The organism is Geobacillus sp. Y412MC52 (genome assembly GCF_000174795.2).
GTDB classification, from domain to species: domain Bacteria; phylum Bacillota; class Bacilli; order Bacillales; family Anoxybacillaceae; genus Geobacillus; species Geobacillus thermoleovorans.
In genome coordinates, this window is record NC_014915.1 from 2,616,379 (window position 1) to 2,731,721 (window position 115,343).

The following is a 115,343-nucleotide window of genomic DNA, read 5'->3' on the forward strand; positions in this document are numbered from 1 at the left end:
GGAGCTGAGCGTCATGCGCGCCGTCAATTTCATGAAAGTGCTGCTTGAAAACAAGCAACTCGACCCGCGCTATTTCAGCGCTAAAGGGTATGGCGAATACAAGCCGATCGCCTCCAACGCCACCGCTGCCGGGCGGATGAAAAACCGGCGCGTCGAAATTTTAATTTTGCCGCGCACCGACGTCAATGATTCGTCCACATCCACTCAGTGACCGCCGCGCCTTCAGCGGGCGGTTTTCTTTAGCCGTCGCTTTGCCAAAACTCTCTTCCCCATGTCCAGACAGAAAAACCGGCGGTTCGCCGGTTTTTCCTCCTTCGTCCGCAAAGACCTTTATTCGAAAAATCAAAGCTTGATCGTCCATTTAATGACTCCAGCTTTGGCAAGAGCCTCAACCAAAATGACAACGACCGGCCCGACGAACAACCCGATAAAGCCAAGCAGCTGAAACCCCAGATAGACACTGACGAGCGCGGCGAGCGGGGAAATGCCCAAATTGGTGGAAAACACTTTCGGCTCGATGATCCGGCGCACGACGGTGATGACGACAAACAGCACAATGAGCCCGATGCCAAGCGTATTGTTGCCGTTCGCCATGCTGATGAGCCCCCACGGAACAAGCACGGAACCCGTTCCTAAAATCGGCAAAATATCAACGACGACGATGACCAGCGCCATCAACGCCGCATAATCGACCCCCAACACGAAAAGGCCAGACAGCGCGAGGAAAAACGTAATTAAACTAAGCAAAAACTGCGCTTTTAAAAAGCCGATCCCCGCTTTGCTCAGCTGGGCGACGACCATCCCAAGCCGCTGTTCGGTCCGTTCGGACAAATAGCGGCGCATGCCTTGCTTCAGCTGCGGCAAATCGAGGCAAATGAGAAACAGTGCGATCAAATACACTAAAAAATGAATCAAAAACGCCGGAATGGCGGCAATATAATGGACGAGCGACTGCGTCAAGTTGGTCGCAAACGACAAAAGCATTTGCTCGACGGTATTTACGCCGCGTTCAAGCGAATCGATGATTTCCTGCGGAATGGAGCTGGAATACGACTGCCACGTTTGAATGAGACGGTCGAGCACTTTCGTCGCTTCGTTTAACACGTAAGGCAGTTTTTGCGAGAGCGCCATCACTTGTTGCACAAAAATCACGACCAGAAAGTAAAGGGAAAGCCCCAGAATGATGATGAACAATGAAAAAATCGCCGTGACGGCGTGCGCGCGCTTCAGCTTATAGTTTTCTTGCAATCGGCGGATGGACGGCTCGAGCAAAAGCGCGGTCGCAAGTGCGAAGAGAAGCGGCACACTGTATGGCACAAGCCATAGCCCCACAGCGAATAGCAACGCAATGATCATCCAACGTTTCACGTTCGTCCCTCATTTTTCCTCAAAATTTAGCCAAAAGATGGTTCATGTATATAAATATAGCCGACCGCATGCGGACAGGGCAACTATTTCATGCGCTCGTTTTCATCTGCAGCGCGGCGTCGTCTTTGCCAAACGATGTAAATCGCCGCCACCGCCACCGCCGCTGCGATAGCCGGTCGGACATATGGCGCCGCCATCTCGTCAATTTGCCGCCATCGTTGGCCAAGCTGTTCTCCCAACCAAATAAACAAAATGGACCATGGGATGATGGCCAACACCGTGTAAATCGTAAACGGCAGCCACTTCATCCGAGCAATGCCGGCGGGGATCGAAATGGCATGGCGGACGACGGGAATAAATCGGGCGCTGAAAATGACGCCGGGGCCAAATTTCGCAAACCAGCGTTCCGCCACATCCAAATGTTTTTTCTGGATCAATACATATTTCCCATACTGATCTAGAAACGGCCGTCCGCCATAGTAGCCCATCCAATACAAAAACAGTTGCGCCACCGTGCCGCCTACTGTCCCCGCTGCCACGGCCCCAGCAAATGAGACATCCCCCCGCGCTACCAAATAGCCAGCATAAGCCAACACGATCTCGCTGGGGATTACTTCCACCATCAAGGCGAGAGCGATGCCGACATAGCCTAAACTGGTCAAAAAGGAAAACATCGATTGAATGACTTCGTGCACCGTTTTTCCTCCTTGTCTTTTGCTTCCTTGTCCATTGTTTCATTATACTACACGCCTTTGGCAAACAAAACGAAAAAGCGGCTGATCATTCAGCCGCTTTCACGAGTGTCGATGATCATCTATATAGATGCAATTTAAAGCTTGAACATTTTTCGTCTTTACCGGTCATTGCATACGACTGTCGAGTGACCGAACAACGCCGCTTCCAGACCCATGAATGGGTCTGTGCAGCGAGTCGTTGTTCGGTCTTCCGTCACGCTAAGGCGTGACGAAGGCAAGCCACACGCTTGCCGACTACGGCAGAAAAGCTAGGAATAGGACGATGTCAACTGGTTTTTAATGGTTAATCAACACATCTGAGCCACTTTTTTCTTAGGCGCTTTGCTGCTGCAACTCAGCGATGTATTGTTTTCCTTGTTCTTCGTTATATTGCCCTTCCCATTTCGACATCACAACCGCCGCCAGCGAGTTGCCGATGACGTTGACCACTGTGCGCGCCATGTCCAAAAGACGGTCGATGCCGGCGATAAACGCCAATCCTTCAACTGGAATGCCAACCGTGCCAAGCGTTGCCAATAAGACGACAAACGATACGCCTGGGACACCGGCAATCCCTTTGGACGTCACCATTAAAACGAGCACAAGCGAGATTTGCTGCGAAATCGGCATGTCGATGCCGTACAGTTGAGCGATAAAGACAGCCGCCAGCGCCTGATACAGCGTCGACCCATCCAAGTTGAACGAATAGCCGGTCGGAACGACAAAGGATGTTACAGCCTTCGAACAACCGAATTTCTCCATTTTTTCCATAACCTTAGGCAACACGGTTTCCGAGCTCGACGTGCTATAGGCAAGCACTAATTCATCCTTTAAGATTTTTATAATATGGAAAATATTTGTATTTACCAATTTAGCCACAGCGCCAAGCACCACCAACACGAAGAACGCCATGACCGCATAAACGAGCACAACAAGTTTGCTGAGCGGAAGGAGCGAAGCGACGCCGAATTTCGACACCGTCACGCCGATCAAGGCGAAAACGCCAAACGGCGCAAATTTCATCACTTGGTTCGTCACATAAAACATCGCTTCCGCCGTGCCTTGGAAAAAGCGAAGCACCGGTTTCCCTTTTTCACCGATCGCGGCTACGCCCAACCCGAACATCACCGAGAAGAAGATGATCGGCAGCATATTCCCGGTCGACAGCGCTTCAAACACGTTTTTCGGCACGATGTTGACAAATGTTTCAACCATCGAATGGTGCTGCACTTCGTTCGTCGTATCGACATACGACTGGATATCCGTTTTCTCAAGCGACTTCATATTGACGCCGACGCCTGGTTGGAAAAGGTTCGCTGCCAAGAGGCCGACGATAATGGCAACCGTCGTAATGATCTCAAAATAAAGGATCGTTTTGCCGCCCAACTTTCCGAGCTTTTTCACATCACCGACGTTGGCGACGCCGACAATCAAGCTTGAGACGACGATCGGGATGACGATCATCTTAATTAAACGGAGAAAAACATCTCCGATCGGCTGCAAATACGTCGCTACTTTAGGGTTTCCGTAAAAAATGGCCCCAACCATAATCCCGAGAATAAGGCCGATGAAAATTTGCCATGCCAAGCCGATCTTGCGCATGATGCTTTTTTCGCCTCCTTTAGACAAATTTAGACAAAAGACGACAAAATTATTTTACTTTTAAAAATAAAATCTGTCAATATTTTTGATTGAAATCGCTTCATCAAAGGACATAAATGAAAGAATTCAGTTTTTTAAAATAATTTCTATTCTTCCACTACTGAAAAAGCGGGTCGCTGCACCAGCAACCCGCTTTTGTTATGACCGCCGTTTTTCTTTTTCCTGCCGATAAAACTCGTGAAACATTTTCATTAATGCCCGTTTTTCAATGCGCGAGACATAGCTTCTCGAGATGCCGAGCTCTTTGGCGATTTCACGCTGCGTTTTTTCCCGCTGCCGACCGAGGCCAAAGCGATTGATGATCACCTCTTTTTCCCGCTCATCAAGCACGCTGATATATTGTTTGACTTGTTCGAGCTCCATGTTCAAGTGGATTTCATCGACGATGTCTTCGCCTTCGGCTTTTAAAATATCAAGCAGGCTGATTTCGTTTCCTTCTTTGTCCTGGCCGATTGGCTCATGCAACGAGACGTCTTTGCGCGTTTTTTTTAATGAACGCAGGTGCATCAGGATTTCGTTCTCGATACATCGAGCCGCATACGTTGCCAACTTCGTTCCTTTGCCCGGCGAATAGCTTTCAATCGCCTTGATCAAGCCGATCGTGCCAATGGAGATTAAATCCTCGACCTCTTCTCCCGTATTTTCAAACTTTTTCACAATGTGGGCAACAAGGCGCAAGTTGTGTTCGATGAGCCGGTTGCGGGCTTGCTCGTCGCCTTTTGCCATCAGCGCCAAATACTTTTCCTCTTCTTGAGCGCTTAACGGCTGGGGAAACGCATTGTTTTTAATATACGAGACAAGAAACGTCAGCTCTTTCAACAGAAACGTAAACGCCGTGAAAATGCCGGACATGCTCTCACCCCCGCCTGCTGTCATCGGCGGAAACCGCCTATCGTTATGTATATGCAGGGGCGATGTTGTCCGTGTCTTTACGACAAAAATAGACCGGCCCGAAATGAGCCGGCAATGACCTGACCAATCAAAAACGATTGATGCCAACGTTCTGCTGATGCGGTCCGCCTGCTTATCCCCCTCCCGATGCAGAAGAACCGCCGTTACGCTTTGGCCTCAACGCTGACTTCCGCGGCGACAACAAGCGCAATCGACGCGGTAATGATGATCGACATGACAATGGCGAACATCCCCGTTCCCTCCTTGACCTTCTCTTCTAGATTTTATTTTACCAAAGAAGACAAGGAACGCTTCCGCCACATTTTGAACAATTCGTGAAATTCGACCGTCAACAACAGCACACGGAGCACCCATCGCATCCCTTTAGACTGAGTCAAGTTGAGTCTCCCCTTTGCTTCATCCACATCACAAGCCATACGAGTACAATGGACATAAATCTTCTCCCCTTTCATCCTTCATTGCTGGAAATGTTTAAAACAATCGTTGATGGAAAAAGCATTTGCGGTCAACAAGCTCCTCCTCGGCTGCACGGGCGAACCGCTCCTCTTCGATGTTCCGCTGCCGCGGCTTTCTCCGCTCAATCGTGATCGTGATAAAAAACAAATGGATCGTCATGCCTCCCCACCTCCTTTCCATGCAAAAAAACCGCAGAAGGAAAGCGCTTCTGCGGCTCAGTGTGCAAAAAGGCCGCAGAAAGCGAGACTACTCCCCTTCTGCGGCCTGATCACTGTTTTTCGTCATCGGTGCACGTTCATTCCCGGTCGGCGGAAGGTCGAATAGCCATTTTCTGGAATAAATACGTGAATGTTGACCACATCACCATTGTCATGATCTTCGACCTCCCCTCAGAAATGACGTTACGAAGGTAATTGTATCCAAAAACATTTCCATTGTCAACCATTTTTTATAAAAAACAAGCTCCCCTTTGACGGCAGCATGACGAAACCAAAATGAGGGGGCTGACCTAAAAGGCCGCCTGCCTTCAAGATCGTCACAACGATAGTGCAGCAGAAACAGCAAGCACATATATAGCAGCGAAAGAGAGTGTTCCAATCTTTTTGGGACACCCTCCTTTCTTAATCTATCGCCAATAATAAGCGCAATGACGCTTTTCGTCGAGCCCCACTGATCATTCAAACCGGTCTTCCTCTTCCTCCAAGCGGCGGGCGCAAACGGCGGAGCGACGTGAACAGTACAAAGCCGCCATGAAACAGCCTCCAACCGCCAGCAAGGCGAACGGTTTTTTCGCCGCCTCGAGCGCCCCAGGAATCATCGTGCCAAAATAGAAAAACGCCCCGAGCGAGAACAAGACAAGGCTGTACATCTTGAAATCGCCCGCCTTGGCCCGCAGCTCGTTTCGTTGCTGTTCGTTCAATCCCGATCCCTCCTCTCCCCTTTCACTGTATCATACATGGACGGAAGGGGGGAGCGGCAATTTCAGCCAAGCGCCTGCGCCAAATCGTCAAGCAGATCGTTGACATCTTCAAGCCCGACCGACAAACGGATCAGGCCGTCGGTAATGCCGAGCTGTTCGCGCCGTTCCTTCGGGATCGAGGCGTGCGTCATTTTCCCTGGCAACGAAATTAAACTTTCGACCGCCCCTAAGCTTTCGGCAAGCGTAAAGTAGCGCACGCGCGACAGCACTTTCTCGGCGCGCTCCAAGCTGCCGACATCAAACGAAATCATGCCGCCAAATCCGCGCATTTGTTTTTTCGCCAGCTCGTGGTTCGGATGATCCGGAAGCCCGGGGTAATGGACGCGCTTGACCACCTTGTGTTCAGCCAAAAAAACAGCGATTTGGCGCGCATTTTCTTCATGTTCCTCCATCCGCACGGCGAGCGTTTTCATCCCGCGCATCAATAACCATGAATCCTGCGGCCCGAGCACGCCGCCGGTTGAATTTTGCACGTAATGGAGCCGTTCGGCAAGCTCCGGCGTGCGGACAACCGCCAACCCAGCGACGACGTCGCTATGGCCGCCTAAATATTTCGTCGCGCTATGAATGACGATATCGGCGCCAAGCTCAAGCGGCGTCTGAAAGTACGGAGTGGAAAACGTGTTATCGACGATCAATAGCAGCCCATGCGCACGGGCAATGGCGGCGGCGGCTTGCAAGTCAGTGATTTTCAACAGCGGGTTCGTCGGCGTTTCGATATAGATGGCTTTCGTATTCGGCCGGATGTGCGCCTCGATGTTGGCGACATCGCTCGTATCGACGAACGTCGCCTCAAGCCCGAACCGATTCAGCACGTTCGTCATGACGCGATACGTGCCGCCGTAGACATCGTCAGTGAGCACCAGATGGTCGCCGCTTTGAAACAACATCATGACGGCCGTAATTGCCGCCATACCGGAAGCGAACGCAAAGCCGGCTTCGCCGCCCTCGAGATCGGCGATCAGCTTCTCAAGCGCCGCGCGCGTCGGGTTGCCGGTGCGCGAGTATTCAAACCCTTTATGCTTTCCAACTTCTTCTTGCTTATACGTACTCACTTGATAAATCGGAACCGACACCGCTCCAGTATGCGGATCCCCCGGAATGCCGCCATGAATGAGCATTGTTTTCCGCCTCATCGTTACCTCCCACCTTCATAAATGTGTTTGCTTAAATAGCGTTCGCTCCCGTCCGGAAAAATGACGACGATATTCGTCCCTGGCTTTGCCTTCTCTGCTTCCATCAAGGCGGCATGAAACGCGGCGCCGGACGAACTGCCGACCAAAAGCCCCTCCTGTCTCGCCAGTTCGCTGACGCGCCGGAACGCGTCATCGTCCGCGATCGTGTAGATGGCATCAAAATAATCCGGATCCATAAACGGCGGCAAAAACTCCATGCCGATCCCTTCCGTCCGATGCGGACCCGGCTTGCCGCCGCCTAAAATCGAGCCTTCCGGTTCCACGATGACCGTTTTAATGGCCGGGTTTTTTTCTTTTAAAAACGTCGCCGTCCCCATAAACGTGCCGCCGGAGCCGGCGCCGGCGACAAAAATGTCGATCTGTCCGTCCAAATCGTCCCACAGCTCCGGGCCGAGCGTCTTGTAATACGTCCTTGGGTTGGCCGGGTTTTGGAACTGCTGGGGGCAATAGGCGCCTGGAATCGTGCGGGCGAGCTCCTCCGCTTTGCGGATTGCTCCTTCCATTCCCTCTTCAGTCGGTGTATGAACGATTTGCGCCCCGAGCGCCTTCATCAGCTGTTGCTTTTCGATGCTGAATTTTTCCGGCACACAAAAAATGATGTTCACGTTTTTGCCGATCGCCGCCAGCGCCAGACCGATGCCGGTGTTGCCGGCCGTCGGCTCGATGATCGTGCCCCCCTCTTTCAGTTTTCCTGATGCAAACGCCTCGCGCAACAGCTCTTGTCCGAGCCGGTCTTTAATGCTTCCGCCAGGATTGAAGTATTCAAGCTTGGCGAACAGCCGAACGCCTTCCGGGAGGGGGAAGCGCGTAATTTCGACAACCGGCGTATGGCCGATCAACTCATGGATGCTTTTTGCTACGCGCATACAAGTCACTCCGTTTCTTCACGCTCAGTTTAGCAGCAAAACGGCGGTGTTTTGTTGTCTATATAGATGCAATTTGAAGCATCACCATTTGCAACTTTTACCGAGTATTCGATCGACTGTCGGGCGACCGAACAACGCCGCTTAAAGACCCATATATGGGTCTGTGAAGCAGGCGGTTGTTCGGTCTTCCGTCACGCCAAGGCGTGACGAAGAAGCCTGCGGCTTGCCTCCGACAGTCGAGAACATAGACAAGCTGCTTTTTCGCTGCATCTTAATAGCGCTTCTGTTTCATAACGGAAAGCATCGACAAGACAAGTTCAGCCGAATGTTTCGCCGCCGTCTCCAAAAACTGTTCAAACGACACGTCCGACTCCTCACCAGCAATATCAGACAACGCCCGGATGATGACAAACGGCGTTCCAAATTGCACGCACACTTGGGCGATCGCCGCCGCTTCCATTTCGACGGCGCACAATTCCGGAAACTGACCGCGCACAAATTCGACTCGCTTTGGATCGTTCATAAACGAATCACCGGTGGCGATCAAGCCGGTCACTGCCTGCAGGCCATCAAGCCGCGCCGCCGCCTGCTTGGCCGCCTCAACAAGCGCCTCATCCGCCCGGTAGCGCGCCGGCAGGCCAGGCACTTGCCCGTAAGCGTAGCCGAACGCGGTCACATCGACGTCATGATGGACGACTTCCTTGGAAATGACAAGATCTCCGACACGAAGCGAAGGCAAAAATCCGCCAGCTGACCCCGTGTTAATCACGAAGTCAGGGCGAAAGCGGTCAAGCAAAAGCGTCGTTCCCATGGCGGCGTTCACTTTGCCGATCCCGGATTTCAACAACACCGCCTCCACGCCGTCAAGGCGCCCTTTGGAAAATTCGCACCCGGCAATGACCGTTTCCTCGCGCCCTTCCATGCGCGAACGCAAAATCGCCACTTCCTCTTCCATGGCTCCAATAATGGCTGCTTTCATCGTTTTCCCTCTTTCTATGTCGTTTGTTTCACCGCCTCCATCACCCAGACGAACGCGTTTTGCTGCGCAAAGGAGGCGGAAAAGCCATGCTTGGAAAACAGTGATGCCAATACGTCAAGCGTCGTATAATATTCGCGTTCCAAATCGTCGGCCAAATCGTGGAAGCCGCGCGCCCGGGCTTCCTCAATCGCCTGGCGGAACGCCTCTTTGTCGCGAAACGCCGTATCGGCAAACACTATTTTACCACCCGGATGGAGCAATTGACTATATTTGGCCAGCGCTTCGTCTTTTTCCGCATCCGTCAAATGATGAAACGCATACGTGCTGGCGATCGTGTCGATCGGCTTCGGCGGTGTCGGAAATTGCAAAAAATCGCCCTCCAGAATGACCGCTCGCCCGTTGAGCTTTTCCGCTGCTTTTTTCCTCATCGGCGCCGATGGCTCGATCCCGTACACCCGCTTGCCGCGCTCAAGCAGCTTTTTCGTCAAGTTTCCTGTGCCGACGCCAAACTCGAGCACAACTTGGCCGGCTTTGTCGGCGACCGTGCTTAAAATGCGGTCATAACCGGCAAACACGTCTCGATATTGCTCATCGTATCCTTCGACCGATCGGTCATACGATTCCGCCCATTGCTCAAACAAGTCAAGAAACTCTCTGCCCATATGGTCACACCCCAAAAAAGTTTATAATTCCTATATATATAGTATGTTTTTTCGTATTGCCTGCTCTTACTGTAGCATATGTTTTTCCCTTGTTCAACGATCATGTTTCGTTCGTATTGTTCCCCCTTGTACATCGGTGGATGAGGGCGGGAAAATTTGCTACACTGACAATGGAAAGGAGGAAGAACGATGCCGAACATTTCTCTTGATTTGATCGAGGACAAAATCGAATTTTTTGAAGCGGACGACTTGCGGACGCTCGAGAAAAAAATCAACGAACAAATTGAACATAACAAGGCGCTCTTGCTTTCCGTCCATCATGTATCCCATCAAATGCACGTCATGGAAAACGGAAAGCGGTGGTACAGCGCAGTTGTTCATTTCAAAGCGAAAAAATAACAGGCGCCCTTCGTTTTTGGGCGCCTGTGTATGTTTCCGCCGCTGGTGAACCGCCATTGTTTCACTGATGCCGCCAAAGTTTCGAATATCTCCGCTTCCCCTCATCATGCCGCTTATGGCTTTTGTTTCAACTTTTGCACCTTCGTCGGCTTCCAGCCTTCGTTCGTCACCCATTCAATGTACACTTTGTAATGGGCGGCTTGATCTTTCGTCGAAATCGTCGCGACGGCTTTGTTCGGTCCGTTGTTGCCGATGAACCAAACGATCATCTCCTCCGGAGCGATGCCGGTCGCATAGCTGACGGCATCGAGCATTTCCTTCCAGTCGACGGAATCTTTCTTAAACACCGTTTCATGCGGCTCCGATTGCGTCGTACCGATCGGCTGCCATGCCGGATTGACGATTTCTTTTTCAACGTTGGACCCCGGCGGGCCCGGCGTTTCTGTCGCACCGGCTTTACTCGTTTCATCGGTGGAAGCAGCGTCTTCTTCCTCGGCCGGCGTTTCAGCTTCCGTCGGCGCCGCCGCTTCGCCTGTTTCCACTTCCACCCGCTTCGCATTGGCCGCTTCTGTTTTGGCTTCGCGATCAATCTCCTTCTTGCTCGGTTCGCCGCCAAACAGCAAGTTCCCGCCGACAATCAAAATGAGCAGCACGACAACGGCAATGGCTCCATTGAGCCAACGGTTGATCCTCCGCCGCTTGGCGCGGGCGGCAAAGCGCGTCTCTATTTGCGCCACCGTCTCCTCTCCCTTCTTTGGATGATGTTCGTGCTGGAAACATGGATTCCCCTTACATTTGGTTCGTCACTTCACTTCATTTTTGGCGCGGTCATAAGCATAAAGCGCCTCGACTGCGGCGGCGAACACATCATTCGTCGAGGCCCGCCCGCTCGGGCAGTCGAGCTCAACGACAGCGAGGGCGTATTTCGGGCGGTCGGCTGGAAAATAGCCAGCAAACCATTTATTAATGAATTCAGCGCCGCCGTCCATTTTTCCTGTCTCCGCCGTCCCGGATTTGCCGGCGACCGGATACGGCAGCGAACGGAAGCGGCGGCCGGTGCCATCCTCTTTGGTGACAACGCTGCGCAAAAGCCGCTGCAGCTCTTCGGCCGTCTGCGGCGCGATCGGCGCCATGTCTGAAGCCGGTTGAGGCGGAAACGAAAAGAGGGTCGCACCGTTTTTATACAGCACTTTGTCAACGGCCCGCACCTGAAGCGCTTCGCCGCCGCGGGCGATGGTCGCCATCATGTTGGCGACGCCAAGCGGCGAGACGCGTACATTTTTTTGCCCGATCGCCGTTTGCGCCACCGCAAGCGGCACCCGCTTGTCGCGCGGATCATGCCAAATCGTTCCCTTCTGCTCCTCCGGGAACTGACGGAAATGCTCTTCATGGTACACCGCCCCTTCCCAGCCGGCCGTCGGATACAGCCCAAGCTTTCTCGCATACGTTTCAAACGCATCCAGATCGTGCTCGATCAACTGCTTGCCGAGCGTGGCGAAAGCATTGTTGCAACTGACGGCAAAGCTGTCCGCTAAATCAAGCATGCCGTAATCATGCTCCTCATCGCGGGTTTTGCCGTCAATTTTTCGGCTGCAGTCAAACGTTGTCTCAAGCGAGGCGAGCCCCTCATCAAGCGCCGCGGCCGCAATGACTGTTTTAAAAATCGAGCCAGGGATTTGCGGCAACACTATTTGGTTTTCCGCCCCGCGGTTTTTGTACGGATCACGCGGGTCCATGTTTGGGCGGCTGACCATGGCGAGCACACTGTTTGTGTCAATATCCAGCAAAACGAGACCGCCTTTTTTCAACCCGTATCGGTCAACGATCTGCTCCATCTCTTGCTGCAAGTCACGGTCAAGCGTCGTTTGCACGGTGACGGGATAAAACGGGTTGCCCGTGTCGCTGTATTTGACATCGAGCCCAAACAGCGGCCGCCCTTCGGCGTCAACGTGATAAAGCAGCTTCGTTTCGCCGTCGGCGAGCAAAAACTCATCAAACGCCTTCTCAAGTCCTTGAATGCCCACTTCGGTCTTTGGCGGCAGCGGCCGTTTTGGATAACGCTTCTTGATGAGCTCCTGATCTGGGCGGGTGAAGCCAAGCAAATGCGGAGCGTACACCACCTCAAGAGAGTATTGTTTATTGACAGCTAAGACGCCCGGAATGCGCAAATCGTTAATTTGCTTCATTTGCTGGGCGCTCAAGGCGAGCGGCTCTCCATCCTTCTCTAAGACGAACGGACCGTCCGCCTGCTCAAGCTGGCGGCGGATCTCTTCTTTAGAGACGCCGGTGATGCGGGCGACTTGTTCCATCGGCCATTTCATCGTCGTTAAAAACGGGAATAAGACAAGCGACGGCACGTATCGCTTCGTGAGCGGCGCGCCATTTCGGTCGACGAACGAGCCGCGCCCGTCGTCAATGATCAGTTCTTGTGTCCGCTGGGCGACGCTTTCGGCAATTAAATTATGATTGGCGAACGACTCGGTGTCAATGAGCTGAATTTGCGCGAGCCGCCCGACAAGCAACAACAAGCCCAATTGAATGAGAGCAAGCATGACAAGCGTTCGCTTTTTCCACATAAAGAAAACACCTCATCATCAGTGTTGACGAGGTGTTTCCGTTTGAAACGTCAAGCGGCGGCAATTTTCTTCGCTTCGCACACCGCCGCTTGTTCAGGTCGGCCGCCTTTATTTCACAGCCACGATTTTCACAAGCATTTCCCCGCCCGGCGTTTGCACCGTCACCTCATCGCCGACGCGGCGGCCGAGAAGCGATTTCGCAATCGGCGAGTCGTTGGAAATTTTCCCTTCAAACGGATCGGCTTCAGCGCTGCCGACGATCGTATACGTCTCTTCCTCGCCGTCCGGCAGTTCAATGAACGTGACCGACTTGCCGAGCGAGACGACGTCCGGGTTTTCTTTGTCTTCTTCAATGATGACGGCGTTGCGGATCATGTTTTCAAGCATTTGAATGCGCGATTCGACAAACGCCTGCTCATCTTTGGCAGCATCGTACTCCGAGTTTTCCGACAAATCCCCGAACCCGCGCGCAATCTTAATGCGCTCCACCACTTCTTTCCGCTTGACCGTTTTTAAGTACTCAAGCTCTTGTTCCAGTTTCTCTTTTCCCTCTTTCGTCATCGGATACTGCTTTTCGTTCGCCATTCATCTCACTCCTCTATATTCTGCATTATTTGACACTCCACACGCCTAAAGGGCGTGGGATTCTTGGGTCGTTCGCGTCCTCATCCATTTCTGGTTCAGACAACGCAAAAGCTTCAGGGGTGTGTCATCACCCCGTCCCATCGGGTTACGATGTACCCCAATGGGCGGCGCACCTGTGACCAGTTCGCTAGGCGGCGAAGCCCGAAATCGCTTTGGCGATGTTGATGGCGCCATTCAAGTCGGCGTGGAGAGTGTATCCACACCTTTGGCATCGGAAGCGGATGCCGTTTCGGTTCGCTTTCTCTCGATGACCACATTTACACGTTTGGCTCGTGTAGGTTGGATCCACCCACTCGACCCGAATGCCTGCCATTTCCGCTTTATAGGCAATCATCGTTTGCAGTTGGTGGAACGCCCAAGCATGAAGGCTTCGCCCCGCTTCTTTGGCCGATGTTGCCCGCTTGCGAATCCCTGTCAACGCTTCCATCCGAATCACGCCAACACCGTTGGCGAGCGCAACATTCACGATTTGACGGCTGATTTTGTGATTTTGATCCTTCATCCAGCGGGACTCTTTGCGGCCGATTTTGCGAATCATCTGGAGCTTCTTCGCTTGGCCCAACGTTCGCCGCAAAGCCGCATAGCGTCGGCGCACAAAGGCGCATTGGCTCCCTTTGAAAAACAACGATTTCGTTCCCACGCTGGCCACAGCGATATAGCGAAGCCCAAGGTCAACCCCCATCACCTTTGTTTCGTGCCGCGGCTTGACTTCAAAGGTGATCGCGATCGCCAAATACCATTTCGTTCTCTTTTTGTAGAGCTTGGCCGCCCCTTGTTTGACGGTTCCATCGAGCAGCCGATTCAGCCACGCTTCTTGATAGGGGCGCGTGACGACCGGCACGCCAATTCGCTTCTCCAGTGTAGGGAAGGAAACCGTGTAGAACGATCCTTTCTTTTCCACCTTCACGTTTTGATTGTTAAAGCAACATCAGAATGTTCGAAACTTCTTTGTTTTCTGGTTTTTCTTTTGGGACTTCACTTCTCGAATCGTCTGATTCACGACGGCAGAAGGAAACCGCTGCGACGAAAACTCTTTAAATAGTTTGCTCGTTGCTTGATTCAGCTCGGGATGATTCAACACCCAATTCGCAAACGCGGTATTCACTTCTGTCATCCGCTCGTACATGTCTTGTTTGGCTTTCGTCGGCTTGTGCAGCTCCAGCCTTAGTGTGATCGTGGGCATGGATTCACCTCCTTGCGACGATTACATGATACCGTTTTTTTTTCATAATCATTCAATATAAGAAAACGGCTCGCTTTCATCTCACCCCTAAAGGAGTGGGCTTTCTCGCTCGCGGGTCTGTAAAACGTACGAACAGCAAAAACGGCTGTTCGTACGCTTACTTGTTATATAATATATTGTTTTGTCTCTGTTATGTTATTACAAAACCGCTTTTTGTTCAAGAACTGTACGAATTTTTGCCACCATTAAATCGATGGCGACGACGTTCTGTCCGCCTTCCGGAATGATCACATCCGCGTAGCGCTTCGTCGGTTCGACAAACTGGTTGTGCATCGGCCGGACGACGGACAAATATTGCTCGATGACCGAATCGAACGTGCGGCCGCGCTCTTTCATATCGCGGATGAGACGGCGGATGATGCGGATGTCCGGGTCGGTGTCGACATATACTTTAATGTCCATTAAATTGCGGAGTCGCTCATCCTCCAAGACAAGAATGCCCTCCACGATGATGACATCCTTTGGCTCCACGCGAATGACGTCGCTTGAGCGAGTGTGCAGCGTATAATCGTACACCGGCTTGTCAATCGGCTCATAGCGAAGCAGCTTATGAATATGCTCAATCAACAAATCGTTGTCAAACGCCAGCGGATGGTCATAGTTCGTCTTCAGCCGCTCTTCAAACGGAAGATGGCTTTGATCCTTGTAATAAAAATCTTGCTCGAGCACAAGAATCGAGTGATCGCCGAAATGGTCGTAAATCGCGCGGGCGACGCTCGTCTTCCCCGAGCCGGAGCCGCCGGCGACGCCGATGACAACGGGCTTCTTCCCCATCTTAATTCTCCTTTCTCATCATGTTGTACGGGAAGAGAGGGCGCTTGACCTTAAACTTCACGATTTGCAGCGGATGGCGCGCCGCATCAAGCTCGTTGCCGTCTTCGTCCCAAATTTTCTCAATCACTTGGGTGAAGTTTTCAATTTCCGGACCGAAAAATTCGACTTCATCGCCCGGGCGGAAATGGTTGCGCTGCTGGACGGTGGCGATGCCCGTCTCCGGGTCATAGCCAAGCACCAAACCGGCGAATTCATGCGTCGTTTTCCGGCTGTGCGTCCCGTACATATGGTTCGTATAATCCGGGAAGCCGTCAAAGAACGACGGCGCCGTCTCGCGGTTGGCGCATTTCTCCAGCTCCCGCACCCACTCTTCGCGGATCGTGAAATGGTCTGGGTCAGCGCAGTAGGCATCAATGACTTTCCGGTAGACACTGACAACCGTCGCCACGTAATGGATCGATTTCATCCGCCCTTCAATTTTCAAGCTATCCACACCCAATTCGATCATCACCGGAATGGCGCGGATTAAGTTCAAATCTTTCGCGCTCATCGCAAACGGGGCGTCCCCTTTTTCAAACAACGGAATTTCCCGGCCGTCCGAGAGCTGATACAAATCGTAATCCCAGCGGCACGACTGGCAGCATCCGCCGCGGTTTGAGTCGCGCGCCGTCATATGGTTGCTCAATACACAGCGGCCGGAGTAGGCGGAACACATCGCCCCATGGATGAACGCCTCGATTTCAATATCGACTTTCTCTTTGATCTGCCGGATTTCTTCTGCGCCCACTTCACGAGCGAGCACAACTCGCTCGAGCCCTTCCTCTTTCCAAAATTGGACCGCTTTCCAGTTGGTAAGCGATTGCTGCGTGCTTAAATGCACTTCAAGCTTCGGCGCCACCCGGCGCGCCGTTTCGATGATGAGCGGGTCGGCGACGATGATGCCGCAAACACCGGCATCTTCAAGCGCCCGCAAATAGTCATCAAGGCCAGGGATGTTTTCGTTATGGGCGTAAATATTGGCCGTTACGTATACTTTGGCTCCGTATCGATTGGCAAATTCGACCCCTTCGCGAATTTCCTCGATCGTAAAGTTGTCGGCGTTGGCGCGCAAGCTGTACTCTTGGCCTCCGATAAAGACGGCGTCTGCGCCGTAATGGACGGCGATTTTCAGTTTTTCCAAGTTGCCGGCCGGGGCGAGCAGCTCTGGCTTTTTCACAATGACGCGCTTGCCGTCAATGATTTCGGAGATGCGATCATTTTTTAAAAGCATGCTGCTTCCCTCCTTTTCTCAATAAATGGTCTCTTTGAAGAAAAATCCGGTGTCGATGCGGCGATGCGGCGGCTGAAGCGCTTCAACGGCCGCAAGCAGCTCCTCTTTTTCCCGTTCGTACCGCTCGCGGTCATCGGCGCATAAATCGATGGCGCGGCGGTACAGCTTCGTCACTTCGGTAATGTAGCGCGGCTCGTGCAAAATCCCGTCAATTTTAAAGCTGTCGATGCCGGCCTCGACCATGTCGCCGAGCTCATCGATCATGCAAACATCGTTCGGGCTCATAATATGCGTGCCGTTTTCGTCTTCAAAAATCGGATATTTGTTGTCGCGCTCTTTGTCGTAAAGAAACATCCCTTTTTCGTACTTCTTCCGTTCAACTTCCATCACTTTCCCTTGATATTCAAAATAGCTGCCGATCAGCGAGCGCTTCGATTGGTACATGCACATCGCGCCGTGCACTTGCACCTCGATTTCCACTTCGGCATGGGCTTTGATTTCCAAAATGGCGTCCATGTTCAACTCGCGGGCCAAGACGGCGCGCTTCGCCCCTTTCCGGCCCCAATAGTTGCACGCATACCAGTTCGTCGCTGTCGTCTCCGTGCTCCAGTGGAGCTTCATGTGCGGCGCCGTTTCTCGGACAGTCAAGAGCACCGCGGGATCGCCGAAGACGATGGCATCGGCGCCGACATCAGCCAAAAACGCGACGTAGTCGCCAAGCTCGTCCACTTTATCGTTATGGAAAATGGCGTTCATCGCCACATACACGTTCATGCCGCGCCGGTGGGCGGCTTTGACGGCGGCAGCGACATCATGGCGGGAAAATTCGCCGGCAAGCCGCAAACCGTAGCGCTGCTCGCCAATGATGACCGCGTCCGCTCCGGCTTCAGCCAGCTCGTCGATATGGGCAACGCTCGTCGGCGTCACGAGCAATTCGGGTTTTTTCACTGTTCTTCACCTCGTTTTTTCGATATGGCGAGCCCATCGCCGACCGGAATGATGACCGTATCATAACCGCTTCGACTCATGAGCCACTCATTGTAGCGGCGAATTTTTCGGGCGATGTTCCAAAGCCGTCGATTGTCCGCCGGCGCTTCGGCGGCGACGAGCCCCTTAAACAAGACGTTGTCGCTGATGATGAGGCCGCCTGCAGCCACAAACGGCTCATAGAGCGTAAAAAAGCGCTCATATTGCCCTTTGGCGGCATCAATAAACAGCACATCAAACGGCGCGGCGGCCGCCACATCGGCCTCGACCGCGAGCGCATCGCCCAACACCGCCTCGATTTGCCGCTTGGTGTTCGTCTTTTCGATGTAAAAACGGGCGCGCTCATACCGCTCCCGGTCTTTTTCGATCGTCACAATGCGCGCATCCGGCAGCGCCTTTGCCATCCGGATCGCCGAATAGCCGATCGCCGTGCCGATTTCCAAAATGCGGCGCGGCCTGATCAGCTTCAAGATGAATAACAGCACTTCGACGCTCACCGGATCCATGATCGGTATGCGGTGCCGATAGGCGTACTGCTCCATCTCCTCAATGTCCTCATCCGGCGCCGGACGCAGCTTTTGCAAGTACGAAACAATGTCATTGGAAAGCAAGAGGAATTCCTCCCTGCCGTCAGCAAACTGAAAAGCGCTCGCCAAAGTTGAACTATATATATAGATGCAACGAAATCGTTTAACATATCCTTGGCGGAAAAGTGGCTCATCCATTTTTGACTGTCGAAGGCAAGCCATAGGCTTGCCTCCGTCACGCTAAGGCGTGACGGAAGACCGAACAACGACTCGCTTCCAGACCCATTCATAGGTCTGGAAGCGGTGTTGTTCGGTCACTCGACAGTCGGATGAAATGACCGGTAAAAACGAAAAATGTTAAAGCTTTAAATTGCATCTATATAGATGCAACGAAGAAGTTTAATATATCCTTGACGGAAAAGCGGTTTGCCCATTTTCGACTGTCGGAGGCAAGCCACAGGCTTCTCCGTCACGCCTTGGCGTGACGGAAGACCGAACAACCGGCCTGCTTCACAGACCCATATGGGTCTGGAAGCGGCGTTGTTCGGTCGCCCGACAGTCGATCAAATACTCGGGAAAAACTACAAATGGTAAAGCTTCAAATTGCATCTATATACAACCCGGCATTTGCGCTTTGTCGTCATGAAAAATAAGAGCCGCAAAGGACTCTTATCGTTGGCCTGTTCAACTATACTACCATAAAACAGCGGAAAAGCGAAGCCGTTTCACCCCACCGGCCATTACCTTCCGTTTTGACCTATTGTTTTCCAATATGCTTCGCCTTTTCCCGGTTATGCTCGGCCAACGTTTTCGTAAAAATGACCTCGCCGCCCGGTGTCGCCAAAAAGTATAAATAGTCGGTCGCCGCCGGTTCAAGCGCCGCTTCGATCGACATTACGCCGGCGTTGGCGATCGGCCCCGGCGGCAGCCCTTTATGCATGTACGTGTTGTACGGCGAATTGACCTGCAAATCTTTATACAACACACGCTCTTTATGTTCGCCAAGGGCGTACAAAACGGTCGGGTCGGTTTGAAGCGGCATGCCGCGGTGCAGCCGATTGTAAAACACGCTGGCGATTTTTTCGCGGTCAGCTTTTTCCGTCGCCTCTTCCTCAATAAGCGACGACATCGTCAACAGCTGATGCGGCGACATGTTCTTTTCTTTCATCGCTGCCTTATATATGTCAAGCACAGCTGCCGTTTTCGCCACCATCGCCTCAATGATCTCTGAGAGCGGCGGCTTTTCGTCAGCAAACACATACGTCGCCGGGAACAAGTAGCCTTCCAGCGGATAGCGGATGCCTTTCCGAAAAATATCATCAGTCAACAAATCCGGGTGCATTTTCATCAGCCGTTCGATATACGCGCGATCGTTAAGCAATTTCATAATTTGTTCTTGTTTGTACCCTGTTTTCGCGGCAATGAGGTCAGCGATTTGCACCAATTGCGACCCTTCCGGAACGGTCAGCTTCAATCCGATTTTTAGCGATTTCCCCGTTTTTAACAGCTCGATGATGCGCGCCATTGGCATCGCCCGCGTCAACTCATACTCCCCAGCCTGGAAGCCGGATTCATTTTTCCAGCGGACATATAAGCGAAACACGGCCGCGCTTTTAATGAGCCGCTTTTGTTCGAGCTGCTCGGCAATCGCCGCCGCCGATGAACCGATCGGAATCGAGACATGGACCGGGGTGCGGTCATTCGGGTCGACGGGCTTAAGCGCTGAACGGATGTATAAGAAACTGCTGGCGCCGGCAATGACAAACGCCGCCAGCAGAACAGCACAGACAATCAAGACGATTTTCCGCACAAGCCGCGCCTCTTTGGCCCTCCAATCGTTCTGTTTCATCTTTGTCCTCCTTTCACCCGGCCATATTATACTACAAAGTTCCGCATTTTTCGCCCTTGACGGTCAAAAAATGCAAAGCCAGGGGAGGAAACGCGCCGGTCAATCGAAGCCCTTCGCAACATTTGTCGGACAAACAAGAAGATGTCTGAACCATTGCATGGAACACAACTTATCGTTTCTCAGGGCATAATACGGCAATAAGAAAAGGGGCCCCGATCCTTTTGGCCCCCTCTGCTGTCCGTTATTCGTCGTCTTCCTCTTCCTGTTCAGCGCAAAAAGTATTCCATACTTCTTCGATCATGTCCCACTCTTCTTCCGTCTCGATTGGGAGCAGTTCGCCTTCTTTGTTCTCATCCCCAGGGATGAAGGCGGAAACGTGCACTTCCGTCTCGCCGTTCTCATCTTCCGCCTCGACGCCGACCGGATAGTAAAACACATACGATTTGCCGAAATCATCCGATTCAAACGTAAACAAAATTTCGCACAGCTGCTCGTTGCCATGTTCGTCGACAACGGTAATATGACGGTCTCCGTGTTCCATGTTTTCTCCTCCAATTTATCGTTTACTGTCCAAATATGACTGCAAAATGACGGCCGCCGCCATTTTGTCGATCACTTTCCGCCGCTTTTTCCGGCTGACGTCGGCAGCGATCAACATCCGTTCGGCGGCCATCGTCGACAGCCGTTCATCCCAAAGCACAACGGGCAAAGAAAACTCCTCGCGCAATTTGGCGGCGAACCGCTCGCTTGCCTCAGCGCGCGGCCCGAGCGTGCCGTTCATGTTTTTCGGCCACCCGACGACAATCGTATCGACGCCGTACTCATCGATGATGGCGCGCAGCCGCTTTAAGCCGTAGTCGCCGCGCTCCGTATCAATGGCGATCGTCTCCAACCCTTGCGCTGTAAGGCCGAGTTCGTCGCTAACGGCAACGCCGAGCGTTTTCGTTCCCAAATCTAATCCTAGCGTCCGCATCAGGTTAATCCTTTCGTTGCCCCTGTAAATAGAATTTCACCAATTCCTCGATTAATTCGTCGCGTTCAATTTTGCGGATGAGCGCACGCGCATCTTTATGGCGCGGAATGTAAGCTGGGTCGCCGGACAACAAGTAGCCGACAATTTGGTTGATCGGATTGTAGCCTTTTTCCTGCAAGGCGCCATACACCGTCAACAACACTTCGCGAACGTTCGTCTCGGCCGGCTCCTCGGAAAAATGAAACTGCATCGTTTGGTCAAACGAGCTCACCGTTTCCACCTCGCTCCTTATTCAGGCACCCCGTCCTTTTACATCCATTGTACACGATCCGCGCCAATTAGGAAACGGATTTCACCCATGTTTCGACATAACCGAGCGCTTCGCCGACCTTGCTTGGGTCCTTGCCGCCAGCTTGCGCCAAATCCGGGCGCCCGCCGCCGCCCCCACCGCAACGCGACGCTACTTCTTTCACCAGCTTGCCGGCATGGAATCCTTTTTTCACCAAATCGTCCGTTACTGCGGCAATCAGTTGCACTTTTCCGCCCTGGGCGGACGCTAACACGATGACCGCCGTGCCGAGCTTTTGTTTCAAATCATCAGCCATGGCCCGCAGTTGGTTCATGTCATTGGCCTGCACTTTTGCCGCCAACACCGGCACGCCGTTTACATCTTTCACTTGACGGGTGAGGTGCTCAGCTTCCATATGGGCGAGGCGGGAAGCAAGCGATTCATTTTCGCGCTCGAGCTCTTTCAGCTCGGCAAACAGTCCGTCAAGACGCGCATTCAATTCTTTCGGGCTTGTTTTCAGTTTTTGCGCCGCCTCTTGCAAAATAGCAAGCTGTTCGCTCATAAAGCGGTATGCCGCTTCCCCGGTCACCGCTTCAATCCGGCGCGTGCCGGCGCCGATGCCGGACTCGGAGACGATTTTAAACAACCCGATGGCTGATGTGTTGGGCACATGGCAGCCGCCGCACAGCTCGAGGCTGTAGTCGCCGACTTTGACGACGCGGACGATGTCGCCGTATTTTTCGCCAAACAGCGCCATCGCGCCCATCGCTTTCGCTTCCTCGAGCGGTTTATAAAAAATGTCAACCGGGAGGCTTTTCCAAATTTGTTCGTTGACGATGGCTTCGATGCGCTCGAGCTCCTCTGGCTTCACTTGCCCAAAATGGGTGAAGTCAAAACGAAGCCGGTCCGGGGCGACAAGCGACCCCGCTTGGTTGACATGGCGGCCGAGCACATCTTTTAGCGCTTGATGGAGCAAATGGGTCGCCGTATGGTTTTTTACGATGCGCATCCGCTTTGCTTCATCGACGCGCGCCGTATAGCGGGATCCTTTTTTCACCGTTCCGTATTCGACGATGATCGCATGAAGATGTTGGCCGTTCGGCGCTTTTTGCACATCTTTGACGACCGCTGTTCCTGTTTCGCTTTCAAACACGCCTTGGTCAGCGATTTGTCCGCCGCTTTCGGCGTAAAATGGCGTCACATCGACGATGATTTGCGCCTCTTCGCCGGCTTTCACTTCCTCGACAAGCCGCCCGTCTTTGACGATGGCGATGACCGTCGATGCGGCAACAAGCTCATCGTAGCCGACAAACCGGCTTTCATCTTTAATGTCACCGAGCACTCCGCCTTGGACTTGCATCGAATCGACATCTTGCCGGGCCGCGCGCGCCCGTTCGCGTTGCCGCTCCATCTCGCGCTCAAATCCGGCATGGTCGACCGTCATGCCCGCTTCAGCGGCGTACTCTTCCGTCAGCTCGATCGGAAAGCCGTACGTATCATACAGGCGGAACGCTTCCTCGCCCGGAATGACGTCGCTTCCTTGCTCTTTCGCCTTTTCGATCACCTCCGCCAATATGGCGAGCCCTTCATGGAGCGTTTCATGGAACCGTTCTTCTTCCGTCCGGATGACGCGGGCGATGAAATCGGCTTTTTCTTTCACCTCCGGATAGTAGTCGTGCATAATCTCGCCGACGACCGGGACGAGTTCGTACATAAACGGACGTTCAATGCCGATATGTTTCGCATAGCGCACCGCGCGGCGGAGCAGGCGGCGCAGCACATAACCGCGGCCCTCATTTGACGGCAGCGCCCCGTCGCCGATCGCGAACGTCACGGCGCGAATATGGTCGGCGATCACCTTAAAGGCGACGTCTTTGTCCGGATCTTCGCCATACCGCTCGCCGGCGATCTGCTCGGTCGCGCGGATGATCGGCAGGAACAAGTCGGTTTCAAAGTTCGTCGGCACGTCTTGCAAAATCGAGCACATCCGCTCCAAGCCCATGCCGGTGTCGATGTTTTTCTTCGGCAGCGGCGTGTACGTGCCGTCCGGGTTATGGTTAAACTGCGAAAAGACAAGGTTCCATACTTCTAAATAGCGGTCATTTTCCCCGCCTGGGTACAGCTCCGGATCGTTCGGGTCGTTGCCGAACGCTTCGCCGCGGTCGTAAAAGATTTCCGTGTTCGGACCGCTCGGGCCTTCGCCGATGTCCCAGAAGTTGCCTTCAAGGCGAATGATCCGCTCTTCCGGCAAGCCGATTTCGTTGCGCCAAATGTTGTACGCTTCCTCGTCTTCCGGATGGACAGTAACGGACAACCGTTCCGGATCAAAACCGATCCATTTGTCGCTCGTCAAAAACTCCCATGCCCAATGGATCGCTTCGCGCTTGAAGTAATCGCCGATCGAAAAGTTGCCGAGCATTTCAAAAAACGTATGGTGGCGCGCCGTTTTCCCGACGTTTTCGATGTCGTTGGTGCGGATCGATTTTTGCGCGTTGCAAATGCGCGGGTTTTCCGGAACGATGCGCCCGTCAAAGTATTTTTTCAACGTCGCGACGCCGCTGTTGATCCAAAGCAGCGACGGGTCGTCGACCGGAATGAGCGATGCGCTCGGCTCAACCGCATGGCCTTTTTCTTGGAAAAACTCTAAAAACATGCGCCGCACTTGGGCGGATGTCAGCTTTTTCATGATGATCCTCCCCTTTCGCCTTTTATATAAAAAAACTCCCATCCCCTGCAGGGACGAGAGTTATGCTCGCGGTACCACCCTGTTTATGGGCAAAAAACGCCCATCACCTCTTTGGCCGTAACGCAGCCTTGCGTCAGGTTTTGCCTGCGCTCCGGATTAGCCTTCTGTTGCCCTTCATCTGGAATTTCTTTCAGCCGCGGAAATTCCTCTCTGTGCGCGAGCTCGCGCGTTAAGATGGACTGCAACATACTCGATCCGTCATCGCGTTATGTATTCGCTTTTTTCATTGAAAGATTATAGACAAGCAGAGAGCATTTGTCAATGCGAAGCATAATGCTCTTTCCAATGGGCGATGGCCACTTTCAGCACCGCCGCCGTCGGAACGGCAAGAATGAGGCCGAGCACGCCGGCGAGCTCACCGCCGGCAAAGAGGGCGAGCATAATGACAAGCGGATGCATATGCACGCTTTTGCCGACGATCAGCGGCGACAAGATGTTCCCTTCTAAAAACTGCAAGGTAAAAATGATGACAAGCACGATCACGACCATTTTCAGCGAGACGGTGGCAGCCAAAATGACCGCTGGAACGGCGCCGATCAGCGGGCCAAAATACGGGATGATGTTCGTCACGCCAATGACAAAGCCGAGCAGCAGCGGATAATCCATGCCGGCAAGCCACAAGCCGAGCGCCGCCGCCAGACCGATCGCCGCACAGACGAACAGCTGGCCGCGAATGTAGCCGCCGAGCGATTCATCGACATCCTTCAAAAACGTCATCCCCGGCCCACGCCACCGCTTCGGTGTCATGTACCAAACCGCTTTTTTCAACACATCGATGTCTTTTAACATATAGAAGACGATAAACGGAATGATCAACAGCGTCGCCGCCGAACCGATGAACGATTTGGCGGCGTTGATCGCCATCGCGACGGCGGCCGCCGCTGCTTGCTCGATCTCGGCAAACATCGCCTCGATGCGTGTGTGCACCTCAAGCGGCCAATTCGACGTCTCGTCGTGGATGTGGCGCACCCATTGGCGGTATGTATTCATCAAAGACGGCAGCTGTTCATCCAGTTCACGCAACTGGGCGATGAATAGCGGCACGCCGCGGTACAAGCCGTAGCCGACCAAACCGAAAAACAACAAATAAATCAACAAAATGGCAAGGGCGCGCGGCATTCCTTTGCGATGGATGGATTCCACAAGCGGGTAGAGCAAATACGTAATAAACGACGCCAGCAAAAACGGCGTCAACACCGTTGCGATAAAATCGATGACCGGCCACCAAACGTCTTTCATCCGAACGATCAAATAGATGATTGCCGTAATCAGCAGCCATTTTCCGATGCGAAAGAACGACAGCCATTGTTGCTCGCCCATCGCCACACCTCCTACCGTTTAGTGTAGGAGATGCGGCGGGAAATATGCCTTCACCGCTTTTAGCACTATTTGACAGCCACAAGGCGCCGCCCCCGCGCAAAGGCGAGGGCGGCAGCGCCGTCAGCGGATCGCTTGCATCAAGCGGCGGCGCATCCTCCGCATCGTGCGACCGTTCATCCAATCGTTTCGTTGGGCGAGCTGATAAGCGGCGACGCCTAATCCGACTGCTAACAGCGACGTCATCATCCGGTTCATGCGTGTCCCCCCTAAAATTGGATCGTGCGTTCGTGGTCGTCAAACAAGTCGTCAAGAGAACTCAACGTTCCGTCTTCTTCCACTTGATGGGCGTGGATCATCCCTTTCGAGACGGACAGCTCAATAAAGCAATCCCAGCAGTAGTACTGGTTGACGCCGATTTTCCCTAAATTTTTTCGTTTGCAATTCGGGCAAATGAGCATGGACAGCCACTCTCCTTACATCGTTGTTTCCACGGTGACCACGCCTTCTCTGGCGGTGAACGGAGCGAGCTCCATTCGTTTCTTTCCTTCGGTCAAATCGGAAAAAAATCCCTCGCTGATCTCGTATCCGTCAATTTTGCCCAATTGCCCGTCAAAATATACGTCATCCAACAGTCCGATCGTTGTTCCGTCCGCGGCGACAACCATGCTGCCGGCGAGGCCGCGTTCGCCGTAAAGAGAGTGGCCGCTGTCAGGAGAAGGAAACGGCTGGAAGCTATCTGCATCACAGATGATGACTCGGTCGTTTTCGAACGACTGCACGGCTGAAAGCGGCAAATAGCGGCGACGGCCGAACAAACCGCCCTGTTCCGCGACAAGCCCTTTGACCGCGCCGTGGCTGGTAAACCAAATGTCAGCGATCGTTCCGACCATTTTTCCCGTCGTTTGTTCATAAATGGGAAGGCCCTTGATGTCGGAAAACGTCCGCATCGTTCTCCCACCTTTCCAGCCACCTTTAGCTTGGCTCATCGCCCATAAAGTCATACGGCGTAACGTTTTCCATCCCCATGTTCGCCTCTTCAAACGGCAGTTCGACCTCGACAAACGGCGCCGCCGCCCCCGCCAGCTTCTCAGCGAGCGCCGTCTGGCGCGCTCCGTCGCTTTGTTTTGCGACGCCGAATCGAAACGCTTCCTCTTCCCCGCATAAAACGAGAAACTGCTTGCTTCTTGTCACCGCAGTATACAACAAATTCCGTTTCAACATCCGGTAATAGTTTTTGACGACGGGCAAAATGACGATTGGAAACTCGCTTCCTTGCGCCTTATGAACCGAACAGCAGTACGCATGGGTGATTTGTCCTAAATCTTGCCGTGTGTACGTCACTTCAATGCCATCAAACGAGACGACGAGCAAGTCTTGCTTTTCGATATTTTCTTTGGCGTAAAAAATGGCAACGATTTCGCCGATGTCGCCGTTAAACACATTGTCTTCCGGTTGATTGACGAGCTGCAGCACCTTATCGCCGACGCGGTAGACGACCTCACCGACCGACAGCTCCCGCTTCCCCTCAGCCGGCGGGTTGAACAGCTCTTGAAGCGCCTTGTTCAATTGGTCAATGCCCGCTGGACCACGGTACATCGGGGCGAGCACTTGAATATCTTTGACGGAAAACCCTTTTTTGCGCGCGTTGTCCGCGATTTGCCGCACGACATCGACGACCTGGCCCGCACGGCAGCGGATGAAGGAACGGTCTGCCTTCGGAGCGGTCAAATCGTCCGGCACGACGCCGCGCTTCATCTTATGAGCAAGCTCGATGATCGATGATCCTTCCGCCTGGCGATACACCTCGGTCAACCGAGCGAACGGAATGACGCCTGAAGAGAGCAAGTCTTTCAGCACTTGCCCTGGCCCCACGGATGGCAATTGATCCTCATCGCCGACGAAAATGACTTGCATGCCGTTTGGCACGGCTTTTAACAGCTGGTTGGCGAGCCACGTGTCGACCATCGACATCTCATCGATGACAAGCAGCTTGCCGGAAATCGGTTCGTTCTCGTCGCGGCTGAACCCTTCCGCCCCATTCCAGCCGAGCAAGCGGTGGATCGTCGCCGCCGGCAGCCCGGTCGCCTCGCTCATCCGCTTCGCCGCTCGGCCGGTCGGTGCGGCCAGCAGCACCGGAAACGGCTCGCCTTGTTTGTAGTCAGCCGGGTCAATAGACAGGCCGTTTAGGGCGGCAAACAGCTCGACGATGCCTTTGATGACCGTCGTTTTCCCCGTTCCCGGACCGCCGGTCAAAATAAACAGCGGCGAAGAAAGCGCTTGTTGGATCGCTTCCCTTTGCTGGGGGGCATATTGCATGCCAAGCCGTTCCTCAAGCGCCCCAAGCGCCAGCAAAAACTCCGACTCGGCAAACGCCGACGGCGGCGTCTGCCCGAGCAGCCGCTTAATGTTGGAGACGATCCCTTTCTCGGCGAAGTAAAGGGAAGGGAGATAATAACGCCCTTGCTCGGCGATCAGCTTCCCTTCCTCGCTTAACATCAGAAGCGTTTGGCTGATCGCTCGTCCATCCACCGCACCGCTCAGCCTTCCGTCAAGCAGCTCCCCGATGCGCTCCATCAGCTCTTCCTCGCGCAAATAAACGTGCCCTTCCTGCAAGCACGCCTGTTCAAGAACAAACAACGAGGCGGCGCGCAGCCGGGCCGGATGGCTGCCGGAAATGCCGAGCTGGCGCCCGATTTCATCAGCGCGGCCAAAGCCGATCCCTTCGATATCCTCAACGAGCTGGTACGGGTTCTCGTGGATGATGTCAATCGCTTCTTCGCCATACGCTTGGTAAATTTTCATGGCCAGCTGCGGGCCAAAACCGAGCTGGGCGAGGGCGATCATCGTTTGCTCAAGCCCTTCGTGGGCGCGAAGCGCATCGTACAGCTGCTTCGCCTTTTTTTTCGTCAGCTTCGGCACACGCTCTAGCGCCTTGGGGTCGCGCAAAATCGCGGCGATCGCGTTTTCGCCGAGCGTCTCGACAATCGCCGCAGCCGTTTTTTTGCCGATTCCTTTAAACAAACCGCTCGATAAATAATGAATGACTCCTTCTTTCGTGTTCGGAAGCTGTTTGCGGAACTGACTAGCCGCATATTGGCGGCCAAAACGCGGATGTTGGCGGAATTGTCCGTAAAAGATGTAGACGTCCCCTTCGTTTAAACGCGGAAAATAGCCGGTGACGACGACTTCCTCCTCAACGGGCGCTTCGTTCGTTTCCTCAACGCGCACGCGGACGACCGTGTACAATGTTTCCTCATTATGAAAAATGACCGCCAAGCACACTCCTTTAATGAACGTGCGTCCGTCAAGGGCGAGGATTTGTTGCTCTTGCAACAGCCATCCCCCTGCCTTTTTACGGCGCAAGCCGCTTTTCCATCAGTTTCTTTCCGTATCCGGCAAGCACGTGATCGGGCTTGGCTTCCAAGGCAGCGGCAAACATATTGCGGGCGGCATCGAGCTCATCTTTGTACGCATAAATGACGCCTAAATTGTAGTACGCATCAGCGTGGCGCGGATCGAGTTCCAACGTTTTTTCGAAATAACGCTTCGCCTCATCGACATAATCGAGCGTGGCGAGGCAAAGGCCAAGCTGAAACAGCGCTTCGGCATCCGTCTCGTTCAGCTCAGCCGCGCGCTGCAAATACGGCAGCGCCAGCCGCGGCATCTCGAGCCGCCATAAGGACATGCCGAGCATAAAATGCGTATCGGCATCGTCAAGACCAAGCCCAAGCGCGCGCTCAAACATATCTTTCGCTTTCGCGAACTGCTCACGCTTATAATGCACTGTACCCATGCCGTAATACGCGGCCGCCGCCTTCTTGTCAATTTTCAGCGCCTGTCGGAAACAGTCAAGCGCCTTCTCTTCTTCACCGGCAGCAACGAGAACCGTGCCGATGTTAATGTACCCGGCCGGATCGTCCGGATGCTGTTCGACCGCAGCGGAAAAACAGCGGATGGCTTCCTCATACTTCCCCTCGCGCATATACGCCAAGCCTTGTTCGTTGAAATTGGCCACCGCCCATCCCCCCTGATTCAACGTGATTTTCAAGCAACGGCCCCCAGCCTAATAGCCTGATTGAAGATCGTGCGCACCGGCACATCCGTCAACCAACATACCAAAGCTTTTCGCCGTTGCGGAACACTTCATCGATCGTGCCGCCGCCGAGGCATTCCTCGCCGTTGTAAAAAACAACCGCCTGCCCCGGCGTCACCGCCCGCGCCGGCGCATCAAACACGACTTCCACCCCGCCGTCCGCAAGCGGGTGGACCGTCACGCCGACATCAGGCTGACGATAGCGAAATTTCGCCGTGCAACGGAACGGCGCTTCCGGCTTGCGGTCAGACACCCAGTTGACATCGACCGCCTTTAGCGAGGTGGAATACAAATATTCGTTTTCAAACCCTTGGGCGACATACAGCACATTTTCGCGCACATCTTTGCCGACGACAAACCACGGTTCGCCGCTGCCGCCGATGCCAAGGCCGTGGCGCTGGCCGATCGTGTAATACATGACGCCGTCATGCCGCCCTTTCACTTCGCCATCGAGCGTTTTCATCACTCCCGGCTGGGCCGGCAAATAATGACTCAAAAATTCTTTGAAATCGCGTTCACCGATAAAACAAATGCCCGTGCTGTCTTTTTTTCCAGCGGTGGCGAGCCCAGCCTCTTTCGCAATCCGGCGCACGTCCGCTTTCTGCAAATGGCCGATCGGAAACATCACTTTCGACAGCTGAGCTTGGCCGAGCTGGTTTAAAAAGTACGTTTGATCTTTGTTCGGGTCGGCTCCGCGCAGCATTTTATATTCGCCATCGCGAAACTCGACGCGGGCGTAATGGCCGGTTGCGATGTAATCGGCGCCGATCGACATGGCGTGCTCTAAAAACGCCTTGAACTTAATTTCCTTATTGCACATCACGTCCGGGTTCGGCGTGCGCCCGGCTTTGTATTCATTCAAAAAGTACGTAAACACTTTGTCCCAATACTGTTTTTCAAAATTGACCGCATAATACGGGATGCCGATTTGGTTGCAGACGCGCACGACATCTTCGTAGTCCTCAGTCGCCGTGCAAACGCCGTTTTCATCGGTGTCATCCCAGTTTTTCATAAAAATGCCGATCACATCATATCCTTGTTCTTTCAATAGCAGCGCAGCGACCGACGAGTCGACCCCGCCGGACATGCCGACGACGACGCGCGTTTCGTGCGGCGCTTTGTTCATGCTGTTTCCCCCCCTTTAGCGGTTTGTGAGCCGCTTTATGATCTTCACTGTTTCCTCGGCCGCCCGCTCGATTTGTTCCATCGTATTGCCGAGCCCGAAGCTGAAGCGCACAGACGAACGGATGCGCTCCGACTCTTTTCCGCACATCGCGACAAGCACGTGCGACGGGTCGATTGACCCGGCGGTGCATGCTGACCCGCTCGAGGCGGCGATGCCGGCTAAATCCAAGTTCACGAGCAGCGATTCGACATTGGTTCCCGGGAAGGCGACATTCAAAATATGCGGCAGGCCATCCGGGCGGCCGTTGACCGCATAGTCGATCCCTGAGGAGCGGAAAATCGCAAGCATCGCCTCGCGCCACGCCGCATATTGCCGACGTTTCTCTTCCCTTGTTCGCTCAGCGATTTCCGCCGCCTGCGCCAAGCCGATGATGCCGGGGACGTTTTCCGTGCCGGCGCGCCGCTTCCGCTCCTGTTCGCCGCCGAAAAGGAGCGGAGTGATGCGGACCGTTTCCCGGACATACAAAGCCCCGCTTCCTTTCGGGCCGTTGATTTTATGAGCGGAAATCGACAGCAAATCGATCCCGTATTCATTCACATCGATCGGAAGAAGCCCGTACGCCTGGACGGCGTCCGTATGGAAATAAGCCGGATGATCGCGAAGCAGCGCCCCGATTTCGCGAATCGGCTGGATCGTGCCGACTTCGTTGTTGGCAAACATGACCGACACCAAAACGGTCTCATCGCGCAGCGCGGCCTTGACATCCTCGACCGATACCGTCCCTTGTTCGTCAACGGGCAAATACGTGACCTCAAACCCTTGCGTCTCTAAATATTCACAAGCGCGCAGCACCGCATGATGCTCGATGGCGGTTGTAATGATATGATTGCCGCGGCCGCGGTTCGCTATGGCCGTTCCGATGACCGCAAAGTTATCCGCTTCCGTGCCGCCGCTTGTAAACACAATCTCCGTCTCTTTCGCCCCAATCGAGCGGGCGATGACAGCCCTCGCTTCATCGACCGCGCGGCGGCTCTGCCGTCCAAAATGATGGATGCTTGACGGGTTGCCGAACTGTTCCGTCATCCACTGGACCATACCGGCGGCCACGTCTGGATGGACCGGGGAAGTTGCCGCATGGTCCAAATAAATCCGTTCCAACGGCCATTCTCCTTTCCTTTCTGTTGCTTAAATATAAAACATATATGCCCCTTCATCCCCGTCGCTATACTTCGCCAAATCTTCGAGCGTTGTGCTGTCGAGCACTTCCTCGACCGCATCGCGGATGCGAATCCATAGCTCGCGCTTCGCCGGCTCTTCCTCCTCGAGCTCCTCGACCGGGGTCAGCGGCCCCTCCAACACGCGCAAAATGTCGCCGGCGGTGATTTTCGCCGGATGTTCAGCGAGCACATAGCCGCCATACGCTCCGCGAATGCTTTTGACGAGCCCGGCGTTGCGCAGCGGCGTGACGAGCTGCTCTAAATAATGTTCAGATAAATTGTTCGCCTTGGCGATCGAACGAAGCGAGATCGGACGATCGCCATATTTTTTGGCCAATTCAATCATAATCGTCAAGCCATATCGGCCTTTCGTCGAAATCTTCATTCATATCCCTCCTAACGGCTTAACCCTTGCGTCCGAGTGCCGGCGGCCGGTCCAAGCAGGCGGCTTGCGACCTTTTGGCATTGCGGCAGCGCCAAGCCGGCAATCGAACCGATCGTCACACAAAAAAGGAACGTGCCAAACGACACCGGGCCGCCGAGCAACCAGCCGGCCAACAGCACGAACGCTTCGATCCCGATGCGAATGTACGCCACGTTCCATCCGGTCAGCTCGGTCAAAGTGAGCATGAAACGCCTGTGTTATTATATCATAAAAATCCCTTTCCCTTCACGGCTGAACCTTGACCTCTTGTTTCAACTGCTCAAGCCGCCGGTACACCTTGGCGTAATGTTTTTCCTCGCCATGCTCTTTCGGTTCATAATAGCGGACGCCTTCCAGAGCGGAGGGCAAATACGCTTGCGCCACCCAGCCGTTCGGATAATCGTGCGGATACAAGTAGCCTTGTCCACGCCCGAGTGCAGCCGCCCCTTTGTAATGAGCGTCTTTTAAATGATCCGGAATATCGCCAAGCTTGCCGGAACGGACATCGGCAATGGCAGCGTCCAGCGCCTTGTAAGCACTGTTGGATTTCGGGCTTAAACAGAGTTCAATCGTCACAACCGCGAGCGGAATGCGCGCTTCCGGCAGCCCGAGGCGTTCCGCCGCTTCGACCGCTGCCTGTACTTTCACTCCCATCATCGGATTGGCAAGTCCGATGTCCTCATAAGCCATCACAAGCAATCTCCGGCAAACGGCCGCCAAGTCTCCGCCTTCAAGCAGACGGGCCAAATAATGAAGCGCGGCATCGACATCGCTGCCGCGCACGCTTTTTTGAAACGCGGACAACAACGAATAATAATGATCGCCATATTTGTCATGGGTAAAACCGCGGTTTGCGGTGCATGAAGCCACGATATCCTCATCAATATACAAGCAGCCGTGGCGCTCATCGGCAGCCGCAACCGCCGCCTCCAGAAGCGAAAGCGCGACGCGCGCATCCCCACCGGCTGCCTCGGCGATGCGCCATAACAACGACTCGTCAATGACAACCGGCGGCTCGCCGACCCCTCGTTCCGGATCAGCGAGCGCCCGTTTCAGAATGATCAAGAGGTCATCCGGCTTGAGCGGTTTCAGTTGTTGGATTTGCCCGCAGCGGCTGCGAATGGCGGGATTGACCTCGTGAAACGGGTTTTCCGTTGTGGCGCCAATCAAGGTCACGAGCCCGGATTCGAGATGCGGCAACAAAACGTCTTGCTGCGCTTTATTCAGCCGATGGATTTCGTCGATAAATAAGAGGACATTGCCCGACCAACGCGCCGCTTCGACTGCCTCTTCGATTTCCTTTTTGCCGGCGGTCGTCGCATTGATGGCGACCCATTCGCGCCCGGCGGTGCGGGCAATGGCGTAAGCGAGTGACGTCTTCCCTGTCCCCGGCTCTCCGTAAAGCAAAAGCGAGGGAACATGACCTTTTTTGACCATTTTATAAAGCGGCGTACTAGGGCCAATGATGTGCTGTTGCCCAACGATCTCATCGATCGTCCGCGGCCGCATCCGCCAAGCAAGCGGCTCCGTCGTTTTGGGCATGCCGACCCCCTCCTTGAGATTGATGACGCTATGTTCACAGACATCCTCCGATGCCGCCTATTCATTTTCGGCGAATGGGGCGTCTCCCCGTGGGAAGAGCGGTGGTTTTAATCAAAATAGCGTTCAATGGCCTCCTTCAACTCATTGTACAGCGGAAGCGAGTATTTCGCCAAATAGAGCAGAAGCGCCTCCACCATAAACCGCCTAGCTGTCTCCCCTTTCTCGAGTTCTTCCTTCAATAAGCGCAGCGAGCGAAGAATATCGTCTTCAACCGGACGCATCGCCGCCATGCGCTCTAAACAGCTGATAGCCCGTTCTTTCCATTGACTCCGCTCTTGGGTCGCCGCAGCAATGTAATCCGCCATCATCGTTTCATCGAGCAACCCCGTCTTGCCGTCAAGCAGGCTGGCAACGATGGCATCAAGCCGATCGAGCAAGAAGGGGGCAAGCTTCTCAGGAAGCAGCGGCTTTCGGTCTACCGCCAAGTAAATCAGATATTCTTTCAGCATTCCGTTGAGCATCGTCGCGCAATCAAACGAAACTGGACGCACTTGTTCGCCGTATATGTCTTCAATCGCCCGGCGATACCAGTGGAGCGTATGGGCGCGGATGCGAAACACCAGATGCTGCACCTCATGGCTCACCTTCACGGCTTGTTCGCCCAACTGCATTTGCACCAGCTCTTTATGTTCGTCAAACAGCTGGATTTGTACAGTCAACTGACGGCAAAACCGCTCGCGCGCGGTTAAGGAGGGATCAGCCTCGATTTGTTTAAGCTGGTGAAACAAGACTTCATAATGGTAGCAGAAAATCGATGCAGCCAACTCTTCTTTTGATTTGAAATAATTGTAAATCGAACCTTTGGCTACTCCGCTCCGTTCGGCGATTTCCTGCATGGAGGTAGCGTGATAGCCTTTTTCGGCGAATAATTTCATCGCCGTTTCAATGATGTCCTCTTTCCGTCCCAATGTTTTCTCCTTCCTTACTCCTTCTTCATGTCCATTATAGTCGATCTTGCCATGAAAAAAAATGCCGGACGGCCCGTTATCCGGCCATCCAGCCCTGTCATTTTGCCATCGGTTCGCGTTTTGCCGTCCGGAAGAAAAACGCCTCATACATCGCAGGAATGAACACAAGCGTCAATAACGTCGACGACGTCAGGCCGCCGATGACAGTGATGGCCAGCCCTTTCGAAATCAACGTGCCGGCCTCATTCGTCAGCGCAAGCGGAATGAGCGCTGTCACAGTCGCAAAGGCTGTCATTAAAATCGGCCGCAGCCGTGTTTTGCCGGCTTCAATGATGGCGCTTCGCACCGTCATCCGTTTTTGTTCGCGGTTTTGCCCGATTCGATCCACCAGCACGATCGCATTGGTCGTCACGATGCCAATGAGCATCAACAAGCCGATCATGACGCTGATGGAAAGCGGCTCATCGGCCACATACAAAGCAAACAGCGAACCGATGGGAACAAACAAAAGGGAAGATAAAATGATCAGCGGCACCCGCACTTTGCCAAATGTAATCAGCATCGTCAAATACACAAGCCCGATGGCCGCCGCCATGGCCACACCGAGCTCGCGGAACGTCTGCACCGTCTCATCGCTTCCGCCGCCCGTTTTCACTGTGACATCGGATGGGATCTTCAAATCATTTACATGTTTCGAAATATCATTCGTGACTTTCTGAATGTTGTCGCCGACAATCTGGGCGGATACGCGGGCAAACACTTTTCCGTCCAGCTTTTGAATGGACGTATACACGTCCGCCTCTTTCACTTCGGCGACAGCTGAAAGTGGAATCACTCCGTTTCTCGTCACGATCGGAAGCTCTTTCAACTCATCGATCGATCCCAACGTTTCATCATACGAAAGTTCGACTTGCTCATCCTTGCCGCCGAGTTTCAGCGTCCCTACATCGACCGGTTTGGTTGCATCGGCCACCGCCCCGAGCAATTGCATGCCCGAAACGCCATAAGCGGCCGCCTTTTCCGGATCAATGGCGACAATCACTTGTTTTTGCTTTTCCGTCAAGTTATTCGTCACATCTTTGACATCATCGCGTTGTTTTAAATACGTCTCGACCTGTTTGGCTGCTGTTTGGAGCGCCTCCAAGTCATTGGAGTATAAGTCAATATTCACGTTATTATTCGTTGGCGGCCCTCCGCTCGACATCTCTTGCACGCCCACTTTGGCCCCGGGCGCGAGCTGATTGGCGATGCGGCGCATTTCTTTTTCGAGAACGGCCACGATTTTCGCGGTGTCAGCGCTGTCCTTTAATAGAATATAATAGCTGGCTTGATTGGGCCGTTTCAATCCTGTGCGGAAATCGCGGCTTCCCACTGCGGCGGTGACGCTCTCGACATCGCTTCGTTTTAAAAACATCTTTTCCATCTCCAACGACACATCATTCGTTTTGACCACCGATGTGGAAGCCGGCAGTTCAATGCTCGCCACCAGCGTTTTCTGCTCTTCGTTCGGCAAAAACGTAAATCCAAGTTTCGGCACGAGCGCCAATGAACCAACCAATAGCACAACCGACAACACAAAGACAATCGCTTTATGGTTGAGCGCCCATTCAATGATTCGGCCATACAGACGCTGAAGCGCTCCTTCTTTTTCCTCTGGCGGCACACGGCGGAACGAAAATTTCGCTAAAATCGGCACAACCGTCACGGCCACCAACAAAGAGGCCAACAGGGCAAACGTAATCGTCAAGGCAAAAGGCAGGAAAAATTCCCCTGTAATGCCCCCAACAAGCCCGAGAGGCAAAAAGACAACAACCGTTGTGATGGTCGAGGACACAATCGCTTTGACAATTTCTTTCGTTGATTGCTCGACTAAATCATCGCTCATGCCTGTTTTCTCCCGGCGGACGCGGCGGAAAATATTTTCGATCACGACAATGCTGTCATCCACGACTCGGCCGACGGCGACGGCCATGCCGCCAAGCGTCATGACATTGAGGGTAATATCCATACGATTGAGAAAAATGGCCGATACAAGCAGCGAGAGCGGAATCGAGACGATGGCAATCACAGTCGCCCGAACGTTGCGCAAAAAGAGCAAGACGGCCAACGAAGCAAACAGCGCCCCGAGCAGCCCTTCACGGACAAGCGATTCAACGGATTGTTTGATGCCAGCTGACGAATCAAACCCGATGGAATAATCAAACTGATGTTTGTAGGAATTCAGCACGTTGATCACTTGGTCTGCCACTTCAATCGTATTGGCATCTTGTTTTTTCGTCACGGCCATCGACAGCGATGGCTTCAAATTATAGCGGGTGAATTCGCTTTGCTCGTTGACTTCCTCAATCGTCGCAATATCCCCAAGCTTCACGGGCGCAACGCGCTGCAATCCATTCGCCGCCATAGGAACAGCTGTCGGCACGAGTTTCAGATTTTTCAACTCATGGATGGTGTTCAATTTTTCCTCGACGCGAACAGGAATTTGCCATGTATCGGTTTGCAACGTTCCAGCCGGGAACGCCAACACCTTTTCATTGATTTGGTTTTTAATCTCTGACAAGGTCAATCCCGCCTGAGCAGCCTTTTTCCGATCGACTGTGATCCGGATGAGGCGCTCGCTGTCTCCACCGATCGAAACGGAATTCACCCCGTCGATTTTATTCAATTCTGGAATCACTTCGGTTTCCAGCAACGTTTGCAGATCGGTTTCGTTTTTGGCAAACAAGGAAATGTTGAAAACCGGGATGGAACCGAATGAAAACCGATTGACTTCCGTTTGCACATGATCGGGCAATCCTGCCTTATCAATGAGCGATTCGACCTGCCGCTCCATTTTCTCCATATCCGTCCGAAATGGAAATTCAAGATTCATAACGGCCATTCCTTCATAGGAAGAACTCTGCATTTGCTTAAGCCCGTCAAGGGACTTCAGTTTTTCCTCGAGCTTGGCCGTGACCTCCTCATTCACGTCTTGCGGAGAAGCCCCAGGATAGACCGCTTCAATCGACAACTGGGGAAATTCAATGTTCGGCAGCAAATCGACCTTCAAGGAGGAGAAGGAATACAGTCCTAGAAACATGAACAAAAACGAACATACAAACACAGCTGCCGCATTTTTTAAACTGAACCTAGTCAAAAACGTCATCATGCCACCTCTCATCCCACGATTTTGACCAATCAGTCTAATTATTTTGAACTGACCGGTCATACAAAACTATTTCTATGATACATGAAAATGGGAAAAATGAAAAGGGCGAAGTTTAAAGTGGAAATCAAACGGAAAAACTATGACCATATCAACATTACCATTTGATGGGGTGGACAACATGAAAACAAGACAGGATGCTTGGTCACATGAAGAAGATGTACTGTTGGCTGAAACGGTGCTGCAATATATACGCGAAGGAAAAACGCAACTTGCCGCTTTTGAAGTCGTTGGGAGACAACTGCACCGCACAGCGGCAGCATGCGGATTCCGTTGGAACGCCGAGGTGCGCAAACGGTACCTTGAGGCGATCGAACAGGCAAAAAAGCAGCGGAAAGAACGGAAACGGGCGCTCGAAATGATGAAAAAGTGGCAAAAAGACAATACGGTTGCTGCTTGGAGTCCTTCTGGAGAACGGGACGGCGCCGAAGGGTCATCGCCTTTTCTCCCGGCAGCCCCATTGACACTGGAGCAGTGCATTTCATTTTTGCAAACATTGCGGCGCGGCATCGAGGAGATGGAAGCGATCCGCCAAGACAACGAGCGCCTGAAACGCGAGCGGGCGGAATGGCAGGCGCGGAACGAACAGCTTGCTCAAAAACTCGAACGCCTTGAAACGAGGCAGACCACCGTGCAAGAAGATTATGAGGCGCTCGTGAAAATCATGGCCCGCGCCCGCCAGCTCGCTTCCGAAGAAGGCGACCGCTTCTCTCTTGCCCAGCTGTTTGCCGCCGAGGCGAACGGATCGAACGAATCGCTCGCCCATTCATAAAAAAAAGAAGGTGCTCCAACAAGCATCGGGACACGTTTTCACCGCTGGAACGACGGACAGCGCCCGCTAACAAACCGGTGAATGCACCGGATGTTCACAGGAATCTCCACCTTCCCATTTTGTTCGAAATGAAGGTGGAGTAGTTCAATCGTCGCCAACGCGCCTTATGGGAATTCCCTCTAATAGACGATTAATCACGTAGGAAGCCATAATGAGCCCGGCAACTGATGGAACGAAAGCATTCGAAGACGGCGGCATTTTCGCCTTGCGGATCGGCGAAGCGTCATTGCCGACGACCTGGCGGACATCTTCGCGGATTTTCACCGGCTTCTCGTCGGAAAAGACGACCGGAATGCCGCGGCGGATCCCTTCTTTGCGCAGCTTGGCGCGGATGACTTTCGCGATCGGATCGGTGTGTGTTTTCGAAATATCGGCAATGCGGAACCGGGTCGGATCCATTTTGTTCGCCGCACCCATGCTGGAGATGATGGGAATGCCGCGCTTGAGGCATTGTTTCATCAAATGCACTTTGTACACAATCGTGTCGGACGCATCGATGACAAAATCCAGATCATGGGCGAAAAACTGCTCATACGTCTCTTCCGTATAAAACATTTGCAAAGCGATCACCTCGCACGCCGGGTTGATGTCGGCGATGCGCTCTTTCATGAGCTCCACTTTCGGACGCCCGATGGTCGAGAGCAACGCATGGATTTGCCGGTTGATGTTGGTGATATCGACGTTATCGCGATCCACAAGCACCAAGCGGCCAATGCCGGAACGGGCGAGCGCCTCGACGGCGAACGACCCCACGCCGCCGACGCCAAGGACGGCGACGGTGGCGTTTTTTAAGCGTTCCAGCCCTTCAGGGCCAATCGCGAGTTCATTGCGGGAAAATTGGTGCAGCATCGTTCTCCTCTCCGTTTGCTTCAAAATTGATGTTTATGCCGCTTTTTATCCTACCATCAAGACAGCAAAAGAGGCAACGGCATTTTGCTGGCAAAACAAAACCCCTACGCGGCCATCCGCATAGGGGAAATGTTGTTGATCCCTTAATGTTGCCAGTCCCAATCGTGCCGTCGATGCCTTCGTTTTGAACCCGCTCTCTCATAGGTGGGTGCCCTGTTCCAAGGTTTGCGCTTCCCCTGTGACGAAGAGGCGTGCACGCCGCTTGGAAACCCCGAGCTCCCGGATCATAAACTGTTCGGTCAAAACGATCAGTGATCCGACGAACACATTAGGACGGTTGTTGGTTTTATTGTAACACATTTTTCGGCCTTTGTGAACACCTATCGCCAACGTTTCTTTTTCAGATGCCGCTGTCACTCGTTTTCCGGAAGCACAACCGCCAAGTGCAGCTCCTCGAGCTGCTTGTCGCTGACCGGCCCCGGCGCTTCGGTAAGCAAGCAGCTCGCGCTCGCCGTTTTCGGAAACGCGATCGTATCGCGCAAGTTCGTGCGCCCAGCGAGCAACATCACCAGCCGGTCAAGGCCAAGCGCAATGCCGCCGTGCGGCGGAGTGCCGTATTCAAACGCCTCAAGCAAGAATCCGAACTGACGGCGCGCTTCTTCTTCGCTGAACCCTAAGGCGCGGAACATTTTTTCTTGCACGTCCCGCTCGAAAATGCGGAGCGAGCCGCCGCCAAGCTCATAGCCATTTAAGACGAGGTCGTACGCCTGCGCGCGGACGGCGCTTGGGTTTGTCTCCAACAGCGGAATGTCGTCGCGCACCGGCATCGTAAACGGATGGTGAGCGGCGTAATAGCGCCCTTCTTCTTCGTCATACTCCAAAAGCGGCCAATCCGTCACCCACAAAAACGCGAGCTTCGCTTCGTCGATCAAGCCGAGCTCCTTGCCAAGCTTCAGCCGCAACGCGCCGAGCGCCGCGGCGACGATCGCTTTTTCGTCGGCGACAAACAAAAGCAAATCTCCGTCTTCGACAGCAAGCGCTCGACGCAGCGCCGCCTGTTCCTCATCGGTGAAAAACTTGGCGATCGGTCCTTTCAGCTCTTCGCCTTCCGCTTTCAGCCAGGCGAGCCCTTTCGCCCCGTAGCGGCCGGCAAATTCTCCTAAGGCGTCAATATCTTTACGCGAATAGCGAGGGGCAGCGCCTTTCGCGTTGATCGCCTTCACTTGGCCTCCTTCTTTGACGGCGCGGGCGAACACTTGAAATGCTGAATCACGAACGATTTCCGATACGTCGACGAGCTCGAGGCCAAAGCGTATATCCGGCTTGTCCGAGCCGTAGCAGCTCATCGCCTCGTCATACGTGATGCGCGGAAACGGGCGCGGGATGTCGATCCCTTTTGCCGCTTTCACGACGGCAGCCATCATCCGTTCGGTTAAATCGATAATATCCTCTTGTTCGATAAACGACATTTCGATGTCGATTTGCGTAAATTCCGGCTGGCGGTCGGCGCGCAAATCCTCGTCACGGAAGCAACGGGCGATTTGGTAGTACCGTTCCACGCCGCCGACCATGAGCAGCTGCTTAAAAATTTGCGGCGACTGCGGCAACGCGTAAAATTCGCCCGGATGGACGCGGCTTGGCACCAAATAGTCACGCGCCCCTTCCGGCGTGCTTTTCGTCAACATCGGCGTTTCAATTTCCAAAAAGCGTTCGCTATCCAAAAAGTCGCGCACCGTCTTTGTGATTTTGTGGCGAAGCGCCAGGGTTTGAAACATGACTGGGCGGCGCAAATCCAAATACCGATATTTTAAGCGCACGTCTTCCGCCGCATCCGTGTCATCGGAAATCGAAAACGGCGGCGTTTTTGCCTCGTTGATGATCTCGATTCGTTCCGCCTGAATTTCAATGCGGCCGGTCGCGATGTTCGGATTGACCGTCTCCGGAGCGCGGGCGACGACCGTTCCTTCGACGCTTAAAACGTATTCGCTCCGCACGCGCTCCGCTGCCGCCAGCGCTTCAGCCGACACGTCCGGGCTGGCGACAACTTGGACGATGCCCGTTCGGTCGCGCAAGTCAATGAAAATGAGGCCGCCTAAGTCGCGGCGCTTTTGCACCCATCCTTTGAGCACGACGCGCTCGCCGACGGCCGTTTCCGGCACTTCTCCGCAATAATACGTCCGTTCCATTCGCTCACTCCTCCTTCCCGATCCGTTCATGCAAAAAGTGCGCCAACTCGCCGAGCGGTACATTCGTTTGCTCGCCGCTCGCCATATGCTTTACCGCCGCTTCCTGTCTCTCGAGTTCTTCATCGCCGATAATGGCGACAAACGATGCCCCAAGCCGGTCGGCGGCCTTCAGCTGCGCCTTCAATTTTCGGCCCAAATAATCTTGATCGACCCTCAATCCGGAGCGGCGCAATGCATAAACGAGGCGGACCGCCTCATCTTTCGCCCGCTCACCGACAGCGACGACATAGCAGTCAAGCCCGCTCTCCACCGGCAATTCCACTCCTTCGGCGTCAAGGGCGGCCAACAGCCGCTCGATGCTCAAGGCAAAGCCGATGCCCGGCGTCTCCGGACCGCCGATTTCTTGGACAAGCCCGTTGTAACGCCCGCCGCCGCACAGCGTCGCCGCCGCGCCAAATCCTTCCGCTTCGCTCATAATTTCGAACGTCGTATGATTGTAGTAATCAAGTCCGCGCACAAGACGCGAATCAATGACAAACGGAATGCCAAGGTTAGTTAAATATTGTTTGACTTTTTCAAAATAAGCACGCGAGTCTTCGTTCAAATAATCCAAAATCGACGGCGCCGTCGCCATCAGCTCATGATCGCGGTCTTTTTTGCAGTCGAGAATGCGGAGCGGATTCGTATGAAGCCTCGTCTGGCAGTCCGGGCACAGCTCGTGGATGCGGCTTGAAAAATGGCGAACAAGCGCCTCTCGGTGCGCCCGGCGGCTGTCAAGGTCGCCCAAGCTGTTGATGACAAGCCGGATCCGTTTTAAGCCAAGCGCTTCGTAAATATGCATCGCTAGCGCCATCACCTCGGCGTCAATCGCCGGATCGCTGCTGCCGAGCGCCTCGACGCCGAACTGGACGAACTGGCGGAACCGTCCCGCTTCCGGCCGCTCGTAGCGAAACATCGGCCCGCTGTAATACAGTTTCAGCGGCTGGTGCGGACTGCCGTACAGCTTATGCTCGACAAACGCTCTGACAACCGGCGCCGTGCCTTCCGGGCGGAGCGTCAGCGCGCGCCCCCCTTTGTCTTCGAACGTGTACATTTCCTTTTGCACAATGTCCGTTGTATCCCCCACGCCGCGCAAAAAAAGTTCCGTATGCTCGAAAATCGGCGTCCGGATTTCCCGATACCCGTATCGGCTGCAAAGGTTGCGGGCGACATGTTCGACATATTGCCATTTTTCCGTGTCCCCTGGCAGCACATCTTGCGTCCCTCTTGGAATTTGAAAAGCCATGCTCATCCTCCTTTGCCAAAATAAAACGCCCTTGTCCCTGTCATCGATAGGGACGAGAGCGTTATTCCCGCGGTGCCACCCTAATTGAAGCCGATCCGGCTTCCGCTTGTCGCCATTAACGCATGACGCGCGTTCCTTTTTACTGGCGCAAAGCGCGTTCAAAAGGAAACCTACGGAGTGTCTTTCGTTAAGCCATCATGGAGAAACGCTCGCAGCCTTAGGCGTTTCCTCTCTGGCCATGTGGGCCTTAACTACTTTTCTCCATCATCGGCTGTTCCGTATGAGAAAGATGTAATTTTATATTACGGACAATCTCGCCCGTTTGTCAAGTTGTCCTAGCGGCTGTGATCCATGGTTTTTCGCAAAGAGAAAAACTTTGATGTCTCATCACATTTTTCACCTTGTGTGAACTACCCACCACCTACGCTTCGCTTAGAGATGGGGGCTTCAAGCGACTTGTGTGTGTTCGCCGAACGGTAAGCCACACACAAGAACCCTTTACGCTTCCCTTCGTTCCGAAGGTGTCCGTTCTAGCCATATTCTATCCTATTCGTTGGCTGACGCCAACCGACATTCATCTCCCACTTTCACTTCGCTTCAAAGTGGGAGACTTCTTTCGGAAAGATGTTAAAAAAAGAGAGCCGACTCGTTGAACCGCCCCTCCATGGGATCGAAGAGGCGGTCCACCTTCGGCCCTCTTAATGGCGAATCAAATAATCAAACGCGCTTAACGCCGCGGTTGCACCCGAGCCCATCGAGATAATGATTTGCTTATAGGCGCTGTCCGTGCAGTCGCCTGCGGCAAAGACGCCTTCAATGTTCGTTGCGCCGCGTTTATCAACAATGATTTCACCGAAGCGATTCCGTTCCACCGTTCCTTCCAACCATTCGGTGTTCGGAACAAGGCCGATTTGCACGAACACGCCTTGCAATTCGATATGATGTTCTTCTCCTGTTTCCCGGTCAATGTACGTCAAGCCGTTGACTTTGTCCGTGCCGGTGATTTCCGTCGTTTGCGCGTTTTTAATCACCGTTACGTTCGGCAAGCTGTACAAACGATCTTGCAAAACAGCATCCGCCTTGAGTTCAGGGGCGAACTCCAGCAGCGTCACATGGCTGGCGATGCCAGCGAGGTCAATCGCCGCTTCGACTCCAGAGTTCCCGCCGCCGATGACCGCCACGTGCTTCCCTTCGAACAGCGGGCCGTCGCAGTGCGGGCAATAGGCGACCCCTTTGTTTTTGAACTCTTCCTCGCCCGGCACGCCAAGGTTGCGCCAACGGGCGCCCGTTGCGATGACAACTGTTTTGCTTTTCAACACAGCGCCGTTTTCCAGCTCGACTTCAATCAAGTCTTTTTTCTCGAGCCGTTTTGCCCGCTGCGAGCTCATGATGTCGACATTGTATTGCTTTACATGTTCTTCAATGCTGGCCGCAAGCTTCGGTCCTTCCGTATATTTGACGCTGATAAAGTTTTCAATGCCGAGCGTATCTAAAATTTGTCCGCCGAAGCGCTCCGCGACAATGCCAGTGCGAATGCCTTTGCGCGCTGCGTAAATGGCTGCTGTCGCACCTGCAGGGCCGCCGCCGATCACCAGCACATCAAACGGCTCTTTGTCGGCGAAGGAAGAAGCGTCCGGAGCACTCCCTAATTTGGCGAGGATATCTTCAAGCGACATGCGGCCGCTCGCGAACAGTTTGCCGTTTAAAAACACCGTCGGTACGGCCATAATCCCTTTTTGCTCCGCTTCTTCTTTAAACGCCGCCCCGTCGATCATCGTATGCGAAATGTTCGGGTTTAACACGCTCATGATGTTGAGCGCTTGCACGACGTCCGGGCAGTTGTGGCATGTCAGGCTGACGTACGTTTCAAAATGATGTTTGCCCCTGATTTGTTGAATGCGGTCCACGACGTCTTGGCTGACTTTCGGCGGCCGCCCGCTCACTTGAAGCAGCGCCAAAACGAGGGACGTAAATTCATGGCCGAGCGGCACGCCGGCGAAAGTGATGCCGGTGTTTTCGCCGACCCGATTGACGCTGAAGCTTGGCGTTCGTTCCAGCTTCGCTTTTTCCACTTTGATTTTCGGCGACATCGCCGTTAATTCATCGATTAAAGCAAGCATATCGCGGGAAACGTTGTCGTCTCCCGCGCTTACCGTCAAGACAATATCATTTTCAAGCAATTGCAAATACTGAGCTAGTTGCGCCTTGATGTCAGCATCCAGCAGCATCGCCTAAGCCCCCCTTAAATTTTGCCGACGAGGTCTAGGCTTGGCTTCAGCGTTTCCGCTCCTTCTTTCCATTTCGCCGGGCAGACTTCACCCGGATGGTTGCGCACGTATTGGGCCGCTTTAATTTTATCAATCAGCGTGCTGGCGTTGCGGCCGATGCCGTCCGCATTGATTTCCACCGCTTGAATGACGCCGTCTGGGTCAATGATGAACGTGCCGCGCTGCGCCAATCCTTGTTCTTCATCGAGCACATCAAACATGCGCGACAGTTGATGCGAAGGGTCGCCGATCATCACGTATTCGATTTTGCTGATGGCTGGCGATGTATCGTGCCATGCTTTATGTGTAAAGTGGGTGTCGGTCGAAACCGAGTACACTTCCACGCCAAGTTCTTTAAACGTCGCGTAGTGATCTTGCAAGTCTTCGAGCTCCGTCGGGCAGACGAACGTAAAGTCCGCTGGATAGAAGCAAACGATGCTCCATTTCCCCATGAAGTCTTGCTCTGTCACTTCGATGAATTCGCCGTTGTGATACGCTTGGGCACGGAATGGTTGTACTTTTTTCCCAACCAAAGACATTGCTTCATCTACCTCCTGCGACTGTTAGTTTATAATAATTTTAAACCAATACTTATTATCATATAGGGGCATATGTTTGTCAATACATATGCAATGGATTTTTTTCTCTACCGAGCCGGATCAGTGTTGAGCGGATGCGCAGCGCTCGCAGGGATGGACATTTTTATTCGCGGCTGTTTCGTCTGAACGGCCACACCGCCTCGGCCCACGAAACATCCACACGCCGCGTGCGCTCCTTCCAACTCGCCATGTTTACGGACGGGGCTGCTGTTTTTTCAACATTTGTACGTCTTTCGGCGCCACACCGAATTCGGATGCCAACTCAAAGGCGCTATATTGAGCCTCGAGCCGCACCCATTCGTGAAAGTCGACGGACAGCACATCGTTTGTCCGGTGCGCCTGCTCGCCTCTTTTGGTTTGCCGCATCGCGCTCCTCCTTTCTTATTGCCGCACTTGTTTTCATCTTTCCCATTTTTCGCCGAAAATAAAAAAGAAACCGGGAAACTTCATCGGTTTCCCGGTTTCTCGCTGCTGTCAATGATCAAGGTGACTGGCCCGTCGTTTGTGAGCGATACGTCCATCATCGCACCGAATACGCCGGTTTCTACATGAACGCCTCTTTCGCGCAAAGCGGCGTTGAACGCCTCATACAGCGGCAAGGCATGGTCGGGCTTGGCCGCCGCCATAAAGTTCGGGCGCCGGCCTTTTCGGCAGTCGCCGTAAAGGGTGAACTGCGACACCGACAGCACCGCCCCGCCGACGTCGAGCAAGGAGCGGTTCATTTTTCCGTTTTCATCTTCAAAAACGCGCAAATGAGCAATTTTTTCAGCCAAATAGGCAGCATCGTCCTCCGTGTCCTCGTGTGTGATGCCAAGAAGGACGACAAAACCCGCATCAATGGCACCAACAACTTCGCCGTCGACGGTGACTTTGGCCTCTTTCGCCCGCTGGATGACCGCTCTCACTCGCCTTCCTCCTTTCGCCGCCCTTAGTTGTTCATCAAGCGCTGGACGGAATAAATGTCGGGAATTTGCTTGATTCGATCGACCACTTTTTGCAAGTGGCTCAAATTATGAATGGCGATCGTCATATGGATCGTCGCGATTTTATGGCGGTGATCGGAGCGTCCCGAGACGGCGGAAATGTCTGTTCGCGTTTCATTGACCGCCTGCAGCACCTCATTCAGCAAACCGCGGCGGTCAAATCCGGTGATCTCAATGTCCACGTTATATTCGCGCTCGCCGTTTGCTCCGCTCTCCCATTCTACGGCAATCAACCGATCGGCCGCTTCTTCGGTCTTGACGTTCGGGCAATCGGCGCGGTGGACGGAAATGCCGCGGCCGCGGGTAATGAAGCCGATAATTTCATCGCCCGGCACCGGGTTGCAGCAGCGCGACAAACGGATGAGCAAGTTGTCCATTCCTTGGACGCGAATGCCGCAGTCGCGCTTTTTGCCAGCTGGCAGCTTGGCTTCGAAGACCGCTTCGGCCAGTTTGCGCTGCTGTTCCTCGAGATCGCGCTGCTTCCGCCATTTTTCCGTCAACCGATGGGCGATTTGCGCCGCTGTGATGCCATGATAGCCGACTGCCGCATACATATCGTCTTCGTTCGAGAAGTTGAACTTTTCGGCGACGCGCTTTACGTTGTCCGCCGTCATCACTTCTTTCGGCTCAAAGCCGAGGCTGCGCACCTCTTTTTCCACCATCTCTTTGCCTTTTTCGATGTTTTCTTCGCGCCGTTGCTTTTTGAAAAACTGGCGGATTTTGTTGCGCGCCTGCGACGTTTTCGCCAGTTTCAGCCAGTCTTGGCTGGGACCGTACGAATGATTGGAAGTTAAAATTTCGACGATGTCGCCCGTTTGCAGCTTGTAATCAAGCGGCACCATTTTGCCGTTCACTTTCGCCCCGATCGTCTTGTTGCCGATTTCCGAATGGATGCGGTAAGCGAAATCGATTGGCACCGATCCGGCCGGCAGCTCGATGACATCGCCCTTTGGCGTGAAGACGAACACCATGTCGGAAAACAAATCCATCTTGAGCGATTCCATGAACTCTTCGGCATTGCTCGCGTCGTTTTGCCATTCCAAAATTTCCCGAAACCAAGACAGCTTTTCTTCAAACGAGTTCGGCTTGATCGTCTTTCCTTCTTTGTACGCCCAGTGGGCAGCAATCCCGAATTCGGCGATTTGGTGCATTTCAAATGTGCGGATTTGCACCTCAAGCGGCTCGCCTTTTGGGCCGATCACCGTCGTATGGAGCGATTGGTACATGTTCGGCTTCGGCATGGCGATGTAGTCTTTAAAGCGCCCGGGCATCGGTTTCCAACATGTATGAATAATCCCCAATACAGCGTAGCAGTCTTTGATGCTGTTGACGATGATGCGGACAGCGAGCAAATCGTAAATTTCGTTAAACTGTTTATTTTGCATCACCATTTTTCGATAAATGCTGTAAATATGTTTCGGACGCCCGGAAATTTCGCAAGGAATATGCACTTCGTTGAGCCGTTCGCGCACTTCTTGAATGACTTCCTCCAAATATTGCTCGCGCTCAGCCCGCTTTTTCTTCATTAAATTGACGATGCGGTAATATTGCTGCGGGTTTAAATAGCGAAGCGCCGTATCCTCAAGCTCCCATTTGATTTTCGAAATGCCGAGCCGATGCGCGAGCGGAGCGAAAATTTCGAGCGTCTCATTGGCAATGCGCCGCTGTTTTTCGGCCGGCAAATGTTTCAATGTCCGCATATTGTGCAGCCGGTCGGCGAGCTTGATCAAAATGACCCGGATATCTTGCGCCATGGCCAAAAACATTTTCCGGTGGTTTTCCGCCTGCTGTTCTTCCTGCGATTTATATTTAATTTTCCCAAGCTTCGTCACCCCGTCGACAAGCATCGCCACTTCCGCGCCGAACTCGCGCTCAAGGTCTTCTTTTGTCGCCTCGGTGTCTTCGATGACATCATGCAAAAACCCGGCGGCGATCGTTGTCGCGTCCATCTTTAAGTCCACCAAAATGCCCGCGACTTGAATCGGGTGGATGATGTATGGTTCGCCCGATTTCCGAAATTGGTCGCGGTGGGCGTGCTTGGCAAACTCATACGCCTTTTTCAAAAAGGCGACATCCTGCTCCGACAAATAGCAGCTCGCTCGTTCAAACACTTGCTCCGCTGTCAGCACTTGTTCATTGGCCATAGGGTTGAATCACCTTTTTAATCGATTAAAATTGAAGCTGCAAAGCGCAGAGGTCCGTTGCGTTCATACGGTTAATAAGAAAGAGCACTCATGTGTGAGTGCCCCTTTTTTCTTTATTGTATCCGAAGATGCGAACAATGTCGACTGTTTAAAACTGCATCAGCGTCAAAATGTCGTAGCCTTCCAATTTTTTGCGGCCGCCAAGCTCGGTGAGCTCAATCAAAAACGCCAATCCGGCCACCACTCCGCCGAGCTGTTCCACCAAATCGATCGTTGCCCGCATCGTCCCGCCCGTCGCGAGCAAATCGTCGGTGATCAACACACGCTGCCCTGGCTTAATGGCATCTTTATGCATCGTCAAGACATCTGTTCCATATTCCAGGCCATACTCCACACGGACGACTTCGCGCGGCAGCTTCCCTTCCTTGCGCACCGGCGCAAACCCGACGCCAAGCGCATAGGCGACTGGGCATCCGATGATAAAGCCGCGCGCTTCCGGACCAACGACGATATCGATTTGTTTTTCGCGCGCATATTGAACAATTTGGTCGGTCGCGTATTTGTACGCCGGACCGTTGTCCATCAGCGTGGTAATATCTTTAAACATGATGCCCGGCTTCGGGAAATCGGGCACAATCGTAATGTATTGTTTTAAGTCCATGATACGTTTGCCTCCTCGTGCGTTTGCGAACGTGTCATTTCCGCCAAACAGCGTTTCAATTGCTCGTAAGTGGAATAGACTAACTGATGCTCCGCCTCGAGTTCGTCCCGCCGCCGGCGGTACGTCGACGATTCGTGCAAATCGCGCTTCGCCGGCTGATGAACGAGTGAAATGACGCCGTTTTGTTCGCTGATAAAGTCAAGCTCTAAAAACACCTTCGCCATGAAATGAATGGTCTCTTCCGTCCAGCCGCGGACGCGGGCCAGCTCACCGCCGCGCTTGGCGAGCGAAAACGAACGGTTTTGATGCAAAAAGGCGTAAAACCATTTAAAATGTTCGCGCGTCGGAAACGTGCGGAAAAATTGCGCCTCGGGCTGGGCGAACACCGCGTAAATGCGCGCCGGCCGTCCGTTGCGAAGAAGCGCCGACAGCAAAGCCAGCCGCGGCGGCACGTCAAGCAGCACGACATAGCGGTCGTCAATCGATAAGGCGCCCGCCTCTTCTTCGGTCGGCACGCAATGAAGCTCCCCGCGAAATGGCGCCACGTCCGGGCGCTGCCCAGTTTCGCAGCGAAAGGAGACGACTAGCCGCTTCTCTTTTGGCAGCCGCTCAAGAAGTGGACGGACGTCGCGGCAGCCGCGGACGTCAAACAACTGGCAGTCGCTGACCGCCAGATCACACAACGACAGCTGCGGCTTGGCGAACCCGTTCCATTCGTTCACCGACAGCTCCCCGACCGCCGAAATGCGCGCATCCGGAGCGATTTCTTCGCATAACGGTCCGAGGCCGAAGCCGATGGCATCGATCGCGGCCCCGTCTTGGGAAAAGACGGCTTTCATATGGGCTCCGTTCGCCCCGACGCGCCGCATGGTTTCAACCGACGCCCCTTCAATGAGAACAAGCGGCCGCGGATTGCCGACGCCAAACGGAGCGAACCGCTCAAGGCCGCGGGCGGCCGACAGCGTCAACTCAGCAATCGAACAGGAAGCATCGATGAACGTCGGCGGCGTAAAATCGTCCTCAGACAACGTTTCGGCGGCGATGGCGTTCAGCCGTTGCCGCAATTCTTCGACATCATCAAGCGCCAATGTCATCCCCGCCGCCATCGGGTGGCCGCCAAAGTGCGGCAACAGGTCGCGGCATTGCGACAGGCTGGCGAATAAGTCAAACCCATGAATGCTGCGGGCTGACCCTTTGGCGATCCCTTTTTCCCGGTCGATTGAAAGCACGACCGCCGGGCGGTAAAACTGCTCAACAAGCTTAGAAGCGACAATGCCCACCACTCCGGCATTCCATCCTTCGCCTGCCACAACCAAGACGCGATGTTCCTCAGGAGGAAATTGGCGGCGCACCATGTCCGCCGCTTCTTCAGCGATTTGTGCCACAAGCTGCTGACGTTCGCGGTTTAACTCGTCCATCTCCGCCGCCAGCTGCACCGCTTCGTTCTCATCGTCCGTCATTAAGAGCGCCACTGCCGGATCAGCGCCGCCGAGGCGCCCCGCCGCGTTCAAGCGCGGAGCGATGACAAATCCGACCGTCTGTTCGTTGATGGCCGCCGCATCAATGCGGCATTGCCGAAAAAGAGCGCGCAGCCCGATGCGCTCCGTCGCTCGCAACGCTTCAAGCCCGTGTGCAACAAAGAGGCGGTTTTCCCCAACAAGCGGAACCAAATCAGCGATCGTGCCGATCGCGACCAAATCAAGCAAATGGCGCGGCACCCGCCCAAGCAAGGCATGGGCTACCTTAAACGCAACGCCGACGCCGGCTAAATCGCGAAACGGATATGTACTTCCCGGCTGCTTCGGATGAATGATCGCATGCGCCTCCGGCAACACCGGACCTGGCTCATGGTGATCCGTTACGATGACATCCATCCCCCACTCGTTGGCGGCCGCAATTTCCTTGACCGCCGCAATCCCATTGTCGACGGTCACAATGACGGAAACGCCGCGCTCTTTTGCGGAGCGAAACGCCGCCATGTTCGGCCCGTATCCTTCCGTAAATCGGTTCGGAATGTAGAACTCGACCGACGCCCCCGCCTCCTTGAGAGCACTCACCATCACCGACGTGCTGCAAACGCCATCGGCATCGTAATCGCCGTATACCAACACGCGTTCACCCGCGTCGATCGCCCGCTTTAGACGCTGAATCGCTCGCTCCATCCCGTCAAGCAAAAACGGATCATGAAACGGTTGCTCAAGCGGATTAAGAAACGCCACCGCCTCCGAGGCCGTCCGCACCCCGCGGCGGACGAGAAGCCTCGCCAATAAGGGCGTGACGCCGGCTTCCTCAGCCAGCCGCCTCACCGCCTGCTCATCGAGGCGCTCCACCTCCCAACGCGTTTTCGCTTTCAACATGTCTCCCACCTCAACTCTCCTTATTATACAAAAAGGAGAAAAGGGCAGGCAACGACATTACGGTTTTTTTTCCGGATTGTACGGGTTGATGTGAACCATGACATTGCGGACGCGCGGCAGCGTCAGCAGTTTTTCTTTCACTTTCTTTCCGATCCGGTGCCCCTCTTCGACCGTCAAGCGCGGATCGACGGCGATTTTCAAATCGACGATGACGTAATGGCCGTGCTCGCGCGCATGCAGCTCATTGATTTGCCGCACATCGGGAATGGACAAGACCGCCTCGCGCAAATAGCCGGCCTCTTCCTCGTGAAGCACATGGTCGATCGCCGTATGGACCGACTGTCGGCCAAGGTCCCATGCCATTTTCAGAACAAGCAGCGAGACGAACAATCCGGCGAGCGGGTCGGCATATACAAGCCAGTCAATCTCCCATTTTCCACCGACAATGGCGGCGCCGACGCCGATGAGCGCAGCAAACGACGAAAACACATCCGATCGGTGCTCATAGGCGTTGATGATCAGCGCATCGCTGTTTAGCTTTTTCCCGAGCCGGTATTTATAGCGAAACATCGCTTCTTTGACAACAATCGACAACAACAAGACGTAAATGGCGGCCGCCCCGGGCGGCGACAGTGGGGCGAAAAATGACAGAAACGCCGAGCGCCCGATCTCGATCCCAACGAGAAATAGAAGAACCGCCACAATAATGGCGGCGATTGATTCCGCTTTCCCATGCCCGTACGGATGATCCTCATCCGGCGGGCGCGCGGCGGCTCGCAGCCCGACCCAAACGGCGAACGAGCCCGCAACATCGGACGCGGAATGGGCGGCATCGGCGATCAATGCCTGGCTTTGGCTCCACACGCCGACCGCCGCCTTGACGGCGGCTAGCGCCATATTTCCAGCGATCCCGACGATCGCTGCCGTTTTCGCCTGCCTGAACCGCTGTTCATGTTCCATGGCCATCTCCCCCACCTTTGCATTCAGCAGCCTCACCCGCTGCCTATGTTGCATCTGACGGTTAGTGTATCCATTTTCCGCCCCGAGCATTGCACCGAACAAAAAGGCGCCGGAAAAGCACATTCACTTTTCCGGCGCGCTGTTACACCTGCGGTTCGGCCTCGGCCGCTGCCTTTTTGGCTCCTTTTCCTTTTTTGAGCTCCTGTCCTTTCCAGACGACCCAAAGCTGAGAAGCGATGCAAAGCGATGAATAGACGCCGCACACAAGTCCAACGAGCAAGGCGAGGTTGAAATTGCGGATCGCTTCGCTGCCAAAGATGAGCAGCGCGATGACCGTAAACAAGACGGTCAATACGGTGTTGACCGAGCGCGTAAATGTTTGCTGCAGCGCCCGATTGACGATACGCTTCAAGTCGTCGACCGTTTTCACTTTCCGTTTTTTCATCAAATCCCGAATGCGGTCAAACGTAACAATCGTGTCGTTGATCGAATAGCCGATGATCGTCAGCACCGCGGCGATGAATGTCAAATCGACCTCAAGGCGCGTGATGCTGAACACGGTAATGATAAAAAACGCATCGTGCAATAAGGCGACAATGGCAGCCAACGCCATCCGCCACTCAAAGCGGATCGTCACGTAAAGAATGATGCCGATCGAGGAAATGAGCACCGCAATGAGCGCGTTGCGGGCCAGCTGTTTGCCGACGACCGGCGAGACGGTGCTGATGTTCGGCTCGCTGCCGTACGCTTGCTTCAATTCATTTTTCAGCTTGGCAATTTCTTGCTTATCGAGCACGCCAATCAAGCGGACGACGCCTGTTTTCCCATCCGTGCCGGACAGGACGACATCCTCCGGCTTGTGGCCGAGCCGCTCGAAATAGCCGCTCAACTCTTTCGCATCGATCGGCTGGCTGCTCGTCACCTCAATGCGCGTGCCGCTCGTGAAGTCAATGCCAAGATTCAGCCCCAAGGCAAACAACGAGATGACGCCGGCGATCGTCAATGCGCCAGAGAAAATGAAAAACTTTTGGCTATGTTTGACAAAATCCCAGCGGTCAAACTTCGTCGGCACTTCCGTTTCCTCGGTCGTTTCGGCAATGTTTAAGATTTCCGACTTTTTGACGCCAAACCACTCCGGCTTTTTATCGAGCCAGCGGCTTGACACAAGCAGTCCGAGCAACAGCCGCGTGCCGTAAACGGCGGTGAGAAAGCTGACGACGATGCTGATGATGAGCGTCGTCGCAAACCCTTTCACCGAGCTTGTCCCGTAAATAAAAAGAACAGCGCCGGCGATGATCGTCGTAAGGTTGGCGTCAAAAATCGTCGCAAACGACCCGCGGTTGCCAGCACGGAACGCCGACAGCATCGACTTGCCGAGCTTCAGCTCCTCTTTGATCCGTTCGTACGTAATAATGTTGGCATCGACCGCCATCCCAACCCCTAAAATAAGGGCGGCAATGCCCGGCAGCGTCATCACGACGTTCATCCAATCAAACAAAAGCAAAATCAAATAAATGTATACCGACAGCGTAATGACGGCGATGATCCCGGGAAGCCGGTAAAACCAAATCATGAACAAGAAGATCGCCGCCACACCGATGATGCCGGCCAACACCGTTTTTTGCAGGGCGTTTTTCCCAAACTGAGCGCCGACGGACGTGGAGTAAATTTCATGCAACTCGACCGGCAGCGCGCCGGCATTGAGCAAATCGGCCAGCTGTTGCGCTTCTTTGACCGTAAAATTGCCGACGATCGACACATCCGTCTGATTGAACACTTGGTTGACTGAAGCGGCGGAAATAAATTTCGGATCCGCTTTGCCCGCTTCTTTCCGGTAGGAGTCCACCCCTTCTTTAAAATCGAGCCAAATGACTAAAATGTTGTTTGGCGGCCCCATTTTATATACTTTTTCCGTCACCTGGCGGAACTTGTCGGCGTCTTTCAATTTCAGAGCGACGCTCGGCCGGCCGTTTTCATCAAACGACAGCTTCGCTCCGCCTTGGACGAGGTCGCTTCCGTCCATCAGCACGTTGTCATTGACATCGCGGAACGTCAATTTCGCCTGCGTGGACAAAATTTCGCGCGCCTCATTTTGGTCTTTCACCCCGGCGAGCTGGACGCGGATGCGGTTTCCTCCCTCGATGTCAACGCGCGGCTCGCTGACACCAAGGACGTTGATCCGTTTATTCAGCGCACTGACGGTGCTTTGCAGCGTCTCTTGATCAATCTTATCGCCTTTTTTGGCCGGCTTCACTTCATACAGCACTTCAAAACCGCCTTGCAAGTCAAGGCCCAGTTTGATGTTATGTACAATTCCTTGAATCGTCGGCCCCATCACTCCGGCGAACAAAAGCAGGAGCAGAAAAAAGGCGACGATGCGGTTTCGTTTTACCATTCTCCTTAAGATTCCTCCTTCAACTTGCCCAAGCGCCGTCCGGTGTCGCGCCAAGCAAAACATTGGCCTCGCCTTCCATTATGAAACAGCAGCCGGCAAGTGTCAATTTTCCACTATAACAATTCCTTTAAAACCCGCTCCAACTCATCATCGCCGGCCGCCTGCTGCTTATACGAACGCATCGTTAAAAACATCATATACTCGCTCGGCGAAAGAGAGAAAATGTCGCTGACCAACTCATGCAGTTTTTTTTCCGCCGGCCGATGCTTCCACTTGCGGGAACATAAACATTCCCACAGCCCGTCCATCGTCACTTGCGTATAGCCGAGAAGACGAAACTCATCGCACTTCGACTCGAGCGCCGGCATGAGCTGTTCGCGCAGCTTCCGGTTTTCATCCATCCCCCATACCCCCTTGTATCCATTGCCGCCTGCCAATCTTGTCATGCTTGGCCATGGGCCTTGCATATATTGTATAAAAGATGGAGGCATTTGAGAAGGCAGGGGGAGACAATGTCTAAATTTTTACAAGGTACGGTCATTTTAATCGCCGCTGGCTTTATTACGAAAATTCTCGGCTTCATCAACCGAATTGTCGTCGCCCGCATGATCGGCGATGAAGGAGTCGGGCTGTACATGATGGCCGTGCCGACGCTCGTTTTAGCGATTACCGCGACGCAGATCGGGCTGCCGGTCGCCATTTCCAAACTCGTCGCCGAAGCAGAGGCGGCCGGCGACCGGCAGCGGGTGAAACAAATTCTCGTCGTGTCGCTGGCCACCACCGGCGCGCTAAGCATCGTGCTTCTGCCGGCGTTGATCGCTGCTGCGCCATGGCTCTCCCGGACGATGTTCACCGACCCACGCACGTACTATCCGCTTCTTGCCATCGCTCCAATTGTGCCGATCGTCGCCATCTCTTCGGTGCTGCGCGGCTACTTTCAAGGACGCCAGCAAATGAAACCGTACGCCTACTCGCTCTTGATGGAACAAATCGTCCGCATCAGCTTGATCGCCTTATGCACACAGCCGCTTTTGCCGTACGGCGTCGAGTATGCCGCCGCCGGCGCCATGGCGTCTTCCGTTCTCGGCGAGCTGGCAGCATTATTGTACTTGCTGTTTTTATTTAAGGTTAAAAAATCGATTCGCCTGCGGACAAAGTTTTTTCACTACGTCCAAGCCGGCAAAGAGACGTTCGTCCGCCTCATGCGCATTGCCTTGCCGACGACCGGCGGCCGTTTGATCGGCTCGCTTTCTTGGTTTTTTGAGCCAATCGTCGTCGCCAACAGCTTGGCATTGGCCGGCATCGCTGCCTCCACTGCCACGAGGCAATACGGACAGCTTGTCGGCTACGCGCTGCCGTTGTTGACGTTGCCGTCGTTTATTACGTACGCGCTTTCGACCGCCCTGGTGCCGGCCATCAGCGAAGCAATGGCGCAACGCAAGCTGCTTTTGGTCGAATACCGGATCGCCCAGGCGATGCGCTTGTCGCTTGTCACCGGCGGCCTTTCCACCGTCGTTCTTTACTTGTTCGCCGAGCCGCTCATGCGCTGGATGTACGGCACAAGTGAAGCCGCGATCTTTATTCAAGTGATGGCGCCGTTTTTCTTATTGTATTATTTCCAAGGCCCGCTGCAGGCGGTCTTGCAAGGACTGGACTTGGCGAACGCCGCCATGACGAACAGCTTGATCGGAGCGGTGGTGAAGCTCGTGTGCATCTTCGTCCTTGCTTCCCGTCCAAGTTTGGGCATTATGGGCGCGGCGCTGGCGACTGCAGTCAGCACCGTTCTTGTGACGTTGCTTCACTTTGCCACGGTCGTCAAGACGGTGTCTTTTTCCATCGATGCGCGCGAGTACATCAAAGCGCTTGGCGCCATCATCGCTGCGGGCGCAATCGGCTATGCGCTCTCCCGCCATCCGCTTTTGGCCGTGCCCGCACCGCTTTGGACGCTGCTTGCCATGGCCGCGACAGCCGCCCTATATGCCGCCTGCCTCGTTCTGTTCCGGCTCATCCGGCGCGAAGAGCTCGTCTACCTTCCGGGGCTGCACTGGCTGGCCGGCAAAAACAAGCGAAAATAAACGTCTAAACCTGTCCGGCGGTGAATATATTGTGGTAAAAAGCGTTTGGGCCAAGGAGGGATCGCGGTGTCACGGCTTGGCAGCGCACTGGTGTATGGAATCGCCACAGTTTTTGTGTTGGCGGCGCTCGTCAGCTTCATTTTTTCGTTGTTGCTCAAATGGACGGACATTCACGAATCGTCGCTCACCTGGATCGTGTTTGCCGCCTCGGTTGTCTCGCTGTTTATCGGCGGCGTTGTCGCCGGCGGAAAAAGCCAAGAAAAAGGATGGCTCGCCGGCGGGCTGACCGGCCTCTTATTTACGGCGATCATCTTTTTGTTTCAATTTCTTGGCATGGAAAAATTGTTTACCGTCGAACAATGGCTGTACCACCTTGCCTTTTTCGCCGCTGCTTCCTTAGGCGGCATCGTCGGGGTCAATTTGTCATCGTCGCGCCATGAACGGACGTAAAAACGACAAACCGGCGCAAAAGCAAAAGGTGTCCTCAAGGCAAACGGGACACCTTTTGTGATGGAGAGCGCGATGGTAAGAAACGAGATTGCGTCTCGCTCGCGCTTTTCACACCGCCGTTCAAATCGGCGCTCAAGCTTAGACGCCGATGGCCGCGCTTTCGCTACACCTTGCTTTCCGCCACCACTTCTCTCACCGCGGAGCGGTCGAACGTCAGTCGCGTGCCGTCGCCGGCGCGAACGATGATTTTGTCCTCATCGACCGAGTCGATGATGCCATGCAATCCACCGATCGTGATGATTTTATCGCCTTTTTTCAAATTCGCCTGCATTTGCTGGATGGCGCGTTGCCGTTTTTGCTGCGGGCGAATGAGCAAAAAGTAGAAAATCACAAAAAACAGCACAATCGGCAACAAATTGGCGATCGTTGCGTTCATGCAATCCCCCTCCTTTCCGGTCGTCAAAAGTTTTTTGCATTCGGCTTATTGAAGCCGTAGCGTTCGAAAAATTCCTCACGGAAATCGGCGAGTCGATCTTCACGGATCGCCTTCCTCACCTGCTCCATCAATTTTATCAAAAAATAGACATTATGGTAAGACGTGAGGCGGATGCCAAATGTTTCATCGCATTTGATGAGATGGCGGATGTACGCGCGCGTATAGTTCCGGCACGTGTAGCAGTCGCAGTTCGGATCGAGCGGCGAAAAGTCCCGGGCATACTGAGCATTTTTGATGACGACTCGTCCTTCGCTCGTCATCACGGTGCCGTTGCGGCCAATGCGCGTCGGCAACACGCAATCGAACATGTCGATGCCGCGGATCGCTCCGTCGATGAGCGAATCCGGCGAACCGACGCCCATTAAATAGCGGGGCTTGTCCGCCGGCAGAAGCGGCGTTGTAAACTCGAGCACCCGATTCATGACCTCTTTCGGCTCGCCGACCGACAACCCGCCGACCGCATAGCCCGGGAAATCGAGCGACACTAAATCGCGGGCGCTCTGCCGGCGCAACTCCTCATACTCGCCGCCTTGGACGATGCCAAACAGCCCTTGCTCATTCGGGCGGCGGTGCGCCTTCAAGCAGCGCTCCGCCCAACGGCTCGTCCGCTCGATGGACTGTTTCATGTATTCATACGTCGCCGGATACGGCGGGCACTCATCAAACGCCATGATGATGTCGGCGCCAAGCGCATTTTGAATTTCGACTGCTTTTTCCGGCGATAAAAACAGCTTATCGCCGTTTAAATGGTTGCGGAAATAGACGCCTTCTTCCTCGATGCGGCGGAATTCGCTGAGGCTGAACACTTGGAAGCCGCCGGAATCCGTCAAAATGCCGCGATCCCAATTCATAAACGCATGCAACCCGCCCGCTTCCGCGACAATGTCATGCCCCGGGCGCAGCCAAAGATGATAGGTGTTGCTTAAAATGACGCCGGCCCCCATTTCCTTCAGCTCTTCCGGCGACAGCGTCTTGACCGTGGCGAGCGTCCCAACCGGCATAAACATCGGCGTTTCAAACGAGCCGTGCGGCGTATGGAGGATGCCAAAGCGCGCGCCCGTCTGCCGGCACGTTTTGATCAGTTCAAAGCGAATCGGTGTCGTCAACGTGCTCGTCTCCTTTCTCAAATGATGAGCATCGCATCACCGAAGCTGAAAAAGCGGTATCGCTCTTTGACCGCTACTTGATACGCGTGCAAAATATTTTCGCGCCCGGCGAGCGCACTCACGAGCATGATGAGCGTCGATTTCGGCAGGTGGAAGTTCGTCACCAGCCCATCAATCCCTTTGAACTCATAGCCCGGATAGATGAAAATGTCGGTCCAGCCGCTTTCTGCAACAAATCGGCCGTTATGTTTGCCGGCGATCGTCTCGAGCGTCCGTGTCGACGTCGTGCCGACGGCGATGATGCGGCCGCCCTGCTCCCGGACGCGGTTTAACGTCTCGGCCGTTTCCTCGCTCATTTGATAAAATTCGGCGTGCATATCGTGCTTCTCGACTTCGTCCACTTGCACCGGCCGAAACGTGCCAAGCCCGACATGAAGGGTGATGAAGACGATATGCACCCCTTTTTCGCGAATGGCGTCAAGCAGCTCTTCGGTGAAATGCAAACCGGCGGTTGGCGCCGCTGCCGAACCAATTTCACGGGCGTACACCGTCTGATACCGTTCCGGGTCGTCAAGCTTTTCTTTAATGTACGGGGGCAGCGGCATCTCCCCAAGTTCGGCCAATACTTCATAAAACAGGCCGTCATACGAAAACTCAAGCACTCGCCCGCCGTGTTCCAGCGTATCGAGGCAGACGGCTTCAAGCTTCCCCCCGCCAAAGGTGAGTTTCGTTCCTGGCTTGACTCGTTTTCCCGGCTTGACGAGCGTCTCCCAACGGTCGCCGTCCAATTGCTTTAACAGCAGCACTTCGACCGTTCCGCCCGTTTCCTCTTTTTCGCCGTAAAGCCGCGCCGGCATGACGCGCGTATCGTTTAAAACGAGGCAGTCGCCCGGATTCAAGTACGAAATAATGTTGCGAAACGTTTCATGGCGAATGGCGCCCGTTCGTTTATCGAGCACCATGAGCCTTGATGCCGCCCGGTCTGGAAGCGGCGTTTGCGCAATCAACTCTTCCGGCAAATGAAAATCAAACAAATCGACTTTCATGCAGTTCTCCTTCCTTCAGCGAAATCGTCCGAGCACGTAAAAAATCAACGATAACACAACGCTCAGCAAGATGGATGTCACAACGGGAAAATAAAACGTCATATTCCCTTTGCGGATGACGATATCCCCCGGCAGGCGGCCGAGTTTGACAAACTGCATGACAAACCCGACAATGATGAGCACAACGCCGATCGTCATGATCAACTTTGGCAAGCTGTTCACCGCTTCGGAACCTCCATTCCTAAATGGGTGTACGCAGCCGGCGTGACGACGCGCCCGCGCGGCGTACGCTGCAAGAGACCGATCTGCATCAAGTACGGCTCATACACTTCTTCAATCGTTTGTGCTTCTTCGCCGATGACGGCCGCCAGCGTTTCGAGCCCGACCGGGCCGCCGGCGAATTTTTCAATCATCGCTGAAAGCAGCTTATGGTCGATTTGGTCGAGCCCGAGCCGGTCGACTTGCAGCCGCTCGAGCGCCTCGACAGCAAGCGGCAGCGTAATTCCCCCCTCTCCGCGCACTTGCGCAAAATCGCGGACGCGCCGCAGCAAACGGTTGGCGATGCGCGGCGTGCCGCGCGCCCGACGGGCAAGCTCAAGCGCCGCTTCGCGCTCGATGCCGATTTGCAAGATGGCCGCCGCCCGCTCAATGATTTGGGCGAGTTGGTCGACGTGATAGTATTCGAGCCGGCTGATGACACCAAACCGGTCGCGAAGCGGCGCCGACAGCGCCCCGGCTCTCGTCGTCGCCCCGACGAGCGTAAATGGCGGCAAGTCGAGGCGAAGCGTGCGCGCATCCGGCCCTTTGCCGATCGCGATATCTAAGCAATAATCTTCCATCGCCGGATAGAGCACCTCTTCCACCGCCCGCGGCAGCCGGTGGATCTCATCAATAAAGAGCACATCCCCCGGCTCAAGCGAAGTGAGAAGCGCCGCCAAATCTCCCGGCCGCTCGAGCGCCGGTCCAGATGTCGCTCGCAGCTTGACGCCCATTTCATTGGCGATGATCACGGCGAGCGTCGTTTTCCCAAGCCCCGGCGGTCCGTACAGCAACACATGGTCGAGCGTCTCTTCGCGGAGCTTGGCCGCTTCAATGAACACTTTTAAGTTTTCTTTGATCTTATCTTGCCCGATATATTCATGCAAATATTGCGGGCGCAAACTCGGTTCAAGCACAGTCTCTTCCCCTAAGACCTCCCCGGATACAAGCCGTTCCTCCACCGTCATTCCTCCCTTTGGCCGCTGTTTATCCCAAAAGCAGCGCCAGCGCCCGCTTCACATACTGTTCCGTCGACATCGCTTCTTTGCGGAGCGCCGGAATGATTTTCTCGATCTCCCGTTCAGCGTAGCCGAGCGCCTTGAGCGCCGCCACCGCCTCGGCGAGCGCACCGGAAAGCGGTGCGGCCGAACGTGCAGCCGCCGGCGCCGCAAGCGCCCCGAGCTTCCCTTTTAAATCCAAAATCATTTGCCGGGCCGTCTTTTTGCCCACGCCTGGAAACTTGCATAAAAACGCCTCGTTTTCTTCCTCGATGGCCCGCGCCAGTTCATCCGGACGCCCGGCCGCCAAAATGGCGAGGCCGCCTTTCGGCCCGATGCCCGACACTTGCAGCAGCTTGGCGAACAAGTTGCGCTCCTCGCGCGTTGGGAACCCGTACAAGGCGTGCACACCTTCGCGCACATATTCGTATGTATAGACGGTCACCGCCGCCTCGCGGCTTTCCTGAAACGCAAACGGGTTCGGCGTAAAGATCTCGTAGCCGATGCCGTTATGGTCGATGACGATATATTCCGGGCAGACGTAATCGACATACCCACGGATAAACTCGATCAATGGATGCTCCTCTCCTTTTTTCGTCCTTTCATTGTATCATATGATTTCATTATAGCAAAAAGAAATCCCGCGATGCGCTTTGCACCACGGGCTTTCGCTTGGTTTATTGGACGACCGCAAAATGGCGGTACATTTCGATCACTTGTTCATACCGCTCTTTCGAGAGGACGCGAATTCCTTTCTTCAGCTTTTCTTGCTGACGGCTTTCGAGCTTTTGCACGTCGATTTGGAAAAACGACTGGATGATTTCGCTCGACCGGCCCGGTTTGCCGTTGAAGATAGACAACGTGCCATCGTCCGTAATTCCGAAGTAGCCGTTTGTTTTTAACAACGGCGAAATGTCGTTGATTGTTTTGCGAAACACGATCGTCTGATCATCGAGCGTCACGAGTTGCCAACCGCGATATTTTTTCCATATTTCTGTCATCGAATCGACGGTTTCGGTGACTTTCTCTTCGCTCATCTCTCCGTCCAAGTATTGCCGCTCGAGCACTATCGTCATCTTGACCGGTGCGGCGGAGGCCGAATGAACCGGCAACACGATGGCGGCGATCCACAGTATGAGGGAAAGAATTCGCATCGTTTGTTCCTCTCTTCTCGGATGATGGTTCCTTTACGCCACTAGTTTCACCAGCGGACGCCATTTTATTCCTTGATCCATCAGCTTTTTTGCCAAGCAAGCTGCCGCCGATCCAAAAAGTGGGGCGGGGATTCGAGCCAACGGCGCTCGATCATCATATTCCATTATGTTCCACGACCTTCGAACGTATGTACAAAAAAAATCCGCCGGCTTCGCCGACGGACGCCGCTACTCCTCAAGCACCGATTCGTCCAAATTATGGTACACTTCTTGGACGTCATCATCATCTTCAAGCGTATCGATCAACTTCAGCATTTTTTTCAAATCGTCGCCCTCAAGCGTCGTATACGTTTGCGGAATCATCGTCATTTCCGCGCTGGCAAACGTGAATCCTTGCTGTTCCAGCTCGTCTTTCACCGTTTCAAACGATTCGGGCGCTGTATAAATTTCGAACGATTCGTCCGTTGTTTCCATCTCCTCGGCGCCCGCTTCAATGGCCAACAGCAGCAATTCATCCTCATCAACGTTGTGCTGTTCGCGGTCAATCACGAGCAGCCCTTTGCGCTCGAACAAATAAGAGACGCAGCCCGTTTCCCCTAAATTGCCGCCGTTTTTCGAAAACGCCGCACGCACGTTGGCGGCGGTGCGGTTTTTATTATCCGTCAGGCAAACGACCATGACGGCAACGCCGCCTGGTCCATATCCTTCGTAGCGAATTTCCTCATAGTTGGTATGTTCTTGGGTTCCAGTTGCTTTTTTAATCGCCCGTTCAATGTTTTCGCTCGGCATGTTGGCCGCTTTCGCCTTCTCAATGACAAGGCGCAGGCTCGGATTGGACGCTGGATCGCCTCCGCCGCTTTTGGCGGCCACATAAATTTCCTTCGCCAGTTTCATGAACAGTTTGCCGCGTTTGGCATCTTGAGCATTTTTCCGCCGTTGGATATTTTTCCACTTCGAATGTCCAGCCATCGACAGTTCTCCTCTCATCGCAACGGAATGTTCCGACTATTACTATAGCAAAAAACGCGGAAATTGTCAGCCAAGCTCCAGCGAAGGAGCAGCCATGAAAAAAGGCGCCCCGCTTTTTTGGGACGCCTTTTTCGTTTGTCACCGAGTGTTTTCCGGCCGTTCTTGAATCGTGCCATCGATAAAAATGGTGCGCAAATCACGGCGGATTTCTTCCATATTGATTGGAGTCCCGCGTCGAAGCGCGTTGTCAATCGTGCGGATGCGGTGGTACATGCTCGGATTCGAGGTGACGCGCACCCGCTTGCCGTCCGCGTACGGAGCGACCGCTTGCTCGATTTGCTTCTCAAGCCGCTTGGGATGGCGGTCGTCTGTGGCAATCGCGATGAGCGCCTGATCGCCATACACAACCGCGCGGGCATCGTCGACTCCGTTCACCGCTGCGGCGCGGCGGGAGAGCTTCTCAGCCAAACCGCCGGCATAGCTTCGGTAGTACGACGGGTGCGGATCGACGTTTAGCGAGTGCAAATGCCCATGGTAGTTGTAATCGCTGTCACCGAAATCGACGTCGGGCGGAAGGGCCGGAACGTCCGTGTCAAACCGGGTCGCTGCTGGTCCTCCGAGGCGGCCGCCGTCCGTCAAATAATCGGTGACCGGACCGCGGCGCGCCCATATATAACGGTTGTCATAATTGAGCGCATTCGTCCCGTATCGGCCATAGCGGAAATCGTCGCCTCGCTCCGTCGAGTAAAAACCGATCGGTCTCGCCGCATCATGATAACGCTGCGCCCCTTCCTCATTCGCCCGGTAGTTGGTGCATGAGGCGAGCAATCCGGCGACCGACAACGCGCCGATCCATCTGACCGCGTATCTCAATGGAAAACCCCCCTTGGTTTCCTTCGCCCAAGGCTGGCATGAAGCCAGCCTTACGTTTAGCTTGCGGCAAACGCGGGGGGTTTATCGCTGTCAGTTCAACCCAACGGAGGTGACAGCTAAAACTTCGGCGGCGCAATCGCCAACTGCCGTTTATGATGCGAACGTTCATGAAGCCGTTCAATAATTTTTCGATCGCGTTCTGGAATATCTTCCCCTTTTAAATATTTATCGATCATTTCATACGTCGTGCCCATTTCGCTTTCATCCGTCTGCCCTTCCCACAGTCCGGCGCTTGGAGCTTTCTTGATAATTTCTTCCGGGACGCCGAGCAGACGGCCCATTTCGCGCACTTCGCCTTTTGTAAAGTGAATGAGCGGCACTAAATCGACTCCACCGTCACCGTATTTCGTAAAGTAGCCCGTATGCCATTCGGCGGCGTTGTCCGTACCGACGACGAGATAGCCGTAATTGTTGGCGACCGCATACAACGTCGTCATGCGCAAACGCGCCCTTGTATTCGCATCGCCGAGGCGCGCGCGCTCTTCGCTCCATTCTCCGATGGCTTTCAGCTCGGCCTCGACCGCGCCAAACAACGTCCGGTGCGCCTCGGTCAAATCGATGACCAAATGCCGGATGCCGCAGCTTTTCACCACTTTCAGCGCATCTTCCATATCTTTCGGATTGCTTTTGCAAGGCATGATCAGCCCCAGCGAATCGTCCGGAAAGGCACGCTTAATCAAATGGGCGACAACCGCCGAGTCGATGCCGCCGCTGATGCCGACGACCGCCCCGTTTAAACCGGCTGATGAGACTTGGTCACGCAACCATTGCACGAGTTTGTCAATTTTTTCTTGCATCCGTCCTCGACTCCTTTTCCAAAGATTCCATTCTTCATTGTAGCATAGCATAAAGGCGGCGGACAAACCGTTCTCTCCGCTTGCGGTCAAACACAAGGGGGCGGCGGCGCGCGGCGGCTGACCGCCATTCGCGAAACACATCAGCCGGAAATAAGAGCGCATGCAAAAACCAGCGTTTTTCCAACCAACGGCGAAGCGGAGCGAAACGGGCGAGTGTTGAATATGACCAACCGATATACGGCAAGAGGCGATTGGCGTATTGGCAATAGTCAAGCCCGGGCGAGGCAAGAGCGGCCGCGTCATAGTCGATGAGGTACATCTGGCCGGTTGTGGTGCGCAAAAAATTATGGGAGGCGACATCACCATGAATGATGGCAGCAGAATCCGCCGTCAACTCTGGAGCATGCTCGCGACACGTTGATAGACAGTAATCCGCCCAGCTCAGCGTAAATAAAATGTCTTCTTTGTCCATGATCGTTTCAACAACAGGCAAATGTCGGCAAAACTCCTCATAGCGGCGCCGCCATTTGTCATACAGCTGCGCACGCGGCAGCCCCATTGCCTCCTGCTTGCTGCTGGCGATGTTGGCCGTTATGGTATGGTAACGTTCGAGCAAATGAAGTCCGTCAGCGGCGTCAGCCCAAGCGGCAAACGAGATTGGACGCGCTCCGGCCACATATTCCGTCAGCAGCCAATAGCATCCGCCGGCTTCAACCACTCCTCCGCGCCCGATCGGCATAGGGGCCGGCGCGGCGGAAAAACCGGCCTTCCTTAATGCGGCAAGAAGCCAGGCGTGCCGCGCGGCCGCAACGGGAAAGCGATACGCTTTGGCGACAAACATTCCTTGCCGGGCGGCAATGGCTAAGACATGCGGTTTCAATGCCACAACTTGTTGAATAACAAGCCGATATTGGCGGTCAAGAAGAAAAAAGAGACGGCCGGCGGCGTCTCTTTTCACTTGGTTATTGTTCCTCGCCATGCCCGCTCTCCTCATCCGGCGGTTCGCTAAACAAACGGGGGCCGGCAACCGGCGGGGCGGATGATGGCGGGTAGGATGGCGGCGAGTATCCCGCTGGACTTGTCGGATAAACGACGCCTGGCCACGGAAGCGGCGGCGCTGACTGCGGCGCATATCCGTATGGAGCCGGCAGGGCGTACCCTCCATAGTACGGGGGCGGCGCATAGGCCGGCGCATACCCAAAAGGCGGATAGCCGACAGGCGAGGGGTACGCCGCAGGCGGCGCATAAACTGGCGTTGCAGCGCCGGGCGGTGGGAAAACGCCCCCCGCCGACGGGACAAACGGGGCGGCAGCCCCAGGCCCAGAAAACGGCGGTTCTAATGATTCGCTGCTGCTTTCGTTAATGCCGGAAAACGGCGCTGAACCGTTTTCCGGACTTTCGCCGCTTTTCTCAACGGCCGGCGGCGCAGCCGATGGCGGATAGGACGGCGTCATGACCGGAAGCGGCGGCGCGTAAAATCCGCTCCCCGGCCAAACTGGCGGCACTGGCGTACATCCTTGGTCAGTTCCAAATGTTGGGGCCGTCGGCGGGGCGACAGGAACATATGGAATGTTCGGCAGCGGCGGCGCGTCTTCGCTCTCAGCCGCCGATTCGCCTTTCCACTCAGCTGGGCTTTCATTATCCTCCTCTTTCATCATGTTGGGCAAAATATTGCTCGGCTTCGGCGGAATCGGCGGCACATTGGCCAGCGATTGAGCGAACGAAAGTTGAGGAGGCGGGACCACCGGCGGAATCGTATGCACAAGCGGCGGCACAGAGGCGCCTTTCGCTTTTGCCCCTTCTTTTGCCTCCGCTTTCGGCGTTTTTGGTGCTTCTTGTGCCGTTGCTTTTGGCCCTTTTTTCTCGACAGCCTTTGGCGTTTCGTTCATCGCCGCTTTCGGCGCCTCACCCGCCGGTGCCTTTGGCGCTTCATTGATGGGCGCATTCGGCATTTCGTTCACCGGTACGTTCGGCGCTTCATTCACCACTGCTTTTGGTGCCGCTTTTGGCGCTTTTTTCTCGACGGCCTTTGGCGCTTCGTTGACCACCGCTTTCGGCGTCTCACCCGCCGGTGCCTTTGGCGCTTCATTGATGGGCACATTTGGCGTTTCATTCACTGATACATTTGGCATTTCGTTCACCGGCACGTTCGGCGCTTCATTCACTGGCACATTCTCCGCCTTCTTCTCCGGCGCTTTCGGTGTTTCCTTTACGACTGCTTTGGGCGTTTTCTTTACCACTGCTTTCGGCGCCTCACCCGCCGGTTCGTTTACCGCTGCCTCGCCTTCCGGAACAGGGGCGACAGCAGTGTCAAGCTCGGTATCAATGTGGAATGAGACGAACGGTTTCGCCTCCGCGTACGGGTGCTCTTTTACGTGCATTTTTTTGGGTGACACAGGCGCTTTCGTCTCTTTTTTGACCGGCACCCCTGCTGTCGGCACTTTGATTTTCATTCCAGGCATAATCATATTCGGGTCGCTCAAATGCCCATTTATTTTTTTCAATTGTTCAAAATCCACTCCATATTTTTGGGCGATTTTCCAAAGGGTGTCGCCCTTTTGGACAATATGGATTTTCACTCCGTTCCCCTCCTAAACCGAGACTGTTTACGCTCGATCGAACCGATGCTTGTTTCCCGTTATCGTCTTTCAACACAATGTATGACGATGATCGTTGATTTATGATAAAAAAATCCCTGACCGAACGAGGATCCCTCCTCGTCAAGCCAGGGAAAAAGCTAGGCAAGCGAAAGCATGCGGTCGAGCGCCTCTTTTGCCTCTGCGGCGATGTCTTTCGGAACGGTGATGCGATTGACGATCGCTCCTTGCTCAAGCGATTCGAGCGCCCAGACGAAATGCGGCAAATCAATTCGATTCATCGTTAAACACGGGCACATATATGGATTGAGAGAAACGATTTCTTTGTCTGGATGTTCATGCTTCAGCCGGTTCACCAAATTCATTTCCGTTCCAATCGCCCACTGGGTGCCGGGTGGAGCATTGCGGATCGTTTCAATAATGTATTTTGTCGAACCGGCGTAGTCTGCTTGCTGGACGACCTCCCAGCTGCATTCCGGATGGACGATGACATGGATTCCCGGCTTCATCCGTCGAATATGCTCGATTTGTTGCACGGTGAAGTTTTCATGCACGGAGCAATGTCCTTTCCAAAGAATGACTTTCACCTTGTCGAGATCGTCCGCCCCTTGGAGCGTCTCCTCATGCGGATCCCACACCGCCATCTCGTCAAGACGGATGCCGAGCGCATAGGCCGTATTTCTCCCTAAATGCTGATCCGGCAAAAAGAAAATCCGTTCATTCCGTGAAAACGCCCAAGCCATCATCTTTTTCGCGTTCGACGAGGTGACGGTCGCTCCGCCATGGCGGCCGACAAACGCTTTAATCGCCGCGGTCGAATTGACGTACACAAGCGGCACGATCGTCTCGCCAAACCGCTCAATAAGCGCCGCCCATGCCCGCTCGACTTGAAAAATATCGGCCATATCGGCCATTGAACAGCCCGCGCGCAAGTCCGGCAAAATGACCGTTTGGTCGTCGCTCGTTAAAATATCGGCGGTTTCCGCCATAAAATGGACGCCGCAAAACACAATATATTCGGCTTCGCTGTTTTTTGCCGCGAGCTGGGCAAGCTGAAGCGAATCGCCGGTCGCATCGGCGAACTGAATGACCTCATCCTTTTGGTAGTGATGACCCGGGATGAAAAGGCGCCGGCCGAACCGTTCTTTCACCGCGCGGGCGCGTGCTTCGAGCTCGCTTCGTTCCATCGTTTTATACCGTTTGGGCATCTCATCCAGCCGTTTCAACTGTTCAAGGACGTTCACGGTTCTCCCCTCCATTATCGCAAATTGAAACTCATATCGAGCGCCGGGGCGGAATGGGTTAAACATCCGAGCGAAATGTAGTCGACTCCGGTCGCGCCGTACGCCGCCACATTGGCGAGCGTAATTCCCCCCGACGCTTCCGTGATGATCGGCTTTGGCACAAGCCGGACGAACGCCCGCACCTCATCCGGCGTCCGGTTGTCAAACATAATGACATCCGCCCCGGCTTCGACCGCCTCGAGCACTTCGTCTTCCGTTTCGGTCTCTACTTCGATTTTCACCATATGCCCAAGCCGCTCCCGCACCGTTTTGACGGCGCGGGCGATCGATCCGCAAAAGGCGATATGGTTGTCTTTAATCATGACACCGTCGTACAGGCCAAAGCGGTGATTATAGCCGCCGCCGCATGTGACGGCATATTTTTCAAGCATGCGCAGCCCCGGCGTCGTTTTCCGCGTGTCGCAAATGCGTGTGGAGCTATTGCCAAGCAAGTCAACGGCCTGTCGCGTCACGGTGGCAATGCCGCTTAACCGCTGCAGCAAGTTTAAAATGACGCGCTCACCGGACAACAGCGGCCCGACCGGTCCAGATGCGACGGCGATCGTTTCGCCGGCTTGGACCCGTTCGCCGTCCTGTTTCATGATGGTTACTTCGACGCGCGGATCCAGCAGCTGATAGCCCGCCGCAATAATGCCGACGCCGGCCACCACCCCGTCCGCTTTGGCCATAAACATGCCTGATGCCCGTTCATGAGCCGGAAAAATCGTCTCGCTCGTCACATCGCCGTCGCCAATATCTTCAAGAAAAAACTGTCGCAACAGTTGTTCGAGCTTCAACCGGTTCATCTTTCATCCCTCCGTTTTCTTTGCCGCTTTACCTCCCAGCCCCAAGGCGGGCCCACTCTTCTTTCGTCCGCACGAGGCGCCGCCCCCGCCACTTTGGGCGTTCACGCGGAAAATCGCTCCGGTAATGGCCGCCGCGGCTTTCCGTGCGCCCAAGCGCTGATGAAGCGACAAGCCAGCCCACTAGCAACATGTATCCTGTTTCAATCTCCTCTGCCGACAATCGTTCAAGGTCGCCATCCAGCCAATCCGGCAACGAAAACTGTTCCAACCAGTCGACCGCTTTGCGAAGCCGATCGCCGTTGCGGACGATGCCGACAAACGTTGACAGCTGTTCGCGGAGCAACGCCCGCTCTGGCAGCCGTGGTACAATCAAACGACGCGGGCTGGATGAATCCGCTCGGTGCACCGTTTCCGGCCACGCCGCCTGACGGCGGATGGCGCAGGCCGCACGGAATCCAAAGACGATCGCTTCAAGCAACGAGTTGCTCGCGAGCCGGTTGGCGCCGTGCACACCAGTGCACGCCGCTTCCCCGACGGCGTACAAGCCCGGAACCGTCGTCTGCCCCCACTCGTTGACGACAACGCCGCCCATTAAAAAATGGGCGCCCGGCGCGACAGGAAGGCGGCCGGCTTCAAAGTCGACTCCATAGGCCTCACATAGCGCGGCGATCGTCGGAAAGCGGCGGCGGAAGTGGGACACGCGGGAAATATTCAAATAGACGCGGCCGCCGCGATCGAGTTCCGCCGCGATCGCTCGGGCGACGATGTCGCGCGGAGCAAGATCGCGAAGCGGATGGACGCCGTCCATCAGCGGTCTTCCGTCTTCCGCCTCAAGCACCGCCCCTTCGCCGCGCACCGCTTCCGAGACGAGCCCGACCGTTTTTCCGCCGGCAACGAGCATCGTCGGATGAAATTGGATAAACTCCATATCCGCCACCGCCGCACCGGCGCGGTACGCCATGGCAATGCCGTCGCCAGTCGCCGTCGGCGCATTGGAAGTGAACGTATACAATCCGGCGCATCCACCGGTCGCCAACACGACGGCCGACGCCGGCCAAATGGACACCGAACCGTCTTCCCGCTTCGTTTTCACCCCGACGCAACGCCCCTCTTCCACAAGCAAATCAATCACCTGCTCGCCTTCTTCCATCCATACGCGTCCCTCGAGCCGCTCAAGCAAAAACGAAACGAGTGCTTTGCCCGTTTGATCGCCGCCGGCGTGCAAAATCCGGCGGTGGCTATGCCCGCCTTCAAGGCCGAAACAAAACCGGCCGCGTTCGTCCCGATCAAACGCGATGCCGGCGTTGATCCATTCTTGCAGCCGCCTCGGCCCTTCGCGGACGAGCCGTTCGACCATTCGTTCATCGTTATGAAAGCAGCCGGCGACCATCGTATCGCGGAAATGAGCGCGCCAATCGTCGCTCTCTGCCAGCGCCGCGGCCACCCCTCCTTGCGCCCGCCATGAATTGCTGTCGGTGCAACGTTTTTTTGTGAATATCATCACATGGTCGAGCTCAGATAAATGATACGCGACCGTTAACGCCGCCAGCCCGCTTCCGACGATAATCACGCCACCTTCCTTCACTCTCGGACGCCCCTTTCTTTTCACCTGTCTTGACATCTATATTTACACATATTTAAACTAATGGCAAGAGGTTTGGCGAAAAAAATGATGCAAAGGCGGGGGAATATGATTTATTTGGATTACGCGGCAACGACGCCAATGTGCCAAGAGGCGATCGCCGCTTACGCTGAAGCGGCGTCCGTTTACTTTGGCAACGAAAGCAGCTTGCATGACATCGGAACGAAAGCGAAACAACTGCTTGCCTTATGCCGGCGCGAACTCGCCGCCATGATTAACGGAGAAGCGGAAGGGATCTATTTCACAAGCGGCGGAACGGAAGCGAACGTGCTCGCGATCCGTTCGCTAGCTGCCGCCTACCGGCATAAGGGAAACCACCTGATCACGACCGAAATCGAGCATGCCTCGCTCCATCACCTGTTCAAACAGCTGGAAACAGAAGGATATACGGTCACGTATTTGCCCGTCGACCGATTCGGGCGCATTCGACTTGCCGATTTGGAGCGGGCGATCACGCCGAAGACGATCCTTGCTTCCATCCAGCACGCCAACTCGGAAATCGGCACGATTCAGCCGCTTGCCGACATCGGCCGCCTCCTGCGGGCGCACGGCGTCCTTTTTCATAGCGACTGCGTGCAAACTTTTGCTAAAATACAGCTAGATGTTCAAGAGATAGGACTAGACAGCCTATCCGTTTCCGCCCATAAAGTGTACGGTCCCAAAGGGGTCGGCGCTGTGTACATCAACCCGCGCCGGCATTGGAAGCCGGTATTCCCGGGAGCGACGCACGAATCAGGCTTTCGGCCGGGAACGGTCAACGTACCGGGTATTGCCGCCTTCATTACGGCCGCGCAGCAGCTCCATCGACGAATGGCGGACGAACAGTCGCGTTTGGAACGACTGCGGAATCGGTTGCTTCACGCCATCGCCGCCAAACAGCTGCCGGTGGCGGTGGAAGGCCATCCCGATTTCCGTCTTGCCCATATTATCGGTTTGTCCGTCGCTGGGTACGAAGGGCAGCTTGTGATGCTTGAATGCAACCGCGCCGGCATCGCCATTTCCACCGGCAGCGCCTGCCAAGTCGGGCTGCAAGCGCCGTCGCGGACGATGCTCGCCGTCGGGAAAACGCCTGAAGAAGCGAAGCAATTCATCCGCGTCTCATTGGGCGCGGCCACGACCGAAGCGGAGATCGACCAGTTCGTTTCCACATTGGAGCGACTTACATCGGCATGAAAGGAGGAATGGCAGGTGAAAGAGGAAAAGAAAATTTTAGGGGAAAGGCGGCGCCAGCTCATTTTGCAATGGTTGAAAGAAAGCGAAGCGCCGCTCACGGGGGCTGAGCTGGCAGCGAAAACGAACGTCAGCCGCCAAGTGATCGTCCAAGACATTTCACTGTTAAAGGCGCGCAACGAACCAATCATCGCCACAAGCCAAGGCTATTTGTATTTAAAGCCGGCTGAACCGGCCAAAACGTACACGAGGACGGTCGCCTGCTTCCATACGCCAGAACAGACGAAAGAAGAGTTGTATTTGCTCGTGGATTGCGGCGTGACAGTCAAGGACGTCAAAATCGAGCATCCGGTTTACGGCGATTTAACCGCCTCGATCATGGTGAGCAACCGCCTGGAAGTCGACCAATTCATCGCCAAAATCGAGGCGACAAAATCGTCGTATTTGTTGCAGCTGACGGACGGAACCCATTTGCATACGCTGGAAGCCGATTCACCAGTGAAGCTTGACGCTGCCTGCCGCGCCTTGAAACAAGCCGGCTTTCTCATCGAAGCGTAAACTGGACCTGGCCGAACATCGGTTCATTCCCTGCGGAATACTGCGCGGCGGGCCGTCTAAAAAGGAACAGGCGGACGGCAGCAGACCGCCCGCGTGTTTTTGTCTGTGTCAAGCAAAATAATATGGATAGCTGCCCAACAGCTGCACTGTGCAGCCGAGCGCCTCAATTTCCGCGATCGCCCCCGGGATGAGGACGTCATCCATCGGCGCGTCGATGTCAATAATAAAGAAATAATTTCCAAGGCCCGTTTTCGCTGGGCGCGATTCGATTTTCGTCAAGTTGAGCCGCCGCCAGGCAAACGCTGATAACACTTGATGGAGTGCGCCCGGACGGTCTTGCGGCAGCATGACGACCACGGTCGTCTTGTCGCCGGCATAAAGAGGCGAAGCAGGCGAAAGCGGCTCTTTGCGCCGGCTGACGACAATAAAGCGCGTATGGTTGTAATCGTAATCGTGGACGTTTTCCTGCACGATCACCAGCCCGTATTTTTCCGCCGCCAGCCGGTTGGCGATCGCCGCCGCCGGCAAGTGCGGATGCTCGCTCACAAATTTCGCGGCGGCGCTCGTTGACGTCATCGGCACTTGCTTCGCCCCTTTCAGCACCGTATGCAAAAACTTCCGGCATTGGGCAATGGCGTGCGAGTGGGAATACACTTCTTTCACTTCGCGCCAATGCGGGGTGAAGTATGGGTGCACCATCAAATGTTGCTCGATCGGCACAACGATTTCGCCGATGATCGGCAACGGCTGTTCGTGAATTAAATAGTCGAGTGTCAAATTGACCGATCCTTCCAAGGCGTTCTCGAGCGGCACCACGGCCGCTTCAATCTCTCCGGCCGCCGCGGCGTCAATGCAATCGGGAATCGTGTCATACGGCTCCCGCGGCTGCGACGGAAAAAGAAGAGCAGCCGCCGCTTCGGTGAACGTCGCCTTCGGTCCTAAATAACCGATTTTCATCTCGTTTGCCTCTCCCTTGCTTTAATACACTCCTGAACCGACAATTTCCACTTTTTCGACAAATTCGAGCTGTTTGAGCTTAGCGAGGAGCTCATCAATCTCCTCGTTCATATCGTTTGTGCTGACCGACAGCGTCACGTTCGCCCTCCCTTGAAGCGGAATCGTTTGATGGATGGTCAGCACGTTGCAGCCGGCCGCCGCCACAACGCCAAGCAGCTGTGACAACGTTCCGGAGCGGTCTTCTAAATGGAAAAAGAGCGTGACGATGTTTTCTTTCGTCACCGCTTGGAACGGAAAAATGGCATCGCGGTATTTGTAAAACACACCGCGGCTGATGTTGGCGAGCTGCGCCGCCTCGGCGACCGAGGCGGCTTTTTTCCGCTCAAGCAGCTGTTTCGCGAGCACGACTTTCTTCATCGCTTCCGGCAGGACGTCTTCGCGCACCAAATAAAATTTTTTCTCCACCGCACCTTCCCCCGCTCTATTCATCCCAGTCGTCGACAAACTCGAACTCGTAATCAAGCAACCGGATCGTGTCTCCGTCTTTCGCGCCGCGCTCGCGCAGCGCATCATCCACCCCCATCGCCTTAAGCTGGCGGGCGAAGCGGCGCACCGATTCTTCGCGCGAGAAATCCGTCATCTTAAACAACTTTTCAATTTTGTCGCCCGCCAAAATGAATGCTCCGTCGCTGGCGCGGGTGATCGTAAACGGCGGCTCCTCTTTTTCATATTTGTACACGACGCGCTGCACGGCCGGATCTTCCCGTTCATGAAGCGGGAATTCTGGCGTCGTTTCCAACAGGTCGGCGATGGCAAACAACAGCTCGCGCACTCCTTGTCTTGTCGCTGCAGAAATCGGAAAGACCGGCACCGCATCGCCGACTTTCTCTTTGAAGCGGCGCAAATTTTCTTCGGCGTTCGGCATGTCCATTTTATTGGCGGCAACAATTTGCGGCCGCTCGGTCAAGCGCAAATTGTACTGTTTCAGCTCTTCGTTGATGACGAGATAATCGTTGTACGGATCGCGCCCTTCGACCGCCGCCATGTCGATGACATGGACGATGACACGCGTCCGTTCAATATGGCGCAAAAACTGATGCCCGAGCCCGACCCCTTGATGGGCCCCTTCAATCAATCCCGGCAAGTCGGCCATCACAAAACTGCGCCCGTCTTCCGTTTCGACAACGCCCAAGTTCGGAACGAGCGTCGTAAAATGGTACTCGGCGATTTTCGGACGGGCTGCGGAGACGACCGACAGCAGCGTCGATTTGCCGACGCTTGGAAACCCGACCAGCCCGACGTCAGCGAGAAGCTTCAGCTCTAAAATGATGTTGCGCTCTTCGCCCGGTTCGCCGTTTTCCGCAATTTCCGGCGCTGGGTTGGACGCCGTCGCAAATCGGGTGTTGCCGCGCCCGCCGCGCCCGCCTTTGGCGACGACAAACCGCTGCCCCGCCTCGGTCAAATCGGCGAGCACTTCGTTCGTATCCGCATCGATGACAACGGTGCCTGGCGGCACTTTGACAATCAAGTCTTCCGCATTTTTGCCATGCTGGTTTTTCGACATGCCGTTTTCGCCGCGCGGTGCTTTAAAATGGCGCTGGTAGCGGAAATCCATCAACGTCCGCAGCCCTTCATCAACGACAAAGACGACATCTCCGCCTTTGCCGCCGTCTCCGCCGGCCGGCCCGCCTTTTGGGACGTATTTTTCCCGGCGGAACGCGACCATGCCGTTGCCGCCGTCCCCGCCTTTCACATAAATTTTCACCTGATCAACAAACATGGCTGTTCCTCCGATTCGCTTCCATCATGGTATCATGGCGAAATGAGTATGACTAATACTTATTATTGTATACAGAGTCGATTCCATGATGTCAATATGTACGCAAGCACCGGCCGTCTGCAGGCTGGCGGGCGGTTCAAGCCCAGCCGCCGCTTTTCGGTCCGATTGGATCGATCCGTTCGCACCTCTTAGGGCAAAATAAGCTTTGCCTTCCATTTTCCTTCGTCCAACCAATGGTCAAGATTCCGCCGCCAAAAGCTCAAGCTCCACCGTCAATTCGCCCTCGCCAACGGCAAACGACGCGAGCCGAAGCGGCGGTGACGGTTCGCAGCGCTCAAGCCAAGTGCGAATGGCTTCGCCGTCCCTAAACGTGCCGCAATAATCCAAAAACAGCGCCGCCCGTTGGTCGGACAGCTCAATGGACAAACATAAATGGTTTTCTGTCCGCTCATCAGATTGCGCTTCAAGCAGGCGAAAAAATTGGCGGCACCATTCAGTCAGCTGTTCATCGCACCGCGACCAATCGGCTTCGCCGTCCGTGATTTCATACTCAAGAAAAAGCGGGCGCGGCTCCCAGTTATAGGTCATGACAAGCTCAGCGAACTGCTCGGCTTTCAAGTTCGTCAACCGTGTTTCCTGATGCATCTCGCCGATAATGTCTTCAATGATTTCCTGCACCCGTTCGATTTTATTGAGCGCCAAATGCCCTTTGATGAGCTGGATTTTGTTCAGCCAGTCATGGCGGGCATGGCGCATCACCTCAACGACAGTCCATCGCTTCTCCATTCGACGCTCCCCTATCCACTAAGCGTAGGCTCCCTGCCTCGCTTGGACTTCGGCCTCCATGGGGGAGGCATGTACTTTTACTATAACATTTTTTGACATTGAACGGGAACGATTTTTCTACGCCAAAAAGAAAAACTCTAACCGAACGGTTAGAGTTTTTCCACATCGATTACGCTTCTTGGCTGACCGGGTAGACGCTGACGCGTTTGCGGTCGCGGCCGAGCCGCTCGAAGCGGACGATGCCGTCGATTTTCGCATACAGCGTATCGTCGCCGCCGCGGCCGACGTTCAAGCCCGGATGGACTTTCGTTCCGCGTTGACGGTACAAAATCGAACCGCTGGTGACGAATTGACCGTCAGCCCGTTTTGCGCCAAGACGTTTCGCGATCGAGTCGCGGCCGTTTTTCGTCGAACCGACCCCTTTTTTCGAAGCAAAAAATTGCAGGTCAAGTCTCAGCATGGCAGTCACCTCCCGCTAGATGGATGTCACGCGGATAAATGTTCCGTAATCGCGTTCGATCGTCTTTAGCGAAACGACCATCGCTTCCAACAACAACTGCACTTTCTCTGCCGCCGCTTCTTCCAGCTCCGGAAGCTCGCAGCGGAGGTAGCCGCCGTCTTTGCCGAGCGAAACATGCGGGCTTACGCCAATAAGTGTCTCGATGGCGTTGATCGTGCCGAACGAGACTGCCGAAGCGCCGGCGCATACAATGTCCTGCCCGCGTTTCGCAAAATGGGCGTGCCCTTCCATCGTAAACGCGCGGATGCGGCCGTCCGCTTCCCGTTCAATCGTGACGCGGATCATCTTTACGCGTTGATTTTTTCGATGACGACTTTCGTGTACGGCTGACGGTGGCCTTGTTTGCGGCGATAGTTCTTTTTCGCTTTATATTTGAAGACGATAATTTTCTTTTGTCGGCCGTGTTTTTGCACTCTCGCCGTCACGGTTGCGCCTTCGACCGTCGGGTTGCCGATTTTCACCGTTTCCCCGCCGACGAACAGCACTTTGTCAAACGTGACCGTATCGCCTTCATTCGCATCCAATTTTTCGATGTAAATTTCTTGGCCTTCTTCGACTTTCAATTGTTTGCCGCCAGTTTCGATAATTGCGTACATGCATCGCACCTCCTTCATGGACTCAGACTCGCCAGCGCCAAGGCGGCCCAAGACGGAGCGCTTCATCGCCCGCGCTGAGCGGTTGTAGTGCGGGTGCGTCTTTTTGCGACAGCCGCCCTCTTTTGCCCTTGTTGGCAGGACAAAAAGTCTACAACGTCATCTATCGTAACATAGAAACGGCCGTCCGTCAACCGTCATCTTCGTCCCCCGGCGGGCGATGATGAAACGGTGCAAACGACTATATAGATGCCATTTGAAGCTTTCACATTTGCAGCTTTTACCGAGCATTGGATCGACTGTCGAGCGACCGAACAACGCCGCTTTCAGACCCATGTATGGGTCTGTGAAGCGAGCGGTCGTTCGGCCTCCCGTCACGCCTTGGCGTGACGGGGGCAAGCCTGTGGCTTGCCTCCGACAGTCAAAAAATAGATAAGCAACTTTTCCATCAAGGATATGTGAAACTTTTTCGTTGCATCTATATATAGCCACGATCAATAGATGAGAGCGCCAAGCGGCGCATCGGCTTGCTTTTCGGCAAAAAACGCATGCAGCAGCTCGTTTTCATCGAGCGTCGCCCGTTCGCGCCCGTCGCGAACGACGATGATCGCATGCTTTTGTCCGCGGTAAAATCGCTGCAGCACGGCCGAGATGCGTTCGTCCGCCGGCGCCGTAATCGTCCGCAGCTTTGTATAGCCGCCTTTGTTTCCATAATACCGCTCAAGCAAAAAGCGCATAACGACATACGGATGCTGCTTTTGCTCCTGCCAAAGAGCATGCGCCAAAAAGGCGGCGATCGCCCATAAATCAAGCTGGCGCGGCGCCAACACAAACAAAAGAACGACGCCGACAGCAAGAACGGCGGCCGATATGGCGACCGTGTTCCGGTGCGCTTCGCTGAACGGGCGGCGGTAGGACAGCAGCAAAAACAATAGCTTGCCTCCATCCAGCGGCCAGATCGGCAGCAAGTTCAAAGCGAAAATGGCCGCATTGTAGCGAAAAAAGAGCTCCCAGCTCCCGCCATCCATCATGCCGGCCTTCCACAAAAAAAACGCCGCCGCTGTGAGCCACAGATGCTGGGCCGGCCCGGCGAGCGTCACGATCCACTCCTCACGGAACGGCCGGTTGCCGTGCTCTTCGACTTCCGCCACTCCGCCGAACGGCAGCAGCAAAATCCGCTTCACCCGCCAAGAGAAAAACGCGGCTGCCGCCGCATGGCCGAGCTCATGAACGAGGACGATGAAAAACAGCAGGCAAAGCTGCTTGAAATGGGCGGTAAGCACCGCGATGCCGCCGATCAGCCATAACAGCGGGTGGACGTGCAGCTTCCCGAGCAGCGCCATATACTTATTCAAAGGAAATCACCTGAATCGGATCGATAAATTCATCTCCTTGTTTAATCGCAAAATAAAACAGCCCTTTCTGTTTATTTTCCTCGCTCGCCTCGGCCGTGCCAACTTCCTGCCCCATTTCTACAAAATCATACAATTTCACCGAAATGGCCCCCAAACGTCCATACCACGTCTCCGTGCCGTCCGCATGTTGGATGATGACCGTTTTGCCGAGACGGTCTTTCGTACCGGCAAAGGTGACAATCCCTTCTTTCATCGCCTCCACTTTGGCTCCATTCTCGGTTTCGATCGTCACACCCTCCCCGTTTTTTTCAAAACTTTCGAGAATCCGTCCAGAAGCCGGCACTGCATAGGATGAAGCCGTTTTCACCTTTTCTTCCTTTTTCGGGGCAAAAAAAGCGAGCGGCTCACCGAACGTTTTTTCATACCAGGCTGAGACGGCCGCAAACTGAAACTCTGTTTCCATCGTCCGGGCAATAAACTGCCGCGCCGGCTCGAGGGAAGCGGACGGATGCCGGAACAAAATGGCCGTCACGAGCACGAGACAGACAGCGATGAGTGTTTTGAATAAAAACCATTCTTTGCGGAACAACGGATGGGGAGCGGATTCAAACGAATAGCGGTCATACGTGACGACCGGCAGCCCGTACCGCTCCTCATCAGCGGCGCTCCATCTAGATTCTTTTGGATCCTGCCCCTTATATTGACGTTCCCTTCTTCGTTTTTCAATGCGTTTTTTCATCTCACGGACGCGTCGATCCATACGTCCCCCCTCCACCTTTCCAACAACGTTTGTACTAATTTATGAGACAACCTCATGGAATATGAACGAGCGTTTTTCGCCGCGCCTCGCCGAACACGTCCGCGAACAAATCCCTCAAACGGTTTCACACCAACGTTTCGGCTGAGCGCCGCAACCGATCGATACCATCTGCTTCCGTTGTTACAGATCAGGAATTCCAAACGGCACAACAATATGAATAAAAAAAGAAGGCCCATTCAACGGCCTTCTTGCGCCAATTTCATTATTTCAAACTAAATATTTTCCGAATCTTTGAAAACAGCCCCTTCTCCTCTTCCTCAAGCGGCGGCAGCGGCACCGACTCGCCGAGGATGCGGCGGGCAATGTTGCGGAAGGCGATCGACGCTTTGCTGTTTGGGTCCAGCACAATCGGCTCGCCGCGGTTCGACGCTTTGATCACGTTTTCATCGTCGGCGATAATGCCGAGCAACTCGATCGATAAATGCGAGATGATTTCGTCGACATCCAACATATCGCCGTTTTTCACCATATGGCTGCGAATGCGGTTGATGATGAGGCGCGGCGGTTTGACGTGCTCCTCCGCTTCAAGCAAGCCGATGATGCGGTCGGCGTCGCGGACCGCCGACACTTCCGGCGTCGTGACGACGATCGCTTCGTCCGCGCCGGCGACAGCGTTGCGATAGCCTTGTTCGATTCCGGCCGGACAGTCGATGAGCACATAATCGTATTCCTGTTTCAGCTCCTCAATGAGCTGTTTCATTTGCGCGGGGTTGACCGCCGACTTATCGCTCGTTTGCGCGGCCGGCAACAAATACAAATAGTTATCGAACCGCTTGTCTTTCACAAGCGCTTTTTGCACTGTGCAACGCCCTTCAACGACATCAACCAAATCATAAATAATTCGGTTCTCAAGCCCAAGCACGACATCGAGGTTGCGCAGCCCGATGTCGGTGTCGACAAGGCACACCCGCTTCCCTAGAATGGCGAGGGCCGTCCCAAGGTTCGCGGTCGTCGTCGTTTTGCCGACGCCGCCTTTTCCGGAAGTGATGACGATCGCTTCTCCCACGGTCACATTCTCCTTTCTAAGCGCGTCAAATTCGGCCGCAAATGCATAAGCAGCTGAAGGCGGTCGACAACAATTTGGTTATGCTCATCAATATAGGCGCATTCCATTTCATTTCCTTCATCCGTTTTCGAATCGGGCGCTCGGCTCATGATGTCGCCGATGCGCAGCTGCATCGGTTTCATGACCGATGCAGCGATGATCGCCTGTTTATTGCCGGCATACCCGGCATGGGCGATGCCGCGCAAGGCGCCGAGAATGAAAATGTTGCCTCCGGCAATGACCGTTCCGCCAGGGTTCACGTCGCCGATCAGCAGCAAATCCCCTTCGACATGAAGCACTTGTCCCGAACGGACAATGCGCGAAACGGGCACAATTTCCGTTTTTCTCATCCATTCTATCGCTTCTGCTTTCGACATGACATTGCTTTCGATCGAATCGACGACCAAATTTTTTGAACGGCGGATGAGCGCACGCACCTCTTCCTCTTGGGCAGGCGTCAAATAGCGGTTCCCAATTTTCAGATGAACAGAGACAAGGGGGCTGTCTGGCGCGACGCCAGCTTGTTTGACAAGCCGCTCCTCGATTTCTTTCAATAAATCGTCATACGAGCAGCGGTCATCGAGATGCAGCGTCAGCCCATCTTTCGTCCCTTTAATCGTCACGTACTGCTGCTTTTGTTTCGCCACAACGTTCACCCCAACGAATAATTCTACAAAACGGGCCGTTTTTCCTCTTTTATTCTTCCTGCTCAAACCGGCGAATTTTGGCCAATCGCCGTTCGAGCGGGTACGAAAAGACGAGCAAAAACGCGACGTTCAGAAGCAGCGTCGGCCATAGACGGCGGTCCCAAAAAACAGAAAACGACCAATCGGTCCGCCCGATCAACAGCTGGATGCCGTAGATATAACTGTCAAGCAGCACAATGGAAAGCAGCGACAAGAGCGATGCAACGAACCAGTTTTGGTGGAACCATTTCATCGCTTTGCCCGCCAAGTAGGCAATAAGCGTATAGGCAAACGCATAAACACCGAGCAGCTCTGTGTAGACGCAGTCATACAGAAAACCGAAGATGAACCCGTACCCCATCGCCCGCGTCCCGCCGAAATGCATCGCTGTGAACACGAGAAAAACAAGAAAAAACCGGGGAACAAAAAAATAGTGGACATACAAGTCGCCTTTTGGCCATACATCAACAAAAAGGCTCTCACTCACAAAACATAACACCGCAAGGAAAGGGAGACGCCACTTGTTCACTTTGCCTCCTCCTTTTCCTGCAGTGCTGCATCGATGGTTCGTTTCACAATCATGACGTCGTCAATATCATACAAGTTGGCAAACGGCTTGACATAGACGACTTTCGTCAATCCGTATTGGTCCGGCTTGACTTCAGTCACCTCACCGATCGGCAGTCCTTTCGGAAACACGCCGCCAAGGCCGGAAGTCAACACTTTTTGCCTTTTTTCCACTTTGGCGTCAATCGGAATTTCTCCGAGCAGCAACTCGCGCCGCTTCTCATCGTAGCCTTCGATCAACCCAAACACGTTTTCCTTTCCTTGGATATAAGCGGAAATGCGGTTGTTTTGGTCAAGCGCGCTTAACAGCTGCACAGTGGACGTAAATTGGGAAGCGTGCTGCACCTTGCCGACAAGCCCCGCTGGGGTGATGACTGCCATATCTTTTTTCACGCCGTGTTGCTCGCCTTTGTTGATGATGATCGTTTCCCGCCAACGATCCGGGTTCCGCCCGATCACCGTCGCCTGAATCGAAACAAAATCACGCAAGCTCTCTTTTTTATCGAGCAACGCGCGCAGCCGTTCGTTTTCTTGCCGCAGCGCCTCGACCTCGGTCTCAAGCGCCGCATATTCCTCAAGTCTTGCCTTCAGCAGTTCGTTTTCCTTATATGTACGGCGAAGATCGCTCACATTTTCAAAGAAGCCCGCGATCTCCTGGGCGGGCTTCCCAAACAGAAGCTGAACAAAACCGACCGTATCTTTTACAAACTGCTCCGGCCACGTCAATTCTTCGCGGCTGCGCAGGGAAAAGCCGATCAACATGACAAGGATGACGATGCTGACGAGCAAAAAAATGAGACGCTTATTCCCAAAAAGCTGTGGCATGCGTCACACCTTCTTACCGTCAGCGATGGTCTCTCGCCTTGTTTTTAAACAAGTCGATGTGGTCGAGCGCTTTCCCGGTGCCAATGGCCACGCAATCAAGCGGATTTTCCGCGACGATGACCGGCATGTCCGTCTCTTTGCTGATGACCTTGTCCAAATTGCGCAACAAAGCGCCGCCGCCTGTCAGCACGATGCCGCGGTCCATAATGTCAGCCGCCAGCTCCGGCGGTGTTTTTTCGAGCGTGTTTTTCACCGACTCGACGATCGCATAGACCGTATCGTGCAGCGCCTCAGCCACTTCTTCGGCGCTGATTTCGATCGTTTTTGGCAGCCCAGTGAGCAAGTCGCGGCCGCGAATTTCCATGTTTCCGATTCCTTCCGGATTTCCGGCTGAGCCGATCTCGACTTTAATCGCCTCCGCCGTCCGTTCTCCGATCATCAAATTGTACGTTTTTCGGATGTATTGAATGATCGCCTCATCCATTTCATCGCCGGCGATGCGAATCGACTGGCTCGTCACGATGCCGCCGAGCGAAATCACGGCCACTTCAGTCGTACCGCCGCCGATGTCGACGACCATGCTCCCGGTCGGCTCCCACACCGGCAAATTGGCGCCGATCGCGGCCGCAAATGGTTCTTCAATCGTATAGGCATCGCGTGCTCCAGCCTGGCGAGTCGCATCGATGACCGCGCGCTCCTCCACGGCTGTGATGCCGTACGGCACGCATACCATCACATACGGCTTGCTGGCAAACAACCCTTTCGTTTTGACGGCCTTGCGAATGAAATATTTCATCATCGTCGCCGTCGTTTCATAATCGGCGATGACGCCGTCTTTCATCGGACGAAGCGCCACGATGTTGCCCGGTGTGCGCCCGATCATGTTTTTCGCTTCATTGCCGACGGCGACGATTTGCTTCGTGTCGCGCTGAATGGCGACAACCGACGGCTCGCGCAAAACGATCCCTTTTCCCTTCACATAAACGAGCGTATTCGCTGTTCCTAAATCAATCCCGAGATCTTTCGTCCCAATTCCAAACATATGATCGATCTTCCTTTCCGAAACGAAATGCATATGATTTTCTATTGACAACATGGATCAGATGTCAAGTCATTTATAAATTGTACAACACCGCCCGAACGGATTCGGAAAAACCCATAGTTGATATTATAACTGATTCGACAAAAAATGAGAACCGTCAGACATAGCCTTTTTCTTTCAAACTGACGAATTTTTGATCGCCGATGATGAGATGATCCAAGAGCTCGATGCCGATGATGCGGCCGCATTCCGCGAGCCGTTTCGTCACATCGATGTCTTCGCGGCTTGGAGTCGGATCGCCAGAAGGGTGGTTATGCACACAAATGACTGAGGCGGCGGAACGTTTAATCGCCTCTTTAAACACTTCGCGCGGATGGACAATCGAGGCGTTTAAACTGCCGATGAACACCGTTTTGCGGTAGATGACTTGATTTTTCGTATTTAAATAAATGGCGACAAAATGTTCTTGCGATAAAAAGCGCATATCTTCCATGACGTATTTCGCTCCGTCTTCCGGGCAACGAATCACATAGCGGTCGGCGCAGCCGGACTGGTGGATGCGTCGGCCGAGCTCCAACGCCGCCAAAATTTGCACGGCTTTCGTCGGCCCGATCCCTTTGATGTTCGTCATTTCTTCGACCGTTGCGTCTTTGAGCGACCTCAGCCCCTCAAAATGGCGAAGGAGACGCTGGGCGAGCTGCACGACCGACTCCTCCTTCGTGCCCGTGCGCAACAAAATGGCGATCAGTTCATGGTCGGATAAACTTTCTGGCCCTGATGACAGCAGCCGTTCACGCGGCCGGCTGTCTTTCGGAACATCGCGGATCATCCACGCCATCATACTCCCCCTTTTTTGTTTTGCTTCATCGAAAGATGGAGAGGCTTGAACCGCCCCTCGGTACGACAGCAGAATCCGTTTGCGGGGGCGTTCTTTTGCCAAAAAGGCGCCAGACGGCGGCCGCCTGTGCTTTCATCTATGCCGGCGGCCACCCGAGCCGGCGCAATTCCCTCACCGTCCGCGACAGCGGCAGGCCGACGACCGTCAAATAGTCGCCTTCGATCCGTTTGACAAACAGGGCGGCGCGGCCTTGGATGCCATACGCCCCCGCCTTGTCCATCGGCTCCCCGGTCGCAATATAGGCGGCGATTTCCTCGTCATCGAGCTCCCAAAACGTGACTGCTGTTTTTTCCGCAAACGATGTGATTGATCCATGAGGGAGTGCGATGGCGACGCCGGTCCATACGTCATGCGTTCGCCCGGACAAGAGGCGCAACATGGCGAATGCTTCTTCTTCCGTGCGCGGCTTCCCTAACAAGCGGCCATCGCACACAACGATTGTATCAGCGCCAAGAACGTACGCATCAGGGACAGACGGCGCCACCGCCTCAACTTTCCGGCGGGCAAGCAGTTGGACAGCTTCATCAGGGGGCGTTCCGGGGGCGATCGTCTCATCGGCTTGACTTTCTTGAACGTCAAACGGCCAACCGGCCAGCTCGAGGATCTGCCTGCGGCGCGGGGAGCGGGAAGCAAGCACGAACCGTGGAGGCATCGTTCATTCTCCTTTCACTCGTTTCGGCTCGGAAGATTCATTTGTATCGTAGCAAATTTTGCGGTGAAAGGCAATTTTCTGTATAGATGCAATTTGAAGCATGAACATTTGCAGATTTTACTAGGCATTTGATCGACTGTCGGGCGACCGAACAACGCCGCTTTCAGACCCATGTATGGGTCTGTGAAGCGGGTGGTTGTTCGGTCTTCCAAGCCACAGGCTTGCCTTCGACAGTCGAAAAATGGACAAACGGCTTTTCCGTCAAGGATATGTGAAACGTTTTCGTTGCCATCTATAAGTTGAAATTTTATTTTACATCCAGCCGATCACTCGCCACGTTATATCATAGTCGACTTGTATGGAGATAAATATAGAAGCGAAAAATCGGAAATTCTTTATATATGCAATAGGCAAAAAAAAAACGGGGCTTCTAGCTCCCTAGCGGCACCAATTCGATATAAACGGCGAGCGCCTCGAGCAACTGTTGCTGGGCTTTGGCCAACAGCGCTTCATCCCGTCGCTCTTTGTATGCGGCAAGGGCGACATACGCCTGCTTCAGCGCTTCAACATACCGCCCGACTGCTTTGTCGTTTGAAGCGTTGCTTTTTTCTAACGCGTCATACGCCTTTTGGAGCGCCTGCCAGTCATCTTCTCCTGCTTTCCTGCCGCCAAGCAAAGCCGCGGAGACCGTTGCCATGTTTTCATACAAAACCTCCCCTTTTTGGATGGCCTCCGACCGGCGCGCCGCCGCTTCGGCGGCAAACGACAGCTCTTTGACATACGTGCTTGGCACCCTTTGGCGGTATTGGTCGTTGACCGTCCGCAACGTTTCCTTATCCGCGCCGACGGCGATATAGAGCGCTGCCGGTTTTTGCCCTGCGACGACGACCGGCACGCCTGCTGTTTTGATCGATTCGGACGCCTGCTTGGCCGCCGCCGCATTCGAATAGACGCCAGCTTGAATGACCGCAATGGAAAACGGCGCTCGTATGACGCTTTCTCTTCCTTCTTCGCCCGCCGCTGTTTCAGGCTTTGTCAATTCCGTCATCGCTTCAGATGCCGGCGACGAAGCAGATTTTTCCTTCGGAATGATGCGCAGCACCGTCATGCCAAACGCCATGCCGACCAGCGCAGCGACCAACGCGGCGGCGAGCAGCGACTTGGCTTGAGCCGGCAGCCGCCATGTCCGACGTCTGGCGCTTTTCTTTTGTTGCATCGCCTCGGAAACGGAAATGACCCGTTCATCCGCCTCAAGGGCGGCCGCCTCTTCCCAACCCATCGTTTCAACATCTTCTCGAACTTGCCCATCCTCCGTAAACCACAGGCCTGTTGATGGCTTGCCTGCGGATGGCCCGCCTTCTTGAAACGCGCTCACTTGGCGGCTGTCATCCGCCTCGTTTTCTGCTCGCTGTCCTTTCCCTAGATGGCTGTCCACCGGATATCCACCCGACTCCTCGGACGGCCGTCCTTCCGACGAACGCTCCACGGTAAATGGGCGGGGCTTGCCGTTGATATTCACCATAATGCGCATGCGCTGCTTGTCCATTTGGCCACCGTCCTTCTTCATGCTTCGATTTCTTTCGCCTATCTTACCACAAACGGAAAAAAAAAGAACAAGACATTTGTCGTCTTGTCCCCGCTTCTGTTCTTCATTTTCCGACATCAACGGTTGCGAATCGCCTCGGTCCCCAGCGCTTCGACAGGAATCGGCTGCTCGCGCCCCTCATAGGTGCAAAGCTGCTTTGTCTCGCCTTTTAAGCAAACGGCATAATCGATCCCGCCGTCTTCCCGCTTCGTGGCAAGCACGTACGATGGATTCGTTTCCGGCGGCAATACATTTCCGGTAAACGGATCTTCGATTGGATCCAGCAAACCGTTGCCCACCAATTCTCCATACGACAATATGGCAGAAGAACGGGCTGGCAAAAATTCCACTTTCTCGGCGCCGACATACAGCCGCGCCGCTTCATATAGTCCATACGCATCGGAAACAAACGCCCGCTCGCGCGCCCGGTCGATCACCGTCCACATGGCAAGACCGACGATCATCGCCACAATACCGATGATGACGAGCACAGCCAAAAGCTCAATGAGGGTCATCCCCCGCTTCATGCGAATGAGCATATCGGCCTTCCACCATCCCCGCTACCGTCCCGAAGGCGGCGCCACTTCCACGAGCGGATTGTCTTTGCCGCTTGGCGGAGGGACATCGCGGATGGGAATGAGCTGCTTCCATTTCTCAAGCTGCGGCGCGTAAAAGGCGCGGACATTGATGGAATAGGCGAGCGGTTGCACGTCGACAGCGGTGGACGTCAACTCCGGCGGGCCGGTAAACGTCAATCCTTCCACCGCCAAAATGCGCTCAGAGTGCTCAAGCACCTCTAAAAACCGTTCAAGCTGATAATAGGAGGGAGATTCCACCGTCAATTGGGCGGTAATAGACTGGATGCCGCTTGGAGGAATCAACGCCTTGTCTCCGGACGCCTTGCTTTCCGCTCCATTCGCGTTCCCTTGCGAAGGAGATTCTCCGGTTCCTTGCCCTTCAGCGAAGCTGACGCTCAATAGCCGGCTGTCAGAAATATATTCCGCTTTTTGAAACGCCAGCAACAGTTGGTCGGCGAACGGGCGCACCGGCACTTTCCTCTGCAAAGCCGCCAGGCTCTCTGCCGTTTCTTCTCGATTCCCCGCCGCCTGCTTTTTCATTGCAGCCAACACGTTTTTCTCGCTTTGTACGACCGCCTCGAGCCGATCCATTTGTTCGTAGCGCGGCATGAGCACAAAAACATAGAAAGCGGCAAACAAAAGAACGGCAAGAAGAAACACCCCGGTAAACACGAGCGGCCATTTTCCAAAACGGCCCATCATTCGTTGTCCCCCTCTTTTCCTGTCGGCTGAAGTTCCAGCTCATATTGCGCGATATACCGCGGCACGATCGTTTCCCCCTCTGCCCCGCCGCTTTCGCCGCTGGCCGAGATGCCGGTCAATTTGACGGCTTTGACCAAATGAACTTCCTCAAGCCGATCTAAATAATAGGCCGCTTCTTCCGCCGCATCAAACTGCACTGTCATCGTCACCGTCTTTTGACCGGCATACGAAAAGTTCATGATAAAGCCGCGCTCCGGCAGTTGTTTGGCCAACGCACGCAACAGCGGCACCGTTTTGAGCGGATAACGGTTCGCCCATTCGACCGCTTTAGCAAGCTCTTGCTCAGCTTGCTGCTGCTCCGTCGTTTTTCCCTTCGCCTCCATCGCCGCCTGCTCGGCGCGCACTTGCCGAAGCTCCCCTTCAAGCGCCGCGAGCCGTTGATTCGCACGCTCCATCAGCCAGTAGCCTCCCCCAGCGCCAAGCAGCAGAAGCAAAACGGCGAAGGCCGCCAGCACGGCGCCCGCCGCACGGCGCGGCTCTTTGCGCGGCAGCAAGTTGATGTCAACGATCATGGTCAGCCATTCCTTCTTTCAACGCCAATCCCCAGGCGAGATGATAACGGTCCGGCAACGGATCAAGCGAGCGAGAAAGCCGCTCCGGCGGCACATCAAGCCGCTCCGACATAACAGCAAACACATCGTCAAGCCGCGGATGGTCGCCGGTGAGGAAGAGGCGCGTAATTTGCTGTTTTCCTTGCTGGATGGAAAACGAATAAAAGCTCATCATCCGCTCGATTTCTTTATACACGTCAATAAACGGGTCGACGATCGCCGCCGTCGGCTCCCCGGGCGCCTCAAGCGGCACATGGCGCATAAACTGCGGCAAATGGCGGTGGAAGACGCTCAAATTGACAGCCGATTCGTCAAACTGGACAAGCAAAATGTGGTCGTCCGCCGCGGCTTGTCCGGCAACAAAAAACGGGCGATAGGCGCAAAGCGGTGACACATCGGCCGCCACCGGGCGCAGGCCGGCGTCTTCCAAGAGCGCCGCATATTCGGCCACCGCCTCTTCCGGCGCGGCAAACAACAGCACGTTCAGCACCTCGCTTGTTCTCTCGGCCACGACGTAGTCAAACACCGGATCGGCGAACGGAAGCGGAATCGATTCACCAAGCTCCATAAACAAATAGCCGCGGATGTCCTCGTCCGGCAAATGAGCGGGAAGCGGCAAATGGCGGATCATCACAAACGGATCGGGAACGACAAAGCGGACACGCCGCCCGTCAAGTTTCCATTCGTCAACACATTCGTCCAAAATCATCGCCAACGTTTCCCGATCGGCGATTTTTCCATCGCGAATGATGCCGGGCGGCAAGGCTCGCTCGCCCCATCGCCTCGCCTCGGGCGGCTGCCCCGGCTTTGCTTCCACATAGCGGAGGACATGATCTTTGATGATGATGTTCGCCTGTTTCGCCTTTCGCCGCCATAACGCCATCTTCATTCCGCTTCCTTTCTGCCGTCTTTACATAATGAGTGAAATATACGCGCGCACGATCGCTTCTCCGAAGAAAAACGCGGTCAACGCCCCGAGTGCGATCGCCGGCGCAAACGGCATCGGCTTGCCGCGCCGCACGCGGCCCAACGCCATGCCGACAAGCCCGATCACCGTTCCGTACAACGTCGCCAAGAAAAACGCGAGCAACACCATTTTCCAACCGAGCACAAACCCAAGCACGGCAAACAGCTTCACATCGCCGCCCCCCATCCCGCCTTTGGACAAAACGGCGATCAGCCATAAAAGCGAAAATCCGACCGCCGCCCCAAGGAGCATATCGGCCCACGGCAAAAACGGAATCACAAGCCGCTCAACCAAAAACAAACCGGCAAACACCAAAAGCACCCGGTCGGGGATGAGCATGTAGCGAAGATCGGAGACGACAATGATGGCAAACAAGCTGATCAACGTCCACGCCACAACGAGCCGCCCGCTCCAGCCGACCCACATCGGCGCGGCCGTAAACAAGGCAGCGGTGGCCAATTCCATCGCCGGGTAAAGGGGGGAGATGCGCCCCCCGCACCCTTTGCACCGCCCGCGCTGCACGACATACGACACAACCGGAATGAGCTCCCCCGCCGATAGCGTCCGTCCGCACGCCGGACAATGCGACCGCGGGCGGACGATCGACTCCCCGACCGGCACCCGCAGCCCGACAACGTTAAAGAACGAGGCGAGGAGGAGGGAGTAAAGGAAAAGCAGAGTTAGGGCAATTTGATTCATAGATATTAATTCCTATCAAACGCTTTTTCTATTTTCAACTATCTTCTTAACTTCCACTCTCACCTGACAGCCCCAACTGCACTGCGTTTAAGATCTTGTTCTTGGACAGCTGCCCCACTATTATGTACCCCCCGTTCATTGTTAATTAATTTGACAAAGTAACTTAGTTTATTATTATCATTTTTGATAAGTACGTAAGAATAATCAGCATTAGGATCATCACTCAAGCCTTTCTGCATTTGCTGTGCACCTGTACCTGTAGGACCTTTTTTATACGAATTGGTGCCTCCATCCGGGTCTTTTACTGTTTCTAAATATCCCTCATCTTCTAAGTATTTAAGCGTAACAAGTGTATACTTCCCATTCGCCGGTATCAAATCCTTATCCGCCGTCACGGCGATTTTCGCTGCGTTGATCATTTGCTGCGCATTCGAAACGTGCGCGTCTTTTTTCGAATTGTCAATCAACCCCCCGATCGCCGGAATGGCAATCGCCGCGATAATCCCTAAAATGACGATGACGGCGAGCAGTTCGATGAGCGTCAAGCCGCGCTCGTTTTTCAACACCCGTTTGAACATGGTTCTCTCTCCCTTTCTTTCATTTTTAGACTGTTTTCCCTATTATTCTACAACATAGGAAGAAAAATAGGAATATATTCTTATTTTATTGTTGAATATGGTTGAAAATATCATACATCGGCACGATGATCGAAGTGACGATCGTCCCGACGACGCCGGCGAGAAGCACGATCATGAGCGGTTCGATGAGCGATTTCAACCGGTCGGTGGCCGCATCGACTTCCGCTTCGTAAAAATCAGCAACTTTGCCGAGCATGGCGTCAAGCGCACCGGTCTGTTCGCCGATCGTGATCATTTGCGCAACAAGCGGCGGAAACGCCCAATGGCGGCGGAGCGGCTCCGAGAGCGATTGCCCGCGCTCGAGGGAGGTCCGCGCTTCAGCCAGCACAGATGCGATCACTTCATTTTCAACGACGCGCCCGGCGATGGAAAGCGCCTCTAAAATCGGCACCGAGCTTGCAACAAGCGAGCTGAGCGTCCGTGTCAGGCGGGCGAGCGCCGCTTTTTGCACGAGCGTGCCGAACATCGGCATCCGCAGGGCGGCATAATCCAAATAGTACTTCGTTGTCTTTTGCCGCCGAAAAGCCACAAACGATGCGTACACGCCGGCAAAAAGCAGGGCGACGGCCCACCAATACCGCTGCATCACACTGCTTGCCTTGAGCACAAACTTCGTAATCGCCGGCAGTTCGGCGTGAAACTCGGCGAACATCTCGACGAACGTTGGCACAACGGCGACAAGCAAAAAAATAACGACCGCGGTGGCAATGATGGCAACAGCAATCGGATAGGCGAGCGCCGAGGCGATTTTTTGCCGCGTCCGATGCATTTTTTCAAAATGATCGGCCAAGCGGTCAAGCGTCTCGTCAAGCGTCCCGCTCGCTTCACCGGCGCGCACCATGTTGACAAACAGCGGCGGAAAGATGCGCGGATGATTCGCCGCTGCCGCTGAGAGCGGGTTCCCGCTGCGCAATGACTGTTCGATGTCAAGAAGCGTCTTAGCGAGCGGCTTGCTTTCCGTTTGCTCCGCCAAAATGCGGATCGAATCGACGATCGTCACCCCGGCGCGCACAAGCGTTGCGAACTGGCGCAAAAAGATGACAAAGTGCTGCAGTTTGACGGCGCGGCCAAACGAAATTTCTTTGTTCCATATGGACGGCGGCACTTCGGCAAGCGCCAGCGGGCGAATTCCTTTTTCCCGAAGCTTTGCCGCCGCCTCGCGCCGCGAAACGGCAGTGATCACTCCAGCTTTTTTCCGTCCGCTTCGGTCGCGCCCCTCGTACTTAAACTGCGCCATCGTCCCCACGCTCCCCCGCCAAATACACTTCAGCCGCCAGCGGATCGATGCGTCCATCGGCTGCAAGCTCCTTAACGCTCATTTCCATCGTCTGCATGCCGATGCTGCGGCTCGTTTGCATAATGTTAATGATTTGATGTTCTTTTTCGTTGCGGATTAAGTTGGCGACGGCCGCATTGTTCACTAAAATTTCCAGCGCTGCCGTCCGCCCGGTTTTGTGTCTGTTTGGAAACAAGCGCTGAGCGATGATGGCAACGAGCACGGAAGCAAGCTGCAGCCGGATTTGCGCCTGCTGGGCCGGCGGAAAGACGTCAATCATCCGCTCAATCGCCGCCGGCGCGCTCGCCGTATGAAGCGTGCCAAGCACTAAATGGCCCGTTTCCGCGGCGGTGATTGCCGTTTGGATTGTTTCCAAATCGCGCATTTCCCCGACTAAAATGACGTCTGGATCTTGACGAAGCGCAGCGCGCAATCCGGCGGCAAAACTGCCAGTGTCGAATCCCACCTCGCGTTGGTCGATGATCGATTTCCCGTGTTTATGCAAATACTCGATTGGATCTTCCAGCGTGATGATATGTTTCGACATCGTTTTGTTCATATAGTCGATCATCGCCGCCAATGTCGTCGATTTGCCGCTGCCGGTCGGTCCGGTGACAAGCACGAGTCCGTGCGGCTTTTCGGCGATGCGCTTTAAAACATCCGGCAGGCCAAGCTCCTCCAGCGTCGGGATGCGCACCGGGATGAGGCGCACGGCGAGCGACACGCATGACCGCTGTTTAAACACGTTTAAGCGAAAGCGGGAAACGCCGGCAATGCCATACGAAAAATCAAGCTCTCCGGTTTCCTGAAACTGCTGCCAAAGCGGCGCCGGAATGACGGCTTTCGCCATTTGCTCTGTTTCCTCCGGGTGCAGGCGCTCATGGCCGTAAGCTCTCAACTCCCCGTTCACGCGAAAAATCGGCGGCGCACCGACGGTCAAATGCACGTCGGAAGCGCGGCATTCAAAGGCCGCGCGCAATAACGCCTCAAGCTTTTCCTTCATCCGTCTCACCCATCAATGCAAAATGGCCACTTTCAGCACTTCTTCAAGCGTGGTCAACCCTTGCTTCACTTTCAACAGCCCATCATCCAGCAAAAAAATCATTTTGTTTTGCAGGGCAAGCTCGCGCAATTTCGAAAACGGCTCGTTGTTTAAAATGACGCGCCGCATCTCATCGGTGACAACAAGCAACTCGTGAATCGCCAGCCGTCCGCGGTAACCGGTCATGTTGCACATCGGGCAGCCGCGGCCGCGGACAAGTTGATGAACCTCGATGCCGCGGCGGGCGAAAATGTCCAGCTCCCGCTTCGTCGGCTCATACACCTCTTGGCAGTCGCGGCAGACGCGGCGCACAAGCCGCTGCGAGACAACGCCGGCGAGCGATGTGGCCACTAAAAACGGCTCAATCCCCATATCGATCAGGCGGGTGATCGTGCTTAATGCATCGTTCGTATGGAGCGTGCTCAACACTAAATGACCGGTGAGCGAAGCGCGGATCGCCACTTCCGCCGTCTCGCGGTCGCGAATCTCTCCAACCATGATGATGTTCGGGTCTTGACGCAAAATCGAGCGGAGCCCTTGGGCGAACGTCAAGCCGACATTCGGGTTGACTTGAATTTGGTTGACGCCCTCGATCTGATATTCGACTGGATCTTCAATCGTAATAATGTTCACGTGCTCGCTGTTTAAATGGTTGAGCGCCGCATAGAGCGTCGACGATTTCCCCGAACCGGTCGGTCCGGTGATCAAGACGATGCCGTTCGGCCGCTCGATCAAGCGGATGAATCGATCTAAATTAACCGGATTGAAGCCAAGTTTATGAATATCGTTTAAAGCTGCGCCCAAGTCGAGGACGCGCATGACGATTTTCTCACCGTATACGGTCGGCAGCGTTGAAACGCGCAAATCGACCGGATGAAAATCGATGTCCATTTTGATCCGTCCGTCTTGCGGCACGCGGTGTTCGGTGATGTCCATATTGGCCAAAATTTTAATTCTCGCCGTCAACATGCTTTGCATATGTTTCGGCAGCGCGCGCTCGGTGCGAAGCAGGCCGTCGATCCGATAGCGGATGAGCACTTTCGTCTCCTGTGGATCGATATGAATGTCGCTCGCCCGCTGTTCAACAGCAAGCTGCAAAATTTGGTTCACCAAACGAACGATGGGAGAATCGTCCTCAGCAGCCCGCTCGTCGTCGCGCACCTCAGGCGGCGTTTGCAAAAAATCCTCAAATGCTTCGTCGATGTCGTAATATTTATTGATCGCCCGCAAAATATCGTCTTTTGAAGCGATCGCCGTTTCAATTTGAAACCCGGTCGACAGGCGCAAATCGTCGATGGCAAAAAAATCCATCGGATCGGCCATGGCAACGAGCAGCCGATCGCCTTCCACCTTGAGCGGCATGACCATATGGCGGCGGGCAAACTCTTTCGGCACGAGGTTTGTCGCTTTCGGATCGATCGGGTACCGGTACAAACTGACGTGCGGAATGCCGAGCTGAAACTCGAGCGCCTCAATCAGCTGCTGTTCCGTGATGTAGCCGCGCTGCAACAAGGCGTCGCCGAGCTTTTGCCCGGGCGCCTTCTCGCGCAGCGCCTCGGCCAGCTGACTTTCGGTGATCAATCCCGCTTCGACAAGCAAATCACCAAGCCGTTTCCGTTCCTGCTTTTTGCTCATTTTTCCTCCCCTCCGCCCGCATCCGTCTTCTCTTCACTGCCAGCGGCGGGGGCCCCCGTTGCCCGCCTCATCGCCTTTCTTTAACGCGGTCCCGCTCTCTATATTCCCGCCGCTGTTTTCCGCAGTCGAATCCAGTTGGTTCGCCGCTCCGTTGTTTTCCGTCACCCCATTCGCCGGCTCCATCGTTCCGCCTTCTCCGTCGCCGCTTTGCCCAACATTGCCTTCCGGCACTTCAAGGCCGCGCACGTTAATCGTATACGTTGGCGGATAAAAATCTTCGCTCACCGTTTCTTTGCGCACGAGCCGAGCGCCGTCGCGCACTTCGCGTTCCACCGTCACAACCAGCCCCGGCCGCCCGATCTGTTCCGTCCTCTTCTCGCCCGGCGCCAGGCGCGCGTCATAGCGGACGATGACACGCGGTTCGATAGACTCCGCCTCGCCCAGGCGAATGATATATTGATAGGCAAACGGCAACCCGATAATGGCAACACGCACCTTTCGTCCATCATGCCGGAGAAGAAGCGTGTAGTCGGTCGTGTTTGGGTTGAACCATTCCAAATCGCGGCCGCCGCTAATGGCCGCCTCAAAACCGGGCGTCACTCCATCCGGCAACATACGGCTCGTATAGCGCTCCACGACAGTGAAATTGGTCGCCAGCACCGCCCGGTACACCGCTGAAGCGATCGCATCGGCCGCTTCATCAGACAACTCGGCCTTCACCTTTTTCATATAATCGCCAAACGAAAACAGCTGTTTCGCTTTGATCACCGCGCGCCGCTCGCCAGACAGCCAGCGGACGGCCGAAGAGTCAGGCGCCGATGCGGCCGCTTCGCTGACGACCGGCTGCCGGCCGTTTGCAAACGATATGTAGCGAGCCAAGTCGATCGGAGATGATGGCTTTTGCAGCTGAGCCGCCTGTCCCTCTAAATCCGCCCCAAGCTTCTTGATGTCAAGCGCCGATAACGCCGCCGGCGGAACGATGGCTGCCGCCGCTTGGAGGCATTTTTCTAAATCAGCGATCACAAACAGCGGCGTGCGCCTCCCGTCGACAAACCGCTTCGTGCTCTCGGCAAGACGGAACGCAAACGCGTCCGCCGGCAGGTCAATGCGCTTTTCTTGGTACTGCAAAGAAATGGAAGCGGTCGCCCGCCACTCGTTCACCCGCTCGACAACCGCCTGTCGGGCTCTTTCCGGCGTCATGCCGGAGAGTGACACCGGACCGACCGCCGTGCCCGGGCCAAGGCGGCCGTCATCCGGGGCCAAAACATCATAGGCGAAGGTGCCCAGATGCGAAAAAGCGATAAAATAAACCGTGCAAACAGCCATGACAACAAACAATTTCCACGCGGCAGCCTTTTTCACCGCCGACCCTCCTCCATTACGCCTCCACATTCATCGAGACATCGACGATGACGCTCGGCCCCGCCTCTTGCGCCTTGCGCACATCCTCTTCGCCAAGCAGAGTGCCCGCTTTAAACAGCAGGCGGCCGTCTGCATCATAAATATCTTTTGTCAGCCGCTTTCCAGCTAACAGCGCAACTTGTTTTTCCCTCAGCGACTGCAGCGCTTCAACATTTTCCGCGTTTTCGGCCATCGCCTCCATTTGCGCGGAAACGTCCTCTTCCGCCATGCCGCCGGTTGGCTCGATGCTCTCTGCCTTCAACAACTGCGCCGGGTCATCAAGAAGCGACTCGTTCGCTCCGTCGTTGATGATCAAAATATCTTTGCCGTACGTCAACACTTCCGAGGCCGGCAGCACCGCTTCCCCTTTCTCGAGCTGAAGAGCGATGCCGACAATATCCCCTGACTCTTCATCAACGAAAAACTCGCGGGCTTCGCCGAGCAGCTGCCCTTTTCGCGTGATGGCTTTCGTATTTTTAATCCGGATTTGCTTATTGACGAGCTGATTGGCGATCGGAATTTCCGAGAGGTCAATTACATCGTGCCCTTGCTCCACCGTCACGGCAAACTCGCCGATGCCGACGACTTTTTTAAACGGAATGGCCTTTAAACTGAGTTGCACATCGTCTTGTTCGACGGTCAAAAAATCGATCGACCCTTTGTCCGGGTTGATCACCAAACTTTTCACCGTGCCGATTTGTGCACCGTCAGCAATGCTGATGATCGGCAGCCCAATGATTTGCGCGCTAGCTTTCATCTTGTTCACCCCAACTGTTTAGTGTTGCGGCAAACTGCCGCCAAAGCGCCAACTCTTCGGCCACAGCCGGATAGGCGCGAAAACGGTCAGCGAGCTCCTCAAGCCACGCTGCGAGCTTGCCGTACTGTTGTTCTACTACATAATGTTCCATTAACAAACGGGCCAATACGTAATAGTCGCGGTCAGAAAGCGGAGCGTCCAAACAGCGGCGGAGGCAGCGCTCGTAATCGGCGGCGCCCAAACGACGGCGGTTGAGGCGCAATTCAAGAACGACCGCCTGCACGACTTCCGGACCGATCATTCGCGCTGGCCGTTCGCTCTCTTCCTCCCGCCGGCTTTCCGTTTGCCCATCTTCTTCCGGCTCGCGGCGCTCGGTTGATTGTTCGCCTTCCGACCGGCCATGCTCCGTTCGTTGCCCTTCCTGCCTGTCAGGCTCTGCTTTCATCGCGTCCTCCTGACGGGGCGGTTCGGCAGCCTCGTCCGTTTCCGGCAGCGAACAGTCGACAATACCCGGCATTGCTTCTTCCAAAAGCGCCCCTTCACGCGGCATTGCCTGGCCGGAAGGCAGCCCGTTTTCTACAGCAGAAACGCCCGGCGAGCTAGAAGACATGAACGCGGAAAGTTGCCCATCCTCTTCTTCATGGCTGAGATCAAGCGCCTGCAACAGGCCGCGGCCGTCGGCGGCCGCTCCCGCCTGCAGCACCGCCGCTTCGATGTCTGGCGTCATCGAGACAGGCAGCTCATCGAGCCAATCGCGCAGACGGCGCGCCGGCTCAACATTCAGCCCGCCACCGTCACCCGTCATGGCGGTCGGCTCTACTCCATCCAAATCCAAGGCGGACAACTTCTCCAGCTCCACACGATCCGAATCCAACGGGAAAAACTCCTCTTGCTCGGCATCGTCTCGGTCCACGGAGCGCATTTTTTGCTCCGCATCGGCCGAATCCAACGAAAGCAGCTCCTCCGGCTCGGTTTGATCCGCTCCGGGATCAGAAGCGGCTTCCTCTATGCCATCCATCGCTCGAAGCAAGAAAGCAGTCTGTTCTTCCCAGGGCTCCTCGCTGGATTTCGGCGCCCGCTCCGTCTCTCCCGAAGCTGCTTCCGACTCTGCAGGCGACGCTCCTGAAGCGGTGTTACCGGTTTCCTGCACGTGCGATCGCAACGCCTCCCCACCCGAGTCAGCGCCTTGAAATTCCCTAGAAGCGCCGTTTTGTCCAAAAGCTGCCGGCCAGGCCGAATCGACTAGATTTTCCGTTGCATTCTGGACCATCATCCCGTACCTATCGCCCGCTGCCGTCCGGTCGCCACTCCCTTTCCATCCTCCCTTTCTCCGTTCCCCAGCTTCCTCCGTCTCCACCGACCGGTAAAGAAGCGGACCGAACCAACGATCAAGCAAATACGAGCCCGCCAACAGCAAAAGCCCGACGAGCAGGACGATTTGCCATAACGGAATCACCGATTCAGCCAACTGCGCCAGCCCCGCAGCCAAAAAGGCGGCCGCCACCACCGCCGCGCCCCCGGCCCTGCTGAAGCCAAGCGGCAGCAGCCAAACGGCCAACAGCGCCACTATGAATGCAACAACGTAAACAACCGCCTCTTTCCACATGCCCACCCGCTCCTTCCCGGCGTATCATTGGCAATAACGCGACAAATATGCCATTGCTCGTTCTCTTATCCTAAAATTCTACATGGTTCGACTCGAAAATATTGTATAATAAAGTTACATATTTTGAAAGAAGGTTATGACAAATGGCGGGAAGCAATTTTCCTCTTCCTAGTCGTCAAGCAGGATTTACGTTGATCGAAACGTTGCTGGCCATCACTCTTTTATCGGGCGTCGCGATCGGTTTGTTTTACTTTTTCACGAATGCGATGATGCATACGTCTTACAACCAAGGTCGGACGGTGGCCGTCAACGTCGCCCGCGGCGTCGCTGTCTATTTTGAAAAAAACGCAGATTTCTCCCGGCTAAAAGAGTATATGGAAGACCATCAAACACCGTTTCTTGAGCTAACAAAAGACGATTGCGGCAACGAATCGTTGGCGGCGCTGTTTTTTCCCGGTGAATCTGGCCAACTGCATACGGTATGTGAAGCGCAGTTCGCCCCGAAAATCAACAATGTCCGTTACGAAGCTTCCGTTTACCTTGTCCGATACGACAAGGAGGCATGGGATGCATTCACTTCATCGTCGGAATTCACTTCCTTGCCTGCGCCGCTGCAGGCTCGCATCCACGCTGAAACGGAAAAAGCAGCCGAATCAAACGCCGGCGGCTACATGATCAAATTATACACCTCCGTCCGTTGGGGCGAGCGCACGAACGAAACAGCGTGGGTCGAAGGGGTGATCACCGATGAAACAATCCGCTAGAAGCGAAGCCGGCATGACGATGATCGAGCTGTTGGCCGCCGTTTCCATTTCTTTGCTCATCATCGGCGCTATCTACACGGTGTTTTTAACCGGCATTCGCGCCTACGAGCGCATCGGCATCGAAAACGACTTGCGCAGCGAAGCGGACTACGCCATGGCCCGAATAATGAACGAGCTGTACACGCTCTCTCCGGATGGAATGGAAAGTCAAGAAGAAAACACGCCGTTAACGGCCGTCACCTTTGTGAAAAACCAAGAATTCAAAGCCGATGCGGACACCGGGCTTGTCTCCCGTGAAGAGAAAAAGCCGGAAAGCATCGAGCGGATGACGCTGTCCATCCAAGACGGCGCGCTCGCGATCAATGGCGAAACGATCACCTCTTCCCGCTTTTTGCTGGACGACTCTTCATCGTTTTCATTCCGTTGCGCACGAAAAGAAGGCAACCTGTGCCGCAGCGGCGTCATGACGATCCGTCTCATTGTCTCCGACCGTCGACACGCCGATCCGAGTGGTTGGCTGTATGTGCCGCCGTTTACATTAACAACAGAATTCGGCTTTTAAGTATTGCGTTCCGAAATTTTGTCCTATGAAGGGAGGGGCCGCGATGAACCGACTGCGCTTGAACGCTGCTGGCTACAGCTTGGTGACAACAATGCTCATGATCACCCTCTTTTTTTTGCTCGGCTTGACGATTTTAACAGTCGCCGTCCAGCAAGCGCGATTTACCGCGGTGCGCGTCGAGAACATCGAATCGTTTCATGAAGCCAAAACAGCGCTTAATGAAGCAATTGCTGGGCTTAAAGCTGAGCTTTCAGACGACGATTTTTTTGTTCGTCATGACATTTTCACCCCCAGTCAATGGGATGCATTTCTCGGCATTAACGAGGACACCCCCGGCCCGGATACGATCGCCGGCAAGCTGAAAGCGCGCTACGGCGTGAAGGTGGAAGACGTGTCCTATCGCTTGTACAACATTCCGACGAACAAAGTGTTCCTCCGCGCGCTCGATTTGTCCAAACCGTTTACGGACGGCCATCGCGAGCGGAAAATCAAACGGCTCGTCTTTTTAACAAATACGCCCAGCTTTCTCAAATACGCGCTCGGATCAAAAGAAACAGTCATCTTAAACGGCGGCGTCTACGTGGAGCAAGGAAACGTATACGCCGGACAAAGCGCTTACATCAGCAACGCGGCAAACTACGTGAAAAAAAGCGGCGAGTTAACGATCGCTCCTATCGATGCCGGACTGCCCGCATCAATGAACGATTCGATTTGGCACATTCATGACAAGCTGCTGTTTTCATGCACGCAAACGAGCAGTTGCTGGAAGACTGGCGGCCGAGCTTTCCAAATGGAAGAAGGCCTTTTCTTCCCAGGATGGCCGGACGATGGCGGCCCTCTCATTCAACAAGAGACGGACGATTTCATCGATACTGATTTCGAGCGCACCGTGAAAGATAAATTGCTTCAAGCGGCCGGTCTCTCGCCGTTGTCGCCTGAAACCCAACAAGCGTATATCGAGCGCATTGAAAACGATCACCAGCCGCCGCTCGATGTAGCGCGGGAGCTTTATCAAGAAGGGAAATTGGCTCGGGTCGTGACAGACGACGAAACGCCGTATGAACAATCCATCAATCAGATGCCAAAAGACAAGCCGCTTTGGTTGGACGCAGAAGGGAAGGAGATCACCCTTTATCGCGACATTGACGTGCGGCAAAATGGCCAAAACCAATGGCTCATTGTCAATGGCGATCTCCGCATTGAAGGACCGACAAAATCAACAGCGGCTGTACGCGGCAATTTGATCGTGTTCGGTGATTTGACGCTCACTGGAAACTTGGCGTTGAACGCGAGCATTTACGTCACTGGCAAGACGACCATTTACAACAGCCATATCGACGGAGCGGATGGAAAAGGGCTCGTGTTGTTGTCCAAAGGCACGCTCGATATCGCCCGCATCAATGAATTTCAAGACTCAAGTGAAATCCCGAACTTAAAAGGGTATTTTTATACGGACAGCAGCGCGACGATTTATGCTGTCGGATCGTATTTGTACATTGAAGGCGGGTTGTTCGCCCGCGGGAACGGAGCGGCTGCTCCGGATACAGACATCAACGGGCTCGTCATCAACGCCTTTCGCGGCCGGATCGAGCCGAAAGACGGTGAGCCGGGGAACTTCATTCCAAGCTCTGACATGCAACAATCCCGTCTGATCGTCAAATATAATCCACGGGTGTTAGTCGAACAAGGAACAGGATTGCCGTTTGTCAATCAAATCTCGCTCGTCGCCGACCGGCTTGAAGTTGAGTGAACGAAGACGGCTAAATTCCCTCTCTCATCCTCTCGATCCCCTGGACAAACGAAAAAAAGCGGCTCTCCAATTCAGGAGGCCGCTTTTTTCATCATTACCAACGCCCACCACTGCTGCCGCTTCCCCCCTCATCTTCACGCGGTTGGACAAAGACCCACACTGAGGCTTGAATTGGCCTGCCATCCGGCGTTCTCGCATTGGCGGTCGCCGTCACATACGCATAGCCGACATCCACTGCTTCCAAATACCATCGGCCATTTTCTTGGACAACGTCGACAAACCGGGAGTCAGACGATGTCACAGAGCGGAGCGTTCGATCGCTTGCATTGGACGGAACAAAACGAAGCTCAGGTGCTGCGTCAAGCCGTTCGCCGACTTTCATATACAACACCGGACGGCGGAACTCCATACCTTGAAGCGCCACGTACGGATTCATCACCTTGATGGCCGCCGATGCCGACGCGTTGCTGCCGTCAGTCGCGCGGACGGTGATCGTCACCGTTCCAGGCTTTCGCGCTGTCACCATGCCGTTTTGGTCTACGGATGCGACATTCGGGTCGCTTGATGTCCACGCAAGCGTTGGGTTCGTCGCGTCGCTCGGCTCGATCGTCACTGGAATCCTCTGCGTATCTCCGACATTCATCGTCGGCTGATATGAACCAAGCTGCAGGTCCGTAATCCGCTTTGTATACGTAAACGCCGTGCTCGTTAAACCCGTTCCTCTCGTCAATCCTCCTGACGCCTGCACATTCACCGTGTAGGAACCGTCATTGGAAATGGCAACAACATACGGCGACGAGAGCGGCGTCCAAGCGGATGCCACCCCATTTCGCACTGCTTGGTACTGATATGACACCCCTTCACCGGCTACCAACCCGGTTATTTTAACGGTCGGAGCCTCATAAGTCGTCGCTCCGTTTGGCAAGACGCCATTGGCTGTCACAACGGAAAGATGAGGCTTAATGTACACCGATACCGTCTGGCCGTTGCTGTACGTGACAAGCAGCACGCCATCATCATTCGGGTCATACTCCAGCGCTTTAACAGGCAACGGCAATAATCCATATGAATTAGGATTCGCCTGTCCGACAATGTCGTCTGATAAAGCAGAAAATTTGTGTTTTGTAATAGTACCCTTTCCATTCCCTTCATAGTAAAAGTTTGGAAAATCATCCAAGCGAACTGTCATGCCGATTCGTTCCGCCGGCGGAACGAGCGTCGATGTTTTGGCGCCATAACGGCTGTCGGTGAATGTCACCGAAGCTGGCGGCAATTGAACACTGTTCATGGCAAAGTCAGCCTGCATCACCCATTGCGCCGAGAGCGTCAGTTTGTTGAGCTGGCTGTAGTCGAACATTTGATTGGTGAAAGACCATTTGGCATAACGCTTGCCATTCTCCACATAGGTTGTGACTTTGCCATCCGGAACAACGGAGATGCCATCGGGCAGTTCTTGGACAATGCTCACATTGCTGATCGTCCCGGTCGCATTGCCGACATACCCGACAAGCGACAACGAATACGTGGCCCGGAAGCGGTTGTCGTCGCCATCGGTTGCCCCCCGTTTGATTAAGCTTGTGACATCATTGGTCAGCCCTTGCAGCTTCACCGTTCCAGTAAACGACGGCGGCGCTTCGTCTTTGACCGTGACGGTCACCGTTTTCGTCACAGCCGGCTGTGGTTGGCCATACACATCGCGATACGTCAGTTCAGCAGTGAACGTATATGTCCCTTTTGCTTTAAATGACACGGGAATCGGAATCGTCACCGGCGCCGGAGTGCCTTGACCAACTTGGTATGGGATGGAAAACGAAATATACGCGTTTTGCTTGTTTTCATCCAGCCATACTTGGCCGTTTTCCGCAACGGCGACATTGCCGCCAAACGACGAAAGCGGGATGCGGATCGTTCCTGTGATCGCTGGCGTGGTGGCAAGCTGGGAAAACTGTTGGAACAAAGCGGTCAAATTTTGCGTCGTTCCTTGCCGCGCCTCGCCGCCGGCAGTCGCTGAAAGCGACCGTAAATAGTCCATATCGACTTCATCATTGTCGCCGAAGCCGATTGAGTAAAGGGTGATATTGTTCATCCCGAGCGTTTTTGCCACCGCTGTGGCATCGGCTCGGATTTTTCCTTCAATGCTGCTGTAAGTGAACGAATAGCCGTTATCCCAAGACACCCGCCATCCATTAACATAATCTTGGCCGTCGCTGTAAAATCGGCGAGAATATCCTTTGTTGTCGGTAAAACGGATACCGGCAGTCCGTCCATCGCTGTACAATTCGTATGTGACCGAAAGAGAATCGGTTACTCTATTCCCTGTATAGGAATATCCACCCCAAAAATTCTGCTTGACCTCCCGATACGTAATCGTATCGACTGCATTCAACACCGTCGGCATGCCATCCGTTAAGAAAATGATATACTTTTTCCTCGTTGGATCCGTGAAATACGATTTAGCAAGAGACAAAGCAGCCGAATAGTTCGTTCCGCCGCCGGCGGTCAAGCTGTTGCCGGTATTGAGAATGGCATCAAGCTGACTTGCAACATTCGAGTACTTCCCAAACGGAACCACACTTGCTTCCCGCACTCCATCGGAAAACGGAATAAGAGCAAAGCGGTCATTTTGGTTGTAATTGGACTTAAAGTAGTTGACCGCCGCTTGCAGAGCAGATTTGGCGCTTTGCAGCTTCATTGCCGTCATCGACCCCGACACGTCCATGACAAACACGACATCGATCGGCGGGCGGATGATTCCTGAAACAGCGCCTTGTGGAACGAGCGTCACATCGAGCCGGCCTTGGGCATCGCCGTTCGGCGGCTTGGCGTATTCCGGCTGTGAAAATGAGAGGGAAAAATCCAATTTAGCCGTGCTCACCCCAGTTTGCCTCGTATATTGATAAGGCGTCTGTGGGAATGAAAAATACACATCCTCTTTTCCATTTCCTAACACGCGATACGCATCGACGGTGATTTGGTAAGTCACCGTCGTTCCCGGAGCCGACGGCCACTTGCCGCGCATATCAAGAGAAAACGTATACTTTTTCTCACCGTTTCGGTCCGCCGGCGCTTCCACCGCTTCGGCTCGGTAGCTGACTGCCGTGCCGCTTTGTTCCTTCGGCTGAATGCGAATCATAAAGTAGCGAATGCTGTTCCCTTGCCCGTTGCCGCTCCCTGGTGCGGTCGCCCATCCCTCAATCTTCTCATCCGAAACGAACGTAATGGCCCCCTCTGTTTGATCGGCATACACAACACCTGCTTTCATCGGCCATAGGCTTGCCATCAGCCAAAACAACATTCCCCATAAAAGCCAGCCGCGCCACCGCTTCATGCGCCTCCCCTCCCGCGCCAAAAGAACTATCTTTCTTCCATTATATCAATTCTTTTCATCGCTTGGCATTATTTTTTTAAACGTTTTCGCACTTCAGATATAAAGTAAAGCGATCCCGTAATGAGCATCAACTCATCGCTCCCCATTTGGTTTTTCTTTTCACTGATCCAGCCGACCCAATCACCTGTCACCGCTTTCTGCGGATGGGACGAAAGGTCCGCCAACTGTTCCGCCGCTGCCGCGCGCGGAAAATCAAACGTGGTAAACGTGATCGTATCCGCGAGCTCATCAAGCAGCTGAATCATCCGCTCAAGCGGCTTGTCTGTCAGCGCAGCGAACAAGACATGGACGTGTTTGTCAGGATAATGGGCGCGCACCGTCTCCACGAGTGAGCGAATCCCGGCTTCGTTATGGGCGCCGTCGAGGATGATGAGTGGACTATCACTCACCCGCTCAAACCGGCCGGGCCAAGCGGCTGTGGCCAGCCCATCGGCGATATGCTCCGGATCGATCAAAAACGAATAGCCAAGGCGCAATAGTTCGGCCGCCATCACTGCCACCGCCGCGTTTTCGACTTGATGGGCGCCGGGCATTTGAATGCGCAAATCGCGATATTCGGCAAACGGCGTGACAAGCGAAAACTGCTCCCCTTCCACCGTCGCCTGCCGGTCGGAAACGGTGAAATCGACGCCGAGACGATATGTTTTCGCTTTCCGCTCCGCCGCCGTCTTGGCGATCACATCCCACGCCTCGGGCTCGTTGACCGCTGTCACAAGCGGAATCCCTGATTTAATGATCCCCGCTTTTTCCGCGGCGATCTGATCGAGCGTATCGCCTAAGATGTTCATATGATCGTAGCTGACGTTCGTAATGACGGAAAGGAGCGGATAAATGATGTTGGTTGAGTCCAAGCGGCCGCCGAGCCCGACTTCAATGAGCACGATGTCTTGGATGTTTTGTTTGCCGAAATAATACAACATCATCGCCGTGATCACTTCAAACTCGGTCGGTCCGCCAAGTTCCGTCTGTTCCAATTCGTCCGCAAGCGGTTTGATCGTTTGCACGAGCTCTACGATCTCTTCATCGCGAATCGGTTGGCCGTTTATGCTGATTCGTTCGTTAAACTGCTCGACATACGGCGAGGTGAACGTGCCGACCGAATAGCCCGCCGCCTGCAAAATGGAGCGCAAATAGGCGACCGTTGACCCTTTGCCGTTCGTTCCCCCGATATGGACGGCGCGGACGCGGCGTTCCGGGTGGCCAAGTTTTTCCATCATCCATTCCATCCGTTTCAATCCCGGTTTTATGCCAAGCCGCAGCCGCCCGTGAATCCAAGCGACCGCTTCTTCATACGTTCGAACCATGTCCATCATCCTCCTTTTTCCATTGGTGTCTTGCCGCCCCCTGCCGGCTTCATGCGGCAGATGCGCCACACATCGAGAAGCCTGGTGAAAGCGAGTATATGTTGACAACAAACCTCTTCTCAGAATATGCCAACCTTCCATCATGATCCATCGAAAAAGACGAATCCACAGGAAAGCGGATTCGTCTTCATCATAATCAACAGCTAGATCGTTTGTCTACCGTTTGAGCTCGGCGAGGCGCGCCTTGACGGCTTCGCGTTTTTCCATGTAATCTTGCCGCTTGCGCCGCTCTTCTTCGACGACATGAGCCGGCGCTTTCGCCAAAAATCCTTCGTTCGCCAGTTTCTTTTCGACGCGCTCGACTTCTTTGTTCCATTTGTCAAGCTCTTTTTCAAGCCGCTTAATTTCCTCCTCAATATTGATCAATCCTTCAAGCGGCATGATGAGCTCGGCGCCGGTGACGACCGCCGTCATCGCTTTGTCCGGCGCGGGAACGTTTGTATCGATCAAGAGCTCGCTCGGGTTGCAGAACCGCTCAAGATAGGCGCGGTTTTTCATGAGCGCCGCCCGCACTTGTTCATCTTTCACCTTAATATAGAGCGCAATCGGCTTGCTCGGCGGCGTGTTCACTTCGGCGCGGACGTTGCGGACGGCGCGGATGATGTCAACCAACAGCCGCATTTCTTCCGCGGCTTCTTCGTTCGACAGCTCAGGGCGCACTTGCGGCCACGGAGCGACGGTGATCGATTCGCCTTCATGCGGCAAGTTTTGCCAAATTTCCTCGGTAATGAACGGCATGAACGGGTGAAGCAGGCGCATCGTGTTGTCGAGCACATACGCCAACACGGAGCGCGTCGTCTTTTTCGCCGCTTCGTCGTCACCGTAAAGCGGCAATTTCGCCATTTCAATGTACCAGTCGCACAAGTCGTCCCAAATAAAGTTGTACAGCGTACGCCCCGCTTCGCCGAATTCGTATTTCTCAGCGAGCTTCGTCACCGTCTCGATCGTTTCGTTGAGACGCGTTAAAATCCAATGGTCGGCGACCGTTTTTTCGCCGCTCAAATCAAGCTCCTCGTACGTCATGCCGCCCATGTTCATCAAGGCAAAGCGCGAGGCGTTCCAAATTTTGTTAGCAAAATTCCACGTCGCTTCGACTTTTTCGGTGCTGAAGCGCAAGTCTTGCCCCGGCGAGCTGCCGGTCGCCAAGAAATAGCGGAGCGCATCGGCGCCGTACTGATCGATCACGTCCATCGGATCGACGCCGTTGCCGAGCGATTTGCTCATTTTCCGCCCTTGGGCGTCGCGGACGAGGCCGTGGATGAGCACGTCTTTGAACGGACGCTTTCCGGTGAATTCAAGCCCTTGGAAAATCATGCGCGACACCCAGAAGAAAATGATGTCATAGCCGGTGACAAGCACATCGGTCGGGTAGTAGCGCTTGTAATCCGGCGATTCCACATCCGGCCATCCCATTGTCGAGAACGGCCAAAGCGCCGAACTGAACCATGTATCAAGCACATCCGGGTCTTGTTCCCAATTTTCAATGTCCGCTGGCGGTTCATGGTCGACGTAAATTTCGCCTGTTTCTTTATGGTACCACGCCGGAATCCGGTGCCCCCACCAAAGCTGGCGTGAAATGCACCAGTCGCGGATGTTCTCAAGCCAATGCAAATACGTTTTCTCAAACCGCTCCGGCACGAACTGCACTTTGCCGTCCGTTTGCTGCAGCTTGATGGCGGCTTCGGCGAGCGGCTTCATTTTCACGAACCATTGCGTCGACAAATACGGCTCAACGACCGCGCCGCTCCGCTCGCTATGACCGACGGAGTGCACGTGCTCTTCGATTTTGAACAAAACGCCTTGCTCTTGCAAATCGCGGACGATCTGCTTCCGGCATTCAAACCGGTCAAGCCCCTGGTATTGCATGGCGTTTTCGTTCATCGTGCCGTCTTCGTTCATGACGAGAATGCGCGGCAAGTTGTGGCGATTGCCGATTTCAAAGTCGTTCGGGTCGTGCGCCGGCGTAATTTTGACCGCTCCGGAGCCGAACTCCATATCGACATATTCGTCGGCAATGATCGGAATTTCGCGGCCAACGATCGGCAGTTTCACCATTTTGCCGATCAAGTGCTTGTACCGCTCGTCATCGGGGTGCACAGCGACCGCCGTATCGCCGAGCATCGTTTCCGGACGGGTCGTCGCCACTTCAATGCAGCCGGAGCCGTCGGCGAGCGGATAGCGCAAATGGTAGAGCGCGCCTTTTACTTCTTTATAAACAACCTCAATGTCCGACAAAGCGGTTTTCGTCACCGGGTCCCAGTTGATGATGTACTCGCCGCGGTAAATAAGCCCTTTCCGGTAGAGCGAGACGAACACTTCGCGCACCGCTTTTGAGAGCCCTTCATCGAGTGTGAACCGCTCGCGCGTGTAATCGAGGCCAAGCCCCAACTTCGCCCATTGGCTGCGAATATGGCCGGCGTATTCTTCCTTCCACTTCCACGTTTCTTCTAAAAATTTTTCCCGGCCTAAATCGTAGCGCGACAGCCCTTGCTGGCGCAGCTTCTCTTCCACTTTCGCCTGGGTGGCGATGCCGGCGTGATCCATTCCCGGAAGCCACAGGACGTCATACCCTTGCATCCGTTTCATGCGCGTAATGATGTCTTGCAGCGTCGTATCCCACGCGTGCCCCAGATGCAGTTTGCCGGTGACGTTGGGCGGCGGGATGACGATCGTAAACGGTCGTTTGTTCGGATCACCGGTCGCTTCAAAAAATTTCCCTTTCAGCCACCATTCGTAGCGTCCCGCTTCGACCGCGCGGTGGTCGTATTTGGGCGGCATCGACACTTCGTGCTGTGCCATGTTTCATTTCCCTCCTTCAACATAATGGACAATGCGGCCGACGGCGGCTTCCCACTAAGCAATGCCGCGCAGCCGGCAAGCAAAAAAGCCCCTTTCATCCAAAAAGGACGAAAGGAGCTGCTTTCGCGGTACCACCTTTTTTCTTAAGCCCAAAGGCTTAAGCGCTTCATTGGCATAACGGCATGATGCCGGCTTCCTCTACTCGGCAGCAGCGCCTTTCAAAGAAGCAGCTCAAGGGCGACCTTCCAGCAGCCGTCATCCTAGGAAATCTCGCAGCTTCTGATTTCCCTCTCTGCAGGCGCGGACCGCTGTACTCCTCCCCGTCTTCGCTTTTGTCATCATTGTTCGATTATTATACTACCATTGTCCATCATCTTTGCCAAGTTTTTATTTATTTATTCCATCCGTGTGCATTTGGTGACAAACCATCGCACGTTTCATATTGTATAGTAAACCGGAGAAGGAGGGAATGTCGATGCGGCGATTCAACCCGTATTCGTGGCCGCCGTGGCTGAGGCAAGTGCGCGCCGTCTGCGCCCAAGTGATCATCCCGCTCACCATTTTTCAAGCGATCCGCACCATTTTTCTGCCAACAACGTTTGATGTCATTTTATTGGCCATCTTCGTTTTCATTGCCGTGGCGCTCCATTTGGAATGGATTTAGTGCGACGCCGTTTTGTTTGGCTGGATTCAAAATCGATTTAACCATTGCTGCTTTCATCCGCCGGCGGTTCGTTGTCCACCGCTTCTTCCTGCTGCCGAGCGGCGTCGCGTTGGACAAGGTGCATAACGAGCGCCTCCATATTTTTGAACGCCAAATAACGACGCTGCAACGCGGCCACATATTCCCGTTCGTTCCGCTCGTTCCGCGAAGCGGCCTCATACCGCTCCAAACAGCGGACAAACCCACGCGGCTCCGCCAAATGGCTGTATAAAAACGCCCGCTCCCCGTCGGACAGCGGCAGCTCCTTCTCGTACTCCTCCATTCCTTCAAGCCACTCGCGCCCAAGCGGCGGCATTGTCTGTACATGAAAACGGAGCGCGGCGATCACATCAAAGAGCGGCGAATTCCAATGCGCCCGCTCCCAACTGATCCAATACGGCGGGATATAGTGGGAGAGGCGCGCTTTGCCGTGTACCCAGGCGATGCGCCATTGCTTCGTCTCTTTGAGCGTCTCTTCCCACACATCGAGCCGTTCTTCAGCGAACGAGTACGCGCGCATCACCTCATGAAAATACGTGCAGCATTGGAGCTGAAACGGAGACATGTACCACGCCGCTTCGTACCGCTCAATCCGTTCTTCCCACACCGTCCGCGCCCGTTGCCATTCGTCCTTTTTTTGCTTTCGGTACGCCGCCGCCTCTTCCTCACTCACCTCGATCGTGCGGACGGTGGCGCGATGGAGGCGGGCGAGCTCGCGAAAAAAGGCGTCCGCCGCATCCTTCTCCACCTTTGATTCGCCGTCATGCCATGCTTGCAAATAATAAAGACGGCCGCCTTCTGTGGCAAACAGCGACCGCCGCCGCGTCAGGTAAAGCGGGAGACAACGGGGGCCGCCATGCTGAAGAGACTGCCAAACGGCTGCGGCTTCTTGCTCGCTTTCAAGCGGCTTTAAAGCGAAAACGCCGCGGTTCGTGTATACCTTGACGGCTTTGCCTCGCTGCTCCATGCGCACTGGACGAAGCCCATACTGGACGAGCACAGCATCATATCGGTCAGACTGTGCGGCCATCGTTACGCCCCCTTATCGGCAAAAGAAACGGAAAGCGTCCCTTTCATGAGAAAGGACGGCTTCCCGCCATGGCCGGAATATACAGCAGCTGCCCCTCGTGCACGTCATCTGGGCTTTCCAAATCATTGGCGCGCAAAAGCTGCGAGACGGTCACATCATACCGTTCGGCAATCTTGTCCAATGAATCTCCTTGCTGGACGATGCAAATTTTCAGTTTCGTAAACTCTTCCGCCTCGCTTTTCGCAAACAGTTTCGTCAAGTAAAGCGCATTTTCGCTTTTTGTTTTCGTTTCTTCTTCCTCTTCTTCCTCAACCGCCTTTTTCGCCGCCCCGATCGATACCTTCGCCTCAGTTGGCGGCAGCAGCGAAGCGATGTCTTCCTCCGTCTGTGCGCTGACCGCCTTCGTTTCCGTCTCAAGCGGCAAAAACGGCTCTTTGGCCTCCTCTTCTTCCTCAGCCTCCGTTTCTTCATGACGCATGGCAGCCGGCTCCATGACGGAAACCGTCGTTTCGCCGGCGGCAAAAGCCGGCTGTTCATCCGCCTCATCGGCGAGATCATCCACGGAAGCAAACGCTTCCTCACCGGCCGCTTCCTTGCGGGCGATTGATTCAAACGGGGCAAACAGCGGCTCATCGTCCTCCTCATCGTCCGGCAAATCATCGCCAAGCGGCGCTTCACTGATGCCGCTGATCGAAATGTCGGCAGTGATCAGCAATCTTCCGTTTTCATCCAAATCATAATCAAACGATTCAACTGTCACGTACACATCCTCAAGGGAACGAATGCGGTTTTTTGGAATCGTAATATCGATTGGAAAACGGTGCGACAGTTCGCTGATCCCGTCTTCGCGCACCGAAATGTGCTGAATGAACCGATAACCAGCCAGCTCAAACACGTCGTCATCCGCTTCAGCCTGCCCTTTGCCCGCTTGGCGGAATTCGCCGCTTAACTCAAGCGCGCCGCGGATCGTAATGTATTGGTCGTACTCATCGACGGAAATGACCGGATCAAGAGAAATGGATAAAAACTCGGCGACTTCCTGTCCCCTTTTAAACCAGACCGATTCTTCCAATGAAAAACGCAAATACGATTGCTCCAACCGGGCCTCCTCCTTCCGTCCCTTCGGCAAATGGTTTCTATGACATTATCCATTGTATGAACGGAAACGAGGCGGTATGATAAAAAATTGGGCTGCCGATGGTCGGCAGCCCCTTTCCTTATCCGCGCAGACGGGCAAACACCCGCTCAGCAGCGGCAATCGTATATTCAATATCATCATCACTGTGCGCCGTCGACAAAAACAGCCCTTCAAATTGCGACGGCGGCAGGAAAATGCCTTCATTCGCCATTTCCCGATAATAGGCGGCAAACAACTCCAAGTCGGACGTTTTCGCTGTCTCGTAGTTAACCACCGGCTCGTTCGTGAAGAAAAAGCCGATCATCGACCCAGCGCGGTTGATCGTATGCGGGATGTCGTATTTCTCTGCTGCCTGATGAAGCCCATCCGCAAGGCGCGCCGCTTTGCGGCCAAGCTCTTCGTACGTTTCCGGCGTCAGCTGGCGGAGCGTCTCGTACCCGGCCGTCATGGCGAGCGGATTGCCGGAGAGCGTGCCGGCTTGGTACACCGGCCCGTTCGGCGCGACAAGCTCCATGATCTCGGCTTTGCCCCCGTACGCCCCGACCGGCAAGCCGCCGCCGATCACTTTGCCAAGGCACGTCAAATCCGGCTCAATGCCATAATACCCTTGGGCGCAGTGGTAATCGACGCGGAACCCGGTCATGACCTCGTCGAAAATCAATAAGGCTCCGTATTGTTTCGTCACCTTGCGCAGCCCTTCCAAAAAGCCAGGCACTGGCGGAACGACGCCCATGTTGCCGGCGACCGGTTCGACGATCACCGCGGCGATGTCTTCGCCAAACCGCTCAAACGCATAGCGGACGCTGTCCAAATCGTTGTACGGCACCGTGATGGTATGCTGGGCGACCGATTCCGGCACGCCCGGGCTGTCCGGCAGGCCGAGCGTCGCCACGCCAGAGCCGGCTTTAATGAGCAGCGAATCGCCATGGCCATGGTAGCTGCCTTCAAATTTGATAATTTTGTTGCGCTTCGTGTAGCCGCGCGCTAAGCGGAGGGCGCTCATCGTCGCCTCGGTGCCGGAGTTGACCATCCGCACGATTTCCACCGACGGCACCCGCTCGATGACGAGCTTAGCGAGCTCATTTTCAAGCAATGTCGGAGCGCCAAAGCTCGTCCCTTGTTCCGCCACGCGCTTCAACGCTTCCACGACCTGCGGGTTGGCATGCCCTAAAATGAGCGGCCCCCATGACAGTACGTAATCAATGTACTCATTGCCGTCAATATCGTAAATTTTCGCTCCTTGGCCGCGCGCCATAAAAATCGGCGTCATCCCGACCGACTTGAAGGCGCGCACCGGGCTGTTCACCCCGCCCGGCATCAATTTCACCGCTTCTTCGTATGCTGCCTTTGACCGTTCATAGCTCCGCATCATTCCGTCCTCCTCTCTATTCAGCCAGCCAGCGGGCGACATCTTTGGCAAAATACGTAATGATCAAATCCGCGCCCGCCCGTTTCATCCCTGTCAACATTTCCATGACGACCGGCTTCTCATCGATCCAACCGTTTTGCGCCGCCGCTTTGACCATCGCATACTCGCCGCTCACGTTATAGGCGACAAGCGGCAACGGAAAACGGTTTTTGACGTCGCGGATAATATCCATGTAGGCAAGCGCTGGCTTCACCATCAAGAAATCAGCGCCTTCTTTGACATCCGACTCCGCTTCACGGAACGCCTCAAGGCGGTTGGCCGGATCCATTTGGTACGTCTTCCGGTCGCCAAACTGCGGCGCGCTGTCGGCGGCATCACGGAACGGGCCGTAAAAAGCCGAAGCGTATTTGATTGCATACGACATGATCGGCACATACTCAAACCCTGCTTCATCAAGCCCACGGCGAATGGCGGCGACAAAGCCGTCCATCATGTTCGACGGCGCGATGATGTCGGCGCCGGCTTGCGCTTGGCTCACCGCCGTTTTGGTGAGGAGCTCGAGCGACGGGTCGTTCAGCACACGCTCGTTTTCGACGACGCCGCAATGGCC

Annotated in this window: 110 protein-coding genes, 1 other RNA gene, 1 pseudogene and 4 other annotated features (2 of these 116 only partly in view); of the genes and pseudogenes, 11 read left to right on the forward strand and 101 right to left on the reverse strand. The window is 54.6% G+C overall.

Annotation, left to right across the window (positions count from 1 at the left end; genetic code table 11):
- Positions 1-211: the 3' portion of a flagellar motor protein MotB gene (gene motB / locus GYMC52_RS12875; protein WP_013524187.1), read on the forward strand. Its footprint begins 569 nt before the window's first position; the window shows 211 of its 780 coding nt (coding positions 570-780); its start codon lies off the left edge, out of view; it ends in the stop codon at positions 209-211.
- A gap of 131 nt (positions 212-342) precedes the next feature.
- On the opposite strand, the gene ytvI is transcribed toward motB, so the two are convergent.
- From ytvI to GYMC52_RS12925, 10 genes are all read right to left on the reverse strand, one after another.
- Positions 343-1,368, reverse strand: a complete 1,026-nt coding sequence (ytvI, locus tag GYMC52_RS12880; protein WP_013524189.1) for a sporulation integral membrane protein YtvI — start codon at positions 1,366-1,368, stop codon at positions 343-345.
- Positions 1,369-1,451: 83 nt separating this feature from the next.
- A complete protein-coding gene (locus GYMC52_RS12885; RefSeq protein WP_013524190.1) occupies positions 1,452-2,063 on the reverse strand; it encodes a DedA family protein in 612 nt (203 codons plus the stop codon).
- Between the two features lie 372 nt (positions 2,064-2,435).
- Entirely contained in the window at positions 2,436-3,704 is a 1,269-nt protein-coding gene (locus tag GYMC52_RS12890; protein WP_013524191.1) for a cation:dicarboxylate symporter family transporter, read from the reverse strand.
- 198 nt (positions 3,705-3,902) lie between these two features.
- Positions 3,903-4,616, reverse strand: coding sequence for an RNA polymerase sporulation sigma factor SigK (sigK, locus tag GYMC52_RS12895; protein ID WP_020278372.1), 714 nt, complete (start codon positions 4,614-4,616; stop codon positions 3,903-3,905).
- Between the two features lie 531 nt (positions 4,617-5,147).
- Positions 5,148-5,291: a YrzI family small protein gene (locus tag GYMC52_RS18855; protein ID WP_013144673.1), complete on the reverse strand. Its 144-nt coding sequence runs from the start codon at positions 5,289-5,291 to the stop codon at positions 5,148-5,150.
- A gap of 514 nt (positions 5,292-5,805) precedes the next feature.
- Positions 5,806-6,051 carry a YrhC family protein gene (locus GYMC52_RS12905; protein ID WP_013524193.1) on the reverse strand — a complete coding sequence of 82 codons (246 nt, stop codon included), beginning with the start codon at positions 6,049-6,051 and terminating at the stop codon, positions 5,806-5,808.
- A 62-nt stretch (positions 6,052-6,113) separates the two neighbouring features.
- A complete protein-coding gene (locus GYMC52_RS12910; RefSeq protein WP_013524194.1) occupies positions 6,114-7,247 on the reverse strand; it encodes a bifunctional cystathionine gamma-lyase/homocysteine desulfhydrase in 1,134 nt (377 codons plus the stop codon).
- A gap of 2 nt (positions 7,248-7,249) precedes the next feature.
- Positions 7,250-8,173 carry a PLP-dependent cysteine synthase family protein gene (locus GYMC52_RS12915; RefSeq protein WP_011232019.1) on the reverse strand — a complete coding sequence of 308 codons (924 nt, stop codon included), beginning with the start codon at positions 8,171-8,173 and terminating at the stop codon, positions 7,250-7,252.
- Between the two features lie 271 nt (positions 8,174-8,444).
- Positions 8,445-9,152 (reverse strand): 5'-methylthioadenosine/S-adenosylhomocysteine nucleosidase, encoded by a 708-nt coding sequence (gene mtnN / locus GYMC52_RS12920; RefSeq protein ID WP_013524195.1) that lies wholly within the window; start codon positions 9,150-9,152, stop codon positions 8,445-8,447.
- Positions 9,153-9,166: 14 nt separating this feature from the next.
- Positions 9,167-9,814, reverse strand: coding sequence for a class I SAM-dependent methyltransferase (locus GYMC52_RS12925; protein ID WP_041469301.1), 648 nt, complete (start codon positions 9,812-9,814; stop codon positions 9,167-9,169).
- A 189-nt stretch (positions 9,815-10,003) separates the two neighbouring features.
- Here GYMC52_RS12925 and GYMC52_RS12930 point away from each other — a divergent pair, with 189 nt between their 5' ends.
- On the forward strand, positions 10,004-10,213 hold the full coding sequence (locus tag GYMC52_RS12930; protein ID WP_011232022.1) for a YrzA family protein: 210 nt from the start codon (positions 10,004-10,006) through the stop codon (positions 10,211-10,213).
- A 113-nt stretch (positions 10,214-10,326) separates the two neighbouring features.
- On the opposite strand, the gene GYMC52_RS12935 is transcribed toward GYMC52_RS12930, so the two are convergent.
- From GYMC52_RS12935 to GYMC52_RS13055, 26 genes and pseudogenes are all read right to left on the reverse strand, one after another.
- Positions 10,327-10,950 (reverse strand): YrrS family protein, encoded by a 624-nt coding sequence (locus GYMC52_RS12935; protein ID WP_013144667.1) that lies wholly within the window; start codon positions 10,948-10,950, stop codon positions 10,327-10,329.
- Between the two features lie 66 nt (positions 10,951-11,016).
- Entirely contained in the window at positions 11,017-12,789 is a 1,773-nt protein-coding gene (locus GYMC52_RS12940) for a peptidoglycan D,D-transpeptidase FtsI family protein (RefSeq protein WP_013524197.1), read from the reverse strand.
- A 108-nt stretch (positions 12,790-12,897) separates the two neighbouring features.
- Positions 12,898-13,374 (reverse strand): transcription elongation factor GreA, encoded by a 477-nt coding sequence (greA, locus tag GYMC52_RS12945; protein ID WP_011232025.1) that lies wholly within the window; start codon positions 13,372-13,374, stop codon positions 12,898-12,900.
- Positions 13,375-13,561: 187 nt separating this feature from the next.
- Positions 13,562-14,617 (reverse strand): annotated as a pseudogene (locus tag GYMC52_RS12950) (RNA-guided endonuclease TnpB family protein).
- A 198-nt stretch (positions 14,618-14,815) separates the two neighbouring features.
- Positions 14,816-15,451, reverse strand: coding sequence for a uridine kinase (gene udk, locus GYMC52_RS12955; protein WP_013524198.1), 636 nt, complete (start codon positions 15,449-15,451; stop codon positions 14,816-14,818).
- Position 15,452: 1 nt separating this feature from the next.
- Positions 15,453-16,721, reverse strand: a complete 1,269-nt coding sequence (locus GYMC52_RS12960) for a peptidase U32 family protein (RefSeq protein WP_011232027.1) — start codon at positions 16,719-16,721, stop codon at positions 15,453-15,455.
- A gap of 18 nt (positions 16,722-16,739) precedes the next feature.
- Positions 16,740-17,669: a peptidase U32 family protein gene (locus GYMC52_RS12965; RefSeq protein WP_011232028.1), complete on the reverse strand. Its 930-nt coding sequence runs from the start codon at positions 17,667-17,669 to the stop codon at positions 16,740-16,742.
- Positions 17,666-18,319, reverse strand: coding sequence for an O-methyltransferase (locus GYMC52_RS12970; RefSeq protein ID WP_013144663.1), 654 nt, complete (start codon positions 18,317-18,319; stop codon positions 17,666-17,668). The genes GYMC52_RS12965 and GYMC52_RS12970 overlap by 4 nt, the downstream gene beginning before the upstream one ends.
- A 673-nt stretch (positions 18,320-18,992) precedes the next feature.
- Positions 18,993-20,084, reverse strand: a complete 1,092-nt coding sequence (mltG, locus tag GYMC52_RS12975; protein ID WP_013524200.1) for an endolytic transglycosylase MltG — start codon at positions 20,082-20,084, stop codon at positions 18,993-18,995.
- A gap of 241 nt (positions 20,085-20,325) precedes the next feature.
- Positions 20,326-20,625 (reverse strand): DUF1292 domain-containing protein, encoded by a 300-nt coding sequence (locus GYMC52_RS12980; RefSeq protein ID WP_011232031.1) that lies wholly within the window; start codon positions 20,623-20,625, stop codon positions 20,326-20,328.
- 15 nt (positions 20,626-20,640) lie between these two features.
- A complete protein-coding gene (gene ruvX / locus GYMC52_RS12985) occupies positions 20,641-21,057 on the reverse strand; it encodes a Holliday junction resolvase RuvX (protein WP_011232032.1) in 417 nt (138 codons plus the stop codon).
- A gap of 4 nt (positions 21,058-21,061) precedes the next feature.
- Positions 21,062-21,328 (reverse strand): IreB family regulatory phosphoprotein, encoded by a 267-nt coding sequence (locus GYMC52_RS12990; protein WP_011232033.1) that lies wholly within the window; start codon positions 21,326-21,328, stop codon positions 21,062-21,064.
- Between the two features lie 67 nt (positions 21,329-21,395).
- A complete protein-coding gene (gene alaS / locus GYMC52_RS12995) occupies positions 21,396-24,032 on the reverse strand; it encodes an alanine--tRNA ligase (RefSeq protein ID WP_013524201.1) in 2,637 nt (878 codons plus the stop codon).
- Between the two features lie 46 nt (positions 24,033-24,078).
- Positions 24,079-24,303, reverse strand: a binding site (T-box leader).
- A gap of 47 nt (positions 24,304-24,350) precedes the next feature.
- Positions 24,351-25,412 carry an AI-2E family transporter gene (locus GYMC52_RS13000; RefSeq protein ID WP_013524202.1) on the reverse strand — a complete coding sequence of 354 codons (1,062 nt, stop codon included), beginning with the start codon at positions 25,410-25,412 and terminating at the stop codon, positions 24,351-24,353.
- Between the two features lie 120 nt (positions 25,413-25,532).
- Positions 25,533-25,667 carry a YrzQ family protein gene (locus GYMC52_RS18865; RefSeq protein ID WP_013144658.1) on the reverse strand — a complete coding sequence of 45 codons (135 nt, stop codon included), beginning with the start codon at positions 25,665-25,667 and terminating at the stop codon, positions 25,533-25,535.
- Between the two features lie 11 nt (positions 25,668-25,678).
- Complete coding sequence (locus GYMC52_RS13005; RefSeq protein ID WP_008881018.1) at positions 25,679-25,870, reverse strand: hypothetical protein; 192 nt, start codon at positions 25,868-25,870, stop codon at positions 25,679-25,681.
- A gap of 15 nt (positions 25,871-25,885) precedes the next feature.
- The gene (locus GYMC52_RS13010; protein WP_011232037.1) at positions 25,886-26,359 is read right to left on the reverse strand and encodes a PRC-barrel domain-containing protein; all 474 of its coding nucleotides are present in this window, start codon (positions 26,357-26,359) and stop codon (positions 25,886-25,888) included.
- Positions 26,360-26,384: 25 nt separating this feature from the next.
- Positions 26,385-28,745 carry an ATP-dependent RecD-like DNA helicase gene (locus GYMC52_RS13015; protein ID WP_013524203.1) on the reverse strand — a complete coding sequence of 787 codons (2,361 nt, stop codon included), beginning with the start codon at positions 28,743-28,745 and terminating at the stop codon, positions 26,385-26,387.
- A 19-nt stretch (positions 28,746-28,764) separates the two neighbouring features.
- Positions 28,765-29,427, reverse strand: a complete 663-nt coding sequence (locus GYMC52_RS13020; RefSeq protein WP_011232039.1) for a tetratricopeptide repeat protein — start codon at positions 29,425-29,427, stop codon at positions 28,765-28,767.
- 88 nt (positions 29,428-29,515) lie between these two features.
- Positions 29,516-30,631, reverse strand: coding sequence for a tRNA 2-thiouridine(34) synthase MnmA (gene mnmA / locus GYMC52_RS13025; RefSeq protein WP_013524204.1), 1,116 nt, complete (start codon positions 30,629-30,631; stop codon positions 29,516-29,518).
- Positions 30,632-30,646: 15 nt separating this feature from the next.
- The gene (locus GYMC52_RS13030; RefSeq protein ID WP_013524205.1) at positions 30,647-31,789 is read right to left on the reverse strand and encodes a cysteine desulfurase family protein; all 1,143 of its coding nucleotides are present in this window, start codon (positions 31,787-31,789) and stop codon (positions 30,647-30,649) included.
- A gap of 27 nt (positions 31,790-31,816) precedes the next feature.
- The gene (gene cymR / locus GYMC52_RS13035) at positions 31,817-32,233 is read right to left on the reverse strand and encodes a cysteine metabolism transcriptional regulator CymR (RefSeq protein ID WP_011232042.1); all 417 of its coding nucleotides are present in this window, start codon (positions 32,231-32,233) and stop codon (positions 31,817-31,819) included.
- Positions 32,234-32,244: 11 nt separating this feature from the next.
- The gene (locus GYMC52_RS13040; RefSeq protein WP_041468257.1) at positions 32,245-32,478 is read right to left on the reverse strand and encodes a hypothetical protein; all 234 of its coding nucleotides are present in this window, start codon (positions 32,476-32,478) and stop codon (positions 32,245-32,247) included.
- Between the two features lie 40 nt (positions 32,479-32,518).
- A complete protein-coding gene (locus GYMC52_RS13045; RefSeq protein ID WP_013524206.1) occupies positions 32,519-33,814 on the reverse strand; it encodes a replication-associated recombination protein A in 1,296 nt (431 codons plus the stop codon).
- A gap of 107 nt (positions 33,815-33,921) precedes the next feature.
- Complete coding sequence (locus GYMC52_RS13050; protein ID WP_013524207.1) at positions 33,922-34,782, reverse strand: TetR/AcrR family transcriptional regulator; 861 nt, start codon at positions 34,780-34,782, stop codon at positions 33,922-33,924.
- A gap of 97 nt (positions 34,783-34,879) precedes the next feature.
- Positions 34,880-37,927, reverse strand: a complete 3,048-nt coding sequence (locus tag GYMC52_RS13055; protein WP_013524208.1) for an efflux RND transporter permease subunit — start codon at positions 37,925-37,927, stop codon at positions 34,880-34,882.
- Positions 37,928-38,108: 181 nt separating this feature from the next.
- Here GYMC52_RS13055 and GYMC52_RS13060 point away from each other — a divergent pair, with 181 nt between their 5' ends.
- Entirely contained in the window at positions 38,109-38,759 is a 651-nt protein-coding gene (locus tag GYMC52_RS13060) for an RsfA family transcriptional regulator (RefSeq protein WP_013144650.1), read from the forward strand.
- 144 nt (positions 38,760-38,903) lie between these two features.
- On the opposite strand, the gene GYMC52_RS13065 is transcribed toward GYMC52_RS13060, so the two are convergent.
- From GYMC52_RS13065 to GYMC52_RS13130, 14 genes are all read right to left on the reverse strand, one after another.
- A complete protein-coding gene (locus GYMC52_RS13065; protein WP_013524209.1) occupies positions 38,904-39,668 on the reverse strand; it encodes a tRNA threonylcarbamoyladenosine dehydratase in 765 nt (254 codons plus the stop codon).
- Positions 39,669-39,819: 151 nt separating this feature from the next.
- Positions 39,820-40,006: non-coding RNA, 6S RNA (gene ssrS, locus GYMC52_RS18220), on the reverse strand.
- Between the two features lie 75 nt (positions 40,007-40,081).
- Positions 40,082-41,854 carry an aspartate--tRNA ligase gene (gene aspS / locus GYMC52_RS13075; RefSeq protein ID WP_013524211.1) on the reverse strand — a complete coding sequence of 591 codons (1,773 nt, stop codon included), beginning with the start codon at positions 41,852-41,854 and terminating at the stop codon, positions 40,082-40,084.
- Between the two features lie 4 nt (positions 41,855-41,858).
- Complete coding sequence (gene hisS / locus GYMC52_RS13080) at positions 41,859-43,139, reverse strand: histidine--tRNA ligase (protein WP_013524212.1); 1,281 nt, start codon at positions 43,137-43,139, stop codon at positions 41,859-41,861.
- A 45-nt stretch (positions 43,140-43,184) separates the two neighbouring features.
- Positions 43,185-43,416: a binding site (T-box leader), on the reverse strand.
- Positions 43,417-43,837: 421 nt separating this feature from the next.
- Complete coding sequence (gene ahpF / locus GYMC52_RS13085; protein WP_013144646.1) at positions 43,838-45,367, reverse strand: alkyl hydroperoxide reductase subunit F; 1,530 nt, start codon at positions 45,365-45,367, stop codon at positions 43,838-43,840.
- A 14-nt stretch (positions 45,368-45,381) separates the two neighbouring features.
- Entirely contained in the window at positions 45,382-45,945 is a 564-nt protein-coding gene (gene ahpC / locus GYMC52_RS13090; RefSeq protein ID WP_011232052.1) for an alkyl hydroperoxide reductase subunit C, read from the reverse strand.
- 252 nt (positions 45,946-46,197) lie between these two features.
- The gene (locus tag GYMC52_RS19795; RefSeq protein WP_013524213.1) at positions 46,198-46,371 is read right to left on the reverse strand and encodes a hypothetical protein; all 174 of its coding nucleotides are present in this window, start codon (positions 46,369-46,371) and stop codon (positions 46,198-46,200) included.
- Between the two features lie 80 nt (positions 46,372-46,451).
- On the reverse strand, positions 46,452-46,910 hold the full coding sequence (dtd, locus tag GYMC52_RS13100) for a D-aminoacyl-tRNA deacylase (protein WP_013524214.1): 459 nt from the start codon (positions 46,908-46,910) through the stop codon (positions 46,452-46,454).
- Between the two features lie 23 nt (positions 46,911-46,933).
- A complete protein-coding gene (locus GYMC52_RS13105) occupies positions 46,934-49,132 on the reverse strand; it encodes a RelA/SpoT family protein (protein ID WP_013144642.1) in 2,199 nt (732 codons plus the stop codon).
- Positions 49,133-49,280: 148 nt separating this feature from the next.
- A complete protein-coding gene (locus GYMC52_RS13110) occupies positions 49,281-49,793 on the reverse strand; it encodes an adenine phosphoribosyltransferase (RefSeq protein ID WP_013144641.1) in 513 nt (170 codons plus the stop codon).
- A complete protein-coding gene (gene recJ / locus GYMC52_RS13115) occupies positions 49,784-52,150 on the reverse strand; it encodes a single-stranded-DNA-specific exonuclease RecJ (protein WP_013524215.1) in 2,367 nt (788 codons plus the stop codon). Before recJ ends, GYMC52_RS13110 begins: the two co-directional genes overlap by 10 nt.
- A 57-nt stretch (positions 52,151-52,207) precedes the next feature.
- A complete protein-coding gene (locus GYMC52_RS13120) occupies positions 52,208-53,116 on the reverse strand; it encodes a cation diffusion facilitator family transporter (RefSeq protein ID WP_083777767.1) in 909 nt (302 codons plus the stop codon).
- A 136-nt stretch (positions 53,117-53,252) separates the two neighbouring features.
- Positions 53,253-55,505 carry a protein translocase subunit SecDF gene (gene secDF / locus GYMC52_RS13125; RefSeq protein WP_013524217.1) on the reverse strand — a complete coding sequence of 751 codons (2,253 nt, stop codon included), beginning with the start codon at positions 55,503-55,505 and terminating at the stop codon, positions 53,253-53,255.
- A gap of 113 nt (positions 55,506-55,618) precedes the next feature.
- Positions 55,619-55,906 carry a post-transcriptional regulator gene (locus GYMC52_RS13130; RefSeq protein ID WP_013524218.1) on the reverse strand — a complete coding sequence of 96 codons (288 nt, stop codon included), beginning with the start codon at positions 55,904-55,906 and terminating at the stop codon, positions 55,619-55,621.
- A gap of 111 nt (positions 55,907-56,017) precedes the next feature.
- Here GYMC52_RS13130 and spoVB point away from each other — a divergent pair, with 111 nt between their 5' ends.
- Together spoVB and GYMC52_RS13140 are read left to right on the forward strand one after the other, a co-directional pair.
- Positions 56,018-57,580 carry a stage V sporulation protein B gene (gene spoVB, locus GYMC52_RS13135; RefSeq protein ID WP_013524219.1) on the forward strand — a complete coding sequence of 521 codons (1,563 nt, stop codon included), beginning with the start codon at positions 56,018-56,020 and terminating at the stop codon, positions 57,578-57,580.
- A 66-nt stretch (positions 57,581-57,646) separates the two neighbouring features.
- Positions 57,647-58,030: a TIGR04086 family membrane protein gene (locus tag GYMC52_RS13140; RefSeq protein WP_013524220.1), complete on the forward strand. Its 384-nt coding sequence runs from the start codon at positions 57,647-57,649 to the stop codon at positions 58,028-58,030.
- Positions 58,031-58,193: 163 nt separating this feature from the next.
- On the opposite strand, the gene yajC is transcribed toward GYMC52_RS13140, so the two are convergent.
- From yajC to nadB, 15 genes are all read right to left on the reverse strand, one after another.
- Positions 58,194-58,466, reverse strand: coding sequence for a preprotein translocase subunit YajC (gene yajC / locus GYMC52_RS13145; protein WP_013524221.1), 273 nt, complete (start codon positions 58,464-58,466; stop codon positions 58,194-58,196).
- A 23-nt stretch (positions 58,467-58,489) separates the two neighbouring features.
- Entirely contained in the window at positions 58,490-59,632 is a 1,143-nt protein-coding gene (tgt, locus tag GYMC52_RS13150) for a tRNA guanosine(34) transglycosylase Tgt (RefSeq protein ID WP_013524222.1), read from the reverse strand.
- Positions 59,633-59,649: 17 nt separating this feature from the next.
- On the reverse strand, positions 59,650-60,678 hold the full coding sequence (queA, locus tag GYMC52_RS13155; protein ID WP_013524223.1) for a tRNA preQ1(34) S-adenosylmethionine ribosyltransferase-isomerase QueA: 1,029 nt from the start codon (positions 60,676-60,678) through the stop codon (positions 59,650-59,652).
- 15 nt (positions 60,679-60,693) lie between these two features.
- Positions 60,694-60,900 (reverse strand): DUF2905 domain-containing protein, encoded by a 207-nt coding sequence (locus tag GYMC52_RS13160; RefSeq protein WP_013524224.1) that lies wholly within the window; start codon positions 60,898-60,900, stop codon positions 60,694-60,696.
- On the reverse strand, positions 60,897-61,898 hold the full coding sequence (gene ruvB / locus GYMC52_RS13165) for a Holliday junction branch migration DNA helicase RuvB (protein ID WP_013524225.1): 1,002 nt from the start codon (positions 61,896-61,898) through the stop codon (positions 60,897-60,899). Before ruvB ends, GYMC52_RS13160 begins: the two co-directional genes overlap by 4 nt.
- A gap of 25 nt (positions 61,899-61,923) precedes the next feature.
- Positions 61,924-62,508 carry a Holliday junction branch migration protein RuvA gene (gene ruvA / locus GYMC52_RS13170; protein WP_013524226.1) on the reverse strand — a complete coding sequence of 195 codons (585 nt, stop codon included), beginning with the start codon at positions 62,506-62,508 and terminating at the stop codon, positions 61,924-61,926.
- A gap of 103 nt (positions 62,509-62,611) precedes the next feature.
- A complete protein-coding gene (locus tag GYMC52_RS13175; RefSeq protein WP_011232069.1) occupies positions 62,612-63,088 on the reverse strand; it encodes an intercompartmental signaling factor BofC in 477 nt (158 codons plus the stop codon).
- 228 nt (positions 63,089-63,316) lie between these two features.
- Complete coding sequence (locus GYMC52_RS13180; RefSeq protein ID WP_013524227.1) at positions 63,317-64,057, reverse strand: YebC/PmpR family DNA-binding transcriptional regulator; 741 nt, start codon at positions 64,055-64,057, stop codon at positions 63,317-63,319.
- Between the two features lie 138 nt (positions 64,058-64,195).
- Positions 64,196-64,930, reverse strand: coding sequence for a YhcN/YlaJ family sporulation lipoprotein (locus GYMC52_RS13185; protein WP_013144628.1), 735 nt, complete (start codon positions 64,928-64,930; stop codon positions 64,196-64,198).
- Positions 64,931-65,046: 116 nt separating this feature from the next.
- Positions 65,047-65,787 (reverse strand): NAD(+) synthase, encoded by a 741-nt coding sequence (nadE, locus tag GYMC52_RS13190; RefSeq protein WP_011232072.1) that lies wholly within the window; start codon positions 65,785-65,787, stop codon positions 65,047-65,049.
- A gap of 34 nt (positions 65,788-65,821) precedes the next feature.
- Entirely contained in the window at positions 65,822-66,766 is a 945-nt protein-coding gene (locus GYMC52_RS13195; protein ID WP_013524228.1) for a phosphotransferase, read from the reverse strand.
- Complete coding sequence (gene safA, locus GYMC52_RS13200; protein ID WP_013524229.1) at positions 66,750-68,366, reverse strand: SafA/ExsA family spore coat assembly protein; 1,617 nt, start codon at positions 68,364-68,366, stop codon at positions 66,750-66,752. The genes GYMC52_RS13195 and safA overlap by 17 nt, the downstream gene beginning before the upstream one ends.
- 158 nt (positions 68,367-68,524) lie before the next feature.
- Positions 68,525-69,628, reverse strand: coding sequence for a quinolinate synthase NadA (gene nadA / locus GYMC52_RS13205; RefSeq protein WP_013524230.1), 1,104 nt, complete (start codon positions 69,626-69,628; stop codon positions 68,525-68,527).
- Positions 69,629-69,642: 14 nt separating this feature from the next.
- Positions 69,643-70,473: a carboxylating nicotinate-nucleotide diphosphorylase gene (nadC, locus tag GYMC52_RS13210; protein WP_013524231.1), complete on the reverse strand. Its 831-nt coding sequence runs from the start codon at positions 70,471-70,473 to the stop codon at positions 69,643-69,645.
- 28 nt (positions 70,474-70,501) lie between these two features.
- Complete coding sequence (nadB, locus tag GYMC52_RS13215) at positions 70,502-72,094, reverse strand: L-aspartate oxidase (protein ID WP_173346439.1); 1,593 nt, start codon at positions 72,092-72,094, stop codon at positions 70,502-70,504.
- Positions 72,095-72,163: 69 nt separating this feature from the next.
- Here nadB and GYMC52_RS13220 point away from each other — a divergent pair, with 69 nt between their 5' ends.
- Entirely contained in the window at positions 72,164-73,288 is a 1,125-nt protein-coding gene (locus GYMC52_RS13220; RefSeq protein WP_013524233.1) for an IscS subfamily cysteine desulfurase, read from the forward strand.
- Positions 73,289-73,303: 15 nt separating this feature from the next.
- Positions 73,304-73,843, forward strand: coding sequence for a transcription repressor NadR (locus GYMC52_RS13225; protein ID WP_013144620.1), 540 nt, complete (start codon positions 73,304-73,306; stop codon positions 73,841-73,843).
- 108 nt (positions 73,844-73,951) lie between these two features.
- Here GYMC52_RS13225 and pheA read toward each other — a convergent pair whose 3' ends face one another.
- The 29 genes from pheA to GYMC52_RS13375 all read right to left on the reverse strand — a co-directional run bounded on the left by pheA (position 73,952) and on the right by GYMC52_RS13375 (position 99,866).
- On the reverse strand, positions 73,952-74,800 hold the full coding sequence (gene pheA / locus GYMC52_RS13230; RefSeq protein WP_011232080.1) for a prephenate dehydratase: 849 nt from the start codon (positions 74,798-74,800) through the stop codon (positions 73,952-73,954).
- Between the two features lie 21 nt (positions 74,801-74,821).
- Positions 74,822-75,265 carry an ACT domain-containing protein gene (locus GYMC52_RS13235; protein ID WP_011232081.1) on the reverse strand — a complete coding sequence of 148 codons (444 nt, stop codon included), beginning with the start codon at positions 75,263-75,265 and terminating at the stop codon, positions 74,822-74,824.
- A gap of 16 nt (positions 75,266-75,281) precedes the next feature.
- Positions 75,282-76,580, reverse strand: coding sequence for a GTPase ObgE (obgE, locus tag GYMC52_RS13240; protein WP_011232082.1), 1,299 nt, complete (start codon positions 76,578-76,580; stop codon positions 75,282-75,284).
- Positions 76,581-76,817: 237 nt separating this feature from the next.
- On the reverse strand, positions 76,818-77,366 hold the full coding sequence (locus tag GYMC52_RS13250) for a sporulation initiation phosphotransferase B (RefSeq protein WP_013524234.1): 549 nt from the start codon (positions 77,364-77,366) through the stop codon (positions 76,818-76,820).
- 169 nt (positions 77,367-77,535) lie between these two features.
- Positions 77,536-77,826 carry a 50S ribosomal protein L27 gene (rpmA, locus tag GYMC52_RS13255; RefSeq protein ID WP_011232084.1) on the reverse strand — a complete coding sequence of 97 codons (291 nt, stop codon included), beginning with the start codon at positions 77,824-77,826 and terminating at the stop codon, positions 77,536-77,538.
- A gap of 15 nt (positions 77,827-77,841) precedes the next feature.
- The gene (locus GYMC52_RS13260; RefSeq protein ID WP_011232085.1) at positions 77,842-78,171 is read right to left on the reverse strand and encodes a ribosomal-processing cysteine protease Prp; all 330 of its coding nucleotides are present in this window, start codon (positions 78,169-78,171) and stop codon (positions 77,842-77,844) included.
- 2 nt (positions 78,172-78,173) lie between these two features.
- Positions 78,174-78,482: a 50S ribosomal protein L21 gene (gene rplU / locus GYMC52_RS13265; protein WP_011232086.1), complete on the reverse strand. Its 309-nt coding sequence runs from the start codon at positions 78,480-78,482 to the stop codon at positions 78,174-78,176.
- A 14-nt stretch (positions 78,483-78,496) separates the two neighbouring features.
- Positions 78,497-78,576, reverse strand: a sequence feature (ribosomal protein L21 leader region).
- Positions 78,577-78,973: 397 nt separating this feature from the next.
- Positions 78,974-79,834, reverse strand: coding sequence for a site-2 protease family protein (locus GYMC52_RS13270; protein WP_013144618.1), 861 nt, complete (start codon positions 79,832-79,834; stop codon positions 78,974-78,976).
- On the reverse strand, positions 79,827-80,594 hold the full coding sequence (locus tag GYMC52_RS13275; RefSeq protein WP_013524235.1) for a M23 family metallopeptidase: 768 nt from the start codon (positions 80,592-80,594) through the stop codon (positions 79,827-79,829). The genes GYMC52_RS13270 and GYMC52_RS13275 overlap by 8 nt, the downstream gene beginning before the upstream one ends.
- Positions 80,595-80,856: 262 nt before the next feature.
- Positions 80,857-81,660: a septum site-determining protein MinD gene (minD, locus tag GYMC52_RS13280; RefSeq protein WP_013144615.1), complete on the reverse strand. Its 804-nt coding sequence runs from the start codon at positions 81,658-81,660 to the stop codon at positions 80,857-80,859.
- A gap of 2 nt (positions 81,661-81,662) precedes the next feature.
- A complete protein-coding gene (minC, locus tag GYMC52_RS13285; protein WP_013144614.1) occupies positions 81,663-82,355 on the reverse strand; it encodes a septum site-determining protein MinC in 693 nt (230 codons plus the stop codon).
- A 40-nt stretch (positions 82,356-82,395) separates the two neighbouring features.
- A complete protein-coding gene (gene mreD, locus GYMC52_RS13290) occupies positions 82,396-82,914 on the reverse strand; it encodes a rod shape-determining protein MreD (protein WP_013144613.1) in 519 nt (172 codons plus the stop codon).
- Positions 82,911-83,777: a rod shape-determining protein MreC gene (gene mreC / locus GYMC52_RS13295; protein WP_013144612.1), complete on the reverse strand. Its 867-nt coding sequence runs from the start codon at positions 83,775-83,777 to the stop codon at positions 82,911-82,913. The genes mreD and mreC overlap by 4 nt, the downstream gene beginning before the upstream one ends.
- A gap of 19 nt (positions 83,778-83,796) precedes the next feature.
- On the reverse strand, positions 83,797-84,819 hold the full coding sequence (locus tag GYMC52_RS13300; RefSeq protein ID WP_011232093.1) for a rod shape-determining protein: 1,023 nt from the start codon (positions 84,817-84,819) through the stop codon (positions 83,797-83,799).
- A 157-nt stretch (positions 84,820-84,976) separates the two neighbouring features.
- The gene (gene radC / locus GYMC52_RS13305; RefSeq protein WP_013524237.1) at positions 84,977-85,657 is read right to left on the reverse strand and encodes a RadC family protein; all 681 of its coding nucleotides are present in this window, start codon (positions 85,655-85,657) and stop codon (positions 84,977-84,979) included.
- Between the two features lie 136 nt (positions 85,658-85,793).
- Positions 85,794-86,369, reverse strand: coding sequence for a Maf family protein (locus tag GYMC52_RS13310; RefSeq protein ID WP_013524238.1), 576 nt, complete (start codon positions 86,367-86,369; stop codon positions 85,794-85,796).
- A 430-nt stretch (positions 86,370-86,799) separates the two neighbouring features.
- Positions 86,800-87,915 carry a hypothetical protein gene (locus GYMC52_RS13315; protein WP_013524239.1) on the reverse strand — a complete coding sequence of 372 codons (1,116 nt, stop codon included), beginning with the start codon at positions 87,913-87,915 and terminating at the stop codon, positions 86,800-86,802.
- Positions 87,916-88,031: 116 nt separating this feature from the next.
- A complete protein-coding gene (locus tag GYMC52_RS13320; RefSeq protein WP_011232097.1) occupies positions 88,032-88,493 on the reverse strand; it encodes a type II secretion system protein in 462 nt (153 codons plus the stop codon).
- Positions 88,494-88,514: 21 nt separating this feature from the next.
- Positions 88,515-89,234 carry a hypothetical protein gene (locus tag GYMC52_RS13325; protein WP_013524240.1) on the reverse strand — a complete coding sequence of 240 codons (720 nt, stop codon included), beginning with the start codon at positions 89,232-89,234 and terminating at the stop codon, positions 88,515-88,517.
- On the reverse strand, positions 89,231-89,806 hold the full coding sequence (locus GYMC52_RS13330) for a fimbrial protein (protein ID WP_013144607.1): 576 nt from the start codon (positions 89,804-89,806) through the stop codon (positions 89,231-89,233). Before GYMC52_RS13330 ends, GYMC52_RS13325 begins: the two co-directional genes overlap by 4 nt.
- On the reverse strand, positions 89,796-90,734 hold the full coding sequence (pilM, locus tag GYMC52_RS13335; RefSeq protein ID WP_013144606.1) for a type IV pilus biogenesis protein PilM: 939 nt from the start codon (positions 90,732-90,734) through the stop codon (positions 89,796-89,798). The genes GYMC52_RS13330 and pilM overlap by 11 nt, the downstream gene beginning before the upstream one ends.
- A 21-nt stretch (positions 90,735-90,755) precedes the next feature.
- Positions 90,756-91,511 carry a prepilin peptidase gene (locus GYMC52_RS13340; RefSeq protein ID WP_013524241.1) on the reverse strand — a complete coding sequence of 252 codons (756 nt, stop codon included), beginning with the start codon at positions 91,509-91,511 and terminating at the stop codon, positions 90,756-90,758.
- 59 nt (positions 91,512-91,570) lie between these two features.
- Complete coding sequence (locus tag GYMC52_RS13345; protein WP_013524242.1) at positions 91,571-92,089, reverse strand: prepilin-type N-terminal cleavage/methylation domain-containing protein; 519 nt, start codon at positions 92,087-92,089, stop codon at positions 91,571-91,573.
- An 85-nt stretch (positions 92,090-92,174) separates the two neighbouring features.
- Positions 92,175-93,386, reverse strand: coding sequence for a type II secretion system F family protein (locus GYMC52_RS13350; protein WP_013524243.1), 1,212 nt, complete (start codon positions 93,384-93,386; stop codon positions 92,175-92,177).
- Positions 93,373-94,428 (reverse strand): type IV pilus twitching motility protein PilT, encoded by a 1,056-nt coding sequence (locus tag GYMC52_RS13355; protein WP_013524244.1) that lies wholly within the window; start codon positions 94,426-94,428, stop codon positions 93,373-93,375. Before GYMC52_RS13355 ends, GYMC52_RS13350 begins: the two co-directional genes overlap by 14 nt.
- Positions 94,429-94,440: 12 nt before the next feature.
- The gene (locus tag GYMC52_RS13360) at positions 94,441-96,102 is read right to left on the reverse strand and encodes a GspE/PulE family protein (RefSeq protein ID WP_013524245.1); all 1,662 of its coding nucleotides are present in this window, start codon (positions 96,100-96,102) and stop codon (positions 94,441-94,443) included.
- Positions 96,103-96,135: 33 nt separating this feature from the next.
- Positions 96,136-97,464: a VanW family protein gene (locus GYMC52_RS13365; protein WP_013524246.1), complete on the reverse strand. Its 1,329-nt coding sequence runs from the start codon at positions 97,462-97,464 to the stop codon at positions 96,136-96,138.
- 16 nt (positions 97,465-97,480) lie between these two features.
- Positions 97,481-98,260 carry a PRC-barrel domain-containing protein gene (locus GYMC52_RS13370; RefSeq protein WP_013144599.1) on the reverse strand — a complete coding sequence of 260 codons (780 nt, stop codon included), beginning with the start codon at positions 98,258-98,260 and terminating at the stop codon, positions 97,481-97,483.
- Entirely contained in the window at positions 98,250-99,866 is a 1,617-nt protein-coding gene (locus tag GYMC52_RS13375) for a hypothetical protein (RefSeq protein ID WP_013524247.1), read from the reverse strand. The genes GYMC52_RS13370 and GYMC52_RS13375 overlap by 11 nt, the downstream gene beginning before the upstream one ends.
- A 143-nt stretch (positions 99,867-100,009) precedes the next feature.
- Between GYMC52_RS13375 and GYMC52_RS13380 the strand changes: the two genes are divergently transcribed.
- Genes GYMC52_RS13380 through GYMC52_RS13390 form a run of 3 tightly spaced genes read left to right on the forward strand, consistent with a single transcriptional unit; the run spans position 100,010 to position 102,942 of the window.
- Complete coding sequence (locus tag GYMC52_RS13380; protein WP_013524248.1) at positions 100,010-100,630, forward strand: type IV pilus modification PilV family protein; 621 nt, start codon at positions 100,010-100,012, stop codon at positions 100,628-100,630.
- Positions 100,614-101,192 carry a PilW family protein gene (locus GYMC52_RS13385; RefSeq protein ID WP_013524249.1) on the forward strand — a complete coding sequence of 193 codons (579 nt, stop codon included), beginning with the start codon at positions 100,614-100,616 and terminating at the stop codon, positions 101,190-101,192. The genes GYMC52_RS13380 and GYMC52_RS13385 overlap by 17 nt, the downstream gene beginning before the upstream one ends.
- A gap of 43 nt (positions 101,193-101,235) precedes the next feature.
- A complete protein-coding gene (locus tag GYMC52_RS13390; RefSeq protein ID WP_013524250.1) occupies positions 101,236-102,942 on the forward strand; it encodes a hypothetical protein in 1,707 nt (568 codons plus the stop codon).
- Positions 102,943-103,036: 94 nt separating this feature from the next.
- Here the strand turns inward: GYMC52_RS13390 and GYMC52_RS13395 are convergent, their stop codons facing one another.
- The 3 genes from GYMC52_RS13395 to GYMC52_RS13405 all read right to left on the reverse strand — a co-directional run bounded on the left by GYMC52_RS13395 (position 103,037) and on the right by GYMC52_RS13405 (position 110,493).
- A complete protein-coding gene (locus tag GYMC52_RS13395) occupies positions 103,037-106,270 on the reverse strand; it encodes a VWA domain-containing protein (protein WP_013524251.1) in 3,234 nt (1,077 codons plus the stop codon).
- Positions 106,271-106,338: 68 nt separating this feature from the next.
- On the reverse strand, positions 106,339-107,634 hold the full coding sequence (locus GYMC52_RS13400; RefSeq protein WP_013524252.1) for a bifunctional folylpolyglutamate synthase/dihydrofolate synthase: 1,296 nt from the start codon (positions 107,632-107,634) through the stop codon (positions 106,339-106,341).
- A 216-nt stretch (positions 107,635-107,850) separates the two neighbouring features.
- The gene (locus tag GYMC52_RS13405) at positions 107,851-110,493 is read right to left on the reverse strand and encodes a valine--tRNA ligase (RefSeq protein ID WP_013524253.1); all 2,643 of its coding nucleotides are present in this window, start codon (positions 110,491-110,493) and stop codon (positions 107,851-107,853) included.
- 100 nt (positions 110,494-110,593) lie between these two features.
- Positions 110,594-110,829: a binding site (T-box leader), on the reverse strand.
- A 139-nt stretch (positions 110,830-110,968) separates the two neighbouring features.
- On the opposite strand from GYMC52_RS13405, the gene GYMC52_RS13410 reads away from it, so the two are divergent.
- Positions 110,969-111,157, forward strand: coding sequence for a hypothetical protein (locus GYMC52_RS13410; protein WP_011232115.1), 189 nt, complete (start codon positions 110,969-110,971; stop codon positions 111,155-111,157).
- Positions 111,158-111,194: 37 nt separating this feature from the next.
- Here the strand turns inward: GYMC52_RS13410 and ysxE are convergent, their stop codons facing one another.
- From ysxE to hemB, 4 genes are all read right to left on the reverse strand, one after another.
- Positions 111,195-112,226, reverse strand: coding sequence for a spore coat protein YsxE (gene ysxE, locus GYMC52_RS13415; RefSeq protein WP_013524254.1), 1,032 nt, complete (start codon positions 112,224-112,226; stop codon positions 111,195-111,197).
- 43 nt (positions 112,227-112,269) lie between these two features.
- The gene (gene spoVID / locus GYMC52_RS13420; RefSeq protein WP_013144590.1) at positions 112,270-113,325 is read right to left on the reverse strand and encodes a stage VI sporulation protein D; all 1,056 of its coding nucleotides are present in this window, start codon (positions 113,323-113,325) and stop codon (positions 112,270-112,272) included.
- A gap of 118 nt (positions 113,326-113,443) precedes the next feature.
- Positions 113,444-114,733 carry a glutamate-1-semialdehyde 2,1-aminomutase gene (gene hemL, locus GYMC52_RS13425; RefSeq protein WP_013524255.1) on the reverse strand — a complete coding sequence of 430 codons (1,290 nt, stop codon included), beginning with the start codon at positions 114,731-114,733 and terminating at the stop codon, positions 113,444-113,446.
- Between the two features lie 16 nt (positions 114,734-114,749).
- Positions 114,750-115,343 carry the 3' portion of a porphobilinogen synthase gene (hemB, locus tag GYMC52_RS13430; RefSeq protein ID WP_013144588.1) on the reverse strand. 381 nt of this gene lie beyond the right edge of the window, so 594 of the gene's 975 nt are visible here — the last part of the coding sequence; the start codon falls outside the window, past its right edge; the stop codon is at positions 114,750-114,752.

Coding starts and splice junctions, on each gene's coding strand:
- GYMC52_RS13065 (WP_013524209.1), bottom strand. CDS start 39,668: ATGCTGCACCAATTTTCCCGCAATGAACTCGCGATTGGCCCTGAAGGG.
- GYMC52_RS13360 (WP_013524245.1), bottom strand. CDS start 96,102: ATGAGCAAAAAGCAGGAACGGAAACGGCTTGGTGATTTGCTTGTCGAA.
- GYMC52_RS12910 (WP_013524194.1), bottom strand. CDS start 7,247: ATGAGGCGGAAAACAATGCTCATTCATGGCGGCATTCCGGGGGATCCG.
- alaS (WP_013524201.1), bottom strand. CDS start 24,032: ATGAAAAAGCTGACATCCGCCCAAGTGCGGCGCATGTTTTTAGAGTTT.
- GYMC52_RS13060 (WP_013144650.1), top strand. CDS start 38,109: ATGAAAACAAGACAGGATGCTTGGTCACATGAAGAAGATGTACTGTTG.
- mtnN (WP_013524195.1), bottom strand. CDS start 9,152: ATGAAAGCAGCCATTATTGGAGCCATGGAAGAGGAAGTGGCGATTTTG.
- GYMC52_RS13350 (WP_013524243.1), bottom strand. CDS start 93,386: ATGGCGCAGTTTAAGTACGAGGGGCGCGACCGAAGCGGACGGAAAAAA.
- GYMC52_RS13195 (WP_013524228.1), bottom strand. CDS start 66,766: ATGGCGAGGAACAATAACCAAGTGAAAAGAGACGCCGCCGGCCGTCTC.
- radC (WP_013524237.1), bottom strand. CDS start 85,657: ATGGCGTGGATGATCCGCGATGTTCCGAAAGACAGCCGGCCGCGTGAA.
- GYMC52_RS13260 (WP_011232085.1), bottom strand. CDS start 78,171: ATGATCCGCGTCACGATTGAACGGGAAGCGGACGGCCGCATCCGCGCG.
- GYMC52_RS13395 (WP_013524251.1), bottom strand. CDS start 106,270: ATGAAGCGGTGGCGCGGCTGGCTTTTATGGGGAATGTTGTTTTGGCTG.
- ysxE (WP_013524254.1), bottom strand. CDS start 112,226: ATGGCCGCACAGTCTGACCGATATGATGCTGTGCTCGTCCAGTATGGG.
- GYMC52_RS13345 (WP_013524242.1), bottom strand. CDS start 92,089: ATGTTCAAACGGGTGTTGAAAAACGAGCGCGGCTTGACGCTCATCGAA.
- GYMC52_RS13120 (WP_083777767.1), bottom strand. CDS start 53,116: ATGGCCATGGAACATGAACAGCGGTTCAGGCAGGCGAAAACGGCAGCG.
- GYMC52_RS13320 (WP_011232097.1), bottom strand. CDS start 88,493: ATGCTCATTCGCATGAAGCGGGGGATGACCCTCATTGAGCTTTTGGCT.
- GYMC52_RS13315 (WP_013524239.1), bottom strand. CDS start 87,915: ATGGACAAGCAGCGCATGCGCATTATGGTGAATATCAACGGCAAGCCC.
- aspS (WP_013524211.1), bottom strand. CDS start 41,854: ATGGAACGGACGTATTATTGCGGAGAAGTGCCGGAAACGGCCGTCGGC.
- GYMC52_RS18865 (WP_013144658.1), bottom strand. CDS start 25,667: ATGAACCGGATGATGACGTCGCTGTTAGCAGTCGGATTAGGCGTCGCC.
- GYMC52_RS13275 (WP_013524235.1), bottom strand. CDS start 80,594: ATGGATCGACGCGTCCGTGAGATGAAAAAACGCATTGAAAAACGAAGA.
- ahpF (WP_013144646.1), bottom strand. CDS start 45,367: ATGCTGCTGGATGCTGACATCAAGGCGCAACTAGCTCAGTATTTGCAA.
- GYMC52_RS19795 (WP_013524213.1), bottom strand. CDS start 46,371: ATGCGGCAAACCAAAAGAGGCGAGCAGGCGCACCGGACAAACGATGTG.
- rpmA (WP_011232084.1), bottom strand. CDS start 77,826: ATGCTGAGACTTGACCTGCAATTTTTTGCTTCGAAAAAAGGGGTCGGT.
- GYMC52_RS13390 (WP_013524250.1), top strand. CDS start 101,236: ATGAACCGACTGCGCTTGAACGCTGCTGGCTACAGCTTGGTGACAACA.
- obgE (WP_011232082.1), bottom strand. CDS start 76,580: ATGTTTGTTGATCAGGTGAAAATTTATGTGAAAGGCGGGGACGGCGGC.
- GYMC52_RS12980 (WP_011232031.1), bottom strand. CDS start 20,625: ATGGAACACGGAGACCGTCATATTACCGTTGTCGACGAACATGGCAAC.
- GYMC52_RS13385 (WP_013524249.1), top strand. CDS start 100,614: ATGAAACAATCCGCTAGAAGCGAAGCCGGCATGACGATGATCGAGCTG.
- nadB (WP_173346439.1), bottom strand. CDS start 72,094: ATGTCAAGACAGGTGAAAAGAAAGGGGCGTCCGAGAGTGAAGGAAGGT.
- GYMC52_RS13250 (WP_013524234.1), bottom strand. CDS start 77,366: ATGGAGAAGCGATGGACTGTCGTTGAGGTGATGCGCCATGCCCGCCAT.
- GYMC52_RS13310 (WP_013524238.1), bottom strand. CDS start 86,369: ATGCCTCCACGGTTCGTGCTTGCTTCCCGCTCCCCGCGCCGCAGGCAG.
- GYMC52_RS13105 (WP_013144642.1), bottom strand. CDS start 49,132: ATGGCCAATGAACAAGTGCTGACAGCGGAGCAAGTGTTTGAACGAGCG.
- GYMC52_RS12890 (WP_013524191.1), bottom strand. CDS start 3,704: ATGCGCAAGATCGGCTTGGCATGGCAAATTTTCATCGGCCTTATTCTC.
- GYMC52_RS13010 (WP_011232037.1), bottom strand. CDS start 26,359: ATGCGGACGTTTTCCGACATCAAGGGCCTTCCCATTTATGAACAAACG.
- recJ (WP_013524215.1), bottom strand. CDS start 52,150: ATGTTGAAAGCGAAAACGCGTTGGGAGGTGGAGCGCCTCGATGAGCAG.
- yajC (WP_013524221.1), bottom strand. CDS start 58,466: ATGAACGCAACGATCGCCAATTTGTTGCCGATTGTGCTGTTTTTTGTG.
- GYMC52_RS13380 (WP_013524248.1), top strand. CDS start 100,010: ATGGCGGGAAGCAATTTTCCTCTTCCTAGTCGTCAAGCAGGATTTACG.
- GYMC52_RS13055 (WP_013524208.1), bottom strand. CDS start 37,927: ATGACGTTTTTGACTAGGTTCAGTTTAAAAAATGCGGCAGCTGTGTTT.
- pilM (WP_013144606.1), bottom strand. CDS start 90,734: ATGAAGATGGCGTTATGGCGGCGAAAGGCGAAACAGGCGAACATCATC.
- GYMC52_RS13410 (WP_011232115.1), top strand. CDS start 110,969: ATGCGGCGATTCAACCCGTATTCGTGGCCGCCGTGGCTGAGGCAAGTG.
- GYMC52_RS13180 (WP_013524227.1), bottom strand. CDS start 64,057: ATGGCTGGACATTCGAAGTGGAAAAATATCCAACGGCGGAAAAATGCT.
- GYMC52_RS12940 (WP_013524197.1), bottom strand. CDS start 12,789: ATGTGGAAAAAGCGAACGCTTGTCATGCTTGCTCTCATTCAATTGGGC.
- rplU (WP_011232086.1), bottom strand. CDS start 78,482: ATGTACGCAATTATCGAAACTGGCGGCAAACAATTGAAAGTCGAAGAA.
- GYMC52_RS18855 (WP_013144673.1), bottom strand. CDS start 5,291: ATGACGATCCATTTGTTTTTTATCACGATCACGATTGAGCGGAGAAAG.
- GYMC52_RS12925 (WP_041469301.1), bottom strand. CDS start 9,814: ATGGGCAGAGAGTTTCTTGACTTGTTTGAGCAATGGGCGGAATCGTAT.
- GYMC52_RS13045 (WP_013524206.1), bottom strand. CDS start 33,814: ATGCCCAAAACGACGGAGCCGCTTGCTTGGCGGATGCGGCCGCGGACG.
- cymR (WP_011232042.1), bottom strand. CDS start 32,233: ATGAAGATTTCGACGAAAGGCCGATATGGCTTGACGATTATGATTGAA.
- secDF (WP_013524217.1), bottom strand. CDS start 55,505: ATGGTAAAACGAAACCGCATCGTCGCCTTTTTTCTGCTCCTGCTTTTG.
- spoVB (WP_013524219.1), top strand. CDS start 56,018: ATGTCTAAATTTTTACAAGGTACGGTCATTTTAATCGCCGCTGGCTTT.
- GYMC52_RS13400 (WP_013524252.1), bottom strand. CDS start 107,634: ATGGTTCGAACGTATGAAGAAGCGGTCGCTTGGATTCACGGGCGGCTG.
- GYMC52_RS13405 (WP_013524253.1), bottom strand. CDS start 110,493: ATGGCACAGCACGAAGTGTCGATGCCGCCCAAATACGACCACCGCGCG.
- nadC (WP_013524231.1), bottom strand. CDS start 70,473: ATGAACCGGTTGAAGCTCGAACAACTGTTGCGACAGTTTTTTCTTGAA.
- nadE (WP_011232072.1), bottom strand. CDS start 65,787: ATGCAAGAAAAAATTGACAAACTCGTGCAATGGTTGCGTGACCAAGTC.
- GYMC52_RS13370 (WP_013144599.1), bottom strand. CDS start 98,260: ATGAAAGCTAGCGCGCAAATCATTGGGCTGCCGATCATCAGCATTGCT.
- GYMC52_RS13300 (WP_011232093.1), bottom strand. CDS start 84,819: ATGTTTGGAATTGGGACGAAAGATCTCGGGATTGATTTAGGAACAGCG.
- GYMC52_RS13330 (WP_013144607.1), bottom strand. CDS start 89,806: ATGATCGTTGACATCAACTTGCTGCCGCGCAAAGAGCCGCGCCGTGCG.
- GYMC52_RS13340 (WP_013524241.1), bottom strand. CDS start 91,511: ATGAATCAAATTGCCCTAACTCTGCTTTTCCTTTACTCCCTCCTCCTC.
- GYMC52_RS13000 (WP_013524202.1), bottom strand. CDS start 25,412: ATGGGCGAGCAACAATGGCTGTCGTTCTTTCGCATCGGAAAATGGCTG.
- GYMC52_RS13375 (WP_013524247.1), bottom strand. CDS start 99,866: ATGTGGAAAGAGGCGGTTGTTTACGTTGTTGCATTCATAGTGGCGCTG.
- GYMC52_RS12960 (WP_011232027.1), bottom strand. CDS start 16,721: ATGCTTTTAAAAAATGATCGCATCTCCGAAATCATTGACGGCAAGCGC.
- queA (WP_013524223.1), bottom strand. CDS start 60,678: ATGAAAGTCGATTTGTTTGATTTTCATTTGCCGGAAGAGTTGATTGCG.
- GYMC52_RS12930 (WP_011232022.1), top strand. CDS start 10,004: ATGCCGAACATTTCTCTTGATTTGATCGAGGACAAAATCGAATTTTTT.
- GYMC52_RS13220 (WP_013524233.1), top strand. CDS start 72,164: ATGATTTATTTGGATTACGCGGCAACGACGCCAATGTGCCAAGAGGCG.
- mnmA (WP_013524204.1), bottom strand. CDS start 30,631: ATGAACAAAGCGCCGCACGAAACGCGCGTCGTCGTCGGCATGTCCGGC.
- GYMC52_RS12915 (WP_011232019.1), bottom strand. CDS start 8,173: ATGCGCGTAGCAAAAAGCATCCATGAGTTGATCGGCCATACGCCGGTT.
- GYMC52_RS13175 (WP_011232069.1), bottom strand. CDS start 63,088: ATGCGAATTCTTTCCCTCATACTGTGGATCGCCGCCATCGTGTTGCCG.
- GYMC52_RS13130 (WP_013524218.1), bottom strand. CDS start 55,906: ATGGATGAAAACCGGAAGCTGCGCGAACAGCTCATGCCGGCGCTCGAG.
- ruvX (WP_011232032.1), bottom strand. CDS start 21,057: ATGCGGACGCTAGGATTAGATTTGGGAACGAAAACGCTCGGCGTTGCC.
- GYMC52_RS13110 (WP_013144641.1), bottom strand. CDS start 49,793: ATGGACTTAAAACAATACATTACGATTGTGCCCGATTTCCCGAAGCCG.
- mreC (WP_013144612.1), bottom strand. CDS start 83,777: ATGCCACAGCTTTTTGGGAATAAGCGTCTCATTTTTTTGCTCGTCAGC.
- GYMC52_RS13355 (WP_013524244.1), bottom strand. CDS start 94,428: ATGAAGGAAAAGCTTGAGGCGTTATTGCGCGCGGCCTTTGAATGCCGC.
- hisS (WP_013524212.1), bottom strand. CDS start 43,139: ATGGCTTTTCAAATTCCAAGAGGGACGCAAGATGTGCTGCCAGGGGAC.
- GYMC52_RS13040 (WP_041468257.1), bottom strand. CDS start 32,478: ATGCTCACTTTGACCGAGCTGACCGGATGGAACGTGGCGTACATTCGC.
- GYMC52_RS13325 (WP_013524240.1), bottom strand. CDS start 89,234: ATGATGGGCCGTTTTGGAAAATGGCCGCTCGTGTTTACCGGGGTGTTT.
- GYMC52_RS13005 (WP_008881018.1), bottom strand. CDS start 25,870: ATGCTCATTTGCCCGAATTGCAAACGAAAAAATTTAGGGAAAATCGGC.
- hemL (WP_013524255.1), bottom strand. CDS start 114,733: ATGCGGAGCTATGAACGGTCAAAGGCAGCATACGAAGAAGCGGTGAAA.
- sigK (WP_020278372.1), bottom strand. CDS start 4,616: ATGTCCGGCATTTTCACGGCGTTTACGTTTCTGTTGAAAGAGCTGACG.
- greA (WP_011232025.1), bottom strand. CDS start 13,374: ATGGCGAACGAAAAGCAGTATCCGATGACGAAAGAGGGAAAAGAGAAA.
- pheA (WP_011232080.1), bottom strand. CDS start 74,800: ATGAAAATCGGTTATTTAGGACCGAAGGCGACGTTCACCGAAGCGGCG.
- udk (WP_013524198.1), bottom strand. CDS start 15,451: ATGGGGAAGAAGCCCGTTGTCATCGGCGTCGCCGGCGGCTCCGGCTCG.
- mltG (WP_013524200.1), bottom strand. CDS start 20,084: ATGAAACAGAACGATTGGAGGGCCAAAGAGGCGCGGCTTGTGCGGAAA.
- ahpC (WP_011232052.1), bottom strand. CDS start 45,945: ATGTCTTTGGTTGGGAAAAAAGTACAACCATTCCGTGCCCAAGCGTAT.